At 39.9% G+C, this 115,343-nt stretch carries 100 protein-coding genes and 1 other RNA gene (2 of these 101 cut by a window edge); 73 read left to right on the top strand and 28 right to left on the bottom strand.

Annotated features, from left to right (window positions below):
• A protein-coding gene (locus G9Q97_RS14575; protein WP_166148043.1) for a T9SS type B sorting domain-containing protein crosses the window boundary here: on the bottom strand, positions 1 to 1,821 show its 5' portion. The gene continues 3,312 nt to the left of window position 1, outside the view; the window shows 1,821 of its 5,133 coding nt (coding positions 1-1,821); it begins with the start codon at positions 1,819 to 1,821; its stop codon lies beyond the left edge, outside the window.
• 80 nt (positions 1,822 to 1,901) lie between these two features.
• On the opposite strand from G9Q97_RS14575, the gene G9Q97_RS14570 reads away from it, so the two are divergent.
• The 3 genes from G9Q97_RS14570 to G9Q97_RS14560 all read left to right on the top strand — a co-directional run bounded on the left by G9Q97_RS14570 (position 1,902) and on the right by G9Q97_RS14560 (position 5,175).
• Entirely contained in the window at positions 1,902 to 2,951 is a 1,050-nt protein-coding gene (locus tag G9Q97_RS14570; RefSeq protein WP_166148041.1) for a PorP/SprF family type IX secretion system membrane protein, read from the top strand.
• Between the two features lie 12 nt (positions 2,952 to 2,963).
• Complete coding sequence (locus G9Q97_RS14565) at positions 2,964 to 4,193, top strand: M48 family metallopeptidase (RefSeq protein ID WP_166148039.1); 1,230 nt, start codon at positions 2,964 to 2,966, stop codon at positions 4,191 to 4,193.
• A gap of 181 nt (positions 4,194 to 4,374) precedes the next feature.
• Entirely contained in the window at positions 4,375 to 5,175 is an 801-nt protein-coding gene (locus G9Q97_RS14560; RefSeq protein WP_166148037.1) for a phytanoyl-CoA dioxygenase family protein, read from the top strand.
• Here the strand turns inward: G9Q97_RS14560 and G9Q97_RS14555 are convergent.
• Together G9Q97_RS14555 and G9Q97_RS14550 are read right to left on the bottom strand one after the other, a co-directional pair.
• A complete protein-coding gene (locus G9Q97_RS14555; protein WP_166148035.1) occupies positions 5,151 to 6,209 on the bottom strand; it encodes an NAD(P)H-dependent glycerol-3-phosphate dehydrogenase in 1,059 nt (352 codons plus the stop codon). The two genes, G9Q97_RS14560 and G9Q97_RS14555, sit on opposite strands and share 25 nt — an antisense overlap.
• Positions 6,187 to 7,881 carry a 1-acyl-sn-glycerol-3-phosphate acyltransferase gene (locus tag G9Q97_RS14550; RefSeq protein WP_166148034.1) on the bottom strand — a complete coding sequence of 565 codons (1,695 nt, stop codon included), beginning with the start codon at positions 7,879 to 7,881 and terminating at the stop codon, positions 6,187 to 6,189. The genes G9Q97_RS14555 and G9Q97_RS14550 overlap by 23 nt, the downstream gene beginning before the upstream one ends.
• Positions 7,882 to 8,000: 119 nt before the next feature.
• Here G9Q97_RS14550 and G9Q97_RS14545 point away from each other — a divergent pair, with 119 nt between their 5' ends.
• From G9Q97_RS14545 to ftsZ, 14 genes are all read left to right on the top strand, one after another.
• Entirely contained in the window at positions 8,001 to 8,975 is a 975-nt protein-coding gene (locus G9Q97_RS14545; RefSeq protein ID WP_166148032.1) for a polyprenyl synthetase family protein, read from the top strand.
• Positions 8,976 to 9,301: 326 nt separating this feature from the next.
• Complete coding sequence (mraZ, locus tag G9Q97_RS14540; protein ID WP_166148030.1) at positions 9,302 to 9,751, top strand: division/cell wall cluster transcriptional repressor MraZ; 450 nt, start codon at positions 9,302 to 9,304, stop codon at positions 9,749 to 9,751.
• Complete coding sequence (gene rsmH / locus G9Q97_RS14535; protein ID WP_317168762.1) at positions 9,744 to 10,649, top strand: 16S rRNA (cytosine(1402)-N(4))-methyltransferase RsmH; 906 nt, start codon at positions 9,744 to 9,746, stop codon at positions 10,647 to 10,649. Before mraZ ends, rsmH begins: the two co-directional genes overlap by 8 nt.
• A gap of 2 nt (positions 10,650 to 10,651) precedes the next feature.
• On the top strand, positions 10,652 to 11,032 hold the full coding sequence (locus G9Q97_RS14530) for an FtsL-like putative cell division protein (protein ID WP_166148021.1): 381 nt from the start codon (positions 10,652 to 10,654) through the stop codon (positions 11,030 to 11,032).
• Complete coding sequence (locus tag G9Q97_RS14525; protein WP_166148019.1) at positions 11,029 to 13,137, top strand: penicillin-binding protein; 2,109 nt, start codon at positions 11,029 to 11,031, stop codon at positions 13,135 to 13,137. Before G9Q97_RS14530 ends, G9Q97_RS14525 begins: the two co-directional genes overlap by 4 nt.
• Positions 13,134 to 14,600, top strand: coding sequence for a UDP-N-acetylmuramoyl-L-alanyl-D-glutamate--2,6-diaminopimelate ligase (locus G9Q97_RS14520; protein WP_166148017.1), 1,467 nt, complete (start codon positions 13,134 to 13,136; stop codon positions 14,598 to 14,600). The genes G9Q97_RS14525 and G9Q97_RS14520 overlap by 4 nt, the downstream gene beginning before the upstream one ends.
• Before the next feature lies 1 nt (position 14,601).
• Positions 14,602 to 15,813: a phospho-N-acetylmuramoyl-pentapeptide-transferase gene (gene mraY, locus G9Q97_RS14515; protein ID WP_166148015.1), complete on the top strand. Its 1,212-nt coding sequence runs from the start codon at positions 14,602 to 14,604 to the stop codon at positions 15,811 to 15,813.
• Positions 15,814 to 17,157, top strand: a complete 1,344-nt coding sequence (gene murD, locus G9Q97_RS14510; protein ID WP_166148013.1) for a UDP-N-acetylmuramoyl-L-alanine--D-glutamate ligase — start codon at positions 15,814 to 15,816, stop codon at positions 17,155 to 17,157. It begins immediately after the preceding gene.
• 2 nt (positions 17,158 to 17,159) lie between these two features.
• Positions 17,160 to 18,329, top strand: coding sequence for an FtsW/RodA/SpoVE family cell cycle protein (locus G9Q97_RS14505; RefSeq protein ID WP_166148011.1), 1,170 nt, complete (start codon positions 17,160 to 17,162; stop codon positions 18,327 to 18,329).
• Positions 18,330 to 18,333: 4 nt separating this feature from the next.
• Positions 18,334 to 19,446: an undecaprenyldiphospho-muramoylpentapeptide beta-N-acetylglucosaminyltransferase gene (gene murG / locus G9Q97_RS14500; protein ID WP_222851996.1), complete on the top strand. Its 1,113-nt coding sequence runs from the start codon at positions 18,334 to 18,336 to the stop codon at positions 19,444 to 19,446.
• Entirely contained in the window at positions 19,443 to 20,840 is a 1,398-nt protein-coding gene (murC, locus tag G9Q97_RS14495; RefSeq protein ID WP_166148009.1) for a UDP-N-acetylmuramate--L-alanine ligase, read from the top strand. The genes murG and murC overlap by 4 nt, the downstream gene beginning before the upstream one ends.
• Positions 20,830 to 21,597 carry a cell division protein FtsQ/DivIB gene (locus G9Q97_RS14490; RefSeq protein WP_166148007.1) on the top strand — a complete coding sequence of 256 codons (768 nt, stop codon included), beginning with the start codon at positions 20,830 to 20,832 and terminating at the stop codon, positions 21,595 to 21,597. Before murC ends, G9Q97_RS14490 begins: the two co-directional genes overlap by 11 nt.
• An 11-nt stretch (positions 21,598 to 21,608) precedes the next feature.
• Positions 21,609 to 22,925 carry a cell division protein FtsA gene (gene ftsA, locus G9Q97_RS14485; protein WP_166148005.1) on the top strand — a complete coding sequence of 439 codons (1,317 nt, stop codon included), beginning with the start codon at positions 21,609 to 21,611 and terminating at the stop codon, positions 22,923 to 22,925.
• A 53-nt stretch (positions 22,926 to 22,978) separates the two neighbouring features.
• Positions 22,979 to 24,607: a cell division protein FtsZ gene (gene ftsZ / locus G9Q97_RS14480; RefSeq protein ID WP_166148003.1), complete on the top strand. Its 1,629-nt coding sequence runs from the start codon at positions 22,979 to 22,981 to the stop codon at positions 24,605 to 24,607.
• Positions 24,608 to 24,609: 2 nt separating this feature from the next.
• On the opposite strand, the gene G9Q97_RS14475 is transcribed toward ftsZ, so the two are convergent.
• Positions 24,610 to 25,134: an NADPH-dependent FMN reductase gene (locus G9Q97_RS14475; protein ID WP_166148001.1), complete on the bottom strand. Its 525-nt coding sequence runs from the start codon at positions 25,132 to 25,134 to the stop codon at positions 24,610 to 24,612.
• A 117-nt stretch (positions 25,135 to 25,251) separates the two neighbouring features.
• On the opposite strand from G9Q97_RS14475, the gene G9Q97_RS14470 reads away from it, so the two are divergent.
• The 4 genes from G9Q97_RS14470 (at position 25,252) to G9Q97_RS14455 (ending at position 29,194) form a co-directional block, all read left to right on the top strand.
• Positions 25,252 to 26,088, top strand: a complete 837-nt coding sequence (locus tag G9Q97_RS14470) for a purine-nucleoside phosphorylase (protein WP_166148000.1) — start codon at positions 25,252 to 25,254, stop codon at positions 26,086 to 26,088.
• Positions 26,089 to 26,197: 109 nt separating this feature from the next.
• Positions 26,198 to 26,863, top strand: a complete 666-nt coding sequence (locus tag G9Q97_RS14465) for an SDR family oxidoreductase (RefSeq protein WP_166147998.1) — start codon at positions 26,198 to 26,200, stop codon at positions 26,861 to 26,863.
• A 77-nt stretch (positions 26,864 to 26,940) separates the two neighbouring features.
• Entirely contained in the window at positions 26,941 to 28,110 is a 1,170-nt protein-coding gene (locus tag G9Q97_RS14460) for an FG-GAP and VCBS repeat-containing protein (RefSeq protein ID WP_166147996.1), read from the top strand.
• A 43-nt stretch (positions 28,111 to 28,153) separates the two neighbouring features.
• On the top strand, positions 28,154 to 29,194 hold the full coding sequence (locus G9Q97_RS14455; protein ID WP_246255676.1) for a DUF3500 domain-containing protein: 1,041 nt from the start codon (positions 28,154 to 28,156) through the stop codon (positions 29,192 to 29,194).
• Positions 29,195 to 29,270: 76 nt separating this feature from the next.
• Here G9Q97_RS14455 and G9Q97_RS14450 read toward each other — a convergent pair whose 3' ends face one another.
• A complete protein-coding gene (locus tag G9Q97_RS14450; protein ID WP_317168761.1) occupies positions 29,271 to 29,705 on the bottom strand; it encodes a glycoside hydrolase family 16 protein in 435 nt (144 codons plus the stop codon).
• Positions 29,666 to 30,538, bottom strand: coding sequence for a sterol desaturase family protein (locus tag G9Q97_RS14445; protein WP_166147994.1), 873 nt, complete (start codon positions 30,536 to 30,538; stop codon positions 29,666 to 29,668). Before G9Q97_RS14445 ends, G9Q97_RS14450 begins: the two co-directional genes overlap by 40 nt.
• Before the next feature lie 347 nt (positions 30,539 to 30,885).
• Between G9Q97_RS14445 and G9Q97_RS14440 the strand changes: the two genes are divergently transcribed.
• The 4 genes from G9Q97_RS14440 (at position 30,886) to G9Q97_RS14425 (ending at position 36,956) form a co-directional block, all read left to right on the top strand.
• Entirely contained in the window at positions 30,886 to 32,820 is a 1,935-nt protein-coding gene (locus G9Q97_RS14440; RefSeq protein WP_166147993.1) for a fumarate reductase/succinate dehydrogenase flavoprotein subunit, read from the top strand.
• Complete coding sequence (locus G9Q97_RS14435) at positions 32,820 to 33,548, top strand: succinate dehydrogenase/fumarate reductase iron-sulfur subunit (RefSeq protein ID WP_166147991.1); 729 nt, start codon at positions 32,820 to 32,822, stop codon at positions 33,546 to 33,548. The genes G9Q97_RS14440 and G9Q97_RS14435 overlap by 1 nt, the downstream gene beginning before the upstream one ends.
• A gap of 10 nt (positions 33,549 to 33,558) precedes the next feature.
• On the top strand, positions 33,559 to 35,091 hold the full coding sequence (locus G9Q97_RS14430) for a Ppx/GppA phosphatase family protein (RefSeq protein ID WP_166147989.1): 1,533 nt from the start codon (positions 33,559 to 33,561) through the stop codon (positions 35,089 to 35,091).
• Positions 35,092 to 35,216: 125 nt separating this feature from the next.
• On the top strand, positions 35,217 to 36,956 hold the full coding sequence (locus G9Q97_RS14425) for a SulP family inorganic anion transporter (protein WP_166147988.1): 1,740 nt from the start codon (positions 35,217 to 35,219) through the stop codon (positions 36,954 to 36,956).
• Between the two features lie 142 nt (positions 36,957 to 37,098).
• On the opposite strand, the gene G9Q97_RS14420 is transcribed toward G9Q97_RS14425, so the two are convergent.
• A complete protein-coding gene (locus G9Q97_RS14420) occupies positions 37,099 to 37,458 on the bottom strand; it encodes a response regulator (RefSeq protein ID WP_166147986.1) in 360 nt (119 codons plus the stop codon).
• 185 nt (positions 37,459 to 37,643) lie between these two features.
• Positions 37,644 to 38,519 carry a glucose-1-phosphate thymidylyltransferase RfbA gene (rfbA, locus tag G9Q97_RS14415; protein WP_166147984.1) on the bottom strand — a complete coding sequence of 292 codons (876 nt, stop codon included), beginning with the start codon at positions 38,517 to 38,519 and terminating at the stop codon, positions 37,644 to 37,646.
• A 299-nt stretch (positions 38,520 to 38,818) separates the two neighbouring features.
• On the opposite strand from rfbA, the gene G9Q97_RS14410 reads away from it, so the two are divergent.
• Together G9Q97_RS14410 and G9Q97_RS14405 are read left to right on the top strand one after the other, a co-directional pair.
• Positions 38,819 to 39,538 carry a hypothetical protein gene (locus tag G9Q97_RS14410; protein ID WP_166147982.1) on the top strand — a complete coding sequence of 240 codons (720 nt, stop codon included), beginning with the start codon at positions 38,819 to 38,821 and terminating at the stop codon, positions 39,536 to 39,538.
• Between the two features lie 89 nt (positions 39,539 to 39,627).
• Positions 39,628 to 40,641 (top strand): pirin family protein, encoded by a 1,014-nt coding sequence (locus tag G9Q97_RS14405; RefSeq protein WP_166147980.1) that lies wholly within the window; start codon positions 39,628 to 39,630, stop codon positions 40,639 to 40,641.
• A 38-nt stretch (positions 40,642 to 40,679) separates the two neighbouring features.
• On the opposite strand, the gene G9Q97_RS14400 is transcribed toward G9Q97_RS14405, so the two are convergent.
• On the bottom strand, positions 40,680 to 41,555 hold the full coding sequence (locus G9Q97_RS14400; protein ID WP_246255675.1) for a sugar phosphate isomerase/epimerase family protein: 876 nt from the start codon (positions 41,553 to 41,555) through the stop codon (positions 40,680 to 40,682).
• A 192-nt stretch (positions 41,556 to 41,747) separates the two neighbouring features.
• Between G9Q97_RS14400 and ppgK the strand changes: the two genes are divergently transcribed.
• From ppgK to G9Q97_RS14380, 4 genes are all read left to right on the top strand, one after another.
• On the top strand, positions 41,748 to 42,521 hold the full coding sequence (gene ppgK, locus G9Q97_RS14395; protein WP_166147978.1) for a polyphosphate--glucose phosphotransferase: 774 nt from the start codon (positions 41,748 to 41,750) through the stop codon (positions 42,519 to 42,521).
• A gap of 82 nt (positions 42,522 to 42,603) precedes the next feature.
• A complete protein-coding gene (locus tag G9Q97_RS14390) occupies positions 42,604 to 43,620 on the top strand; it encodes a phosphotriesterase family protein (protein ID WP_166147977.1) in 1,017 nt (338 codons plus the stop codon).
• A gap of 33 nt (positions 43,621 to 43,653) precedes the next feature.
• Entirely contained in the window at positions 43,654 to 44,256 is a 603-nt protein-coding gene (locus tag G9Q97_RS14385; protein ID WP_166147975.1) for a 3-keto-disaccharide hydrolase, read from the top strand.
• Positions 44,257 to 44,450: 194 nt separating this feature from the next.
• Complete coding sequence (locus tag G9Q97_RS14380) at positions 44,451 to 45,278, top strand: universal stress protein (protein ID WP_166147973.1); 828 nt, start codon at positions 44,451 to 44,453, stop codon at positions 45,276 to 45,278.
• A gap of 154 nt (positions 45,279 to 45,432) precedes the next feature.
• Here G9Q97_RS14380 and G9Q97_RS14375 read toward each other — a convergent pair whose 3' ends face one another.
• Positions 45,433 to 47,082: a Na/Pi cotransporter family protein gene (locus G9Q97_RS14375; protein WP_166147971.1), complete on the bottom strand. Its 1,650-nt coding sequence runs from the start codon at positions 47,080 to 47,082 to the stop codon at positions 45,433 to 45,435.
• Positions 47,083 to 47,405: 323 nt separating this feature from the next.
• Between G9Q97_RS14375 and G9Q97_RS14370 the strand changes: the two genes are divergently transcribed.
• The 3 genes from G9Q97_RS14370 to G9Q97_RS14360 all read left to right on the top strand — a co-directional run bounded on the left by G9Q97_RS14370 (position 47,406) and on the right by G9Q97_RS14360 (position 53,954).
• Complete coding sequence (locus tag G9Q97_RS14370; RefSeq protein WP_166147969.1) at positions 47,406 to 48,791, top strand: 3-keto-disaccharide hydrolase; 1,386 nt, start codon at positions 47,406 to 47,408, stop codon at positions 48,789 to 48,791.
• A 444-nt stretch (positions 48,792 to 49,235) separates the two neighbouring features.
• Entirely contained in the window at positions 49,236 to 52,259 is a 3,024-nt protein-coding gene (locus tag G9Q97_RS14365; protein ID WP_166147967.1) for a SusC/RagA family TonB-linked outer membrane protein, read from the top strand.
• Between the two features lie 75 nt (positions 52,260 to 52,334).
• Positions 52,335 to 53,954, top strand: a complete 1,620-nt coding sequence (locus tag G9Q97_RS14360; RefSeq protein ID WP_246255673.1) for a RagB/SusD family nutrient uptake outer membrane protein — start codon at positions 52,335 to 52,337, stop codon at positions 53,952 to 53,954.
• Between the two features lie 229 nt (positions 53,955 to 54,183).
• Here G9Q97_RS14360 and G9Q97_RS14355 read toward each other — a convergent pair whose 3' ends face one another.
• Positions 54,184 to 54,465 (bottom strand): hypothetical protein, encoded by a 282-nt coding sequence (locus G9Q97_RS14355; RefSeq protein WP_166147964.1) that lies wholly within the window; start codon positions 54,463 to 54,465, stop codon positions 54,184 to 54,186.
• A gap of 283 nt (positions 54,466 to 54,748) precedes the next feature.
• On the opposite strand from G9Q97_RS14355, the gene uxaC reads away from it, so the two are divergent.
• Complete coding sequence (gene uxaC, locus G9Q97_RS14350) at positions 54,749 to 56,182, top strand: glucuronate isomerase (RefSeq protein ID WP_166147962.1); 1,434 nt, start codon at positions 54,749 to 54,751, stop codon at positions 56,180 to 56,182.
• A 174-nt stretch (positions 56,183 to 56,356) separates the two neighbouring features.
• Here uxaC and fucP read toward each other — a convergent pair whose 3' ends face one another.
• The 4 genes from fucP to G9Q97_RS14330 are packed head-to-tail and all read right to left on the bottom strand — an operon-like array spanning position 56,357 to position 60,549.
• Positions 56,357 to 57,661: an L-fucose:H+ symporter permease gene (fucP, locus tag G9Q97_RS14345; RefSeq protein ID WP_166147960.1), complete on the bottom strand. Its 1,305-nt coding sequence runs from the start codon at positions 57,659 to 57,661 to the stop codon at positions 56,357 to 56,359.
• A gap of 26 nt (positions 57,662 to 57,687) precedes the next feature.
• The gene (locus G9Q97_RS14340; protein WP_166147958.1) at positions 57,688 to 58,722 is read right to left on the bottom strand and encodes an aldo/keto reductase; all 1,035 of its coding nucleotides are present in this window, start codon (positions 58,720 to 58,722) and stop codon (positions 57,688 to 57,690) included.
• A 40-nt stretch (positions 58,723 to 58,762) separates the two neighbouring features.
• Entirely contained in the window at positions 58,763 to 59,722 is a 960-nt protein-coding gene (locus tag G9Q97_RS14335) for a GNAT family N-acetyltransferase (RefSeq protein ID WP_166147956.1), read from the bottom strand.
• Positions 59,723 to 59,727: 5 nt separating this feature from the next.
• Positions 59,728 to 60,549, bottom strand: coding sequence for a 1-acyl-sn-glycerol-3-phosphate acyltransferase (locus tag G9Q97_RS14330; RefSeq protein WP_166147954.1), 822 nt, complete (start codon positions 60,547 to 60,549; stop codon positions 59,728 to 59,730).
• 308 nt (positions 60,550 to 60,857) lie between these two features.
• Between G9Q97_RS14330 and G9Q97_RS14325 the strand changes: the two genes are divergently transcribed.
• From G9Q97_RS14325 to G9Q97_RS14310, 4 genes are all read left to right on the top strand, one after another.
• Positions 60,858 to 61,703 (top strand): SDR family NAD(P)-dependent oxidoreductase, encoded by an 846-nt coding sequence (locus G9Q97_RS14325; protein ID WP_166147953.1) that lies wholly within the window; start codon positions 60,858 to 60,860, stop codon positions 61,701 to 61,703.
• Positions 61,704 to 61,875: 172 nt separating this feature from the next.
• Complete coding sequence (locus tag G9Q97_RS14320; protein ID WP_166147951.1) at positions 61,876 to 63,273, top strand: TolC family protein; 1,398 nt, start codon at positions 61,876 to 61,878, stop codon at positions 63,271 to 63,273.
• Positions 63,273 to 64,373 carry an efflux RND transporter periplasmic adaptor subunit gene (locus tag G9Q97_RS14315; RefSeq protein WP_166147949.1) on the top strand — a complete coding sequence of 367 codons (1,101 nt, stop codon included), beginning with the start codon at positions 63,273 to 63,275 and terminating at the stop codon, positions 64,371 to 64,373. Before G9Q97_RS14320 ends, G9Q97_RS14315 begins: the two co-directional genes overlap by 1 nt.
• Positions 64,370 to 67,537, top strand: a complete 3,168-nt coding sequence (locus G9Q97_RS14310) for an efflux RND transporter permease subunit (protein WP_166147947.1) — start codon at positions 64,370 to 64,372, stop codon at positions 67,535 to 67,537. Before G9Q97_RS14315 ends, G9Q97_RS14310 begins: the two co-directional genes overlap by 4 nt.
• Positions 67,538 to 67,560: 23 nt before the next feature.
• On the opposite strand, the gene G9Q97_RS14305 is transcribed toward G9Q97_RS14310, so the two are convergent.
• Together G9Q97_RS14305 and G9Q97_RS14300 are read right to left on the bottom strand one after the other, a co-directional pair.
• Entirely contained in the window at positions 67,561 to 68,391 is an 831-nt protein-coding gene (locus G9Q97_RS14305) for a DUF4249 family protein (protein ID WP_166147945.1), read from the bottom strand.
• Between the two features lie 4 nt (positions 68,392 to 68,395).
• Positions 68,396 to 70,753: a TonB-dependent receptor gene (locus G9Q97_RS14300; RefSeq protein WP_166147943.1), complete on the bottom strand. Its 2,358-nt coding sequence runs from the start codon at positions 70,751 to 70,753 to the stop codon at positions 68,396 to 68,398.
• A gap of 456 nt (positions 70,754 to 71,209) precedes the next feature.
• On the opposite strand from G9Q97_RS14300, the gene G9Q97_RS14295 reads away from it, so the two are divergent.
• From G9Q97_RS14295 to G9Q97_RS14255, 9 genes are all read left to right on the top strand, one after another.
• Positions 71,210 to 72,175, top strand: coding sequence for a vWA domain-containing protein (locus G9Q97_RS14295; RefSeq protein ID WP_166147941.1), 966 nt, complete (start codon positions 71,210 to 71,212; stop codon positions 72,173 to 72,175).
• An 18-nt stretch (positions 72,176 to 72,193) separates the two neighbouring features.
• Entirely contained in the window at positions 72,194 to 72,853 is a 660-nt protein-coding gene (locus tag G9Q97_RS14290; RefSeq protein ID WP_166147939.1) for a tetratricopeptide repeat protein, read from the top strand.
• On the top strand, positions 72,831 to 73,460 hold the full coding sequence (locus G9Q97_RS14285) for a hypothetical protein (RefSeq protein WP_166147937.1): 630 nt from the start codon (positions 72,831 to 72,833) through the stop codon (positions 73,458 to 73,460). The genes G9Q97_RS14290 and G9Q97_RS14285 overlap by 23 nt, the downstream gene beginning before the upstream one ends.
• 44 nt (positions 73,461 to 73,504) lie before the next feature.
• A complete protein-coding gene (locus tag G9Q97_RS14280; protein WP_166147935.1) occupies positions 73,505 to 74,686 on the top strand; it encodes an acetyl-CoA C-acyltransferase in 1,182 nt (393 codons plus the stop codon).
• Positions 74,687 to 74,815: 129 nt separating this feature from the next.
• Entirely contained in the window at positions 74,816 to 75,610 is a 795-nt protein-coding gene (locus tag G9Q97_RS14275; RefSeq protein ID WP_166147933.1) for a toxin-antitoxin system YwqK family antitoxin, read from the top strand.
• Between the two features lie 613 nt (positions 75,611 to 76,223).
• Positions 76,224 to 77,159: a phosphoribosylaminoimidazolesuccinocarboxamide synthase gene (locus tag G9Q97_RS14270; RefSeq protein WP_166147932.1), complete on the top strand. Its 936-nt coding sequence runs from the start codon at positions 76,224 to 76,226 to the stop codon at positions 77,157 to 77,159.
• Positions 77,160 to 77,396: 237 nt separating this feature from the next.
• Positions 77,397 to 77,777: an STAS domain-containing protein gene (locus tag G9Q97_RS14265; RefSeq protein ID WP_166147930.1), complete on the top strand. Its 381-nt coding sequence runs from the start codon at positions 77,397 to 77,399 to the stop codon at positions 77,775 to 77,777.
• A 12-nt stretch (positions 77,778 to 77,789) separates the two neighbouring features.
• Entirely contained in the window at positions 77,790 to 78,704 is a 915-nt protein-coding gene (locus G9Q97_RS14260; protein WP_166147928.1) for a ribonuclease Z, read from the top strand.
• Positions 78,701 to 79,507, top strand: a complete 807-nt coding sequence (locus G9Q97_RS14255; RefSeq protein ID WP_166147927.1) for a queuosine precursor transporter — start codon at positions 78,701 to 78,703, stop codon at positions 79,505 to 79,507. The genes G9Q97_RS14260 and G9Q97_RS14255 overlap by 4 nt, the downstream gene beginning before the upstream one ends.
• On the opposite strand, the gene G9Q97_RS14250 is transcribed toward G9Q97_RS14255, so the two are convergent.
• Genes G9Q97_RS14250 through G9Q97_RS14240 form a run of 3 tightly spaced genes read right to left on the bottom strand, consistent with a single transcriptional unit; the run spans position 79,500 to position 82,847 of the window.
• Entirely contained in the window at positions 79,500 to 80,480 is a 981-nt protein-coding gene (locus G9Q97_RS14250) for a bile acid:sodium symporter family protein (RefSeq protein ID WP_166148097.1), read from the bottom strand. The two genes, G9Q97_RS14255 and G9Q97_RS14250, sit on opposite strands and share 8 nt — an antisense overlap.
• 2 nt (positions 80,481 to 80,482) lie before the next feature.
• Positions 80,483 to 81,385, bottom strand: a complete 903-nt coding sequence (locus G9Q97_RS14245; protein ID WP_166147925.1) for a serine hydrolase — start codon at positions 81,383 to 81,385, stop codon at positions 80,483 to 80,485.
• Positions 81,386 to 81,428: 43 nt separating this feature from the next.
• Positions 81,429 to 82,847, bottom strand: coding sequence for an SLC13 family permease (locus G9Q97_RS14240; protein WP_166147923.1), 1,419 nt, complete (start codon positions 82,845 to 82,847; stop codon positions 81,429 to 81,431).
• A gap of 204 nt (positions 82,848 to 83,051) precedes the next feature.
• Between G9Q97_RS14240 and G9Q97_RS14235 the strand changes: the two genes are divergently transcribed.
• Together G9Q97_RS14235 and ssrA are read left to right on the top strand one after the other, a co-directional pair.
• A complete protein-coding gene (locus tag G9Q97_RS14235; RefSeq protein WP_166147921.1) occupies positions 83,052 to 84,071 on the top strand; it encodes a hypothetical protein in 1,020 nt (339 codons plus the stop codon).
• Between the two features lie 477 nt (positions 84,072 to 84,548).
• Positions 84,549 to 84,953, top strand: a transfer-messenger RNA (tmRNA) gene (ssrA, locus tag G9Q97_RS14230).
• A 219-nt stretch (positions 84,954 to 85,172) separates the two neighbouring features.
• On the opposite strand, the gene G9Q97_RS14225 is transcribed toward ssrA, so the two are convergent.
• Together G9Q97_RS14225 and G9Q97_RS14220 are read right to left on the bottom strand one after the other, a co-directional pair.
• Complete coding sequence (locus G9Q97_RS14225; RefSeq protein WP_166147919.1) at positions 85,173 to 85,826, bottom strand: hypothetical protein; 654 nt, start codon at positions 85,824 to 85,826, stop codon at positions 85,173 to 85,175.
• A 91-nt stretch (positions 85,827 to 85,917) separates the two neighbouring features.
• Positions 85,918 to 86,487 (bottom strand): hypothetical protein, encoded by a 570-nt coding sequence (locus tag G9Q97_RS14220; protein WP_166147918.1) that lies wholly within the window; start codon positions 86,485 to 86,487, stop codon positions 85,918 to 85,920.
• A 1,044-nt stretch (positions 86,488 to 87,531) separates the two neighbouring features.
• Between G9Q97_RS14220 and G9Q97_RS14215 the strand changes: the two genes are divergently transcribed.
• From G9Q97_RS14215 to G9Q97_RS14110, 22 genes are all read left to right on the top strand, one after another.
• Positions 87,532 to 89,298: a hypothetical protein gene (locus G9Q97_RS14215; RefSeq protein ID WP_166147916.1), complete on the top strand. Its 1,767-nt coding sequence runs from the start codon at positions 87,532 to 87,534 to the stop codon at positions 89,296 to 89,298.
• 129 nt (positions 89,299 to 89,427) lie between these two features.
• Positions 89,428 to 89,895, top strand: coding sequence for a hypothetical protein (locus G9Q97_RS14210; RefSeq protein ID WP_166147914.1), 468 nt, complete (start codon positions 89,428 to 89,430; stop codon positions 89,893 to 89,895).
• 462 nt (positions 89,896 to 90,357) lie between these two features.
• Positions 90,358 to 90,849, top strand: a complete 492-nt coding sequence (locus G9Q97_RS14205) for a sigma-70 family RNA polymerase sigma factor (RefSeq protein WP_166147912.1) — start codon at positions 90,358 to 90,360, stop codon at positions 90,847 to 90,849.
• A 252-nt stretch (positions 90,850 to 91,101) separates the two neighbouring features.
• Positions 91,102 to 91,590 (top strand): phage terminase small subunit P27 family, encoded by a 489-nt coding sequence (locus G9Q97_RS14200; protein WP_166147910.1) that lies wholly within the window; start codon positions 91,102 to 91,104, stop codon positions 91,588 to 91,590.
• 7 nt (positions 91,591 to 91,597) lie between these two features.
• Positions 91,598 to 93,205 carry a terminase large subunit gene (locus tag G9Q97_RS14195; protein ID WP_166147909.1) on the top strand — a complete coding sequence of 536 codons (1,608 nt, stop codon included), beginning with the start codon at positions 91,598 to 91,600 and terminating at the stop codon, positions 93,203 to 93,205.
• Between the two features lie 8 nt (positions 93,206 to 93,213).
• A complete protein-coding gene (locus G9Q97_RS14190) occupies positions 93,214 to 93,909 on the top strand; it encodes a DNA adenine methylase (protein WP_166147907.1) in 696 nt (231 codons plus the stop codon).
• A gap of 17 nt (positions 93,910 to 93,926) precedes the next feature.
• Entirely contained in the window at positions 93,927 to 94,388 is a 462-nt protein-coding gene (locus G9Q97_RS14185; RefSeq protein ID WP_166147905.1) for a phage holin family protein, read from the top strand.
• A gap of 59 nt (positions 94,389 to 94,447) precedes the next feature.
• Positions 94,448 to 95,650 carry a phage portal protein gene (locus G9Q97_RS14180; protein WP_166147903.1) on the top strand — a complete coding sequence of 401 codons (1,203 nt, stop codon included), beginning with the start codon at positions 94,448 to 94,450 and terminating at the stop codon, positions 95,648 to 95,650.
• A gap of 7 nt (positions 95,651 to 95,657) precedes the next feature.
• Positions 95,658 to 96,242, top strand: a complete 585-nt coding sequence (locus G9Q97_RS14175) for an HK97 family phage prohead protease (RefSeq protein WP_166147902.1) — start codon at positions 95,658 to 95,660, stop codon at positions 96,240 to 96,242.
• 59 nt (positions 96,243 to 96,301) lie between these two features.
• Positions 96,302 to 97,549 carry a phage major capsid protein gene (locus G9Q97_RS14170; RefSeq protein ID WP_166147900.1) on the top strand — a complete coding sequence of 416 codons (1,248 nt, stop codon included), beginning with the start codon at positions 96,302 to 96,304 and terminating at the stop codon, positions 97,547 to 97,549.
• Between the two features lie 81 nt (positions 97,550 to 97,630).
• Positions 97,631 to 97,834, top strand: coding sequence for a hypothetical protein (locus G9Q97_RS14165; RefSeq protein ID WP_166147898.1), 204 nt, complete (start codon positions 97,631 to 97,633; stop codon positions 97,832 to 97,834).
• Positions 97,831 to 98,376, top strand: coding sequence for a head-tail connector protein (locus G9Q97_RS14160; RefSeq protein ID WP_166147896.1), 546 nt, complete (start codon positions 97,831 to 97,833; stop codon positions 98,374 to 98,376). Before G9Q97_RS14165 ends, G9Q97_RS14160 begins: the two co-directional genes overlap by 4 nt.
• 1 nt (position 98,377) lies before the next feature.
• Positions 98,378 to 98,701, top strand: coding sequence for a head-tail adaptor protein (locus G9Q97_RS14155; RefSeq protein ID WP_166147894.1), 324 nt, complete (start codon positions 98,378 to 98,380; stop codon positions 98,699 to 98,701).
• Complete coding sequence (locus G9Q97_RS14150) at positions 98,701 to 99,156, top strand: HK97-gp10 family putative phage morphogenesis protein (RefSeq protein ID WP_166147892.1); 456 nt, start codon at positions 98,701 to 98,703, stop codon at positions 99,154 to 99,156. The genes G9Q97_RS14155 and G9Q97_RS14150 overlap by 1 nt, the downstream gene beginning before the upstream one ends.
• Positions 99,153 to 99,557, top strand: a complete 405-nt coding sequence (locus G9Q97_RS14145; protein ID WP_166147891.1) for a hypothetical protein — start codon at positions 99,153 to 99,155, stop codon at positions 99,555 to 99,557. Before G9Q97_RS14150 ends, G9Q97_RS14145 begins: the two co-directional genes overlap by 4 nt.
• Before the next feature lie 61 nt (positions 99,558 to 99,618).
• Entirely contained in the window at positions 99,619 to 100,059 is a 441-nt protein-coding gene (locus G9Q97_RS14140) for a phage tail tube protein (RefSeq protein ID WP_166147889.1), read from the top strand.
• Positions 100,060 to 100,175: 116 nt separating this feature from the next.
• On the top strand, positions 100,176 to 100,481 hold the full coding sequence (locus G9Q97_RS14135; protein ID WP_166147887.1) for a hypothetical protein: 306 nt from the start codon (positions 100,176 to 100,178) through the stop codon (positions 100,479 to 100,481).
• 59 nt (positions 100,482 to 100,540) lie between these two features.
• Positions 100,541 to 100,816, top strand: coding sequence for a hypothetical protein (locus G9Q97_RS14130; RefSeq protein WP_166147886.1), 276 nt, complete (start codon positions 100,541 to 100,543; stop codon positions 100,814 to 100,816).
• A gap of 25 nt (positions 100,817 to 100,841) precedes the next feature.
• Positions 100,842 to 103,433 (top strand): phage tail tape measure protein, encoded by a 2,592-nt coding sequence (locus G9Q97_RS14125; RefSeq protein WP_166147884.1) that lies wholly within the window; start codon positions 100,842 to 100,844, stop codon positions 103,431 to 103,433.
• Positions 103,434 to 103,446: 13 nt separating this feature from the next.
• Positions 103,447 to 106,431 carry an HAD family hydrolase gene (locus G9Q97_RS14120; protein WP_166147882.1) on the top strand — a complete coding sequence of 995 codons (2,985 nt, stop codon included), beginning with the start codon at positions 103,447 to 103,449 and terminating at the stop codon, positions 106,429 to 106,431.
• Between the two features lies 1 nt (position 106,432).
• On the top strand, positions 106,433 to 106,780 hold the full coding sequence (locus G9Q97_RS14115) for a hypothetical protein (RefSeq protein ID WP_166147880.1): 348 nt from the start codon (positions 106,433 to 106,435) through the stop codon (positions 106,778 to 106,780).
• Positions 106,781 to 106,787: 7 nt separating this feature from the next.
• Complete coding sequence (locus G9Q97_RS14110; RefSeq protein ID WP_166147878.1) at positions 106,788 to 109,373, top strand: SGNH/GDSL hydrolase family protein; 2,586 nt, start codon at positions 106,788 to 106,790, stop codon at positions 109,371 to 109,373.
• Between the two features lie 46 nt (positions 109,374 to 109,419).
• On the opposite strand, the gene G9Q97_RS14105 is transcribed toward G9Q97_RS14110, so the two are convergent.
• Together G9Q97_RS14105 and G9Q97_RS14100 are read right to left on the bottom strand one after the other, a co-directional pair.
• Positions 109,420 to 109,695 carry a hypothetical protein gene (locus G9Q97_RS14105; RefSeq protein WP_166147876.1) on the bottom strand — a complete coding sequence of 92 codons (276 nt, stop codon included), beginning with the start codon at positions 109,693 to 109,695 and terminating at the stop codon, positions 109,420 to 109,422.
• Positions 109,696 to 109,741: 46 nt separating this feature from the next.
• On the bottom strand, positions 109,742 to 110,734 hold the full coding sequence (locus G9Q97_RS14100; RefSeq protein WP_166147874.1) for a hypothetical protein: 993 nt from the start codon (positions 110,732 to 110,734) through the stop codon (positions 109,742 to 109,744).
• Between the two features lie 97 nt (positions 110,735 to 110,831).
• Here G9Q97_RS14100 and G9Q97_RS14095 point away from each other — a divergent pair, with 97 nt between their 5' ends.
• Positions 110,832 to 111,158 carry an HNH endonuclease gene (locus tag G9Q97_RS14095; RefSeq protein ID WP_166147873.1) on the top strand — a complete coding sequence of 109 codons (327 nt, stop codon included), beginning with the start codon at positions 110,832 to 110,834 and terminating at the stop codon, positions 111,156 to 111,158.
• Between the two features lie 29 nt (positions 111,159 to 111,187).
• On the opposite strand, the gene G9Q97_RS14090 is transcribed toward G9Q97_RS14095, so the two are convergent.
• The 4 genes in view from G9Q97_RS14090 to G9Q97_RS14075 are tightly spaced (at most 17 nt apart) and all read right to left on the bottom strand, a layout consistent with a single transcriptional unit that may run on beyond the window.
• Positions 111,188 to 111,886, bottom strand: a complete 699-nt coding sequence (locus G9Q97_RS14090) for a hypothetical protein (protein ID WP_166147871.1) — start codon at positions 111,884 to 111,886, stop codon at positions 111,188 to 111,190.
• A gap of 3 nt (positions 111,887 to 111,889) precedes the next feature.
• Positions 111,890 to 113,491 carry a hypothetical protein gene (locus G9Q97_RS14085; protein WP_166147870.1) on the bottom strand — a complete coding sequence of 534 codons (1,602 nt, stop codon included), beginning with the start codon at positions 113,489 to 113,491 and terminating at the stop codon, positions 111,890 to 111,892.
• Between the two features lie 17 nt (positions 113,492 to 113,508).
• Positions 113,509 to 115,170 (bottom strand): hypothetical protein, encoded by a 1,662-nt coding sequence (locus tag G9Q97_RS14080; RefSeq protein WP_166147868.1) that lies wholly within the window; start codon positions 115,168 to 115,170, stop codon positions 113,509 to 113,511.
• Positions 115,167 to 115,343, bottom strand: the end of a protein-coding gene (locus G9Q97_RS14075; protein ID WP_166147866.1) for a tyrosine-type recombinase/integrase. The gene runs 1,056 nt beyond the window's last position; the window shows 177 of its 1,233 coding nt (coding positions 1,057-1,233); its start codon lies beyond the right edge, outside the window; the stop codon is at positions 115,167 to 115,169. Before G9Q97_RS14075 ends, G9Q97_RS14080 begins: the two co-directional genes overlap by 4 nt.

Genomic DNA, 115,343 nt, shown 5'->3' with positions numbered 1-115,343 from the left:
GTAACAACTGGATCCCTGCTCCCGTACAAGCACCCAATAAAATCCGGGTCTGCAAATTTCATTTGGTGCTTCTGGCCCCCAACCTTCTTCCCGCTTATTCGACCAAAAGTATTCATAGTTTTGTTGTTGTTGGCCCTGGCCTCCTCCGGGTTGTTGTCCTATCCCGGGTATACCTCCTATACCTCCACCCCCACCTGGTTGTCCGCCTGGCTGTCCGCCACCCTGACCACCACCTTCTTCACCACTCTGGGCCTCCACCAATGGCATCAGATCCAGACAGGAAGGGTCACAAAGGGTGGTATCGGCAGGATTAAACTGAACAGTAAGGTTATTTTCAGTAAATGTTATGTTTTTGGTTACATTACTGGTTTCGCCATTGGCATAGGTAACAGTTAGATTTACAGTGACTTGTTGTTCGGAGGTAGCGTCCCTGGGCAGAAGAAGGTGTTCCGCATTCAGATCCATTTCAATTTCTTCGCCTTCTTCATCTGTAAGTGGAGGCAAGATCTCCCACTCGAAACTTACCGGTTGGTAGTTCAATGGACTAACCATACTGGTAAGCTGAAGGGGATTGTTCATACAGGGCATTTCGGGTTGCCAGGTAAAATCTGCCATAGGGTTTACATCTGCGGTAGGTGCAAATTGGGGGAAAACCGTACCACAAAAGTCTGTACCATTAAAGGGTAATTCCTCTATATCCACTCCTGCCAGAATCCATTCGTCAGGATTGGTCACCCTCCCTACGTATTGAGGCCCTCCCTCAACTTCTTCATAGATGTAATACAGCTGATCATCTGGCCCGTATTTGAGGTCGTAAATGCGATGAATCTCATTGGTCAGGGGTAGCGTGACCGGCCCGGTGTCAGGAATTTCGGCTGGGTCTAATTCAGGATCAATCTCCTCTTCACTGATAAAAATCCGGAACAACTCATCTCCCCGGGAGTAATACAAAAAATCTCCCTCCGGAGAAACAGAAACCCCTCCTATCGAATCAGCTCCTCCCGTACCTTCAATGGGTTCCGGAGTTCCAAATATCCCTGAATCCGGATCAAAAGGAACAGCCAGAATATCCTCACCCGTCCCTTCTGGTATCAGGTAAAGGGTCTCAGACGCTTCATCAAAAAATATGGATGCAGGATCTGCATCCAATGGCAAAGATGCTGTTTCTGTAAACTCACCCTGCAAGTCTTCCAACCTACGGGAAATCAAATTTCCCTCCTCAACGCTCAATAAATAATTTGGGGAACTTCCCGATTTGACTACCAAAATGGCTCCTGTAGCATTGCCAATGGTGCCACCCGCAGAAACTGTCCCTGCAGGAGGCTGATTCGAAGGGGCACCCCCCTGTTCGTTCATGTCAACCAAACTGTACTCCAGCTGCCCTGCCGGACTGATATAAAAAATATAAAATTCCTTTGCTCCTCCGGGGTTTGGATCAAAATCCAAAGAGGCTATGGCTACTGACTGTCGCTCAGTTTCCATTCCCCCTAACTCACCCACTACTCCCTGCATGGCATCATTGAGGTAATTGTATACCAGTGCGCCGTCTGTGTAGAAAAGAATTTCTCCAGTGATGGGGTCAATGGCCATGGCAGCGTTATTCTTGCCCAGGGTAATATTTCCGGGAAGGGTGGCAACCTGAGCCCTCCCATCTTTTCCAAAAGAAATGTAATTGTTTTCTCCCCCTTCACAATATCCAAATATCCACTCATTGTCATTAAAACCCTGAGTATAACCCATCAAGGGGACATTCAGACCAATAAATAAAAATATTGCTTTAAAAATAAAATCAAATATGGTGTTAAAATAGTTAGATTTCATAATTTACACGCTGCTTTACATACCCAAGGAAGCAGCAAAACGTTTATAAACTGTTTGGTATTCAATAAACGAATAAATCTTTGTTTCAGTCACAATTAAATCCAGTTTTTTTAACGCTACTAGGAATGCTAGTTGCATTGACCTCTTTTGGGCAGGATCCCCAATATAGTCAATACTATGCAGCTCCTTTGTACCTCAACCCTGCATTTGCGGGATCAGAAATAGCCACAAGGGTGGGTGTCAATTACCGGAGCCAATGGCCCGGACTGGAGGCCAGCTTTACGACTTTCTCCGCTTATGGTGATACATTTGTAGAAGAATACAATACAGGAATCGGATTTCTGGTAACCAACGACGTGGAAGGTGCTGCCGGTTTAAGATCTACTCATGTTTCAGGCCTGTTTTCTTACGAATTAAAAATGGCCGATAACCTGTACCTTAGACCGGGATTTCAGGCCAGTTATATGCGAAGGGATATCGGCTTTTACGAAAATCTCGTCTTTGCCAACCAAATCAATCCCTCGGATCCATTTGGCCCCATACTACCCGGCAATGACCTGCAAGGCTTCGGTGAACCCGTAAACCTGTTATCGCTGTCTTTCGGGGGATTGATCTTTACAGAAGATTTTTGGTTTGGTCTCTCCACGCATCATGTCAACCAACCCAATCAAAGCTTTATTGAGGAGGGGATCAGCAGGTTACCCATCAAATATTCCATTCATACAGGTTACCGGATTTCTCTTGGGAGAGGTGCGCCAAGACGGGATTTTACCCATACCTACAAACAGCGGTATTTTACGCCTACCATCAATTACAAGCGGCAAGGTCCTTTTGAACAATTGGATCTGGGTGCCTACATATATATGGAACCCATTGTTTTTGGCCTTTGGTACAGGGGATTGCCTTACAAACCTATAGAAAACCAAAGTAACCGGGACGCCCTGGTGATGATGGTTGGCTTCAACCTGCCATCTGGTTTAAATGTGGGTTACAGTTTCGATTATACCGTTTCTCAATTGGGCATTCAGTCAGGAGGAGCCCACGAAATCAGCATATCCTACATTTTCCCTCCAAGCAATCCCGGAGCACCCAGAAAAAGAGATACCATTCTTCCTTGTCCCAAATTTTAATAAGTTTGCAACATGGACCAGGAAATTATAAAATACCTTTTGATGGGGATCATTACCCTTACTTTCATTTTTGATAAAACCATCAATTACCTAAACATTAGCCGAAAGATCGGGGACGTTCCCCAGACACTGGATCAATACCTGAGTCCCGATAAATTGAAGGAAAGCAAAAAATACCAGCAAACCAATTATACTTTTGGTTTATTTACAGGTGGATTTAGTTTTATACTTACCCTGATTTTTATTGCTTTTGGCTTTTTTGGCTATCTGGATGAATGCCTCCGGCAATTCGGCCTATCCCACATCCCTTTATCCATAGTTTATTTCGGGATTCTTTTTATTGGTTCAGACATTTTGTCTATTCCCTTTGATTATTACCATACTTTCAAAATAGAAGAGGACTTTGGGTTCAACAAAACCACCGTGAAAACTTTTTTTGCTGATAAAATCAAAGGTTACCTTTTATCCATCATTGTCGGCGGAACTTTACTCTTTGTATTGGTTTGGCTGATTTTGGAAATTGGACGGGATTTCTGGTGGATATTTTGGATAATTGCCGCCCTTTTTATGGTGTTTGTCAACATGTTTTACTCCGGGCTGATACTCCCCCTATTCAATAAACTTACTCCTCTGGAAGAAGGGGAACTTAAAAACACGATTATGGCGTATGCCAGGTCTGTAGGTTTTCCCCTGGAAAATGTCTTTATTATGGATGGGAGCAAAAGGTCCTCTAAGGCAAACGCCTTTTTCTCGGGTTTCGGAAAAAGAAAAAAAGTCGTTTTATTCGATACCCTGCTGGAACAACATACCCCTGAGGAATTGGTTGCTGTACTTGCCCATGAAATCGGCCATTTTAAAAAAGGCCATATCAGAACCGGGATGATCACGGGAATATTACAAACTGGAATCATGTTGTACATCCTCTCTCTTTTTATTTTTAGTGAACAGATAAGTTATGCCCTGGGGGGAAATCAAATGGCTATTCACCTGAACATCATCGGATTTACCATGCTTTTTTCTCCCATTTCCACCGTTTTGGGCATTTTGATGAATTACCTCAGCCGTAAAAATGAGTTTGAAGCGGATGCTTTTGCCAAATCTACTTATGCCGGACAGCCGCTGGCTGAGGCCCTCAAAACCTTATCTGTAAAAACACTGTCCAATATCGACCCGCATCCCCTTTATGTATTCGTGAATTACTCCCATCCCCCACTGATGAGCAGACTTAAAAGACTGGAGTAAGGCTTTGGGATTTTTCACCTTTCATCTTATCTTTAATCCGCATTGAATCCCTGTATCGGCATTATGAGCAGGTGTTCGGAAAATCAGCTGAAAGAATACAGCAGGAATCAGCCGCTTTCACAGGGTAGTTCAATAGCAGTTTTAGGTGTTTATAAATAAAAACTTACCCCCGCGAATAACCATGCATCAAGTACTACAAAAAATGGGTGTTGAACAGGACCTTCTTTCAGCAGATGAGAAAAAAACATTAGGTGAACAAGGATACGTTAATTTAGGAAAATTGCTTTCCGATGAACATTTGAATCGCATTCGCATCAGGGCCCAAAAACTATTGGAATCAGAGGGAGATCAGGCAGGCATTGAACTGCTGCAATCGCCCAATATCAGACATTCAAAAGAGCCGGGTGCGCACAGGCTGGGGGATCTGGTCAATAAAGGGGAAGAATTTGATATCTTTTACACCCATCCCAAAGTTTTAGCAGCAATATCTTTTGTCTTAAATGCGGATTTCAAGTTGTCTTCCTTGAATTACCGTGCTGCACTGCCAGGTGCCGGCTTACAAAAATTACATGTTGATTGGCCGGAGGCGGTTGCCAAAAATGATTTTATGGTGTGCAATTCCATTTGGCTTCTGGATGATTTCAGCCCCGAAAACGGGGCTACCAGGATAGTGCCCGGAACGCATTTGAAAGCTGCTCTGCCACAGGATGTCATGGAAGACCCAATGGATCCACATCCGGAAGAAATTATCATCAACGCTCCTGCCGGATCTGTATTTATATTTAATTCCCATGCCTGGCACGGTGGCACCAAAAACGGGAGCCATGCACCCAGAAGAGCCATTCATAGTTATTTTTGCCGCCGAAGCCAAATTCAACAAACAGACCAAAAGAAATACATCCAAAAACAGACGCTGGATAGAATCAGCGGCGAAGCTGCGCATATTCTGGATGTAGATCATAAAAAATCTATATCGGTATAAATCGGGTATTTCATCAGGTATTGTAGTGCCGTTTCCACTTTAAAGTTTTCGAAGAGCACCTTGTACAAATTTTCTGTAATGGGTGCTCTTGTGTCTGTAGATTCCAGATAAAGCTTGATCAGTTTTACGGTATTGATGCCTTCCGCTACCTCTTCCATGTTTGATACGATGTCATCCAGGGTCTCTCCCCTTGCCAGTCTGAAGCCCAGGGTGTAGTTTCTGGAAAGCGTGGAATTGCAGGTAGTGACAAGGTCTCCAATCCCTGCCAGGCCCAGAAAGGACTTGGTCTCTCCCCCCATGGCATTTCCCAAATAGATCATCTCTACCATTCCCCTTGAAACCAGCAAACCTTTGGCATTGTCTCCCAGCCCCATTCCTGAGAGCGCTCCTGCTGCGATGGCAATAATATTCTTCAGCACTCCGGAAAGCTCCACCCCTACTATGTCCGAATTGCCATAGACCTGAAAATTATCTGACCTCAACAAGCGCTGTCCCTCACTGATCACCTCGTCATATCTGCTGGCAATGACCGTTGCTCCGGGTTGGTCTTCCAATAATTCCTTTGCCAAATTAGGCCCCGCCAGGCAACCGATCCTTTCCACAACCGTTTCCTGAAGGATCACTTCGCTCATGGTACAAATATTCTCCCGCTTGATTTGATGAATATTTTCCAGATTTTTCCCTTTTGGTAAATTCAACGATAGCCCCTTGGTCCCATGAATTAAAAAATGATAGGGATGAAGAAATGGCGCAAACTGAACCATTACCTCTCTGAAAGCAGCTGACGGGATCATGGGAAACATGATATCACAAACGTCGCAGAGCATTTCCGGATCACTGGTAGCCTGGATTTTTTCTTCCAGTTTTCGGTTTTTCACCATGTGGTGCTCATTGATTGCGTCAACAACTCCCTGATCTCTGGCATAGACCAATACATCGTTTTTCTCAGCCAGCAAATTGGCAATGGCTGCACCAAAACTTCCGATACCAATAACACCAATGGGTTTGATTTTAGATGATTTTTTCCAATTCATATCCATCCAGTCTGTTATGGTAATAATACAATAAACTAATATCTTCCGTAACTATATGCCCTTGCTCATTGCGAATCAATGGCCTCTTGGCATGGTACATACCAACATTTTCCAGACCATGCCTAATAATTTCTTCCAAGGGCATTTCCAGATGCGGTGCCATGTGCAGTTTTCCTTCCTGCCGCAATTTCTTGATACATTCCAAAACCTCCGCTGTGGCAGCTCTGAAGGTTTCATAGGATAGATAAATGTCTTCTTCCGGTAGCCTCAGCAGGCTAAATAAATCCAACTTCTTATTGGCCTTTTTGATCAGGCGAAAAGCGGTAAAAGCAACAAGGTGGCTGCTAAAAACCCGATTGATTTTATGAAATTCTTCTACTATTCGCCTCCCAAGCTTTTTGGTATATTCTTCCTCCCTTTGCAAATCTACGGTGACTTTGCCATTGGATAAAAAATAATCCCTGCAATCTATGGCCCTGCCTTGCTTATCCCTGCTATTTCCTTCCACATCCACGTGGTTGCCCAATATATCCATGGCCTTTCCTATAGAAACAGATATGTCAGAACCTTTGGTAAAAAACTTGACGAGGAATTTAGAGATTTTATAAGAGGTAGAGAACTCATCTGATTCATGGTAATACCTTTCCTGCCCTGTGAAATTGAGATGGTCATGAATCAGGCTCGGAGCTTCCAATACAAAATGATAATTAATGGTAACAGGAACGATAAAAACCTTTCCAAATTCCTTGTCCCCATTCTGAAAGTTGGCCCGCTGTGCCTCAATAGCCGTACTCAATAACCCCAACTTCAATTTAGATTCTATGTTGCCATTTCTGGAACGGGTTCCGCCTGGAAAAAAAAGGCTGTGACAACCAAACTGAATGGCTTCCCGGGAGTAGGTTTTCAATGTTTCCAGATAAACCAGATTCTTTTTTCGCCGATCAACCTTGTAAGCTCCCAGGGCGTTCATGAAATAAGCAAAAATCTGTATATTAAATAAATTCAATCCCGCACCATAAATAAAAGGAGGAAGTCCAAGGGTGTTGATGGTCCAACCAATCAATATGCTGTCCAGATTGCTGAAATGGGTAGGCACCATCACTATAGTACCCTTGGATGCCAACTCCCTAAGCTGATCTGTCTCTCCAATGATCTGAATTTTATCCTGAAGGCTATATTGGTTGCTGAAAACAGATTTAAAGCCTTTTACCCTGGCAGTATTCAATAGCCTTGAAAAGCCGAAAGTAACAATGCTTCGGGTCATTTTATAATGGCTGTGTTTGAAATTACTGGCAATTTCTTCTGCGTACCGGAGCGTGATGGAACTTAAAACCTCATAATATTTTTCTTTTTTTTCATTTTCCGAGGATTGCTGATCGGCTCCTATGACCAAAAGTGCTGATTTCACTTTAGACCAAAATACCGCTTCATCCTCAGGGTCCACAAGCCAGGGATTCTGTTTGATTCTCATCCGTTCCCTGTAGAGCGTCAATTCCAATTCTTCCCTCAATGCCTGCAACTGATTACCTGTCAGGCTTTTGATCCTTTCTCTACTTGACGCTACTACTTGCTGGATAAATTCTTTTCTGCTTTTGCTCAGTTTCACCACAGGCCACTCGTCCTTTTTAGGTAGAATGGGGGCATACTGATGTTTGATATAGTCGTCTGTCAAGAGAATGTCATTTGTTTGGTCAAAGATAACCAAAAATAAAATTCATTAAACAGAATAATCAAGAAGGCAGTTTTGTCAATGATGGAATAGATCGTAATATTGCAGCATCCAAAAAATCAATGAAGCAGGATTTACAGCAGATACAAGCACCTATAGCCATAGAAATGGCTGATTTTGAGAAAAAATTCCGCTCTTTTATGCAGAGTAGGGTCAAATTGCTGGACCATATTACAAGCTATATTGTTCGGAGAAAAGGCAAGCAAATGCGTCCCATGTTTGTTTTTCTGACATCTGGCCTAAGCGGAAACATAACTGAAGCAACTTACCGTGGTGCTGCCCTGATTGAACTCCTGCATACGGCAACCCTGGTACACGATGATGTGGTGGACGATGCCAACTACCGTAGGGGTTTTTTTTCCATCAATGCCCTTTGGAAAAATAAAATAGCCGTTTTGGTGGGGGATTACCTTTTGTCCAGAGGCCTGCTTTTGAGTGTGGAAAACAATGATTTTGAATTGCTGAAAATAGTTTCCGATGCGGTAAGAGAAATGAGCGAAGGGGAGCTTTTGCAGATTTCCAAAGCAAGGAAACTGGATATAACAGAAGAAGTTTATTATACCATCATCCGGCAAAAAACGGCCAGCCTGATTGCTTCCTGTTGTGCAGTAGGTGCAGCCACTGCGGGTGCCAATAAGGAAAACACCGAAAAAATGCGGCTTTTTGGTGAAAAAGTCGGTATGGCATTTCAAATCAAAGATGACCTTTTTGATTACGGAGAGGATGTTGTAGGAAAACCTGTAGGCATAGATATCAAGGAGAAAAAAATGACACTGCCCCTGATTTATGCCCTCAATAAAGCCAGCTGGATAGAAAAGAAAAAAATCATTTACCTCATCCGGAATAAAAGCGAAAACAAAAAAACAGTCAATGAAATTATTGAATTCGTCAAAAATTCAGGAGGACTGGAATATTCGCAAAATATCATGAATAACTTTTACCAGGAAGCACTAAACCTGCTGGCTGATTTTCCGGATTCCACCTATAAATCATCCCTTTCATCCCTGGTGACCTATACGATAGAAAGAAAAAAATAACCTTCAACCAGTGATTTTTCTTTTTTTTTTAATTTTTACGGGAAACCTCCCCACTTTTTCTCCCCGGGCTGCTTTCAAGGGCTTTTAATTGTATTTCTACGTCAATTTATTTATCAAATAGCCTTCCAGACTGGTTTTTACCTGTATTTAAACGCTGATTCATAGCAGCTTGCACCTTAAAAGGCATTATAACTTTTTGCTAAAAAAATTGTGTTTGTAGTTTGTTTTGGATACTTTTATAGGAATGTGGTAAAAAGTGGGGCAAAGTGGTAAAAAGTGTTTGGCTATTTACTACTTTTGTAATCATAAATTAAGGTAGTAGCGGTATGGCATCTTTCACCGGTGAGTTTGAATGTAAACTTGATGCTAAGGGCAGGTTGGTATTGCCGTCTAAAATGAAGGCATTATTACCAGAATCCTTAGGTCAGGAAATGATGCTGCGTAAAGGTTTGGAACCCTGTCTGGAATTGATTCCAATGCTAGAGGTTAGAAAGGACCATAGCAAATTGGCCAGCCTGGACGATACCGATGATGAGGTCAGGGCCTTTAAAAGATCTTTCTTCAGAAGAGAGTCTCCGGTAGAACTGGATGCAACAGGTAGGTTTGTCATTCCTAAGAACATGCTCCGCCATGCTCAATTGGGAAAGGATGCCACTGTCATTGGTATAGGAACCAAGATAGAAATTTGGAACCCGGATCTACATGAAGAATTTTCAGCTAAAGAAGAGGCTACCTACAAAAGTTTGAACAAAAAGTTTTTAGGTAAAAGTGGATAATCCAGGATACCATATCCCCGTAATGCTTGAGGCCTGCATCTCAGGATTGGCCATAGATCCCAATGGAGTCTATGTTGACCTCACTTTTGGTGGAGGTGGTCACTCCCGTGAAATTCTGAAGTATTTGGACAAAGGGCATTTGTATGGATTTGACCAGGATCCGGATGCTGCCAGTAATGTACCTGAAAATGAAAACTTCACCTTCATTATGGCCAATTTCAGGGACTTGAAACGGTATCTGAAAATATATGGAGTAACAAAAGTGGACGGGATATTGGCTGATCTTGGGGTATCTTCTCACCAGATAGACAAAGCTGAGCGCGGTTTTTCAACACGGTTTGAAGGAAAGCTCGACATGCGCATGAGTCAATCGGGAGAACTTACGGCAGCACAGGTTTTGAATAATTATTCAGAGGAGGAATTGCACAGGGTTTTTGGAATGTATGGAGAGGTTAGGAATGCAAAAACCCTGGCAAAAGCTATTGTAAGCAGCAGGACCGGCTCACCTTTCGGAAGCATATCTGATTTTAAAAAACTTCTGGACAAATATGCGCCAAAGGGGAAGTATGCCAAATATGCGGCACAAGTCTTTCAGGCCATCCGGATAGAAGTCAATCAGGAAATGGCCGCATTGGAAGAAATGCTGGATCAAAGTATTGATTTGCTGAAAACAGGAGGGCGTTTGGTGGTAATGAGTTATCATTCCCTGGAAGACAGAATGGTAAAAAACATGATAGCCAAAGGAAAGCTCCATGGAGAATTGGAAAAAGATTTCTATGGAAATCCGGTACGGCCTTTGGAACCGGTAAGCCGGAAAGCCATTGTTGCTGATGCATCAGAAGTGGGTGAGAATAAAAGAGCAAGGAGTGCCAAACTAAGAATTGCAAGAAAAAACTGATTATGGGACGGAATTCTTTTAAAAAACCAATAAGACCTACGGGAAAAGTAAAAAAATCATGGTTCAACCCTTTCACATTCATGGAGCAAAGACTGGATGTGAGTGGGCTATTGGGAGAAAATGTGCCCGTAAGGTTGGTGCCTCCCTTTTTGTATGCTGCCTTTCTGGCCATGATTTATATCTGGAGTAATCACCAGGCAGAAAATACCATTAGAAAAATCGACCGCATGCAGCAGGAAGTAGAAGACCTGCGTGCAGATGTCACCACGCTGGAAGCAGAATACATGTATGCCAGTAAGCAATCTGAAGTTGCGAAGAAAATTCAACCCTTGGGCATAGCCGAAATTGAAGAACCACCACAAAAAATAGTTTTGGAAAAGTGAATATAAAAAAATCCATATTGCTCCGGGTCAGGGTTTCCTTTTTGGTGGTAACCCTGATCGCTGGTGCTATTTTTTACAGGATTGCCACTATACAATTGGTGGAGGGTGACCGGTGGCGGAAAATGTCGGAAGAAATTAACCTGCAATACCGCCCCGTAAAAGCTACCCGCGGCAATATATACAGTGGAGACGGAAGCCTTTTAGCCACCAGCTTGCCATTCTACAGGGTAGCCATGGATCCTTATGTCAGCTCCGAAAATGTTCTAAAATCCGGTATCGATAGTCTTGCTATCAAACTTTCCGGATTTTACAGGGACCGCTCTGCTGCTGCCTATAAGCGTATGATACTGGATGCCCGGAATCAGGGAAAAAAATACCTGATTTTAAACAGAAAGCAAATCGGTTACCAGGATAAACTGGAAATGATGACATGGCCTGTCTTCAGAGAAGGCAGAATGGGAGGAGGCGTGATTTTTGAGAAAATCGATAAAAGGTACCGACCATTTAAAAATCTGGCAGGAAGAACAGTGGGCTTTTTAAATGAAGACCAATATGGGGTTGGTCTGGAATACAGTTTCAATGATTTCCTGGAAGGCAGAAATGGGGAGGCCTTGTTTCAGAAAATAGCCGGAGGAAGTTGGAAACCCTTACATGATGCCGAGGACATCAAGCCTACAGATGGTTACGATATTGTCACAACGCTCGATGTCAACATACAAGATGTCGCAGAATCGGCCCTGCTCAGGCAGTTGATGAATAAGGATGCTGCTTATGGCTCCGTGATCGTTATGGAAGTCAGCACCGGACATATCAAAGCCATTGCCAATTTGCAAAAAAACAAAAATGGTTATGGATATGGAGAATATTACAATTATGCTGTAGGCGAACAAGGGCTTACGGAGCCAGGCTCGACCTTTAAACTGCTTTCCATGCTGGCCTTGCTGGAAGAGGGAAAAATCAACCTGCAAGACAGCATAGACACGGGAAACGGTACCTATAAATTCTATGACCGGTATATGAGGGATGCCAAAAATGGTGGCTATGGGAAACTCACAGTCAGGGAAGTGTTTGAAAAGTCCTCTAATGTGGGTATTTCCAAAATGGTCCACGAACATTTCGGACATCAGCCCCATCGCTTCATGGAATATATCAAAAAGATTAAATTGGATCAACCTTTGGGATTTCAGTTGAAAGGTGAAGGCATTCCCTATTTTAAGGATCCTGAAAAAAATGACTGGTATGGCACCACGCTCCCGTGGATGTCAATTGGTTATGAATTGAAGATTACTCCCCTGCAAACCCTGGCTTTTTACAATGCCATTGCCAATGGAGGCGACCTGGTAAAGCCTCTAATCGTCAAGGAAATTTCCAGAGGAAATGCCATAGAAAAAAAATACCGGCCGGAAACCATTAAAAGTAATATCGCCTCTGAGAAAACCATTCTACAGCTGCAAAGCCTTTTGAAAGGAGTAGTAGACAGGGGAACAGCAAGGAACATCAAAAATGAGACATATAGCATTGCAGGTAAAACAGGTACTGCCCAAAAGCTGGAGAACGGGAGGTACACGCAAAAGTATTTTACTTCTTTTGCTGGCTTCTTCCCTGCAGACAAGCCTAAATACAGTGCCATTATCGTCATCGATAGTCCTAAAGGGTTCAATGCCTATGGCGGTGATATATCTGCCCCTGTGTTTAGGGAAATTGCTGACAAGATTTATGCCCAGGATATGGATTTGCAAGACAGTAAAGGTTCCACAAAGGAACAGCCCAAGGTCGACCTTGAAACCTTTCCTTATATCCGGGCCGGAAATGTTGAAGAGTTGCGAATGATCTGTAACAGCATGGGCATTTCCAATCATTATGCCGGAGATGAAACCTGGGTTCAATCCACTGTTTCCAACAAATCCATTCATTGGGTAGGCAATGAAGTTGAAGCCCCTTTGGTACCTGATGTAACAGGCATGACACTAAGAGATGCCATTTACATTCTGGAAAATAAAGGATTACGGGTGGAGTTTTCAGGTAAAGGCAGGGTTGCTTCCCAGTCACTTCACAAGGGGAGTTCATTCAGAAAAGATCAAATCATTAAATTAAAATTAAGTTGAGCCAAAAGTTAAAAGACATACTGTACAAAGTTTCTCTGGTCTCCACCAAAGGTGATATGGAAATGGATATCAATCAATTGGTCTTTGACAGTAGAAAGGTAACGGAAGGATCAGTTTTCGTGGCCCTTCCAGGGACTCAGGTAAATGGACATGACTTTATCGAAAAGGCCCTGGATATGGGAGCGGTAGCCGTGGTTTGCGAAAGTATGCCTGAAAATCTAAGGGAAGGCATTACCTATGTACAAGTACTTAACAGCCCAAAATCCCTGGGACTTATGGCGGCAAACTTTTATGGCAACCCTTCCCGGAAACTCAACCTGGTGGCAGTGACCGGCACCAATGGTAAGACCACCACCGTAACACTACTGCACCAGCTATTTTCCGAACTGGGGTATACCTGCGGCCTGATTTCTACGGTGGAAAATAAAATTGACAACAGGTCCATACCTGCCAGCCATACTACCCCTGATGCCATAGCCATCAATGAGCTGCTCATCCAAATGCTGAAAGAGGGATGTACACACTGTTTCATGGAAGCAAGTTCGCATGCCATCGTACAGGAAAGAACTGCCGGATTGCAATTTGCGGGCGCATTATTCAGCAATATCAGTCATGACCATCTGGATTACCACGGTAGCTTTGATGCCTATATTGAAGCAAAGAAAAAATTGTTTGACGAATTACCCAGGGAAGCCTTTGCTCTTGTTAATGCCGACGATAAGCGGGGTTTAATCATGGTACAAAACAGTAAAGCCCGAAAGTTTACCTTCGGTTTGAAATACCCCGCAGACTTCAAGGCAAAAATCCTTGGTAATTCTCTCCATGGACTGGAGCTTGATCTGGAGGGAAAGCAGGTATGGTTCCGGTTAATCGGCGAATTCAACGCCTATAATCTTTTAGGGGTACTGGGAATTGCCATGCTTTTGGGAGAAGAGGAGGAAGAAGTTTTGAGGCAATTATCCAAGCTCAAAGGTGCTGTTGGAAGGTTTGATCAGGTCGTACATGCCGGCATCACTGCCATCATCGATTATGCCCATACACCCGATGCACTGGAAAATGTCCTGAAAACCATTCAAAAATTGAGGACAGGAGGAGAAACCCTGATCACCCTGGTAGGTTGTGGTGGAAACAGAGACAAAACAAAAAGGCCAGTTATGGCAAAAATTGCCTGCCAGCTCAGCGACAGGGTCCTATTCACTTCCGATAACCCGCGGGATGAGGATCCCATGACCATTATTCAGGAAATGGAATCAGGTATCAGCCCCATAGACCAGAAAAAAACACTCACCATAGCAGACAGAAGGGCTGCCATTAAAACAGCATGCAGCATGGCAGAAAAAGGAGACATCATCCTGATTGCAGGAAAAGGTCATGAGACTTACCAGGAAATCAAAGGGGTAAAACACCCATTTGATGATAAAGAAATTGTTAAGGAGTTTTTGAATTTATTACATCAGGAATAAAATGCTCTACCATCTTTTTGATTATATCGACCAAAAATTTGATTTTCCGGGTGCGGGGGTATTCCGGTACATTTCATTCCGTGCAGGAATGGCCGCCTTTTTTTCCCTTTTGATCACCATTACTTTGGGTAAAACCATCATCGACTGGATCAGGAAAAAATCGATTGGGGAATCCGTCAGAGAACTTGGTCTGCAAGGTCAAATGGAGAAAAAAGGAACACCTACCATGGGTGGCTTGATGATCATGGCCGCCATTGTCATTCCTACGCTCCTCTTTGCCAACATCTACAACATCTACATCATTTTGCTATTGGTCACTACCCTATGGCTGGGCGGTATCGGTTTCCTGGATGATTATATCAAGGTATTCAAAAAAAACAAGGAAGGCCTGGCCGGCTGGTTCAAAATTGCCGGACAGGTCAGCATAGGGATCATCGTAGGGGTCACCTTGTATTTTCACCAAGACGTGGTGATACGGGAATTTCAGGATACGGTTTCCATAGCAGAAGGCGTAATAGACACCCCAGCCTTTCAGGACGTCAAATCCATGAAAACCACCATTCCTTTCCTTAAGAACAATGAGCTCAATTATGATGTCGTTTTTGGGTTTCTGGGAGAAAATTTCACCCCATTTTTTTACATCATCCTGGTCATATTTGTGGTTACGGCTGTCTCCAATGGTGCCAATATCACCGATGGAATAGATGGACTGGCAGCAGGCACTTCGGCCATAATTGGACTTACTATAGCCATTTATGCCTATATCAGTGGCAATGCCATATTTTCCCAATACCTGAATGTCATGTTTATCCCAAATTCCGGAGAGCTGGTGATATTCTGCTCAGCATTCGTGGGTGCCTGTGTGGGTTTTCTTTGGTACAATTCCTATCCGGCCCAGGTTTTTATGGGTGACACGGGAAGTCTCATGATAGGAGGCGTGATCGCAGTACTTTCCCTTGTATTGAGAAAGGAGCTTTTACTACCTATCTTGTGTGGTATTTTTCTGATTGAATTGCTGTCTGTGATCATTCAGGTGAGCTATTTTAAATATACCAAAAAGAAATTTGGGGAAGGCCGTAGGATTTTCCTGATGTCTCCCTTGCACCACCACTACCAGAAAAAAAATATACCTGAAGCCAAAATAACGGTAAGGTTCTGGATTTTGGGAATCTTGTTTGCCATCATGGCATTGGCAACACTAAAACTAAGGTAAATGCAAAAAACAGCTATCATAGGATCTGGAGAAAGCGGTTTTGGCGCAGCTTTACTGGCCCATAAAAACGGGCACGAGGTTTTTGTGTCCGATGCTGGAAAAATAAGTACCGAAAAGAAAAATACTTATCTGGAAAAGGGGATTGCATTTGAAGAAGAGCAACATTCTCTGGAGAAATTAATGGATGCGGATACCCTGATAAAAAGCCCGGGGATCCCATTTTCAAACCCCCTGATAGAAAAATTACTTTCATCGGGGAAACGGGTAATAGATGAATTGGAATTTGCCTACGGTTTTTCCCGTGGAAAAGTCATCGCCATCACCGGTACCAATGGCAAAACCACCACGACATTACTCACGCACCACCTGATGCGGGCCGCCGGAATGGATGCAGGCATCGGAGGGAACGTAGGACAGAGCTGGGCATTACAGCTTACCAATGAAGATCACGACTGGTGGGTATTGGAAGTGAGTAGTTTTCAGATCGAAGGATTTGAAAATTTCAGGCCAAAAATCGCCGTTTTGCTCAACATCACGCCGGACCATTTGGACCGGTACAAATATGACTTGTCTCTGTATGCGGCGACCAAAGTAAAGCTGACGGCAAAAATGGCAGGAGGCGATCAATTCATCTTCCATGAAGCAGATACCAATATATCCGCAGCTATCCGGAAGATGCAGGGCAGCCCGGAGCTATTTCCTTTTGATTTGGCAGGTGGTCCGGATACCAAATCCTTCCTGCGGGAAAATGAGTTGGTGGTGAAAACCCATGAAGAAAGCTGGTCCTGGTCCCTTGAAAACATGGCCCTTAAAGGACGGCACAATCAACTCAATACCATGGCTGCACTGCTGGCGGCCAGGCTGGCTGGAGCTGATCCGTTAAGCCTGGGGGAAGGCCTGAAAAGCTTTGTAAATGCAGCACATAGAATGGAATCCGTGGCCACTATCAGGGGAATCCTTTTTGTCAATGATAGCAAAGGCACCAATGTAGATGCCACCGCCTTTGCGCTGGAAGCATTTGATGCTCCGCTTATATGGATCGCCGGAGGGGTAGACAAGGGCAATGATTATGGGCTATTGGAAGACCAAATAACCAATCATGTACGGATACTGATCTGTCTGGGCAAAGACAACGAAAAGCTAAAAAAGGCCTTTTCTGGAAAAATCCCGGAAATCCTTGAAACCCAAAACATGGCTCAGGCCATCCAATGGGCCCTGGAAAAGGGAGTGGCAGGAGATGTCGTGTTACTATCTCCGGCATGCGCCAGTTTTGATCTTTTTAAAAATTATGAAGATCGGGGCAATCAATTCAAGGCTGGGGTTTTAAAATTGAAACAAGAGTAATAATGGTGAAAATAAAAGTTTGGCTGGAAGAGAACCTGAAAGGCGACCCGATCATTTGGGCCATTGTTCTGCTATTGTCCCTGATCAGTATTTTGGCGGTATACTCAGCTACTGGATCACTGGCCTACAGAAAAATGGGAGGCAACACTGAAATCTATCTGTTCAAGCACAGTGCGCTGATTATCACCAGCCTGGTAGTCATGTGGGCTATTCACAACATCCCCTATAAATATTTCTCCAAATTGAGTCTGTTTGCCTTATGGGTAAGTGTACCCCTGCTTTTGGTCACTTATATGTTCGGGTCCAAGATCAATGAGGCAAGCCGATGGATAACCATACCTATTATTGATCAGGCATTTCAACCATCAGATTTGGCAAAACTGGCACTTATAGCTGCGGTGGCAGGAATGCTGGCTAAAAGGCAGCGGCAGATTACAGATATCAAAATCACATTTATTCCCCTGATTATCTGGATTGGTATCATTTGCCTTTTGATTGCCATCGCCAACATGTCCACGGCGGTCATGCTACTGGCTACCTGCCTGCTGCTGATGTTTATTGGCAGGGTACCGGTTAAATACCTCCTGGTGGTATGCATGGTCGGAGCCATGGTATTAAGCACGGCCATCTTTATGGGGCAAAGGGGCGGAGTATTCTTTTCAAGGATAGAAAAATTCATGGATAAGGAACCCAGTGAGATTCCTTTTCAGGCAAAGCATTCCTACATCGCCATTGCCACAGGTGGAATCACGGGCAAGGGGCCAGGAAAAAGTGAACAAAGAAATATCCTACCCCATCCCTATTCGGATTTTATTTATGCCATTATCATTGAAGAATATGGCATGGTTGGTGGAGGGTTAGTACTATTCCTGTACCTGGCCTTGCTTTACAGGGGCATGCGGGTAGTTGCCATTTCCACCCGACCATTTGGAGGGCTGTTGTCTGCGGGTCTCAGTTTTTCCCTGGTCATTCAAGCAATGATCAATATGGGCGTGGCTGTAGGTTTGGTACCGATTACCGGATTGCCTCTCCCCATGGTCAGTATGGGAGGGACTTCCCTGATATTTACAGGGATATCATTGGGTATCATATTAAGTATTAGCAGAGGAGATCATGAAGATGCATTTCTGGCTGAAGAAAAAATGACAAGAAATATGGTAAAAGTAGCTTGATCAATTGAAAGGGAACAAAGAAACATATCGAATCATCATTAGTGGAGGCGGGACCGGAGGACATATCTACCCCGCCATCGCCATTGCCAAAGCCTGGAATGAAAAATATCCTGAGAGTGAGGTGCTGTTTGTGGGTGCGGAAGGAAAAATGGAGATGCAAAAAGTGCCGGAAGCGGGATATAGGATCGAGGGACTCAGGATAGCCGGGCTTCAAAGAAGACTGACCCTGGATAATTTATGGTTTCCTTTAAAAGTCCTTGATAGCCTTCAAAAGGCAAGTAAACTGATCAAAAACTTTAAACCACACCTTGTAGTAGGAGTAGGCGGATATGCCAGTGGACCTGTACTCTTTGCGGCCCAAAGAAAAAAAATCCCCACCCTCATTCAGGAACAAAACAGCTATGCAGGACTGACCAATAAAGTCCTGGCCAAAAGAGCAGATGCCATCTGTGTGGCCTATCCGGACATGGACCGCTATTTCCCTGCCCAAAAGATCCGTTATACGGGTAATCCTGTAAGAAAAGACATCCTGGATCTCAAGGATAAAAAAGAAAAGGCCATGAATCATTTTGGATTGCAGCCGGCTAAACCGGTTATTCTTTCCATAGGCGGAAGCCTGGGCGCCAGAACCCTCAACCATGCCTTACTGGGCAGTATGGCGCAATTTGAAAAAAATGGTTACCAGGTGCTTTGGCAGACCGGCAAATTTTATCATGAAGAAGTGAGCAAAAAAGTAGCTGAATCCGGTTTGAAAAATATTCATCCTATGGAATTTATTCGGGACATGGATCTGGCCTATTCGGCGGCAGACCTGGTTATTTCCAGATCCGGAGCCCTTTCCGTATCCGAATTGAGCCTGGTAGGTAAACCGGTCATTTTCATTCCTTCCCCAAATGTGGCAGAAGATCACCAAACAAAAAATGCCATGGCATTCGTATCACAGCATGCTGCTTTATTGCTTAAGGACAGTGAGGCCGTTGCCGATCTTGCACCTACAGTTATTGGCTTGCTGCAGGATCCTGATAAACAGCAAAAATTATCCAATGCTATAAAATTACTGGCAAAGCCTGATGCTGCAAAAGAAATCGTAAACGTAATGGAAAACCTGTTGCAATGAACTTGAAAAAACTACATAGCGTCTATTTTCTCGGAATTGGCGGCATAGGCATGAGTGCGATTGCCCGTTGGTTCAATCACCTGGGCATTCCCGTTTACGGCTACGACAAAACCCCTTCCCCACTGACAGCAGCCCTGGAAAAAGAGGGGATGCAAATCAGTTATACAGATGATAGCAGTCAAATACCGGCATTCTTTAAAGATCAGGGGGAAAATAAATTGGTGGTGTGGACTCCTGCAGTCCCTGAAAGCAGTCAGCTTTATGCTTATTTCAGGGATAATGGTTTTTTAATCAGGAAAAGATCGGCGGTTTTGGGAATGATAACCAAAGACATGGAATCTGTCGCAGTAGCCGGGACCCATGGCAAAACCACCACATCATCCATGATAGCACACCTGCTGAAGCATGCCGGTCACAACACAGCAGCTTTTTTGGGTGGTCTTACCCAAAATTACCAAAACAACCTCATCCTCCACGATGAAGGAAGTACAGAAGCACCGATTGTAGTGGTAGAAGCAGATGAATTTGACCGTTCTTTTCTGCAGCTGCATCCCAATGTAAGCATTGTGACCAGCATAGACCCGGATCATTTGGATATTTATGGAGATGCCGAACAGATGCTCGAGGGATTCATTTCCTTCATCCGGCTGTGCAACCCAAAGGGACAACTCTTTATCCATCAAAAGGCCTTCGAAAAAATTAAAGACCAGGATCTGGGCACAGCGTCGATCCATCAATACGGGCTGACTTCAGGTGCTGTCCATGCGGCAAACATCAAAACCGGGACTGTTTCCTTCACTTTCGATTTTGTTTCGGAGAATGAGCGGATTGAGGGATTAGAACTAAGAGTACCTGGATTTCACAATATAGAAAATGCCCTGGCAGCCATTGCAGTAGGCCTTTATTACGGTTTATCGGAAAAAGCGATAAGAGCAGGAATTGAGACCTATAAGGGGGTAAAAAGAAGGTTTGAATGCATTCATACCAGTGAAAAAATCACTTACATCGATGACTACGCCCATCACCCGGAGGAAATCAGGGCCTTTCTGGAATCCGTAAAGGCCATGTATCCCGGCAAACGACTGACTGCCATCTTTCAACCCCACCTATTTACCAGGACGAGAGACTTTGCTACAGGATTTTCTGAAAGCCTCTCACTGGCAGATGAAGTTGTATTGCTGGATATCTATCCGGCAAGGGAACAACCCATACCGGGGGTGACTTCATCCATGCTGCTTCAGGGGATAAGCAGCCCCTCAAAACAGGTCATCGACAAAGAAAACCTGCTGAGCTACCTCACACAACATCCTCCTGAAGTTTTGGTCACCATTGGAGCCGGTGATATTGATCGCCTGGTTATACCAATCAATAAATGGATTAAAGATGGAGAATAGTAAGCCAAGGAAATATAAAAAGCCTGTGCTCATCCTACTTGTAGGATTGGTCTTGTTTGCTTTTATCGCCTTTACCGAGCATAAATCGGAATCCCGACAAATTGCCGGATTGGAAGTTTATGTAGAAGGGGTTAGTGACGTTTATTTTGTGGAAGAAAAGGAAGTGGCCAGCCTGCTAAGGAATGCCTTCCCTGAATTGGATAAACTGTCCAATATCAGTGAAGTATCCATTAACAAAATGGAGAAAAAAGTGGAGGCTCATCCCCTGGTCAAAAAAGCCGAAGTATATCAGGACCTGAAAGGTACCATAAGGGTAAAAGTGAGGCAGCATATTCCTATGGCAAGAATAGTCCGGCCCAGGGCGGCTGATGGATACATCAGTACCACAGGTAAAATCCTGCCTACCTCCCCCAATTACACTTCCAGGGTGCTTATACTGGAAGGCAGCCGCGCCCAGGCCTTGTTGCAGGAAACAGATTTGACAAATAATGAAGCCCAGCTGTTGGAATTGATCCATTTCATTTATCAGGATCCCTTTTGGACAGCACAAATCAGTTCGGTTGAATTATTGAGGAATGGGGAAGTGAACCTGTACCAACAGGTGGGCAGGCAGGTGATCGAATTCGGTAAACCTGAAAACATCCCATTGAAATTTAGAAAAATCAAGACCTTTTATACGAAAATTTTACCTGAAAAGGGGTGGAATACTTATGAGAGGGTAAATGTAAAATATAAGGATCAAATCATTTGTGAATAATTGTTAGCGCTATGGAAAACGAAAAACTCATTGTAGGACTGGATATAGGTACAACGAAAATCTGTGCGATTATCGGCCGTAAAAATGAATACGGTAAATTGGAAGTATTGGGAATGGGCAAAGCGGTTTCTGACGGGGTGATCAGAGGCATTGTCACTAATATAGACAAGACAGTCAATGCCATTACCAAAGCGGTAAACGAGGCATCTGAAATGTCCAATGTTGACATTGGGGAGGTAATCGTAGGGATTGCAGGTCAGCACATCAGGAGCGCCATTCACCATGGAGTCATCATCCGAAACCCTAAGGATGATGAGATTACCGTAGAGGACGTAAGGCGACTGGCCAATGACATGGAAAACATCGTGGTCCCTCCGGGAAATAGCATCATTCATGTAATGCCCCAGGATTACACCGTAGACTATGAAGAGGGTGTCCGGGATCCGGTGGGAATGTCCGGAGCCAGGCTTGAAGCTGATTTTCATATCATTACCGCCCAATCTGCTGCTATCAATAACATTGACCGCTGTGTCAAGCGCGCCAATCTTCAGTCCAAGGCGTTGATCCTGGAACCCCTCGCCAGCTCTCTTTCCGTCCTAAGTGACCTGGATAAGGAAGCCGGTGTCTGCCTGGTAGATATCGGAGGGGGTACCACCGATGTGGCCATATTTTATGAAAACATCATTCGCCATACAGCAGTAATTCCATTTGGTGGCAACATCATTACCGCTGATATCAAGGAAGGTTGTATGGTCATGCAACACCAGGCCGAATTGTTGAAAACCAAGTTTGGCAAGGCCATTTCCGAAGAGGCCAATCCCAATGAGATTGTTTCCATTCCGGGATTACGCAACAGGCCTCCCAAGGAAATTTCCGTCAAAAACCTCGCCTCCATCATTGAGGCAAGAATGGAAGAGATCATCGAGATGGTTCAATCTGAAATTGCTGCCAGTGGTGTGTACAAAAAACTGGCTGGCGGGATCGTTTTGACCGGGGGAGGATCTTTGCTACATGGTATAGGACCACTATTCGAATACATGACCGGTCTGGACACGAGAATCGGGTATCCCAATGAACACCTGGGAAAATCCAAGATCGAAGAAGTGAAAAGCCCTATGTTTGCCACTACTGTCGGACTGGTTTTGGCAGGTTTCAAGGCACTTGATGACAGGGAAGATACCTACAGATTAAAAGAAACCCTGAGCAATCCGGCATTGAAAAAAGGGTATAAATCGGAACAAATGGGTCGGGATATTTTCGGTTCCATTACCAAAAAACTCAAAAACTTCATTACCGATGATATCGGTGATGACCAACAACAGTACTGAAACCCAAAAGCTAAAATTATTTAACAACTGATTGAGGAAAAATGTCAAGCGTCATGAGAGATTATAGATTTGATATTCAAAAAAATCACCGATCGATCATCAAGGTCATTGGTGTCGGAGGAGGTGGCTCCAATGCCGTAAACCACATGTTTAACCAGGGAATCAAGGATGTGGAATTTGTGGTAGTCAATACCGATTCGCAAGCCCTGAAAAGCAGCCCTGTCCCGTTAAAATTACAAATTGGCGCTCACCTGACCGAGGGCCTGGGAGCCGGTGCCAATCCGGAGAAAGGCAAAAACGCAGCTTTGGAAAGCAAAGAAGAAATCAGAAAATTATTGGAGGACAATACCAAAATGGTATTCATTACAGCTGGTATGGGTGGAGGCACGGGAACAGGTGCAGCTCCTGTAATTGCCAAAATAGCCAAGGATATGGACATCCTTACTGTAGGCATTGTGACAGCACCATTTATATTTGAAGGCAGGAAAAAAACCTTATCTGCCCAGATTGGTATAGAATCACTCCGGGAAAACTGTGATACGGTCCTTGTGATTTTAAATGACAAGTTAAGGGTGATGTATGGCAACCTTCCAATCCGCCAGGCATTCGGGAAAGCTGACAATATTCTGAGTACCGCCGCCAAATCCATCGCTGAAATCATCACAGAAACACAGGAAGTCAATGTGGATTTTGAAGATGTTAAAACGGTAATGAAAGATGCCGGTGCCGCAGTAATGGGATCGGCCACGGAAGAAGGGGAAGGCAGGGCCCTCAAAGCTGCCGAAAGAGCCATTTCCTCTCCCCTGCTCAACAACGTAGATATTAAGGGAGCAGAAAAAATCCTGCTGTCCATCATGTCAGGAGAGGATGAAGAGCTTTCTATGGACGAACTGGTAGAAATAACAGAATTTATCCAGAACAAAGCTGGAGATATGGCCGATGTAATTTTCGGTCAGGGGATTGACCCAGACCTGAAAAAATCCATCCGGGTGACTGTCATCGCGACTGGTTTTCAGACAGATTCTCTGGCAGATAAAACCTTTTCCCAGGATAAGAAAAAAGACGAAGAACAAACCCGAAAAGTCATCCACCTTGAATCTGGAAAAACATCAAAAGTTGAAGAAGATGTTACCCGTTCGGGACAAACTGTAACTTTTTCCGTACAACAACCTCCACAGGCTCCGGATGAATCCGAAACCACAAATAAGGAGGAAGAAAAACCTACGGCGAAAGAAAGCCCAGGCTCAGAAAAACCTGCCGAGAAAGAAAAAAGAGAAGAGCGGAAGGAAGCAGATGATGATTTTGAATACGTGGCTCCAAATCCAACTCCGGAACCCAAGAAGGTATTGACCCTCTTTGATAAACCGGATCATGAAGCCTACGAAAATCAGGAGAAAAAACAGGAAGAGACAAACGTTTATCAAAACGATTATTTCGAGCAGATCAAAGAAAAAGCCATGAAAAGGGCCCATGATCGATTTGAAAAACTACGGCAAATGAGATCTGTCAACCAAACCCCTGAAGAATTTAAAGAAAAACTGGAAATTCCTGCCTATCAGAGAAAAAACATCAAACTTCACCAGGTACAACACAGTTCCGAAAGAAGCCTGTCAAAATTCAACCTAAACGACGATAACGAGATCATTAGCAACAACAGGTTTCTCCACGATAATGTGGATTGACATTAAAAATCAATCAGTGATTTGGCCTGTTCATGCAATAAGCTAAGGTATAACTTATTGGTGAGCAGGCCATCTGACATGTTTTCCTCAATTTTGGCCAGTTTGATTTTATTGGCCAATACATGCATTCCCAGGTAATTGAAAATATCGGTCAGGTGGCTCAGCGCAATGCCACCTCCACCGATACCTGAGGAAATCCCCACCAGTGCACATTTTTTGGACCTGAAGCTGTTGGGATAGGTCATCCCATCAATGAATGACTTCAATATACCCGGAAAAGATCCATTGTATTCCGGTACGATAAACACAAACTTTGCACCTTCCTTTACCCGATTATGAATAGCATTATAGGCTTTATTTTTACCATTATTTTCATAAAGTGCCGTAAAAACAAAGTCATCCGGGAGTTCGGTCAAATTAATTACCTCACTCTCCGCCCCATTGTGCGCCAATATCTCCCGGTAAAGTTCTGCCACACTGGCTGACACAGCCTGCTTTCTATTGGTGCTTACTATAATTTTTATCATAGACCTTTAATTTTGATTACATAAATACAATCATGCCCCCCATAAAGTTTCTTATTTGCTATATTTGAAATCTACCATTTCACATTTACGGGAAATAATTTTCTTAGCCAGCCGATCATGCGAAAAGAACCTGAGATAGCATATACAGAAAAAATCGATCATGCAGTCCTTCACCTGCAAGGGCTGTTGAAAACAGAACCTGAAACCGGAATTATTCTCGGCACGGGGCTTGGAAGCCTGATCAATGACATTGACGTTAAACTCGAAATCCCTTACGAAGACATCCCCTACTTCCCTATTTCCACAGTAGAATCCCACCATGGAAAGCTAATTCTGGGGAATCTTGGTGGTAAAAATATCCTGGCCATGAAAGGCCGCTTTCATTATTATGAAGGCTACTCCATGAAAGAAGTTACTTTCCCCATTCGGGTCATGAAAAAATTGGGCATCAGGCAACTACTCATTTCCAATGCTTCAGGTGGCCTAAACCTACAACATAAAATAGGGGATGTAATGGTCATCAATGACCACATTGATTTGTTTCCTGAAAATCCGCTCCGGGGAGCCAATGTAGCTGGCTTCGGAGACAGGTTTCCGGATATGAGCCAGGCATATTGCCCTGAATTTATCCTGTGGGCACTAGAAATTGCAAAAGAAAAGGGAATTGCTTTGCATCAGGGAGTATACGCCGGGGTACAGGGCCCTAACCTGGAAACCCCGGCTGAATACAAATACCTGAGCAGCATTGGTGCGGATGCGGTAGGCATGAGTACCGTACCAGAAGTGATCGTAGCTGTTCATTCTGACATGAAAGTGTTTGCCATCACGGCTATTACTGATCTGGGAACACCCGGAAATATAAAAAAAATCAGTCTTCAGGATGTCTTGAAGGCAGCGGCACATGCAGAGCCTTCCATGAGAAAAATCATGTTAGGTTTGTTGCTTAGGCTGTAATCATTTTTTGCATCCGGGCTTGGAAAAATCAATTTTAAGGTTTTTTAATAATTTTTTTTGTTGACTGGAACAATTTTTGGGTGAATCTGAGAAACAAATTTAAATTATTATGGAAAAAATATTGATTATTGGTGCAAATGGCAAAACTGGTCGATTACTGGTTGAGCAATTATCTTCCCATCCGGAGTATACTCCTATTGCCATGATTCGGGAAAAATCTCAGCAGTCGTTTTTTGAGGAAAAGGGTATAAAAACCGTTATGGGAGATTTGGAAAAGGATTTTAGCCAGGCATTTACAGGTATTGACAAGGTAATATTTGCCGCCGGATCAGGCTCCAAAACCGGGAAAGACAAAACCAAATTGGTGGATGAGTTGGGTGCGATTAAAAGCATAGACCTTGCTCTTAAAAACCAGGTAAAAAAATTCGTTATACTGAGTTCCAGAGGGGCAGAAAACGCCGAAAAGGCAGATGAACCTATGCAGCATTACCTAATGGCCAAAAAAAAGGCTGACGAGTATTTAAAAGCATCGGGCCTTCCATATGCTATTGTCAGACCGGGTAAATTAACAGACGGACCATATACCGGAAAAATAAAAGTGGCAGCTGTATTGAATTCAAAAGGAGAAATATCGAGGGCCGATGTAGCTGCTGTTTTGATCCACATGCTGGACACATCCTTACAGGGATCACAAGCTTTTGAAATACTGGGGGGAAAAGTGGAGGTTTCCGAAGCCATACATTTATTTCTGAAATCAGGTCAATCGGTGGTTTAATCCTTTTAGCAGCAGCTGATTAGGCATGTATCATTTTTTTGATTAAATTTAGAGAAAGCAAAACCCAATCAAAACCCATGATATACCTGCCTTTCATTTTAGTAGCATCAGTACTGTTCAGCCAGGATCCCAACCCCATCTTTGAGGAGCAAACCCTGGATAATCAAATTGAAATTGGCTATGGCCTTGCCATTGGCGATGTTGATGGAGACGGCAAACCGGATATTCTACTGGCCGACAAGAAGGAGTTTGTTTGGTATAGAAATGGGGACTGGAAAAGGTTTGTCATGGTAGAAAACCTCACTCCTAATGATAATGTATGCATTGCTGCCCGGGATATCAATGGAGATGGAAAAGTGGAGGTGGCTGTGGGTGCCCAATGGAATCCCGGCGAAACCTCAGATGACAGTCTTTCCGGATCCGTTCATTACCTGATAAGGCCCACGGATCCGACCCAAAAATGGGAACCTGTAAAACTTCACCATGAGCCGACTGTACACCGCATGCGCTGGATAAAAGCGGATAAAGGCCTTTTTCATTTGGTCATGCTTCCATTACATGGCAGGGGAAATTCGGGTGGAGAAGGAGCGGGTGTGAAGGTAATCGGCTATGAAATGCAAGACGAAAAAGGCCTTGACTGGAAGCATTGGGTCATCGATCAGTCCATGCACATTACCCATAATCTGGAAATCTCTCCCAATGAGAAAGCGGGGGAATCACTTTATATAGGTGGCAAGGAAGGTGTCAAAGCCTTTCATTATGCCAATAATGAATGGCAGGCCCACCCAAATGGTACCTGGTTGGTTGACGATCATGGCTTTGGAGAAATCCGCATTGGCAAAAATGCATCCGGACATCCCTTCCTCACCGGGGTTGAGCCTTTCCATGGCCCTACCCTATCGGTATATCTTCCGAATGATGACAAATTTACCAGAGATAACCTGATGCGGAAAGAACTTACTTCCGACATGAATCAGGGACATGGATTGGCTACAGGCGATTTACTTGAGCAGGGAGAAGATCAGATTATTATTGGATGGAGAGAACCAAACGATTCAGGGGATTTAGGCATCAAACTTTTTTATACAGGTCCTGACCATTCCTGGAAAGCACATTGGGTAGATAAAAACGGAATGGCTTGCGAAGACCTCAAAGTAGCGGATTTGAATGGAGATGGCAAACCTGAAATCATTGCATCGGGAAGAGCTACCAAAAACCTTAAAATTTATTGGAACAAAAGCAATTGATCGTTGTGCTATACCTTAAAGTTCACCAAATAATCACAGTCCCATGATTCCTCTCCTCAAGTGCTCTCTTGTACTGCTTTTGACCCTATTGGCCATGTCGCCTGGTTACGGGCAGCATTTAGCTCCTTTGGCAACGGACTTTATCCAAAGTCTGGACAAGGAACTTAAAAATCAGGCCTGTTTCCCTTTTGATCACCAAGAAAGGTTTAACTGGCATTTTGTGCCCAGAGAAAGAAAAGGCCCCACCTTTCACGACTTCAATGAACAACAAAAAGCAGCTGCCCTTACCCTGATGCGCGCTTCGCTGGGGGAAGCAGGAAAAACAAGGGCAGAAGCCATAATTGAACTTGAAAACGTATTGAGGGAAGTAGAAAACCGGCCTTCAGATGACAGTTACCGGGATCCTTTAAACTATCATTTTAGCATTTTTGGTTCACCGGATAAATCCAATGATTGGGGATGGCGACTTGAGGGTCACCACCTATCGCTCAATTTCTCTTCATCGAAAGGCACCCTGGTCTCCACCACACCCTCCTTTATGGGGGCTAATCCGGGCATTGTACTTTCAGGACCCCAGATGGACAGGCAGGTTTTGGCAGAGGAGACCAATCAGGGTTTTGCCTTGCTTGCATCCCTTACTGAGTCCCAAAAAAAAATCGCTAAATTCAGCAACGAGGCTCCTTTTGACATTATCACCTCCAATGACCGCAAGGCATCGGAACTGGAGCCAAAAGGGCTTTCTTTTAGTTCCCTGAATACAGAACAACAAACTTTATTTAAAAACCTGGTACAGGTTTATCTTTCTCGAAATACCGCTGAATACCTGAAAAAGCTCATGGACAGAATCAACCGCATAGGTTGGGATTCTTTCTCATTTGCCTGGGCAGGCAGTGAAATAAACCAGGTAGGGGAACCGCATTATTACAGGATACAAGGTGCTGACCTCATCATTGAATATGACAATATTCAAAACAATGCGAATCATGTGCATACTGTCATTCGGGATTTGCAAAACGATTTTGGCGGAGATCTTTTGCAGGCTCATTACCAACTGGACCATGCCGCTTCAACCCTTTCAGACTAAATAACTTATCATTTGTTGCTCGTCTTAAAAATTTCGGTTTAAATCCGCATTAAATTAACCTTTGAATCAGGAAAACCTAATCCGCCTGATAAACCCTGACATAATCCACAACATACTGTTTGGGGAATAATGTGCCTGATGGATCCCCACCATTCCCACCTATGGCCAGGTTTAATAGTATATAGTGGGGCTGGTGAAACGGATTGAAACCATCAGGATTTACCGTCTTCTGAAGGTCCACTTCATTGAGCAGTTCATCATCCAAATACAACTTGATATGATCCTCCGTCCAGTCCAGTTTCCATACGTGAAATTTTGCTGGCCAATCGGGGTCTTTCTCCAGGAAATCTGAAAATGAAATTTTTGATTCATCCCAATTGGCTCTTTTATCGGGATGTGCCCAGGCTGCATTGGCCAGTATGGTGGGTTCTCCATCCGAAAGATAATATTCCATCACATCAATTTCTCCAATTACTTTTTCTTCCTGTAAGGATAGGTGATCTGTTGCCAAAAAGTTTTGGGAAATGTTTCCATGCCATCAAAGCCCAGGGGAATATCCCTTCCTTCATGTGGAATGTATGCTGTTCCAAACAAATAATCCCAGACACTTAAGGTCAGCCCATAATTCACCCCATACGATCCTTCGGGCAGCTTTTTGGAATGATGCCAGATATGCATGATGGGGTTGTTCAGGACATATTTCAACGGGCCATAAGTGATCCTCAGGTTCGCATGATTCAGGTGTCCTATGGCCGTTGCGAAAATATGTACCAGAAAAAAGTCTATCAGGCCAAAGCCTATCATGGCCAGGGGTATGTATTGCGCACTCTTGTAAACAATGGTTTCCATCCAATGGAATCGCAGATGCGCCGCAAAGCCCATTTGCTCTACAGAATGGTGCACCTTATGGAATTCCCATAGTGCCGGCACCCGGTGGAGCATGCGGTGAACATTCCATTGGATAAAATCCGCCACAACAAATAACAAAACAAATTGTGCCCATTTCGGCCAGGAACTCACTTCAATTGCTACCAGGTTACTGATACCAAAAAGCCCAAGAAAATCATTAAAGGCCTCCACCGCTACGTTGGAAATGGCATTGTAAGCAATCAGGGAAAACAGAAAGAAATTAAAAAACATGTAAAAGCCATCCAACCAAAAGTCTTTTCTGAGAGCAGGCTGTGATTTCCTCCAGGGAAAAACCAATTCAAGTAGCCAAACCACCAAGGAAAGCCCTACCAGCCACCAGAAGTAGTTGGTCCAGGAGGGATACATGATTTCGTTCATCAGGTAATTGAAATACCCATAATAGGCATCGGAAATAATGCGGATGTACTTTCCCATATTATTTAAATCTTTAGCTAGACAGTCCAGGTAGTCATAAGGTTTTCACACGAATATTCTTTCCAGTTGTTATCCAATCTGAAATCAGGTGAAATAAAATTCCATTTTTTGAAAAGAGGAGACTTACACAAGCCCCCTCTTTATCGCTATTAAACCCAGTAATAAACAAATTAATTCGTGAAATTTATCAACCTGACTTTTATTCTCAACGAACAAATATAGGTATACCCTACCTGAATTTTGGTGACAAGTATTACAATGCCTAATCAACTCCCTATCTCAACCATTGGGAACAATCGGGAAAATTTATTATTATTAGGGTAATACAAATAGCTAAAACATTTTTAATGTATTACACTACCGACACGGCCACTACTCCCAACGCAAAAATACCGGAAGGCGACTTGAAGGACAAGTGGTCCAACTTCAAGGACAAAACACGCCTGATCAGTCCAAACAACAGGCACCAATACAAGATTCTTGTAGTGGGCACAGGTCTTTCAGGAGCATCAGCTGCTGCCAGCCTTGCCGAACTGGGATATAATGTCTCCACTTTTTGTTTTCAGGATTCTCCTAGAAGGGCCCATTCCGTGGCTGCACAAGGAGGGGTTAATGCGATGAAAAATTATAAAAATGATGGAGACAGTGTTTACAGAATGTTTTATGATACTTTAAAAGGAGGTGATTTCCGGGCCCGGGAAGCCAATGTATACCGGCTGGCAGAATGTTCTTCCCACCTGATCGACCAGGCAGTCGCCCAGGGAGTCCCATTTGCCAGAGAATACAGCGGATACCTGGCAAATCGCTCCTTTGGTGGTGTTCAAGTAAGCAGAACTTTTTATGCCAGAGGACAAACAGGCCAGCAACTTCTTCTGGGGGCCTACCAGGCCATGATGCGACAGGTTCATTTGGGCAGGATAAAAAGTTTTACCCGCCATGAAATGTTGGACCTGGTCACGGAGAATGGAGTGGCAAAGGGAATTATTGTGCGAAACATGGACAATGGAGAAATCAGCAGACATGCAGCACATGCAGTAGTACTGGCCACCGGTGGATTTGGTAAAATCTATTACCTGTCCACGCTGGCTATGGGCTGCAATGGTTCTGCCATTTGGCGTGCACACAAGAAAGGAGCATGGACATCTTGTCCCAGCTGGACCCAAATACACCCCACCTGTCTTCCCCAGGCAGGAAACTACCAATCTAAACTTACCCTCATGTCAGAGTCCTTAAGGAACGACGGCAGGATATGGGTGCCACAAACCAAGAATGAAAACAGAAAAGCCATTGAGATACCAGAGGAAGACAGGGATTATTACCTGGAAAGAAAGTACCCCTCCTATGGCAACCTGGCCCCAAGGGATATTGCCTCCAGAGCTGCCAAAGAGCGAATTGATGCAGGGCATGGGGTAGGTCCCCTGAAAAATGCCGTTTACCTGGATTTTAAAGATGCCATCGCTACTCAGGGAAAAGATATTATCAGCAAAAAATACGGCAATTTATTCAATATGTACGAAAAAATCACGGGTATCAATGCCTATCAACAACCCATGATGATTTCCCCGGCGGCACATTTCTCCATGGGGGGGCTATGGGTAGATTATGAACTTAGCACCAATATACCTGGATTATACGCTATAGGAGAAGCTAACTTTTCAGACCACGGCGCCAACCGGCTTGGTGCCAATTCTTTGCTGCAAGCTTGCATAGATGGGTATTATATACTGCCTCAGACATTACCTCAATATCTGGCACAGCAGGGCAAAGCTACACCACCCGAATCAAGTTCAGAAGCATTTATGAACGCCGAAAACCAGGTGCGATCACAGCTGGAAGAATTGTCCGGAATAAACGGTAGCAAGACAGTGGACCATTTTCACCGGGAGTTGGGTAAGATACTCTATGACAAATGCGGTCTATCCAGGTCAGCCAAAGGATTGACAGAAGCCATAGAATCTATCCGGGTGTTGAGGAAATCCTTCTTCCAGGAATTGAAAATACCCCAGGTCCTTCAGGGTATTAATGAAGAATTGGAAAAAGCCGGGAGGGTAGCGGATTACCTGGAAATCGGTGAATTGATGTGTATTGATGCGCTGAGCAGGGAAGAGTCCTGCGGGGCTCATTTTAGGGAGGAACACCAAACTCCGGATGGGGAAGCAAAAAGAAATGATAGTGATTTCAGTTACATTTCCTGCTGGAAAAAAAATGAAGATACCCCCGTGCTGATAAAAGAACCTTTACAGTTTGAATTTACAAAGCCCACAGAAAGGAGTTACAAATAATGGATTTTAAGCTTAAAATTTGGCGTCAGGACAATCCCCAATCGAAGGGTAAAATGGTAGATTATGAGGTTAAAAAAATATCGCCCGATACTTCATTTCTTGAAATGCTGGATCAGCTGAATGAAACCCTCATCCTTAGAGGAGAAAACCCCATTTCATTTGATTACGATTGTCGGGAAGGGATATGTGGACAGTGTTGTCTGTTTATCAATGGCAGGGCACATGGTCCTATTGAACATACCAGTACCTGCCAATTACACATGCGCTCATTCAGGGAAGGAGAGACCATACACGTAGAACCTTTCCGCGCCGGGCCTTTCCCCGTCAAAAAGGACTTAAAGATAGACAGGCAAGCCTTGGATAAAATCATTGCATCTGGTGGTTATATTTCGGTAAATAACGGCCAGGCACCAGAAGCCAATCAAACCCTGATTGATAGCGATACCATAGAACAGGCTTTTGATGCCGCATCCTGCATCGGCTGCGGAGCCTGTGTAGCGTCCTGTAAAAACGGCAGTGCTGCCTTGTTTACCGCAGCCAAAATAAGCCATCTTTTTCAATTGCCTCAGGGAAAAATCGAGCATAAAAAACGGATCAAAAACATGGTGGAAACGATGGACCAACTTGGTTTTGGAGCCTGCTCCAATACCGGGGCATGCGAGGTGGAATGTCCTCAGGGAATATCCATAAGCCACATCGCTTTAATGAACAGAGAATTTTGGAAATAATATCCCTGACATGAACCTCGCAGCTATAGATATCGGTACGAACAGTATCCACATGATCATCGTGAAGATCAGGTCCGGGAATCACTTTGACATTTTAATGCAGGAAAAAAGCATGGTCAAACTTGGGGTTGGTGTTTTTGCCAATAATTTACTGAGCCCAAAGGCTATGGAAGACGGTGTGGCTACCATCAAAAGATATGTACAACTCGCAGATCAATATGGAGTAGACGACATCATTGTGTCTGCAACAAGTGCCACACGGGAAGCAAAAAATGGCAGGGAGTTTTTAGACAGACTGATTCATGAAGCGGGCGTATCCCCAAAACTTATCTCGGGAAAAGAAGAGGCCAAACTTATTTTTCTGGCCGTAAAAGAGGCCATTTCCATCAAAAAGGAAAAAATTCTGGTACTGGATATAGGAGGCGGGAGCACAGAAGCGGTAGTAGGAGATAAAAACCAGGTTTTATTTGGGCATTCTATGAAATTGGGTGTGTTGCGTTTATTGGACAAAATAGGTCACCAAAACGCTCTGAATGAGGAGGAGCAGGAAGCATTGAAATCCCAAATCCGGCAAGCCGCAACAAAAATCATGGAAAAGGCCCTGGAAACAGGTTTTGACCGGGTGGTCGGGACTTCTGGTACCATCAGGTCATTGGCAGAAGCCTGTTTGGAAAAAAAGGACAATCCTTCTCCCGAAAGTGTCAATGCCGAAGAAGTGCAACTGGCAGATCTTATCAAACTCCGTGACAAGCTATTGGAATTACCTCCGGAAAAACGAGGGGAAATACCTGGAATAAGTGCCAACCGAACCGATGCAATCCATCTGGGTGCCACACTTTTGGTAGAGTTGCTCCAAATAGCCAATGTCAAAAGCTTAACCATCTCGGATGCCTCCTTGCGGGAAGGAATGATCATCCATCACATCGAAAAGCAAAAACTACCAATAGGGGAGGAAAATCAAGGAAAGAATTTGAAAGAGAAGAGTTGTTTTTGGCTCGCCAATAGGTATGAAACCGAGTTGGAAGCCAAAAAACATGTCTCCGGTCTGGCCCTTCAGTTATTTGACCAGCTCAAACACCTCCATCAAGCTGGAGACCAGGAACGAAGCATGCTGTACCATGCAGCTTTAATTTACGATGTTGGTTTGTTTATTAAATTTCAGGATTTTCATAAGCACTCCAGGTATATTATCAACAACAGTCAGCTGAGAGGTTTCACCAATGAAGAAATCCTTGTGCTGGGCCACCTGGCAAGATACCACAGAAAAAAAGGACCAAAAAAAAGGCACAAACGTTTTAAAAAGTTGTCCGCTGTACAAAAGGATCAGGTCAGGTTACTTGCGGGCATTTTAAGGATTGCTATTGGGCTGGACAAGACTAAAAACCAATGGGTGCAAAACATCTATTGCCTTCCACAAAAAAACCAGCTTCAGATTCAGGTTTTTTCAGTTGAAAATGTAACCCTTGAAATCTGGGAAGCACAGAGGTTTTCAGATACTCTGTCAAAGTATTTGAAAAGGGATATCAAAATCGAAGTTGGTTAAGCCAAGCCATTCCGGTGATAAAAATCACTTATTTTAGCAAAAAATCGGGTCACATTTGTATTTCATTTATTTGAACAATCCTGTGTTTCAAAACGGTAAGTTGATATATAAAAATTAAGATACTAATGGACCTGAAAAAATATTTACCCTTTCTACAATGGCTTCCCGATTACAATAAAGACTACCTGAAGGGTGACTTGTCTGCTGGGATTACAGTAGGCATCATGCTTATTCCCCAGGGAATGGCCTATGCCATGCTTGCAGGACTGGAGCCCATACATGGTTTGTACGCCGTTACAGTGCCATTGATTTTGTATGCTATTTTTGGTAGCTCCAGGCAGCTGGCAGTCGGACCGGTGGCCATGGTTTCCCTATTGACTGCGGCCGGAATCAGCAGCCTGGGACCCAGTTCTCCTGCTGAATACCTCCTGTATGCACTTACACTGGCATTTCTGGTAGGATTGATTCAATTTATTATGGGTGCTTTCCGTCTGGGTTTTGTGGTGAATTTCCTTTCCCATCCGGTGATCAACGGTTTTACTTCCGCTGCCGCTATCATCATTGGCCTGAGCCAGATCAAACATCTCTTCAAAATCAACCTGCCCAATAGCGAGCATATCCAGGAAATGGCGTTGGCCATTGCTCAAAACATTGGGGATACCCATTGGCTCACCCTGGGCATTGGCCTATTGGGAATACTGATCATTAAATTTGGAAAAAGAATTCATCCTGCTCTTCCGGCGCCCTTGATTGCTGTAATTGCAGGTATTTTGCTGGTTTGGGGATTTGGCTTAACAGAAAGGGGGGTGAAAATTGTCGGAGAAGTGCCCAGTGGTCTCCCTACCTTGTCCTTCCCTTCCTTCGACATCAATGGTTGGTCTACCCTCCTGCCCATAGCACTTACCATATCATTGGTGGGGTTTGCAGAAAGTTTTGCTGTGGCAAAAACCATACAGGCAAAACATAAAAATTACAAGCTAGATGCCAATCAGGAGTTGATGGCATTGGGAATGGCCAATTTTGGGGCTGCTTTTTTTAACGGTTATCCCGTCACAGGAGGGTTTTCCAGGACCGCTGTAAACAACCAGGCAGGGGCAAAAACCACCATGGCTTCCGTCATCAGTGCCATTTTAATCCTGTTGACATTGTTGTTCTTCACCGGACTGTTTTATTACCTGCCCTCAGCAATTTTAGCGGCGGTGGTATTGGTAGCGGTTGCGGGATTGATAGACTTAAAGGAGCCTTTTGAACTATGGAAAAAAGACAAGACCGATTTCGCCATGCTTATTGCTACCTTCCTGATTACTTTAACCTTGGGAATCGAAACAGGAATCATTACAGGTATGATTTTATCCTTACTGGTGGTGATTTACAGGGCTTCCAGACCGCATATGGCTCAATTGGGCCGCGTTCCAGGGACAAAAATATACCGCAATATACGCAGGTTCAATGACCTGGAAATCAATAAAAACCTCCTTATCGTCAGAATTGACGGACCCATTTATTTTGCCAATGTGGAATTTATCAGGGATAAAATGAACCAATGGCTCTCGGAAAGGAAGAACCAAACCAAAATGATCGTATTCAATATGGAAAGTGTAACAAGTATCGACAGTACTGGAGCTCACGCACTTTATGAATGGATACAAACCTGGAGAACAAACGAAATAGACGTATGCATTTCCGGAACAAAAGGACCTATCCGCGATGTATTGAACAAATGGAAACTGATTGAATGTATTGGTGCGGATCACATGTTTATGGATGATTATTCTGCAACTGCCTATTTTGATCAGACACTTGACTCAAAAAGCCAGGAAAAATATGCACCTTACGCCATTCAAAGTAATGTTGACAAAAAATAAATTTCAAAAAGCTTTTTAATCCCGAAAGAAACAACTCTTCTGCAAAAAAACTTAACCTTTTTAAATAACATTGGCCTCGGGCAAAGCCTGAGGCCAATGTGCTTTCGATCAAAAATTAATCTTAAACCCTACAAAAAAAGCTTCAATCCCGGAAAATTTCCGGCATGCTTTCCTTCACTGAAAGTTTGGAAAGAAATTTCTTTACGTGTTGATTTTTCCTCGCCTTTTCCCTGTCCTTTAGATCCATAGACCCACTTAGAATATAGATCTTAGAGCCCAGCTTTTCAGAATCAATCTGCTCCAAAAAATCCCAACCACTCATTTGGGGCATAACAAGATCCAGAAACAGGTACTTTGGATTGATATCAGTTATTTTCTCCAGTGCCTCTACAGCTGAAGAAAATTTAAATATCCTGAAAGGTGAATGAAAATGTTTATGAATGTATTTTTCAGTAACAAAAGTACTTACCTCATCATCATCTATCAATACTATATCTATCATCAAAATACATTTATCATGTTACAAAAACCATTTTGCACATAACAAACATATAATAAAAAATAAATACATCCAAAGATTAGAACAATTATTTAACGCTTTTTTTGTTTTTCAAATGTTGTTTTTTGTATTTAACATCTAAAAAATGCAACCAAATAAATTAAAAACGAGATGAGCGGACTTCTCACTTAAAGATTAAATTTTAGCTTTACCAAATTTTTGAGGTATTCGCCATAGCCACTTTTTCCCAACTTTGCAGCAGATTGAAGCAACTTTTCTTCATTGATAAACCCATTTCTGTAAGCAATTTCTTCAATACACCCGATTTTAAGACCTTGTCTTTCTTCAATCACCTCAACAAATTGTGCAGCCTGCAGCAGTGATTGATGGGTCCCCGTGTCCAGCCAGGCTGTCCCCCGGTTTAGAATACCTACATTGAGTTTCCCTTTCCGCAGATAAACGTTGTTAATATCGGTGATTTCCAGTTCTCCCCTGGAACTGGGTTTGATGTTTTTGGCGATTTCCACTACTTCATTGTCATAAAAATAAAGTCCGGGAACAGCAAAATTGGATTTGGGCAATTTGGGTTTTTCTTCTATGCTCAAAACTTTATTGTGATCATCAAATTCGACCACCCCGTATCTTTGCGGATCATTTACATGGTAAGCGAATACCACTCCTCCATCGGGATTTGTATGTTCCTTCAGGGTTTTGTACAATCCCGTCCCGTAAAAAATATTATCTCCCAGGATTAAAGCTACTTTTTCCTTACCTATAAACTGCTCTCCTATGATAAAAGCCTGCGCCAAGCCCTCTGGTTTAGGCTGAATGGCGAATGTAAATGAACAACCTACATCCGTCCCATCTCCCAGTAGTTTTTTAAAAGCTTCATTATCTTCAGGTGTGGTAATGATCAGTATTTCTTTGATTCCTGCCATCATCAATACCGATAGGGGGTAATAAATCATCGGTTTATCATAAATGGGCATCAATTGTTTACTTACTGCAATGGTTAACGGATAAAGCCTGGTACCTGATCCTCCGGCCAAAATTATTCCTTTCATGAATACTGCTTTTATTACTCTGCTACACTAAAATTCCTGCGATTGCCGGAACAAAATTTCAAAAACTTCAAATCTGTAAAAACTAATTACCTAAGCATTATTTTGCTTCCAATCATAAAAATATGATTGTTACTAAATTATAAATAATTTCTTATCCTTTAAAATAATCTTAAAAAAACTTCAGTTCAATATGTTTCAAACACAACATTTGAAAAAGAATTGATAATTTTGAATCTTCTTAATGCGTTTATCACTAAGATAAACTAACCACATTGCAAACCTGACATTAACATCTTCTTATGAAAAAGGAAATAATTATTACCACACTAGCCCTTTTTACCGGATTTCTTTGTTCTAATACCCTTTACGGCCAGAATTTTTACAAGGAAAAAATTTCCAGAAACCAATATTTACAAGCTGGATTGGGACTTGGAGCCATGTATGCAGATAATTCCGGTAGATTTCGGGGCCTGGAAGTGAAAACAGGACCATCGGTTTCCTTTACCTATGGCCGAAAAATCCATTCTAATGTCGATCTGCGGGGAAACCTGGGATACCAGCGGACCCAAAGCCAGGATCAAAACTATTTCACAAATCAGGTCGTTCAATCCTGGCGGGAAAATGGGCAGGCCGTAGGCAGTAAAAACAACCTGATATACCTGGATATGATGCCAACCCTGCATATCGTCGGATCCACAAACCATACCCAAAGAAAACGGGTCAATTTGTATCTGGGAACAGGCCTGGGATTGCTTTTTAATTTAAGTGAAGTTACAAACCTTAGTGAAAATGGCTCAGAAAGAAAAAAAAGAAGTCAGGCGGTGCCATATATCCCGGTCAGGGGAGGCTTAAGCTACAGACTTAACCTGTACACCGATATCGCCATTGAGGGAAGCGTATTAATGACTTTTTCAGATGAGCTCGACGGAAATGTAGGATTTAACCGTTTCAACGATTATCCGGTATCCGGGCAGATTGTCTTCAGACGTTACCTAAATACCATAAAATCAGTAGATTAGTCCAGTTTATTTTAAAACATGTCCTGGAAAGGAACTTTTGATGTTTAATTCAGCTTATTAGATGTATATACATATAAAATAAGTCGTTTATGAAGCCTACACTAAAAGATATCCGTCCTTTGGGTTTTCAATGGCAAACTCAAGATCCATTTTTGTTTTGTGCCCATCACCATGATTTCTTTCCCAGGGGCCTACCTGACATGTCCCCTGAAGCCGGATTGGAAAATCGCATGATCGGACAAGATTTTTCTGGTAAAGATGGATGGAGCATGTACCATGGCAGTAAAGTTCCCGGATTTCCTGCCCATCCGCACAAAGGTTTTGAAACGGTGACCATTGTAGAAAAGGGCCTGGTGGACCACTCCGACTCGTTGGGAGCGGCAGGCAGGTTTGGCAATGGTGACACACAGTGGATGACCGCCGGAAAAGGAGTCATGCATTCTGAAATGTTTCCCCTTCTCAATGAAAAGGAAGGAAATGAACTACACTTGTTTCAAATATGGTTAAACCTACCCAAAACAAAAAAAAATGTACCGGCCCATTTCAAAATGATGTGGAAGGAAGAAATACCTGTGGAGACAGTAAGGGATTCAAATGGAAAAACCACTGAAATTAAATTAATCGCAGGGAAATATGGTGAGCGCAGAGCCCTGCCCCCTGCACCTGACTCCTATGCTGCAGACCCTTCCAATGAAGTGGCCATATGGTTGATAAAAGCAGCGCCTGATGCCTCCTTTATCCTCCCGGAGGTTTCCCAAGGGACCAATAGGAGCTTGTTTTTCTACCGTGGTGATTATATTGATCTGGAAGGCGAGCGGATTAGCAATGACCATTCCATTGATTTGGGTGACATGAAATCATTTGAAATAAAAAATGGTAGTCAAACCGGATATTTTGCTTTCCTTCAAGGAAAACCCATATCAGAAAAAGTGGTTCAGCATGGCCCATTTGTGATGAACAGCAATCAGGAAATCCAGGAAGCCGTTCACGAATTTCAAAGGACGCAATTTGGTGGCTGGCCATGGAAAAGCCATGAACATACCCATGAAAAAGGGAGGGGTCGTTTTGCCATTCATGCCGATGGCAGAGAAGAGATCAAGTAATCAAAAGCCGGCAGGTAAATGCCTGCTGGCTTTTGAAATTATTTTACATATTTAGCAGCTGCAAGGTAGTCATAACTCATGGCAACACTCTTTATGGGCTCGTGGTTATATCGCTCCACTTCCACATAGTAGCCTTTCATACCTTGTGCATAAGCGGCCTTAAAAATTGGTTTGAAGTCCATTTCTCCGCTTTGGCCGATTTCCTCCTCATCTTTGATATGCAACAAAGGAAATCTTCCTTTGTATTTTTTAAGGTAGTCTACAGGATCATATCCCCCTTTGGTAGCCCAGTAAACATCGAGCTCCATGCAAAACAGATCCGGATCCGTATTTTCCAGCATGAAATCATACATCACCTGCCCTTCAATTTTCTCAAATTCCCTGGCATGATTATGAAATCCGAATACAAGTCCCTTGGCTTTTGCAATGGCCCCCACCTGATTGTAATAATTACACCACAATTCCAGCTCTTTTAAGGTATCGGGTTTGGGCATGGAGGGTTTGATTAGAAAATCTGCTCCTACAGCGGCATGAGCTTCAGCAGCTTCCTTCCACCAGTCCATTGCGGCGGTATGATTGGCCCCCTGAAAATCTCTTGGACCTCCTACATGGGCACTTTGCATCGTCATTCCCAAGTCAGCAACCAACTTTTTAATAGCTACAGGGGACATGCCATAAATCTTTCCATCAGCATAATTTGCCGCCTCCAGGTTTTTAAACCCAATGGCAGCTACCTGCTCCAATACCCCTGCCACATTTCCTTTGATATCCTCTCTAAGCGAGTACAATTGCAACCCGATTTCTTTTTTGGCGAAAGCGGACCCATTGGCCAATTGACTTCCCGCAGTGGCCGACATCAGGGTCAATGCCCCCATTTTTTTAAGGAATGACCTTCTTCGAATATTCTTTTCCATAGGTTTACTGTTTGATAATTGTAATTTAAAATCAAAGATCTTTTTATAGCTTAAAGCTAGTTATAAAATTACGTTTAACGGTTAAAAACAATTGTTTTCAGATTTTCATATTAGCGGAGAATAAAGTCAAGCTAATTTTTGCTAACTTGAACGGCAAAAATAAAATAAAATTGAATTATTAATGGAAATTGAATGGAGATATTAGGATTGGACATTGGGGGTTCCGGCATTAAGGCAGCTCCGGTAAATATTGAAACGGGGGAGCTGCTGGCGGAAAGATACAGGGTACCCACCCCCAGGCCAACAAAACCAGAAAGTGTAGCTGAAGCAGTCCTAACTCTTATTGAACATTTTGACTGGAAAGGTCCCGTAGGCTGCGGATTTCCCACTGTGGTAAACAATGGACAGTGCATGACCAAAAGCAATATCCATAAAAGTTGGGTGGGCGTTCATGTAGACCAGTTGTTGGCGGAAAAGACCGGCTTACCGGTTACGGTTATCAATGATGCCGATGCTGCAGGCCTGGCTGAAATGACCTTTGGGGCAGGAAAAGGAAAGATGGGATTGGTAGTAACCGTCACCATTGGGACTGGTTTAGGCACAGGTGTATTTTATAACGGGCAACTTATTCCCAATTTTGAATTGGGCAGGATATATTATAAAAACGGGGAGATCATTGAGTATTTTGCAGCAGATTCAGCAAGGAAAAATGAAAACCTCAGCTACAAAACCTGGGGGAAACGCTTTAATAAATTCTTAAAACACACTGTCAGGATCATCTCTCCCGATTTATTTATTTTGGGTGGAGGTGCAAGCAAAAAACTTGACAAGTTTGAAAATGAAATCACGGTAGATGTTCCTGTGATCGTTGCCGAAAACAAAAACGAAGCAGGTATCATCGGAGCAGCTGTAGCAGCATATTTGAAAATCCACAAGGAGCAAACAGTGGCAGGAAATCGAGCATGACGCAAGGGAGTTACATCGATTTTGCAATAGGCGAAAGCCATTTGTCTACCGGACAGGCAGGTAACCCTAATACTATAAACACATGAAGCATTGGCTACTGATTGGAATTTTCATTTTGGGTTATGGCATGTTGTCCAAAGGATTATGCCAAAATTCCATAATCATGACTGTCAGCGGTCCTATCCCCGCAGCGCAAATGGGAAAGACATTGATACATGAACATATATTGGTGGACTTTATTGGGGCAGACAGCATCTCCTCCTCCCGTTGGGATAAAGAACAAGTTCTGGAGACCGTCAGCCCATATGCAGAGGAGATAGCTGCATTTGACATAAATACCCTTATAGAATGCACCCCGGCCTACCTGGGAAGGGACCCCGAATTGCTTCTGGCACTTTCCAAAAAATCGGGGCTAAATATTCTTACGAACACAGGCTATTATGGGGCTGTGAACAATAAATATCTTCCCGAAAAGGCTTTTGATTTATCCGCAAAAGAATTGGCTGCCATCTGGATAGCAGAATGGGAATCTGGCATCGAAAATACCGGCATCAAACCTGGTTTTATCAAGATAGGCGTAAACAGTGACAGTCTTTCTGATATGCACCAAAAGCTCATTCGGGCAGCAGGTTTAACCCACAAGCAGACAGGTTTGACCATTGCCTCTCATACCGGCCCCTACGTACCCGCAAGCCAACAAGTGGCTCTGTTGAAAGAAATAGGGGTTCATCCTTCTGCCTTTATCTGGGTGCATGCACAGAACGAAAGCAACATGGAAAATTATTCACGGCTGGCCCATGAGGGTGCCTGGATAAGCCTGGACGGCATACAGCCATCAAACCAGGTGGAATACCTTAAAAAGTTGAAATTTCTTAAAGAAAGAGGGCTTTTGGATCGGATTTTGATCTCTCATGACGGGGGTTGGTATAGCCCGGGAGAAGAGAATGGGGGCAATTTCAGAGAATACACTACCATATCCCGGGAATTTATACCGCTGCTACTTGAGAATGGCTTTACCAAAGCAGACATCCGGCAGCTAATGGTCAGCAATCCTGCCAATGCATTTTCTATTGGAATAAAATTTTCCAAAAACGATTGATACAATTATTTCATTAATAAAAACCCAAAAACCATGAAAAGTAAGCACATTGTCCCTGCCCTGTTGAGTATTTTCCTTCTTGTCAACCACAGTTTTGCACAGGAGGCAAAAATGAAATCCATTTTTAACGGAAAAAACCTGAAAGGATGGACCGTTCAACCAGAAGATAATATTTGGTGGACCGTTGAAGACGGAAAAATTGCCGTAGAAAATGACCCTACGAAAACAGGCTCCATTCTTTGGACCAAAAAAGAGTATGCTGATTTTGTTTTTCAAATGGACTTCCTGATGGGTACAGGTACGGTAGACTCAGGAATTTTCCTCAGATCCGAAAAAGACCAGATCCAAATTGGCATCTCCGGCTCCCTGCAGCGGGACATGACCGGATCCCCCTATATTCCAGGCAAATCTTATCCTGTAGAAGCAGAAGGGGTAGCTGATGTATTGCAACTAGATGACTGGAACACCATGAAAGTAAGGTTAGTCGATCAGACCTATACCGTTTGGATAAATGGTGAAGAAGTGATGACCTATACTTCCGAAAACATGCCGGAAAAAGGCCCTATTGGGCTTCAGCTACACCCCAACAATGAAATGAGCATAACATTTAAAAACATAATGGTTGGGAAATTATAACCCCAACAGCTCTCATGTAGAATAAAAGAAAGGAGATTATCATTTCTTTAAGTGACTTTGGTCATATTTTTTTAAAAAGCATTTTGTTTATTTTGAAATACATGGATTATACATATGATCATGTATATCTGGAAACGCCTCTTTTGTGGTTTCCAGAATTGAAAGAATAAAGCTTTTAACCAAAACCTAAAATCATGAAACGCATTGTAGTTCCTGTGGATTTTTCTCCCTATTCAGAAAATGCCTTTTTAAGTGCTGCGAAGATTGCTGCTAAAGGAGATGCCACCATTACCTGTGTAAATGTCATTACTTCTGAACTGGATTGGAAAAACCTTTCTGAAAAAGAAAAAACAAAATACCAGGAAGTTCTTGATCTGGAAGCAGAAGCTAAGGATAAGTTAAAATCCTTTATCATGACCCATAAAGTAAAGAGCACCCCTATTGAAGCTGTAGTCGAGGTAGGTGTTCCCAATCAGGTTCTGGCTGAATTGGCTGAAAAGCAAAAAGCAGATCTTATTGTCATCGGTGCCTATGGAAAAGGATATGAAGAAGGAAAATTTATTGGTTCCACCACCCAGAAGGTAATGCGGAACGCCAATTGTCCGGTCCTGGCAGTAAAGAAAGTTTTGGACGGCAGGGCAATGAAAAAGATGGTTTTTGCTTCCCTGTTCAATGAGGCCAGCAAGCCGGCCTTTACCAGAATGAAGCCCCTGATCAAAAATACAGGTGCTTCCGTCTATTTCCTGTTTGTCAATACCCCTTCAAAATTTACCGACAGTGACAAAGCAGAAGAACAAATGCGGAAATATGCCATGGGTCAGGAGGACCTGATCATTCACAGACACATCTTTAACCATGAAGATGCTGAAAAAGGCATTGTAGCTTTTGCAGAAAAGGAAAAAGCAGGCATCATTGGAATCGCATCCAATGTACGAAAGACGAACGCATCCTATCAAATAGGCGTAACGGATACGGTCCTTTTCAAAACCGATATTCCGGTATTGAGTGTGAAATTTGAATAAGTGTATTTGATAATGGGCCGGTGTTTTAGGGAAAATACCGGCCTGTTTTTTTCCTTTGATGTTTTCCCCCCAAATTCCAGCTTTCATTGAGTCTGGTGGAATAGTAATTGAGACATCCAAATAACAGGGTATAGCGTTTAATAGGTGAATAAATTTACAGCCTTTCCTCGGGGGCGATTTCTTGTTTGTGTAAAGATCCTATTGCACCCCATATCAGTTCCAAACCAGAAAACACCTGCTGAATGACATTGGCCATGGTGGAAATGCTCACATCGGTTTTTTTTGTTTTTAGTTGCGTATACAACAATTGTATGAGGGAAGAATAATTGTTTTTCAATTTTGCCTTTACACTTTGCATTATGGCTTCATCCGCTGTTCCCATCGCCACATAATCCTCGAAAACCGTAAGAAAATCCTTCACCTCCCCCTGAAGCCTGTCCAAAATATCCACTACAAAAGGTTCTTCCGAATTCTCCATTTCTACTAAATTATGAACAATATCTTTAAACTCTTTGGCTCCGATTACAAGTGACCTCATGGTCTGAGTCAAGTCATTTAACAGGGTTGCCTCATCCAAACTTAGGTTTTTCTCCTGGAGGAACATGGCAAATAAATACAACTCCTCCTCCAGGTTTTTAAGGTTTTGATAATCCTGGAGCAAATCTTTGGGTTGAAAAGTGATTTTTTTCCAAACTGACGCATCCTTTTTTGGCCTTTTATGTTTGTGAATGATTTTCCAAACCAATTTTAAAGTGTCTTTTAACACCCATTCCAATTCTTTCTCGAATGCAAGAATCGCAACAGAGGGTACATCCAAAGGGACGTTTTTAATATACCTTGACCTTCCTTTAGGCACATATCTCCGAAATCTTTTTGTAAGCCACTTTTCAATAGCAGGTAAAAATGGAAAAAATGCCAAAATCATGATCAGGTTAAAGAGTGAGTTTAGTATTACCAATTCCATAAGTGGATCCACGACATTAAAAAAATGAATAGAGATGTCGATCAATTGGTCGATCCAAAAAAAACAAAATACACCTGCAAAAAAATTAAAGGCAAAATTGCCAAGGGCAAGTCGCTTTTTATCCGCCGAACCATCAATTGCCCCCAATATCAGGGTAAAGGTGGTACCAATATTGGCCCCAATAACCATCGCCAAAGCATGGTCTGTCCCTATCACCTGGGCATTTACTGCACTCAATACGATCACAATCATGGCCGAACTGGATTGAATCATTGCAGTTATGATAATTCCCGTGATAAAAAACACCCAAAGCCCGTAGGACTGGAGCTCACTTAGGTCCACGGCCGTAGCATACTCTTCAATAGCTAGTTTCATGTAATCCAATCCCAAAAACAATAACCCGAATCCCAGTAAAAAAATCCCGGTGTTTTTCAGGAAAGGCCTGCTGTTCATGAAAAGGTAAGTCATCACCCCTATGGCCAGAAATGGAAAGGCAAAATCCGCAACACTGATTTTGAAACCAAATGTCGCTACCACCCAGGCAGTAAATGTTGTACCCAAATTGGCTCCCAACACCACCCCAAGGGAATTTCGCAAACTTATCATTCCTCCCCCAAGAAATGCCAGCACCATCAAGGTAACCAGCGAACTGCTTTGAAGAATAGCCGTAATACCAATTCCCACCAATATCCCCTTCCAGGATTTGTCAGTAAACCTGTGCAGTAAATTTTTAAAAGAGGCACCCCCCAATTCCTTTATGGCAAGCTCCAATTGGCTCATGCCCCACAAAAAAAGGCCAATGCCGGCTAGGAACTCCCAATAATCAAATTTTTCTTCCATGAGTACCCAATGAGTTTAGTTATGCCAATTCAAAAGTAAATCCAAACCTATCCAATACAGCGATAATTGGTGGCGGGCAATAAAGATAAATACTTTACACAGGCAAAATACCAATCATTATTGTTAATTGCAGGTCATCAACAGCTTAACATAGCACATGCCAGTGAATCATTATCTTGATGGATTACTTTTCATTTGTTTAATGCAATCGATTGTTCCATACTTATTAAATCTAAGTATATTGTTTATCTTTACTGTCTGCAATTTGAAAAAATGAATTGATCACCAAATAAATACTATAAAACACTTAAAATAACCCAATTATGAACAAACGAAATTATAGCCTGCTCATTTTGGTATGCTTACTTATGGCTGCATGTGGCAAACCTACCGTAGAAACCAAAGAAGGATGGACCAATCTTTTTGATGGTGAAAGCCTGGATGGATGGAAACAACTAGATGGCGAAGCAGAGTTCAGCATTGAAGACGGTGTCATCGTTGGTTCCGCTGTGGCCAATACACCCAATACCTTCCTGGTTACCGAACAAACCTATGAAGATTTTATCCTCGAACTGGAAATCAGGGTAGATGATGAATCAAGCAATTCCGGAGTAATGGTACGTGGCCAGTACAATCCTGACGCCAATGACGGAAAAGGTAGGGTATTCGGCTATCAGGTGGAATGTGACCCAAAAGAAAGGGCCTGGTCGGGAGGAATTTATGACGAGGCAAGGAGAGGATGGCTTTACCCCCTTTCCTACAATCCCGATGCCCGGAGCGCATTCAAATTAGGGGAGTTCAATACTTACAGGATTGAATTCATCGACAACACCCTGAAAACCTGGGTTAACGGACAGGAAGTAGCTTATTTGGTAGATGACATTGATCAATCTGGTTTTATAGGTCTGCAGGTACATGGCATTGGTGACAATCCTGAAAATGCCGGCAAAAAAACCTATTTCAGAAATATCCGCATTAAAACCGAGGACCTGTCTCCTACCCCATTTGAAAATGACGTATTTGTGGTAAGTACCATTGACAATGAACTGACCCCGCACGAAAAAGACAAAGGTTGGAAACTCCTTTTTGATGGCAGTACCAGTAAAGGTTGGAGAAGCGCCAAAGGAGAAACTTTTCCTGAAGGGGGATGGACCATCAATGATGGTGTTTTGACCATAGAAGCTGCAGACGGAAGAGAATCAGCCAATGCAGGGGATATCGTCACTGTTGACAAATACAGTGCTTTTGATCTGGCCTTTGACTTTAAATTGACAGAAGGTGCCAATAGCGGCGTAAAATACTTCGTAACCCTAAACGAAAACAATTCCGGTTCAGCCATAGGGTTGGAGTACCAAATTCTGGATGACGAAAGACATCCGGATGCCAAGCAGGGCAAAGATGGCAACCGGACTTTGGCCTCTTTGTATGACCTGATCAAAGCTGATAAGCAATCTCGCTTCGTCCGCCCCATCGGCGAATGGAACAAGGGACGGATAGTAGTTCATCCGGACAATACCGTAGCGCATTACATCAATGGCCTGAAAGTGGTGGAATATACCAGAGGTTCCGATGCATACAGAGATTTGGTGGCTGATAGCAAATACAAGGTTTGGGAGAATTTTGGTGAAGCAGAAGAAGGCCATATCCTTTTGCAGGACCATGGTGATGAGGTGCATTATAAGAATATCAAAATTAAAGAGTTGGAATAAATTCCTAAACCCGGAAATTAAATGCTGCGGCAAAGTCGGGGTTAAAATCCACAAAACAAGTAAAAGGAATCAAGAAAAGGCAAGCCAAATGGTTTGCCTTTTTTTTCTTTAACTAAGAAATTTTCTGTGGCAATTAACGTTTATATGACATTTATTATTGATTATGAAATTTTACAATAAATTCCTATAAAAATATAATACCTAAACTTTTTTTTCACCATTAATATATATAAATTGCCGCTCATCAATGCAATCGATTGCGCTTAAATCCTCCCGGAATAGGGAGATTTAACTTGCATTAAAATCAAAGTTCTTTGTAATCCTAACCTATTTTCAAACCAAAATCCCTATGTAAAAAAAAAAAGAAAAAATTCATCTTTTGCAGGTATTTTAAATACGCGCAAAACAGCAATTAACTTTCAATTATTATCAAACCTAAAATTTATGACCTCGAAAAATTACCTGAAAACAGGGCTATTATTGTTTCTTATGGCCTTCAGTACCCACCTGGCGCTGGCACAAAATGTGCAAGTCAGCGGGCAAATTACAGATGAAAATGAAATGCCCATCCCAGGGGCATCGGTGCTCGTCAAAGGCACATCTACAGGTGTAGCAGCCGACCTTGATGGCAACTACAATATCTCCGCACCGTCAAATTCAACCTTGGTATTTTCTTTTATTGGCTATTCTCCAAAAGAAGTAGCTATTGGTAATCAATCACAGATCAATGTACAGCTGGAACCAGATGTATCAGATCTGGATGAAGTAGTGGTAACCGGATATGGAACCACCCGAAAAAGCCAATTAACAGGAGCTATTTCCTCCGTTAGCAACAAAGAAATAGCCGAACTACCCATAGTAGATGCAAGGCAGGCCCTTCAGGGACGAGCTACCGGAGTAGATGTGACCCAGGCAGGAAGTAAGCCTGGTTCGGCACCCCAGGTAAGGATCCGTGGAAGACGGTCGTTCAATGCCGGAAATGACCCGCTTTATGTGGTGGATAATATTCCAATTGCAGGTGGTATCAATGACATCAACCCGCAAGACATCACTTCAATGGAAGTGCTGAAAGATGCCTCGGCTACTGCCATTTATGGATCAAGAGGCGCCAATGGTGTGGTTTTGATTACTACCAAAAGAGGACAAGCCGGTAAGACTATCGTCTCGGTAGACTCTTACTATGGCGTCAATCAGAGTTTGGGACGCATTGAAAATTTCAATGGAGAAGAGTTTGCCGAATACAAAAGGGAATCTCGCAGGGCAGTAGGGGAATATCCCGAAGGACCTGCCACACAAGAAGCTGATGAAGGCCTGTTTGAGCCCAACGAATTGGAAAGCATCAGGCTTGGAAGAAGCTATGACTACATCGATGCGCTTACAAGGACCGGCTCGATTCAGAGTCACCAAATTAGCGTTTCAGGTGGTAGTGAAAAAACCACATTCTTTCTTTCCGGCAATATTTTCCGAGATGTGGGTGTGGTAAAACTCCAGGATTTTAGCCGTTATTCTTTCAGGGCAAATATTGATCATCAATTAAATGATAAATTTAAAATAGGTACTTCCACACTTTTTACCTATAGCGAAAGAAATGGAGAAAACTTTAATCCGCTAGGCGGGGCACTACAGGAAAACCCATTGGGAAAAACCTTTAATGACGATGGCTCCATTAATTTTCAGCCTACTCAAGATGGATTAAGAACCAATCCTTTGGCAGAGATCGTACCAGGTGCCCATGAAGACCTGACAAAAAGATTCAGAATATTTAACAGCATTTATGCGCTTTGGGAAATTTCTCCAGGGCTGACATTCAGGACCAATTTTGGACCCGACATTACCATTAGAAGAAGCGGAAGGTTTATAGGAGCCCAGACCAACAACAGAAGAGGGGGAGACCCAACCGGCAGTATTTCAGAAGAATTCCAGGTGAATTATACCCTGGAAAACATACTTAACTGGACTAAAACCTTTAATGAAGATCATACTTTCCAGTTTACAGGCTTGCAATCCCTTCAAAAAGACAACAGGGAATTTACCAATATCAATGTTTTGGGCATCCCTGCTGAAAGTCAATTGTTTCACCGCCTGGGTGATGCCAGCCAGATTACAGGTGCCAACACCAATCTGATACAGTGGACGCTTCTTTCCTATATGGGAAGGTTGAATTATGATTACAAAGGAAAATACCTGTTGACAGCTACTGTGAGAGCCGATGGTTCCTCCAGATTTGGCGAAAACAACCGGTTCGGCTATTTTCCTTCCGTAGCCTTTGGCTGGAACATTGGGGATGAAGACTTCCTGGCAGGAAGCACAGTGTTGGACCAGTTAAAACTGAGAACCAGTTATGGTTCTATCGGAAACCAGGGTATTGACCCCTATCAGACCCAGCCATTATTGGCGCGTACAGCTTACGAGTTTGGTGGAACTGCTGCGTTTGGCTACCGTCCAAATACGATCGGTAACCCAGATTTAAGATGGGAGACCTCCACCACAGCCAATGCGGGTTTGGACTTTGTGTTTTCTCAAGGTAGGATTGCCGGTACAATTGAGTATTATGTTACCACAACCACCGACTTATTGGCACCACAACCGCTACCTAACTCCACCGGTTTCGGAGGATTCATTACCAATATTGGTAAAACCCAAAACAGAGGTATTGAATTGACCTTAAACACCATCAACGTGGATCGGGGTGGATTCAGATGGTCTACAGATTTTATCTTTAACAGAAACAGAGAAGAAATCTTAGAATTGGCTGATGGAGACGATGTAGGTGCCGGAAGATTTATCGGTGAGCCTTTAACGGTCTTCTTTGATTGGAATAAAGTAGGCATCTGGCAACTGGATGAGGCGGATGAGGCTCAGGTTTACAGTGACCAGCCCGGATTGATTAAAATAGAAGATATCAATGATGACGGACAAATCAATGCAGATGACCGACAGATATTGGGTTCGGCCGTTCCTGATTTTAGCGGAGGTATTACCAACCGGTTTTCTTACAAAGGGGTAGATTTTTCTTTCTTCCTATTCGGCAGAGTAGGATCCATGATCAGAAGTGCTTTCCACACGGGTGGATTCAATGCCCTGGCAGGAAGGTACAATAACCTGAATGTAGACTACTGGACCCCTGATAATCCTACCAATGATTATCCCCGTCCCAATGCCAACCAGGAATTTCCAAAATACTCTTCTTCACTACAGTACTTTGATGGTACTTTCTTAAAGGTGAGAAATATTAATTTGGGATATACTTTACCTGCTCCAATGGTGTCGAGACTTAAAATGGAAAGTCTGAGGGTTTACGCCAGTGTGCAGCAACCCTTTATATTTTCTGAATACCGAAGCCGACATGCGGGAATCGATCCTGAAACCTTTATTGATGGTGAACAGGGTGTAGAAGGTGGTGTAATCAATTCCAATATTGCGCCGGCCGTAACCCAAATTACCTTTGGTATTAACGCTAAGTTTTAAAGTGTAACCTCAATTTATTAAGTGATGAAATCAAAATTTAAAAATATATTTTCAAGGTTCTCCAAAATCAGCATAATGGGAGCTGCTCTGTTTGCCGGGGTTAGCTGCGAAGGCATTTTGGAGGAAGATGTGGTTTCCAATATAGGAAATGATTACCTGAACACTCCCGCAGGTTTGAATGACGGCCTGCATGCTGCATATAGTTCATTCAGAGCTTGGTATGGCACCGAAAGGGGAAACAATTTTACGGTTTTTGGTACAGATACCTATACCAATGGCGCAGATGGCGGTTTTAAATTTATGAATTTTTATACCTCCGATTTTGACTCCCAAAATGCACATGTTCGTGAAATTTGGGATCAATTTTATCAGGGAATCAATACGGCAAATGCAGTTATTGACCGGGCGCCGGAGGTGGAAGGGCTTTCAGCCGAAATAAAAGCGCGACGGGTAGCAGAGGCGAAATTTATCCGTGCTCACCACTACTTTATTCTGGTGCAGCTATTTGGTCCTATTGATTTGCAACTTAGTGAGTCTGTAGTCCCTTCCAATGAAGTAAGCAGGGCTCCAGTGGCCGATGTATATGCAGCCATCATCAATGACCTCCAGGCAGCTATTCCGGATTTGGAAAATGTGGGGCAATCCAGTGACTATGGCAGGGCCACACGAGCAACTGCTGAACATTTGCTGGGCAGGGTTTACCTGACCAAAGGAACCTCAGAAGCCGCTGAAAATGATGATTTTGCCAATGCAGAACCTTTGTTGCAATCGGTAATAGACAATTATGGATTCAGTCTATTGGATAACTTCGGAGATGTACACGCTTTTGGCAACGAAGTCAATAATGAAGTCGTCTTCGCAGTACAATATGGACGGAATCAATTGACAAATGGAGGGGGAAACAATTCCCATGTGTTTTTCTTAATGGAGTATGATGTGCAGCCCGGAATGAGAAGGGATACCCAAAACGGACGACCTTTTAAACGCTACATGCCTACGGATTATACCTATAATGTTATTTATGCCGACAGGGAGAATGACAGCCGTTATGAGAATTCTTTTAAGCATGTTTATTATTCCAATAATCCGGGAACCTTTAATACTACCTTTGATGATTCCAAGGATCAGGTGACTTTTGCTGCCGGCGATACCGCCATATTTGTTCCCGGCTATGAAATGTCCATGGAGGAAAGGGCGCAGAAGCCCTATCAAGTCTTGGTTCCGAGTGCATATACCGAGCGGCTTTTTGCCACTATGAAAAAACACATGGACCCGGGAAGAGTGGACCTGACCCAATTTGAGGGAGGAAGGGATTACATCGCTTTCAGACTGGCTGATACCTATTTGCTCCTGGCAGAGGCTCAATTGAAGCAGGATAAAATCACGGAAGCTACAGAAAACATCAATGTGGTGAGAAGAAGGGCTGCCTTCCCGGGAAGGGAAGACCAGATGGAAATCACGCCTGCCGAAATGGACATGGAAATGATCATAGAAGAAAGAGCGAGAGAACTACTGGGAGAACAGCAGAGATGGTTGGACCTAAAAAGATGGGGTGTTTTGGTAGAACGGGTAACTGCGCATAATTCAAAAGCCATCGGGATTGAAGATTACCATGTCTTAAGACCTATTCCTCAAAATCAAATTGACCGGGCAGAAGGTAACGAAGCCAGTTTTCCTCAAAACCCAGGATATTAACATAAAAAATAAGCTAAAAAGCCATTATTAACCGTATGGGGCCTGGAACTTTTCCAGGCCTTTTTTTGGCTTTAAAATTAAATTATCAGATATTTTATGAACGTAAAAATAGGCGAATACCGAAGTCTTAATCCCCAATACCTGAGTTGGGCTGATATAATGAACTAAAAGACAGTTTACCCAATTGCGTGTTCTTTCCCCAATCAAAGAATTGTCAAGCCATACCCTCCTACTGCAAAGCTGCTTTAACCCTGGCCAAAAAACCGCTGACTTTTTCAAAAGGATTCCCAGGGCCTAAAGTTTCTATTGGCAGGTAACCCTGATAATTGCTATCCCGGATAAGGGCCATCAACCGCTTCAGGTCAACGGGTTTTTGCGTACCGAAATGGTTTACATTTTCCTTGAGTTGCCCGTTTACGGCATGTCGGATATTTTTGCTGATCTCTTCATAGGGATCATGTTGGGAATAACTGCCTATACCAAGGACCAGCCCAAACCAGTCCTCATCCACCCTTTCCTGATAATACCCCTCCTTTGTAAGGATAGCATATTTTGTCAGAATACAGTTGATTCCCTTGAAGATAGCAGTAATAAAATCAAATAAAAACCTATTTTAACAAAAATCAATATTAATATATAGGCCAGACATATTTTATGGCAATAAAAAGAATAAAAAGTATATTTTCATAAAATTTTAATTTAATTTGTGCAATCGATTGCCTTATTGCCTGAATTACTGGTTTAAAATAAAATTAATTTTTATTATTACTTCGACTTAAAAAAACTTATAGGAAATGGATAATATACTAAACGCTACAAAAAGCACCTTTTTAACCGATGATTTTCTTCTGAAAAGTGATTTTGCGCGCAAACTCTACCACGACCACGCAAAAAAAATGCCCATCATCGATTACCATTGTCATTTGTCTCCACATGATATCGCCACCAATAGGCAATTTGAAAACATTACCGCCATTTGGTTGGAAGGGGACCACTACAAATGGAGAGCCATGAGGACGTTGGGTGTCAACGAAAAATTCATTACCGGTGATGCCACCGACCAGGAAAAATTTGAAACCTGGGCCAAATCGGTACCCCACACCATGCGTAACCCACTGTATCACTGGACACATCTTGAATTATTGCGGTATTTCGGCATAGACTATTTACTTGATAAAAGTACTTCCAGCCAGGTCTATGAAGAAACTACAGGATTACTGCAGGAAAAGGACTACAACACCCGAGGCCTGCTTTCAAAAATGGACGTAGAGGTAGTGTGTACTACGGATGATCCCATAGATACTCTTGAATACCACCAGAGTGCAAAAAAACAAAACCTATCCCTCAAGCTATTGCCTGCCTTCAGACCAGACAAAGCCTATGCGGTAGAGAACCCGAAAGACTACCTATCTTATCTGGATAAATTATCTCAGGTTTCCGGAATCACAATAAGCAAATACGAAGATCTGCTGTCAGCACTGGAGAATCGGGTGGGCTACTTTCACGAAAATGGAGGCAGGCTGGCAGACCACGGCCTGGAACAAATGTATTTCTTTGATGGAAATAAGTTTGACATCGCATCTTTATTTTCCAGAATCAAAGATGGGAAGTCACTGGAACCTGAAGAAGCACGTTTTTTTAAATTTAAAACCCTTACGGCATTGAGTAAAATGTACCATGCCAAAGGCTGGACGCAACAGTATCACCTGGGAGCATTAAGGAACAACAACCGTAGGATGTTAAAGGTATTGGGGCCGGACACAGGATTTGATTCCATAGGGGATTTCCCCCAAAGCGTTGCGCTTTCTAACTATTTGAACAACCTGGATAGCAGCGATCAACTTGCCAAAACCATCCTTTATAACCTCAACCCTGCTGATAATGAAGTAATGGCCACCATGGTGGGGAATTTTAACGATGGGTCCATCAAAGGCAAGGTACAGTTTGGTTCTGGCTGGTGGTTCATGGACCAAAAAGATGGCATGGAAAAGCAAATGAACACCTTGTCAAACATGGGCATACTCAGTTGTTTTGTCGGAATGCTTACAGATAGCCGGAGTTTCCTTTCTTTTCCTCGGCATGAATATTTCAGAAGAATCCTATGCAACCTGATAGGCCAGGACGTGGTCAATGGCGAATTGCCGGCCGATGAAAAGTGGCTGGGTCAAATGGTGGAAAATATCTGTTACTATAATGCCCGGGATTATTTTGGTTTTTATGAAGTCTGAAATTTAAACCTACATGGTAAAATTTTAGAAGAAGCAATCATCGGGCACATCCGGTAAATTTAAAAGAGGCGTTGAGCCAGGAAAGCACCGACAATCTTGGCCTGCCTCTCTATTTGCCAATTACCAATAAATAGCTACCAATGACGGATCCTGCCGTCACTGCCAGGTGAGGACTTACAGGACCATTTTTTCTGCCTTTGCCTCAGGTTTATGTAAGTAATGGGAAATCCCAAAATACATGACAACCACAAAACAAATCAAAGGCACATAGTAAGAAAGGTGAATATTGCCACTGATATCAGAAACCTGTCCCTGAGCCGCAGTGATCAGGGCACCACCCAGAATGGCCATGATCAAACCGGAACCACCCAATTTGGTATCATTACCCAGGCCCTCTGCAGACAAGCCGTAGATGGTGGGAAACATCAATGACATGCACACAGAAATTAAAACAAGCGCTATAACCGCTACCATCCCACTCGCATAAATTACCACAAAACTCAACAAAATTGCCACAAACGAAGAAGTAGCCAATAAAATGGAGGGTTTAAAGAATTTCATCAACGCAGTAAATAAAAAGCGACTGGCTGCAAATAAAATCAGGGAAACCAAATAATAGTCGGAGGCAGCACTTTCCATCATGTCCAACTCTGCCATCACATAGCGAATGGTAAAAGACCAGACACCGATCTGTGCCCCTACATAAAAGAACTGGGCCATTACCCCGCGCATGTAGTTTTTGTTTTTTGATAACCTCTTGAAACCAGCGATTATGCCATCCTTCTCCACTGTTTCAGAAGCCACCGGCATCCGCACCGCCTTGATGACAAACCAGACAAAAATAAGGAATAGTGCTACCCCTACGTAAGTACTGACTACTCCAGCCAATTCATCTGCCTGGATTGCCTTAAGTGCCTCTGGGTTCATACTGGTCCGGTCGGAAGCCTCTGCGGTATTCAACTGCGACAAAATAAAAACCTTACTGAGAAAAACGCCCAAAACAGATCCGATTGGATTAAAGGATTGAGCCAGATTCAGTCTTTGGGTAGCCGTTTCCGGAGGTCCGATCACCAGTATATAGGGATTTGCCGCGGTCTCCAAAATTGACAATCCTCCTGCCAGCACATACAATGCCAGTAGGAAGAAACCATAAGACATCATCATTCCGGCGGGATAAAACAGCAGTGATCCTATGGCAAACAACCCCAGGCCTAGCAGAATACCCGACTTATAGGTATATTTACGGATAAAAATCGCAGCAGGCAATGCCAAACAGAAGTAGGACCCATAAAAAGCCAGCTGTATCCATGAAGTCTGGAAATCAGTCATGCTCATGATTCTTTTGAAGGCGGCCAATAAAGTATCTGTCATATTGTGGGCCACACCCCAAAGCATGAATAAAGAGGTAAGCAATAGAAAAGGCCAGAAATCTTTTTTGGATATCAGTTCCGCCTTTACCGGAGGTATTTGTTGACTCATGGGTTTTTTATAATTGATATTTCAGGTTATATAAAAGACAATGCGGAAATTAATGATTTATCTTTTAACTCCTCCCAAAATTGGCAGGTTATTTTATTCTCAGCTGCCTGAAGGTTCATTTGTATCAAATTGGGCTGATTGATGCTCAATGCCACACTGCAGATACCCGGAATGGAAAGGGCAAACTGAATACATGCATGATAAGGTGCTATGCCATGTTTTTCACATACTCCAAAAAATTGTTTCCTCCAATGAAGCTTTTCTTTCCCATCAGGACTATCCCGGTCTATTTTCTTGTAGTCAAAATAATCCTCACCCACCAAAAATCCAGACTGAAAAATAGCTGCATTGATAATCCCTACATTATTCTCCCGCAGCAAATCTACAAAATCCAACAGTTCTGGCGGGTGAGCATATAGCGACAAACTATTGGCTATCATGACATAGTCCAGTGGGATTTCTCCATAAATTTTACGGATGATGGTCCAATCCTTTGCACCGACCCCTACCCCCTTTACTTTTCCATCATTCCTTAATTGGATCAGAGCACGTAATGCCTCAAGTACCTGTTGCCAGCGAAAATCCTTTTCCTGCTCATTTCTTGCGGCCTTCAAAAAATCATCCGGGTCGTGCAGGGAAACCAATTGAGGGGTATATCCCCGGAGTAATACATTGTCCTTTTCGAAACATTCCAGAATGCCATCATAACCGATTTTTTGGACGGCATCATGTTGTATACCCTTCCATATTCCCGGTTCAAAGGTAGGTTCCTCCCCTTCCAGGGGCACCCTTACCCAGCCCAATTTATTGGTAATGATTACCTGGTCTTCCGGAATGGAAGACTCCTTTAAAAACTCCCCTAAAACCTCCAACGCAAGCCCGGCCCCATATTTACCAGCGGTATCAAATACGGTATAAGGGGCTGTTTGCCGGAAGATTTCCCTTAAAATCGTTTTTTTTTCAGCTTTGGTGTAAGCCTGAAAAAGATTGCCCAGTGAACTGCTCCCAAAAACAACAGGAGGGAAATTCAAACCGGTATTTCCAAAAGGCTTTACTTTCATTTGACAATATGCTCAAAGCTTACCCACGATAATTGATTACTTAATGTTTTTTATATTTCTTGCCGAAGTGCCTGTCCCGCTCAAAGGTTTCCAGGTGACGGTGCTTTTTGGATTCGTAGATATCGGCTATGGTGATCAAAATACCGGTTTCCTCCACCGCTCCAAATTCGTAATTCATGGCTGTCCCAAAAGTTTTCATGGTTGAGGACAGGTTCATATAGGTATTGATCAGCGGAGGAATATTTTCTCCCAAAGCCCTAACGGAGGAGTTAAGCAGCTTGTAACCCTCCTTATAGCTAAGCCCATCAAAAAATCCCTGGTAATTACTGGCATCTGTTTTGTATCCCAGGGGATCAATGGGCATTATCAATTCATCCTTATCCGGAAAATAATGGTTCATGAAATAAATCAGTAAATCCCTGGCCTTGGACTGATAATGGGGATACATGGTGACTTTACCAAAAAGGTATTTTACATCCGGATGGAGCATCACCACAGCTCCCAGGCCATCCCACAAGTTGTCCAGGGAAAAAATCCCCTTTCTATTGTCCACACTGGGCTGGTATTTGGGTTGTACAAAAGATCTGCCCAGTTCTATGGTATAGGGCAAATAATCTTTTACAAAGCGGTCCGAAAAATTAAAAAGATGGGCAGTGGAAAGATTTACAGATCCATTGGAAGCAAATCCGGCATCAGCACATTTGATCAACCGATAACCTGCGATTATTTCCTTGTCTTCGGGATTCCATGCGATTAGCTGCTGGTAACAATTTTCGCAGGTATCATTTTCATCAATATCAAGTGGAAGCCCCGTTCCTCCGCCTGCGGCCCTGAATGATACTTCCCTCAATCTCCCTATTTCTTTAAGAACATTGGGTGCATTATGCTGATTGACCAGATAAATTTCATTTTCCCCATTGTTTACATATCTTAAAAACCGCTCCGGCGTCAATTCACTATGTATAACCTCCCGGTCAATCGGGTTGATAATATCTTGCATAAATCCTACTTGTCTTGGACAATCTTGTAAACTATTTCTTTGACCTTTTCTGCCCAGTATTTATCTGATTTGGAAGCATCAAAATACTCGTAAGAAATTGGTTTTCCTATGTGGACCACAATTTTTTTGTTTTTCTGCCCAAACATTTCGTCAGCCAAATAAAACATTTCAATATTGGCCTTCAGTCCTATTTTTTTTCTAATGTTGGCCAAATTATAAAAAAAAGACGAGTTTCTCCCCTCAATGTAAACAGGTACTACATCTTTTTTATATTTCCTCGCCTTATTCACAAAACTTTTTTTCCACTCCAAATCCCTGATTCCATTTTCCTGCTTTCTGGATACCAAACCGGCAGGAAACACAATCACCCCATTTTGAGATGCATAGGTCTCCTCAATTATTTCGGCACCCCTTTTTCCGTGGGTACCATGTTTGTTTACCGGGACAAATAGTTTTCCGAAATGAGGGATGTGCATCAAGACATCGTTGACAAGAAACCTCAGGTCTTTTCTGTACTTGCCAAGTACATGCATCAGCACCACGCCATCCAAGCCACCGAGAGGATGGTTCGAAGCAAATATGACACTACCTTCCCTGGGAATATTTTCTTCTCCACAAATGGCTATTTCTACTTCAAACTCCTCAATCAGCGCGTTCACAAAATCCAATTCCTTTAAGTCCCCGTGTTTAGACATGATTTGATTAACCTCAGATTCATGTACAATCCTTTTTATATAGCTCAGGACAAATCCAGGCAACCACTTAGACAATGCCGGATTTTTTTCCTGAATCACTTTTTTGATGTCTATGAATTTTTTGTCTTCCACGTAAAGAAATTATCAATTGGGTGAATCTATACCATTAAGCTGCTGTATGCCTCTCATTCACAATCTCATGCCCCGAACCAATTGAAATCACAAAACAAAGCAATCCGGCTGAAGCATTTTTTTTATTAGCAAAAATAGGAAAAATTATTTACCGGCTTCGCCAGGAAGCGGGAACCTTTTGCGAAATGACCTGTCTTAAACCACAAAAAAGTTTATTTATAAGGCAAATTATAGCCAGCTAATCCACTTATCAATGAACAATCAGGGCCAATTCACTGTTTTTCTAACTTACCAAAATCCCTCTCAGTATGCATCTCGTCATTACAGGCCCCACATCTGGTATTGGAGCAGAAAAAGTCAAAGCACTTGCACCCAAATTCACCAAAATATTCCTTTTGGTAAGGGACATGGAAAAAGCCAGGACATTGGTTAATAAATTAAACAGCCAGGACAAAGCCGATAAATTCATTTTGGTTTATTGTGACTTGGCTGATCTGGCATCAGTAAAAAAGGCAGCAGCTGAAATTGCAAAGCATACCGACAGCGTTGATGTATTGATCAACAATGCAGGGGGCATTTTCCCCGAAAAAACCACAACCAAAGATCAACTGGAACTGACTTTTTCAGCCAATCACCTGGGTCATTATTTACTCACCTTGCAATTGATGCCCCTTTTGACCCACAACAGTGGCGCAAGGATCATTAATGTGAGTTCAGAAGCCCATAAAGCTGCTTCTGTAGATTTAACTGACCTTCAATTTGAAAAGGGATACAGTTCTTTTAAAGCCTATGCCAATGCGAAACTCTTCAATATCCTTTTTACAAAATCATTGGCGGAAAAGTTTGGGGACCAACATATTGAAGCCTATGCCCTTCACCCGGGAGTGGTCAATACCAATTTTGGTCAGCAAAGCAAAGGTTTTTTCAAATTGCTGCTTTCCTTGTTCAAGCCATTTATGATCAGCCCCAAGAAAGGAGCAGAAACAGGGATATTTTTAGCCAGCGTCAATAAAGTCCCGGGAAAGAACGGGGATTATTTCAAAAAATCGAAAGTATCTTCAGCATCCAAAAAGGCAGAATCGAAAAAATTAAGGGATCAGATTTGGGATAGAAGTGAAAAGCTTGTAAAAGCCATTACAGAAAACCGGGCCTGACAAAGAGGACACGCAAAGGGATGACTCGAAAGGTATAGGGGCAAGATTCTCCAGGTCCTGATAGGTATCGGGAAGGCACAGGCCACCCCGACCTTTAGTTCGGCGCAAGTTGTGGCCGGAAAGCAACAATTTTAAACACATGAACTTACAATTTTGGTAAACTCATTTTATTTTGAGAAATTCACATGTACAAGTCCTTACCGATCCTTTAGCCAATAACACCCTTTTAATGAGAACATTGTTTGCAATTCTTACTTTTTATTTTTTGTTTACCGGACAGGTCTTTTCACAGCAGCAAGAAGTAATGGAGTTGGATTTGGAAAGCGCCCTTTCCCTGGCCTTTGAAAACCAACCTCTTTTGCAGCAGTTTGTCAACGAAACGGAAAAAACGGATTATGCTATCAAATCAGGCAAATCGGCCTGGATCCCCCAATTGAATTTGGAAGGAGCTGTCAACAGGTATTTTCAACAACCAGTGGCCATTTTCCCTGATTTTGACAATCCTGAATCAGGAGAATTCCAGGAAGTCCGGACCGGCGTTCCACATAATGCCAATTTAAATTTTTCATTGAGCCAAAACCTGCTGAACAATGAGCTTTTCAGGATGAACGCCCAGGCCTCCCATTTAAACCAAGCAGCTTCCCAGTCACTGGAAGATGTTAAGATACAAGTAGTAGTGGGGCTTAGCAAAGCTTTTTATGAGGTATTTCTGGCTGAGGAACAGGTTAGATTGGCCCAAGAGGATATCAAAAGGCAAAGCAGGCAATTAGAGGATGCCAAATTGCAGTTGGAGGCAGGATTGACGGATAACATAGATTTTAAACGAGCTACCATTACCCTTCAAAATACCCAAAGCCAATTGTACCAATACAAAGAAGAAAAGCAAATTAAAATTGCCGCTCTTAAATATTGGCTGGGAATGGATAAGGATATTGAAATCAAAGTTCGTGCTTCCGCTTCCCAGCTAGAGGAGAAACTGACTCCAGATACCCTTTTGGTTTACGAGGCAAAAAACCGAATCGAATATCAGGTTTTGGAAAGTCAAAAAGCCATTCAAAATGCTGAGATAAGCTATCAGAAAAGGAGATTTCTACCGGATGTATCAGCCTTTTATGACTACAATTTCCTCTTTTTAAGTCCGGTCGGCAGTGAACTTTTTGATCAGGTGTATTCATTTTCCCTGATTGGCCTGCAACTTAATCTTCCTATTTTCCTGGGCGGGAAAAGGAAATATGAAGCAAGAATGGCAGCCCTGGATCTCCAGAATATTAACCTGGATCAAAAGCGCCTGATGTTGGAAATAAATCTGGAAATGCAGGAGGCCCTTAGTGCTTATAAAAACAGTTTTTATTTGCTGAAAACCCAAAAGAGCAATCGTGAACTTGCGGAGGAAATCTACGGTACCATAAGCCTGCAGTATGAACAGGGAATTAAAAACTTCCTGGAAGTGATCCAGGCAGAAACCGATTTAAGAACGGCCCGAATCAACTATCTGCGTTCACTTTTCAATGCCACAACTGCCAAAATAGACCTTCAAAAAGCCCGTGGAGAAATAAAAACCGACTATTGATGAAAACAAAACAATTACTTATCGGGCTGTTGCTCCTTCAATATTCCTGTAATAAAAAGCATGATACGGAAAGCCAGGCCACCCGCGTGGAATCCGAAAAGGTAAAAAAGGAGCTGATCCAACTAACAGACCAATATCCGGCCGTTGCTGTGGCACTGCAGGAAGTGGAATTGAGGGCGGATGTAAGTGGTTACATTACCAACATCCTCTTTAAGGATGGTCAAAAAGTAAAAAAAGGTCAATTGCTTTATGAGATAGACAAAAGCAGGTATCAGGCCACTTTAAAACAATCAGAGTCAAGACTCAAGATCGCTGCGTCCAATCTGCAGAGGGTGCAGCGGGACATGGAAAGGTACGAGAAACTGAGGGAAGGAAATGCCATCGCCACCCAGGTATACGACAATGCCCTCACCGATCTCCGCAATGCAGAATTGGAAATGATGGCCGCACAAGGGCAGGTAGACAATGACCTGACCAACCTTCAATATGCATCTGTACGGGCCCCCTTCGATGGAACCATTGGTTTCTCATCGGTGCGACTGGGGGCATTGGTAAATCAGGGTGAAACGCTTCTAAATGTCATCTCCTCCAATGATCCTATTGGGATTGATTTTTTTGCCGGAGAAAAAAAACTTTCAAAATTCCGAAACCTGATGGAGGATAAAGAAGGGGTAATCGCCGATAGTACCTTTATGATAAGTTTACCCGATGGAGAAAGTCACCCCTATCCAGGCACCCTGGAAAATATGGACAGGGCAATAAGCAGAGAAACCGGCACCCTGCAAATCAGGTTACATTTCCCAAACCCGGACCAGAACCTTAAGCCAGGCTTAAGCACCACCCTGCGGGTAAAATCCATTAATGGGGACAGTGTGCTCACCATTCCCCATAAGGCCACCATGGAACAAATGGGAGAAATCTCGGTTTTTGTCATCGAAAATGATACCGCAAAAGAGCAGAAAATAGAACTGGGTAGGAAATTTAAGGATCGGGTTATTGTTGAAAAAGGATTAGCCGAAGGACAGGAAATCATTGTTAGTGGCATGCAGAAACTAAGTAACGGGAATAAAATCACCACCCAAAACAGAAATCCCGAATGATCTCATCCATTTTTATTCAACGGCCAAATCTGGCCATTGTCCTTTCTTTGGTCATATTGCTTTTAGGTACCCTTGCCATAGTCAACCTACCCGTATCCCAATACCCCAATATTACCCCTCCCATTATTCAGGTTACAGCCACCTATACCGGTGCAGATGCGGAAACCATAGAACAAACGGTAGCCACTCCACTGGAAACCCAGATCAACGGAACGCCCGGAATGGCCTACATTGAAAGTACTAGTAGCAACGAGGGCAGAATGACCATGAACATCACCTTCGAAGTGGGTACAAATATTGATATCGCAGCGGTAGAAGTCCAAAATCGCATCAATGTGGCAGAGGCTTTGCTGCCCGAAGAAGTTCGCAGGCTGGGCATTACCATCCGAAAAAGGAATCCCAGCCTTTTGATGATCGTATCCATGTTCTCACCTGAAGGAACCCATGGAGTTGATTTTTTAAATAACTATGCCAACATCTTTGTCAAAAACGAATTGCTAAGAGTCCCGGGAGTAGGGGATATTTTCACCCGTGCCCAGGATTTCAGCATGCGGATATGGCTACAGCCAGACAAGCTCTTTCAAACCGGCCTGTCCGCTGGCGAAATCATTACTGCCTTAAGAGAACAGAACATTCAGGTGGCCGCAGGAGCATTGGGAACCCCTCCGCAGCAGGGGTATCAATCTTTTGAATACACCCTTTTTACCAATGGACGTCTGAACAGTGAGGAAGAGTTTGAAAATGTTATTGTGAAGGCAGCGGCAGAAGGAGACCAATTGGTTTACCTGAAAGATGTGGCCAGGGTGGAATTAGGAAGGTTTGACTATTCGGTCAATAATTTTACTGATGGCAAACCCGCAGCCTACCTTATCGTCTATCAGACACCGGAAAGCAATATCCTGGATGTGGAGGAGGGGATTATTGAAGCGATGGATGAAATTCAGAAAAACTTCCCCAATGACATGGAATATGTCATTCCCTTTGAATCTGCTTCTGTGGTACGGGTTTCCATAGGCGAGGTAGTAGAAGCATTGATTCTGGCCCTTTTGCTGGTCTCACTGGTAGTTTTCATTTTTCTCCAAAACTGGAGAACCACCCTGATTCCTATCCTCATTATTCCGGTTTCCATTATAGGCACATTTGGCCTTTTTATTCCCCTGGGATTTTCGATCAATAACCTGACGCTTTTTGGTTTTGTGCTCGCCATCGGTATCGTGGTGGATGATGCCATTGTGGTAGTGGAGGCCACCATGGGTTATATGGAAAAAGAAAAGCTGAATGCCAAAGAGGCAGTCAGCAAAGCCATGAAGGATATTTCCGGACCGGTCATTGCCATGTCTCTGATCATTGCAGCCGTCTTTATACCAGTGGGCTTCATTCCGGGAATCGTCGGTCGCCTTTACCAGCAATTTGCCATGGCCATTGCCGCTTCCGGGCTGATATCCGGATTTGTCGCCTTATCGCTGACACCCGCACTTTGTTCTCTGATCCTACAACCGGCAAAACCATCCCGGTCGCCCAAAGGCATACAGCGGTTTTTCTCCTGGTTCAACCAAAAATTCGATGCCTTTGGAAAACGATACCTGCAAAGCGTCGAACAAAGTTTCTCCCGGGCCAGGTATTATTTGGCAGGCCTGTTTATATTGATCCTTGTTACTGTTTTACTATTCGGAATAAAACCATCGGGATTTATTCCCAGTGAAGATGAAGGACGGCTGTTCATCACTTATGAATTACCGGAGGGCGCTTCTACTGCCAGAAGTCTGGAAACGATCAATAAACTGATGGATATACTGGGAGAGGAAGAGGATATTTTTCATTTCACGGCCGTCACAGGCCTTAATGCCATTAATTTTTCCAGCAAATCCAATAGTGGGACAGTATTTTCCCAGCTTCAACCCTGGAGCAAACGGGAAGGTGAAGGACAGAATGCTTTTGAAATACGGGACCGGCTATTGCGGGAATTGAATGAAAAATTACCTGAAGCAAACATCGTTATTGTAGCACCATCCGCCATACCGGGACTGGGAAGTACATCAGGGTTTTCCATGGTCGTACAGGATCTGGACGGCACTTCCAGCATCAATGAGTTTGAAAAGGAGGTAAAAGAGTTTGTCTCTGAATTGAACCAGACAGCGGAAATTGACAATGCCTTCACTTTTTTTAGTGCCACCACGCCTTCTTACCGGGTAGAACTGGACCGGGAAAAAACGGCCAGACTTGGCGTCAACATAGGGGATGCTTATGCCTCCATGCAAACCTACCTGGGCAGTACTTATGTCAATGATTTCATACTATATGGAAGAAACTTCAGGGTAATAGCCCAGGCAGACACCTCCTTTAGAGAGGATTTATCCGGTCTGGAAAAGATTTTTGTCAAAAACAGGTCTGGGGGCATGCTTCCATTAAGCAACCTGGTAAGCACAGAAGTGATTGAAAATGCTCCTTTGATCAGCCATTTTAATCTTTTCAGATCCAGCACCATTAATGGAGATGCCGCCCCCGGATACAGCTCAGGCCAGTCCATAGAAAGAATCTCTGCCCTGGCAGCTGCCGAACTCCCGCTTGGCTATGGAATTGATTTTGCAGGAGTGAGCCGGAAAGAAATCAAATCAGGAGGAAGTACACTTTTAATATTTGTATTGTCTATCGTATTTGTATTTCTATGCCTCACGGCACTTTATGAAAGTTGGTCTGTTCCCTTTTCCGTATTGCTGGCCGTTCCTACAGGGGTTTTTGGCGCCATTATCACCCTCTTGCTGTTTCCATCACTCACCAATAATGTGTATGCCCAAATTGGTTTATTGACCCTTATTGGACTGGCTGCAAAAAATGCCATTTTGATCGTGGAATATGCCAAAGAGCGGGTAGACAGGGGGATTCCCATTCCCAAAGCTGCTGCAATGGCCGCCAAGTTGAGGTTAAGGCCCATTTTAATGACTTCCTTTGCCTTCATACTCGGCGTACTGCCGCTGGCTTTTTCTTCCGGTGCCGGATCTGTGGCCAGAAGAACCATTGGTTGGACCGTGGCAGGAGGAATGTTTTCAGCAACCTTTTTCACCTTATTTCTGGTACCGGTATTGTTCTACCTGGTCAGTAAAGTGGCCTATAGCAAAAAGGAGTTGTCCCAATTGGCGGAAGCACATAAACATGAAAATTTGTAGCAAAAATTACTTCCCTTGCCGATTCAATCCTCTTCCTGAATGACTACGGTCCGGGTAAGCACAGGAGCGGTCATGAAATATCCCAGCACCCTTCCTTCGCCCTGCATCACGGAAATGTTGGATTGTGGGTTTTCCGGGGGAGGGCTAAAAAGTCCCCCATCTGAAAACAGAAGTGATACCACCTGATTCAGGTAATCATAAGCACCTTCATTCAACCTGAGCATTTGCAATCTTACTTCATCCTCTTTATCAAAAGAAAAGGCAGTCAATTCAAATCCATTGTTCAATATGGAACTGCCAAAGGTATCATCAAATAGAAAATAATCGGAGCGGCGGTTCAGAACAGTATCGTTTTTACTGAGAATCAACCTGTAAAAGTTATTTTCATTGAAGGGTATTTTACCATAAAGGGTAAGGTAATAGCCTTCACTTGCAAAAAACCTTTCTTCCTTGAATTCATAGGTGATGCTATCCAGGACCGGCGCCTCCAGGGTAGTTCCTTTTGATAGATAATCCTTACCATCCAGAGAAACATGCAGTTGATATTCATGACCGATTGTCGCTGCTTCCTGGTTTTCAGCCAGGTATTGGCCCAGATCTTCATCAAACAGAAAAACCACTATTTCGCCCGTTTGCAAATCCTCTATGCTTACTTCTGCATGGGTTGCGACTTCATTGGGCAGGGTATCATAGTAATCCCTGGAGTAAGCAACAGTTACCGCATTCATGGATGCATCATCTGTCCAGGTAGCTTCAATAAGAGGTGTTTTTTCAACATTCCCCAGGTCAAGGTTTACCTCCTCCTGACAGGCAAGCAACAGCATCAAGAATGATATTTTCAGGACTAGCCTCATGGTTTTAAAATTTAAAATTATAGGTAACAGATGGCAAGATGCCAAACAGATAGGTCATCACCACCCCGGGTCTTACAGAACTGACTTCTTCTCCCAAACCCCGGTCAAATCCGATATCATTGTTGTAGATATCTGTAAATTCATAAGAAAAGGGATTTTTCCTGCCATAAGCATTGTAGACACTGAAGTTCCAACTTCCCTGCCACCACCTACCTTTGTTTTTATTTTTCAATGTCAGGGATAAATCCATTCGGTGGTAGTCCGGGAAGCGATCACTATTTCTTTGTTCATTATATAAAGGCACCCGTTGGTTGTCCACCTCATAGGAGCCTACGGGAAAGGTTACGGCAATTCCGGTGGTATAAATAAATGTACCGGAAAAGCTAATCCTATCGGTCAACTGGTGTGAAAGTACCAAACTGATGTCATTGGGCCGGTCATACCGGGGCGGATAGGGAAAACCACCATTGATACCCCGAATTTTCCTGAACACTCTGGACCTTGTATAACTCAGCCAGCCCGTGGTCTTTCCAATATTTTTTCTCAGCAAAAATTCCAATCCATAGGACCAGCCATTACCGGTAAGTATTTCAGTCTCGACATTATCGGTAAACAATATATTGGCCCCCTGCTTGAGGTCCACAATATTTCTGAAATCCCTGTAATACCCCTCCAGGGAAACTTCCCATTGGTTGTTCCTGAGATTTTGAAAAATTCCTGCCGACACCTGATCTCCCCGGATGGGAAGTATGTATTTTCCTGCTGGCACCCATCGGTCAATCGGCAGACCTGCGGAACTATTGGAGGCCACCTGAATATACTGGTAATTCCTATTATAGCTGCCTTTTAAGGACGTCCCCTCTCCCAGAAGGTACCTCACCGCAAGGCGGGGTTCCAAACCCTGGTAATGTTGCATTTTTTCTCCAAATCGGTATTCCAGGGTATCGGTTACCTGTCCTAGGCCTTCCACGTCATCGTCGTCGTACAAATAATTTACCCCATCTCCAATTTGCTGGTAAAGGCCAAAACGGATACCTCCCTCGATGCTGAGCTGCTCGGAAAGCTCCTCTTTAAGGGCAATAAAAAAATTGTTTTGTAATCCAATTCGCGGATTGGTTACCAGGGGCTCTATCCCACTACCAGAGGCAGGTTGTAAATCTACAGGAGCAAAATAATACAACTGGCTGTGAATCCCTGCTTTTATTTCCGTATCCTCCCGGGGCAGGTAAGTCAATGCTGCCCTGATACCGGTTTCGGAAAAATAGTTGGACCAGTCAAATCCATTGTCCTCATCGCTAAAACCGATCAGGTATTTGTAGAAGCTGTAATAAGCCGATACATCCAGGTACAATTGCTCATTAATCTCCCTGTCCCAATTGAATGAATTGATCCAGTTATTCCATCCCAGGCCAAACTGCCCATCCAGACCCAGAAAGTCACTTCCATAGTAGGTGGAAAAGGTAAATTTGTTTTTTGGCCCTTTCCGCCACATGAGTTTTCCACTTAAATCATAAAAATACAACTGATTATTCCGAATGTCTTCATTGGGTGAAAAAGCCAAAAACAAGTCTGCGTAGGTTCTCCTGCCTGAGAGCACAAACGAGGAATTTTCGGAAAAGAGTGGCCCATCCACGGTTAACCTTGAACTGATACTTCCTATTCCCCCTTCACCTTCAATTTTCCGGGTATTTCCTTCCTTCAGCGATATGTCCACAAGGGAGGAAACCCTCCCCCCAAATTGGGCCGGGATATTGCCTTTGTAAAGGGCCACATCGGTCAATGCATCCGGATTAAACACAGAAAAAAAACCGAAAAAATGAGAAGGATTGTAAATAGGTGCCCCGTCAATCTGAATCAGATTCTGGTCAGCAGAACCTCCCCTCACAAATAATCCGGTAGTACCTTCTCCCGCAGTAGTAACCCCCGGAAGCAATTGTATGCCCCTTAATAAATCAACTTCTCCAAATAGTGCGGGAATTCGCTTTAGCTCTTCACTGGAAATTTCATTCCGGCCGATTTCTGTGCTGAGCACATTGTGATCTTCTCTCCTATCCGAGACTACTACCTCTTCCAATGACATTTCTTCAGGACTAAGGAAAAATTTCAAATCCGTGATTTTATTGTTAATGTCCCTGCTGATACCCTGGTAGCCTAAAAACCTGATCTCCAGAGTAGCCGGGAGATCGGTATTGGTAATGGTTATTGAAAAGTTGCCATCAATATCGGCAACTGCCCCCTTGCCTGTTTGGTCTTTCCAGAATACGGTCGCTCCCGGTAAAGGCTCACCCGATGCCTTATCCAGAACCTGTCCTTTGAGGTAAACTGCTTCCTGACCTGTAGCATTTCCAGAAATGACCAACATACAAATAAGAACCACAAAAAAAGTATTCCAAGAAGGATTTGAACGGTATTTAAACATTACTATTTTCTTGATGTTTTTATAGAAAAGAAATTCATCCTGGTTATTGGGCAGGTTCCAACCTGAAACAGGCAATAGTGTAAATACGCTTCAGCCAAAAGTATTCTGGCCGGTAAGTACTTCAAAATCAGTATCTACCTTGTTGTTTTCTACTCCTCCGCTGAGATATAGTTGAAAACAGTCTGGTTTTATTTGCCCTACTCGCCTTCCCGATGCGGGAAAAGCTATAACGAAACCTAATGCCTAATCCGGGTTGAATCCAAAAAGATAACGGTATTGGGTAAAAATAGTTAAGCTTCCCTGCAGGTTATTCACCAAATGAATTTGAATAATCGGAGCGCTTTCCAATAATTATCCGATAATGACTTCGTTTTAAGTATAAATGATTAATTTCAAGCCATGATTTGGGCATATCCTGATAATTATTCGATTCTGTTACTGGCAGCAGTTTTTGTACTGCTCTATGCCATATACTTGTACCGTTTTTGGAAAATCAACCAGAAGATCAAAGTCAAAAAAAGAAGGCTGGTTTGGAAGATGACACTGAGGACCCTTTATTTTACCTTGTTTTTGATCGCTTTTGCCGGTCCATCCATAGGAAATGCGATGAAAGAGATCAAGCAGGAAGGAAAGGATATATTTCTGGCCATTGACCTTTCCAGATCCATGAATGCGGAAGACATCAAACCCAGCAGGCTACAGCGGGTGAAATTTGAATTGAAAAATCTGGTCAAAAATTTCAGTTCCGACAGGTTGGGTATTATTATATTTTCATCAGAGGCGTTTATACAATGTCCGCTTACCTTTGATCAAAATGTCATCCAGCTGCATTTGGATGGATTGAACAGTGGTCTGGTGCCTAATGCCGGCACTGACATTGCAGCTCCACTAAAAATGGCCTACAGTAAATTCCTGTCAGACGAAAGCCAGGAGCCCAAATCAAAAGCGGTTATCCTGATCAGTGACGGAGAGGATTTTGGAAATGAATTGGAAGAAACCATGGAGCAGCTCAACCAGTCAGGCATAAAGGTATTCAGCCTGGGTGTAGGTACCGAAACGGGCAGCACGATTCCCAGAGGAAGTGGTGTAGTCATTGATCAGTCCAACAATCGACCGGCAATATCCAGATTGATCTCTACCAATCTGAAAAAAATCGCCAGCCAAACCGATGGGGATTATTTTGAGCTTAGTGAAGAAAGCCAGGAAATCCCACAGTTGATAGATGCCATTTCCAAATTGGAAGGTACGGTAATGGCAAGCCGTACTGTAGAGGCTTCTTCCAATAAATATTTCTACTTTCTCCTGGCAGGCTTGATTTTGGCAATCATCGATTCCATTTTGCCTGTCAGAACCTTGTCCATTTAATCTACCTAAACCAACAGTATGTTATCCAGATATTTTCTTTGGATTTTATTATTCTTACCTGCTGACTGGGAAAAAATAGCAGCCACAAATGCGGCAATAGCTGCTGCAGAAAGATCCTTTAAAGAAACGGATTTTGAAAATTCCATACGAAATCACCTTTCCTTGCTGGAAGAGCATGGTTTAAATCATCCTGAAGTTCGTTTTAACCTTGCGTTGAGTTACCAAAACAATGGTCAGGAGGAAGATGCCAAGAAAACCTATGAGCCGCTGGCAAGCAGTACAGGCAGCAGTATCCCTTCCTATGCGGCCAACCAGCAGGGAGTCCTCTTGGGGAATGAGCAAAAATACCGGGAAGCCCTTTCTTATTTTAAGACTGCCTTGCTTAAAAATCCAAACAATGAAAAAGCCCGTTATAATTATGAACTCTTGAGCCGCTGGCTGGAAGGAAATGAAGAAGAGCAGGAAAACGAAGAAGACCGGGAAGATGAAGACCAGATCAAACCATCCAATTACGCCAAAAGGATGAAAGCCCAGGCCGATGAGATGGTGGACAGGTTTCAATTTGATGAAGCCCTGGAAATCATGGAAAACGCACTGGAGATAGACGAAACAGTGGCACATTACCAGAAATTCATGGACCATTTAAATGAGATCAATGAAATCAATACCAACCCATAATTTACTCCTTTTTGCCTGTCTTTTCTGGGCTCCAATCCTTTTGGTAGCTCAATCTGAAACAGAATATTTCAACAAAGCAGCCAGGCAGTACGTGAATGAGGATATTCCAGGAACCAGCCAATTATTGGCTGAAGGACTGGAAAAATACCCTCAAGACCCCAAACTGAATGCGCTGTGGGAAAAATTACAAAAGGATCAGGAAGACCAGGAGAAAAAAGACCAGCAAAGCCAGGAACAGCAGGATCAGGAGCAGGAAGAATCCCAGGAGCAGGACCAACAGGAGCAGGATAGCCAGGAACAGGAAAGTGGTGAGGGCGAAGAACAAACCGAAGAAGACGGTGCTGACGAAACCGATGAGATGGAGGAACAAAGAGGCGAAAAATCAGAGAACAATGAGGAATCAGATGAGCCCAATGAAATGGAAAGTGACCTGAGTGAACGGGAGAAAGCCATGGAAGAACTGAGGCAGCGGCTGGAAGAGATGAACATTACACCAGAACAAGCTTCCCAAATCCTGGATGCCATGAACAGCAATGAGCTCAGGTATATCCAACAAAACAGAAAAAAGCCCACGCAGCAACCCAAAAGGGGATTGCCTGATTATTAAAGGGCCACTCAAACTTTATTTTCCCTCCCTAAACCAATATTGACATGCAAGAGGTATTTATCCTGTCGGCAGCGAGAACGCCCCTGGGTGGTTTTGGTGGAAACCTATCCTCCTTGTCTGCCACCGCATTGGGAAGTTTAGCTCTAAAAGGGGCAATAAACAAACTTGGTTTGAGCAACAATATTCCTTTTGATGAAGTATTGATGGGCAATGTTTTGTCAGCAAATTTGGGACAGGCACCTGCCAGGCAGGCGGCTATACATGCCGGGCTGAATGTCAGCACTCCCTGCACCACGATCAATAAAGTTTGTGCCTCGGGAATGAAAGCGGTCATGCTCGGTGCCCAGGCAATCATGTGTGGACAGGCAGATTTGCTTGTTGCCGGAGGCATGGAAAGCATGAGCAATGCGCCTTATTACCTTCCAAAGGCAAGATTTGGGTACAAGTATGGACATGGAAGCCTTGTAGATGGGCTGAGCAGGGATGGTCTTGAAGAGGCCTACCATGATTTCCCCATGGGCAATTGTGCGGAAAACACTGCCAGAGAAATGAAAATCAGCAGGGAGGCACAAGACGATTATGCCATCAACTCCTACAAAAGAGCAGCAGAGGCCTGGAAAAAGGGCAGCTTTTCTGCTGAAGTGGTCCCGGTTAACGTTAAGGACCACAAAGGAAACGAACAGCTTATCAAAGAAGATGAGGATTTCCGCAAAGTCCTATTGGATAAAATCCCCAAACTAAAACCTGCTTTTGAAGCAGATGGAACCGTGACTGCGGCAAATTCCTCCACCATCAGCGATGGTGCTGCCGCACTGGTGATTGGAACCCGGGAAATGGCTAAAAAACTAGACCTGAAACCCATTGCCAAAATCCGGGGATTCGCCGATGCTGCCCGCAACCCCATGTGGTTTACCACTGCTCCGGCGCTGGCCATTCCGAAAGCACTGAAACAAGCGGGACTGGCTTTAACAGACATGGATTATTTTGAGATCAATGAAGCCTTTGCTGCCGTGGCGATAGCCAACCAGCAATTACTCAAAATCCCTGAGGAAAAACTGAATGTTTATGGTGGGGCCATTGCACTGGGACATCCTTTGGGTTGTTCCGGCGCCAGGATCCTTACCACCTTACTTTCCGTACTCCATCAGGAAAAAGGAAGACTCGGAGTGGCCGGCATCTGCAATGGAGGCGGAGGGGCGTCTGCCATCGTTATAGAAATGATCTGAAATTGTTCTTTTTTCACATTACCAACCCTTTCAAATTATGAAATCGAGCATGACATACACGACCCACGGAGGGACGATTTTAAAGCATGCTCGATTCCATGTGACCTTTGAAAAGCAAATTATTAACACATGAAATCGATCCTGGTGCTACCGGTATTTTGTTTTTTATTCAATGGCCTTTCAGTCAATGCCCAACAGCAAACCACCTATTACGATGATGAGCAAACACAGGTAAAGGAGCGTTTTCAAACCAAAGACAGTATACCCCACGGCGCTTACAGGTTTTACGACCCTTTTGGAAATCTGACCCAAATCGGACAGTTCAGGGAGGGTAAAAAATCAGGTAAATTTTATGAATTACATCCAGAGAGCAGGGACACCCTGAAAGTAACTCCTTATGAGGAAGATCTGGTGAATGGAGAAGTGACATCATTTTTTCCCAATGGAGCAGTTGCGCAAAAAGCAATTTTTCTAAATGGTGAAATTCAAGGTACCCTTGAAACCTACTATCCATCCGGTGCCCTTAAAAGCCGCACCCGTTTTGAAAATGGAAAACCCCATGGACTCAACGAGATATATTTCGAAAATGGTGAAATACAGGAAAGGCAACAGTTTGATCAGGGCATGATGGAGGGAGTACAGAAAAAATACGCCGAAAACGGCCAATTGCTGACTGAACAACCCTATAAAGATGGAAGTTTGGATGGACGATATATCAGCTATTTTCCGGATGGCAGCAAGTCTTCTGAGGTAGAATACAAAAATGGTGTCCGGCACGGGACCTATATCAGCTACCATGAAAACGGAAAAATAAAGGAGAAGGGCAATTATCGGATGGGCTTGCGGCATGGCCAATTTTCTACCTACGATGAGGCAGGAAATTTGCTGGACGAAAAAAAATTCAAAAGAGGAAACCCAGACTGATTTCTGTTCCGGGATTGTATTGACCTGATTTCAGCTGAATTGAGTTAAAAAACCGTCATCGGTAGACCTAACATTTTATAAAACGCAGAAATCGGGATGACGGTGTGGTTTTTTGCATTATATGAAAAAATAAACATCCCATTGTTTAATGGATAATTATGAGTTAAAGGTTATTTTTAGTATTTTACCATGTTTTTATTGTACTTTTGGTCCCGATTTTTTATCGGGAACAAAAAAATCCTTCCCCACGCAATCCTCCCGCACCCCCCCGGTTTTTTGTCGGGCCAGCGCTCTTTTCGTATTAAAATTTACCTCTTCTTTATTTAACAGGTTTTTTAGGGTTTCTTCTTTATAAAAAACAACTGATTCAATTACCTCACAGGTAGGCTACGAGAGGGTTTTGAGCGGTGAAAGCCGTGAGAATCTCTAGCCAGACGAGACTGCCACACCATTTCACAGCTCCTAAACCCACTAAAATGGGTTCGCAGTGATGATTTAATTGGTTTTTATTGACGATCTTAATTCGAACTCAGGTTAATAGAATAAGGGATTTTGAAAATTTTACAGTTGGTGGGGATTATTTCTTATTTTTGCATCTTAAATCAAAAATCCCATGAGCAAAGGCATAAAAAACACACAATATCAATTTCCAGGTCAGGTTGATTTTTACCGGGGAAAGGTAAGAGATGTCTATATTTTCGAGCGAACCATTGCAGTGGTGGCCACGGACAGGATTTCTGCTTTTGATGTGGTCCTGCCAAAACCCATTCCTTATAAAGGGCAGGTTTTAAATCAAATCGCCTACCATTTTCTTTCTTCCACTGCTTCCATCGTCCCCAATTGGGTTACCGTTTGCCCTGATCCCAACGTCACCATAGGAAAAAAATGTGTGCCTTTCAAAGTGGAAATGGTAATCAGGGGTTATTTGGCCGGACATGCCTGGCGGGAATACCGGGAAGGAAAAAGAAGCCTTTGTGGCATATCCCTTCCGGAAGGCCTGAAGGAAAATGACCCCCTTCCGGAACCCATCATCACCCCTACCACCAAAGCGGATCAAGGCCATGATGAAGATATTTCCAGGGAAGCTATTTTGGCTCAGGGAATAGTGGATGAATCTGATTATGCGCAATTGGAAAAATATACCCGGGCTTTGTTTGAACGGGGATCCGAAATGGCCAGGGACAAAGGTTTGATTTTGGTAGATACCAAGTATGAATTTGGCAAATATGGAGATGAAATCCTGTTGATTGATGAAATCCATACACCGGACTCTTCGCGCTATTTCTATAAGGAGGGATATGCCCAAAGACAGGAACAGGGATTACCCCAAAAACAACTCTCCAAAGAATTTGTCCGTCAATGGCTGATTGAAAATGGGTTTCAGGGAAAGGAAGGCCAATCTATCCCCGAAATGAGCCCCGAAATCATCGAAAACATTTCCAATAGGTACATTGAGCTTTATGAACACATTACCGGCAAAACTTTTGTTCCTGCAAATGGTTCCGATATTGCATCCAGGATACAAAAGGCCATTCTGGAAAATATTTAAATGAACCGATCATTTTGGCACCAAAATATTTTAAGCTAATTTTAAAACAAATTTGAATGATCAGGAAGCTACTGTTTTCTAAATGTATTTAAAGACTGGTGAATTCATTTTGAAATGAAACCGACCTGATTAGAATCATCATTAAACACACAGGGCAATGGTTATTTTAATCATCAAAGTTTCCTCCGATTTGGTATCGGGACAGGCATGCAACCATAAAGAAACAATTATAATCATATGAAATACGCTGTAGATAAAAAAGAACAATTTGTACTTTTCACCCTGATGGAAGAAAAACTGGACTCCACCCTATCCCCTCAGTTAAAATCGGAATTGCTAACGGTTCATGCGGAAGGATATAAAAACCTGATTTTGGATATGGCAAGTGTGAAGTATGCCGATTCAAGCGGGCTCAGTGCGCTTTTGGTGGGCAACAGGGCTTTTGGAGAAGAAGGAGGGGTTTTTATATTGTCTTCACTTCAGGAGCATGTATTGAAATTGATGAAAATATCCATGCTGGATAAGGTGTTTAAGTTGGTAGATGACAATGAAGCTGCTGCTGAAGCGGTATTTATCCATGAGATCGAGCAGGGTGCAGAAAAAGATGAGGAAGAGTAAACGTTAAGCTACTTGGATTTCAATATCACCATTCTGGGTTCCAACTCTGCAGCTCCTGCCCATGGCCGAAACCAAACTTCCCAGGTGGTTATCTGGGGAGCGCATACATTTTTGTTGGATTGCGGAGAATCCACCCAGCACCAGTTGAGGAAATTCAAAGTCAAGTATTTCAAAATCAACCACATATTTATATCCCACCTGCACGGAGACCATTATCTGGGGCTGATGGGACTGATCGCTACCTACCACCTGAACAACCGGAAAGAGCCCCTCCACATCTTCGGACCTTCCGGACTGGATGAAATCATCACGGTACAGTTAAAATATTCAGGTACCATTTTGAAATTTCCGCTGATTTTCCACCCCACCACCCATTCACAAAAAACCAAATTACTGGAATTGGGGGATTTGGAGGTATGGAGTTTCCCATTAAAACACCGCATACCTTGCACAGGTTTTAGTTTCGAAGAAAAAACAGGCAGGGTAAAACTCAACAAGGCATTGGTGGTCAAAAACAAACCTGGCATAGAAGCCATACGCACCCTCCTTAAGGGGCAGGATGTGCGGGACATGACCGGTAAGGTTTTGTATCCCGCAAAGGACTATTGCGAAATCAAGGCTCCCCGCAAATATGCTTTTTGCTCGGATACCGTTTATGATCCTCAACTACCCCAATACATCAGGGAGATGGATATCCTCTACCATGAGTCCACCTTTATGGAAGCAGAAAAAGACCGGGCAAAATTGACCAGGCACAGTACCACAAAAGAAGCAGCATCCATCGCACTGGCGGCAAAGGCTAAAAACCTGCTGCTGGGACATTATTCTGTAAGGTACGCAGACCTGACCCCACTACTGGAGGAAGCAAGGGAAACATTTCCGAACAGTTTTTTAAGCGAAGAGGGCACCACTTACAGCATCAGATGAGCACGGAGAATTACGATAAGGTTTACCAATCGAAAAAAACCAATTTGTTCATCATATTGGGAGGGATATTTCTTACCAACGCCATCCTTGCAGAGATCATAGGCGTAAAAATTTTCTCCGGTGAGGAAACACTGGGCTTAAGTGCCGCAAACTGGACATTTTTCGGGGATTATGTACTGGATTTTAATTTAACAGCCGGTGCGGTTATTTGGCCGGTGGTATTCCTTACCACAGATATTATCAATGAGTATTATGGCAAAAAAGGGGTAAGAAAAATCAGTTTTATCACCGCAGGACTGATCGCCTATGCTTTTATTGTCATTTCCCTGGTCACCCAATTGCCGCCTGCCCCCTTTTGGCTGGAAGTGAATGCAAGCGACCCCTCGGGAACTCCCTTCAATATCAATTATGCCTTCAATACCATTTTCAGACAAGGGCTGGGTATCATCATTGGCTCTTTGGTAGCCTTCCTGCTGGGACAGCTCCTGGATGTATTTGTATTCCAGAAACTCAGGAAAATAACCGGCTCGAAAATGATCTGGTTGCGGGCCACAGGTTCTACCCTGGTATCCCAGTTTATCGACTCCTTTGTGGTGTTGGGCATTGCTTTCTATGTGTTCGGGAATTGGTCCATAGAACAGATCATTGCCGTGGGGATCATTAACTATATATACAAATTTTCAGTAGCCATACTGCTTACCCCTTTGCTTTACCTGGGGCATGGACTTATAGACCGGTATCTGGGTAAGGAGACTGCAAAAAAAATGACCGAAGAAGCCTCCGGGGACAGCTCCTTTATTTAGCCCTTGCTGCCAATTTTTCCGCCAACGCGGAGCCAAGGATCAGCTGAAGGGTATGGTAAAGCATTAAGGGCAACAACACCACTCCAAAAATAATTGGGTCCGGAAAAAGAATTTTACCCATTACCGCACCTTGTACCAGGGATTTTTTCGATCCGCAAAACAATACCGTGATGCCATCCTCCCTGTTGAAGCCAAGCCACCTGCCCAGACCATACATCACCGCCAGCATCAACAAAAACAACAACAACATCAAAAATCCCAGGCCCAGAATATTTTGTCCCGCAAACATGTTCCCACCAAAGGATTGAGAAAATGCGGAGAACACAATCAGCAAAATGACCGTTTGATCGAAGCCTTTCAGTACCTTGCTGTACCGCTGCACCCAACTACCCAACCAGCGGTGCAGCATAAACCCTATCAGCACCGGGATGAATATTTGCTGTACCAGCTTCCATACCGTGCTCAGTAACTCAAAGTCCCCCTGGCTGCTGCTCAAAAGCAAACCCATCCATAGGGGCGTAATCAGGATTCCAATGATACTGGAAATACTGGCGTTGAAAATGGCCGCCGGAAGGTTGCCTCCTGCAATGGACACCATGACCACGGAGGAAGAAACCGTGGAAGGAAGGGCAGCCAGGTAGAATGTCCCTACCCAGAAAAGGTTCTGCTGATTACCAAATGCCGCATACAAAACCAAAATGATCAGTGGAAATACCAGAAAGGTAGTGCTTTGAATGACCAGGTGCAGCTTCCAGTTGGAAAGCCCGGTTTTGAGGGTGGCAGGACTGATCTTAACCCCATAAAAAAAGAAAATCAGGGATACTCCATAATAAGTCAGCACATCCAGGTTCAGGCCACTGGCACTTGTCTCCCCCCATTCCGGAAAAAGATAGGCCAGGAGAATAGTCAGCAGCAGTAAAAAGAAAAAAGAATTGATACCGGCTTTGGCCAGGCGTTTTTTTATGGATACCATCATCAGGAATAATTCCCATTCACAAAATCATAAATCATTTTACTGATTTCCGCAATGGCCTCTTTCCCTGCCTCCACATCGGTCAGGTTTTTGGTCAAAATGACCAGGACATATTGCTTGCCATCAGGTAGGGTTAAAATGGCTGCATCGTGTTGCACGCCGGTAATGGAACCCGTCTTATGGGCTATCTTCACCTCTTTCGGTAGTAACTTTGGGATCAGGTCTTTATAATACTGATCATACAGGATATCCATCATCTGACGGCTCTCCTCCTGTCCTACGGCTTCCCCGGAAGCAATGGCTTCCATAATCAGCATCATATCCAGGGCCGTGGTGGTATTGCTGAGCCCGGCATCAAAAGCTTTCAGGTCTTCTACCCCCCGTAGCACTTCGATATCTGCTGCACCCAAATCCCTCATGGTTTGGGTGACATTTTCCGCTCCTACCTCTTCGATCAGGATATTGGTGGCCAGGTTACTGCTTTTGATGATCATTTGGTACATCAGTTCATATACCGTGGCCTTTTCCCCGATACGCTCGTAAAGTCCCTCCTGGCTATCTACCCCCAGGTCCATGCTATATGGGCTGCCATCTACAATACTCCTGAATTCATTGACGATCAAAATCGAATCATCCAGGGAGAACTTACCGGAACCCGCCTGCTTGAAAATTTCTATCATTACCGGTGTTTTCATGGTACTGGCAGCATGAAACACCTCTTTTTCATTGATCAGCAAATGACTTCCCGAATCGTCCAGCAATTTAAAGGCAATGCCGAAATCGCCTTCAGTGTCCTCAATCAAGGCCTGAATGGCTACTTTCAAATCTTCTGTGGAAGCATTCTTTTGCTGCTCTCCACAACCGAAAAAAAACAATACGGGTAAAATCAAAATCAATTTTTTCATCGAAGGATTATTTAGTGGTTGTTCTTTACATCATGGCCCAAACCTAAAACATCAGCCATACCCAGGCCATTACTGCTAGAAAAGCAATGGCAGGGCCCAGAAAGATAAAAAATAAACCGCCGGTACGGAAATCTTTTTGTTCTACCAGTCCGGTGGCATAAGCGATGGCGTTCGCAGGCGTAGACACGGGAAGCAACAAGGAACAGGAACAACTAATGGCTACCATCACCGGTCCGGCAAGGCCATACACACCCGGCAAGGCCAGGCTCAGCGGAACCAAAATGGAGGCAGCAGCGGTGTTGCTCATGACATTGGAGAGCAGTACAGCTACCAGGCAGAAGAAAATGGCGATAAAAAGCATGGGCATGGGTAAATTATTGATTTTGGCCATGACAATTTCAGCAAGCCCTACTTCTACCAATGCTATACCCAGGGCCAGGCCTCCCGCCACCAGCATCAGGGTATCCCAGGGAAGACTCCTGACCTGTTCGGAATGAATCACCTGGGTCATGGTGAGCAGTACTATGGGAATGGCCGAGGTAGCGGCCACGGGAATCCCATGCAGCGGTTCGGTCAGCCACATCAGCACCGTGAGGGAAAGGGTAAATATGACCGCATACTTCTTAAATGGATCCACTTCTCCTGCCCCTTTGGGCAAAAGAGACAGGTCCAGCACCACCCCTGAAAAATCATGTTTTTTACATAGGAATTTCCAAAAAAGCCAGACCAGCAACAATCCACTGGGAAAACCAACGATCATCCAGTCTACAAAAGTGATGCTGATCCCCTTTTCCTGCAAGGCCCCAACCGCAATGGCATTGGGAGTACTTCCGATAATGGTACCAATCCCTCCCACCGAAGCAGCAGCGGGTATAGCGGTCAGCAAAGCTTTGGCATAAGCGGATTTTTTACCGATCAGCTGTATCAGGGGAATGATGGAAGACACCATCATGGCGGTGGTAGCTGTATTGGACATGATCATGCTGGCGAGGGCCGTGGTCATCATCAGGCCCAAAAGCAAATATTCCGGCTTCTGACCAAAACTGCGAACAGTAAACCGGAAAAGCTGCCGGTCCAGCTCCACCATGCTCATGCCCTTGGCCAGGAAAAAGCCACCCAGCAGCAGCCAGACCACATTGCTGGTCCAGGTGCTTATATACAGGTCCGGGGACATGGTCTTTTCAAAAAAGAAATCTGTGCTGAACCCCACCAATAAGGCTGCGATGATAAATATGCCCACGGCAAAAGGAGGCATGGCCTCAGAAATCCACAGTCCTATGGCCAGAATGCTGATAAAGAAAACAAAGTTAACGGGAGGATCGTAACCGATTTTCCGAAAAAAATAGCTGACCAGTAGGGCGATCAGGAAATTGCCAAGAAAGGTAGAGGTGCTGAAAATCCAATTCAGCCTGAGCTTTCTGTAGAGAATCTGGGCAGCCGTCCTGGAATCTGAATAAAACATTGACTATTTAGTTTTAGCGGTTCAAAATGATCCGGGTTCTGAAAAGTGCTTTTAAAAAAACCGGCAGGTTTATCTCAGGCCTACTTATGGGCAATTTACAGAAAATTTAAGAAAACTTTTCCCGGGACTGATCCAAAGCCGGCAGCCACCTCGTAAATCCTGCCAAATAAGAAAATATCATAAACGACTAAATTTTAATTGACCATGAAAAAGTACTTGAATTTAAAAACGACATTAAACCTGGGACTAATGGTCGCAGGATTAGGGATCTTTGCTTCCTGTAACGATGATCCGGAACCGGAAATGCCATTTACTCCCGGAATGGAAACTTTTGATTATGGATTTAACGAAGGTCAACTGCTAGACAATCCAGCCACGGCCTACAACGGAGATGGCGAGGGAGACCACCCCAGGAATCTATCGGCACAACTTGAAATTACCGAAATGGAAAACGGCAATGCCGAAGTGACCGTCCGCCTGGAAAATGGTCTGGACGGTATGCAGTACCCGGTCCATGCGCACGATGCTGCAGATCCTTCTACCACCCCAAATGGAACTCCTTATAACGAAACACCAAACGGAGATATCTTTGCAGAAATGATCACAATTAGCGATGGAATGGGTAGCAAAACCATGCAAACGGACATGGATTACAACATGCTGTTGGATACCTACGAGGGCTTTTTGGTCGTACATGATCCTACTCAGGACATTAGTACAGTAGATTTGACCACCTATCTGGTATTGGGAACATTTGCGCAGGATCTACCGGAAGCTGAAGCCAACCTCCGGACAGAAACGTTCATGTATGACTTTAATGAAGGGCAGCTGTTGGATAATACAGACCTGGCTTACGAAGGAGATCATGGCCGTAACCTGATGGCGGAGATAATGGTGGAAGAAAATATCGACGGAACTGCCAAAATCACCATCAGCCTGATGAACACCATGGAAGGCATGACCTATATGGTGCATGCACATGATGCCGCCGATCCATCCACTACCCCTAATGGTACCCCTTATAATGAAACGCCCAATGGAGATATATTTGCCGGCGGCATAGAAGGCAATGGAGGAACAGTGATGGCTGAAAATGAGCTGGAGATTTCTTACAATGAACTGACAAGGATGTATGAAGGCTTCCTGGTGGTACACGACCCCACTCAGGAGATCAGTACCACAGATCTGACCACTTATCTGGTACTGGGTGCATTCGCAAGATAATTTTTTAATAGTAAATGTTGGTCAAGAGGTCATGGGAGGTATCCCATGGCCTTTTTTTGTTTTCCCGGCCGGTTGCTGCCGAAGGTTTTTGCGGGAGGTAAAGGGTTAGTAAGCGTTTTTCCGGGTGGGATATTGATTCAATAAATTACCTGACATTAATGGAATTCCAAAAGAGATTTCCCGATAAATCCTCCTGTTATATGTAATTGGAAGCCAGGAATTTTTGATCAATTGCCTACTGCTTTAGCTGTAGGCAATATGAGGTGTATGAGAATCCCCGGCTTTAGCCAAAATTGGAGAAATATAAGGGAAAATGTTTTTTATAATTGAAAAAGGTTCAAAATACCCTAACACAAATTCACTTCCGCCTTGCAGGTTTTGGCGTTAAAAAATACGGGTAGAGCGGAAGGAAAGAACCAGAAAAAATTTAAAGGTTTGGAACCAAATTTGTGTTAGCTTTGTCTTTACCAATCATATGGGGCTGACCGGTTTTGACAGTAGGTGTAAGGACTGGGCTCGCATGCAGGCTGGAGTATGTACGGCCTTGAAAGATTCATACGAACCATACTTGGCGAATCTAATTACGCCATGGCTGCCTAATCTTACCCTTCGGGGAATAGATACTGCTTAAAGGGTTGAGCTTCGATAGATGCTCCCCGGCCACATCCCACTACCCGTTGCACTGTCCGGGTAGAGTTGGGGTGTCGACTTGACGGTGCTGCTCCCTGTGAGGCTACTAAGCAGGGCTAAGACAAGTGGCTAAGCCGGAAGTAGGTGTGTCACCCAGCAGCTTTCGGCCGACAATCAAATCGGTGACTAAGCATGTAGACGGTACGGTGTTTCCCTATCTGGACGCGGGTTCGAATCCCGCCAGCTCCACTTTTACGTTTTTAACTCCCTGTAATTTAAATAGTTACAGGGATTTTTTTTTAATCCAGTCACCATTCAGTCACAAAACTTTTCGTTTTTTTTTTATTCCCTCCCCTACTTTTAAAAGAAAAACTGAATTTTTACGCTGATTCCAAACCCAATAATTCAATAAAAAAGACCTACCCAAATTGGGAGGCCTTTTAACTTTTCCAAATCGTATAGGTATAAGGATTATTTCACTAACCGGAATTTATAGACCAATTCCATATAATTGGTTCCCTTATCAGGACGGATAGACCAAAAATTTGGAACCTGATTTGAACTCCAAGGCTTCGGGTTTACCCACATCAACTTTCCATTTTCAACACTGGATTCAATTTTAGGCAAATCAACAGACTCCAAAGATGAAACAGGCATATTTTCAATTGGCGTCCAAAATGGAACTTTCACATAAATAAAAGCCTCAGATTTAAGACCCTCATTATTTTTCCATCCATTATCCATCAATTCGTTTAATGTTGAATTGTTGACTTCATAGGTTTTATCTACCCAAATTTCAATGAAATGCTTTGGCAGATCAAATACTTTGTCACCCCAAACTTCCTTTCCTCCCGGAATTGTCGGTGTAGATGCTTGCACCGGATTCATTAGGCCTTCTTCCTTTGGGCAATCAGTACGGAAAATGATTTCAAACTTTCCTTCACCTGCCCAATTGTCAGGATGATTTTCAGCACTGTGAACAGGATATTCTATTTCAAGGCTTTCTTGCAACAGTCCTTTGATTGAATGGCAGGATGGAAGAAGATGACCACCTCCCATTTCATTTCTTGCCATAAGTGGGCCTAAGTCAACGTTGATTTTTGCAATTGTCATTTCACTTTTCATTTTTTTTAAAATTTTGGTTAATAATTAATTTTAAGGGAAAACACTGCGACAAAACCACAGTGCTTTCCATACTTTATAGGTCAATTCGCTTTTACTCTTTGATCAGGTCATACGACTTGATGAGGTTCACACAAGCCGGATAACTTAGGCCAAGCTTTGCGGAAAATTCCTTTTTGGTCATATTGGCTTTACACTCATTCCAATATTCAAACACCAATTCTTTTTCCTCTTCTGAAAGATGGAGCCTTTTACCAACACCTGACCTTTTTTTGAAGTCCTCAATCAAGGAATCAATTTTCAGTTCAATTGGTGACTTACCATCCAAAAAGGAATTAAGCAACCTTGACAGGTCAGCCAAATCAGTTCTTTCACTCAATCCAGCTTTGGCAATGGCTTCAGAAAACATTTCCTTGGAATCCTTGGGTGTTAACCCTTGTTCACCTAAAGGCACATCATTGATGTCTTTGAAAATTTGACCTTGGGCATTTACAAAGATTCGGTTGTTTTTCCTGAAATCAATTTCCTTGAATTTCTGGATTACATCTATCAGGATTGCACCTTTACTTCTAACCAATGATACTTTCTTATTACCATCGACATTTTCGGCTTGTTGCGAACTGGAAATTTTAGGGCCATTTGTTTTTTCTATTACAGAATTCATTTTTTTTCATTTTTCAAATTTTTAAATATGATCTAAGGTTTTTGGCTTCTACTGCCAGAGGACGAATTAATTAGTTACTTTATTCTAAGTCATAGTGCTCAGGGGTTTTATAATTTTTAAGAAATTTGATCTAAGGGGCTTGGCTGGAATTTACTCTTTAGATATCAGAGTTTAGTTTTGCCAATCTTTTTTTTTACTGTCAGTGCCTATTGTATGGCTGGTTCTGAAGTAATATCGGAAATTTCCAATCGAAAGTAGCTACCACCTATCTTTCGATTATTTCGCAAACATAAAAGGCCATAATATAAAATCCAAAGGTTTTATGAAAAAAAATCAACACTTCATTGAAAATTTATATAGAATCTTATTTTAATAAATATTTATGACACTTTTTTTGGATAAGAGAGCCAAATTTAATACCTTTGTGATCATCTTGTAGATCACAATAAAGTCTGTAATTTACTTTTTCAGGGAATGGAATATAGGCAATAATTCCAAATCATAGATCCAAAATTGCAGTCTCAAAACAAAACATTATAATTCATTTTTTAGCAAACTTAGTTATTAACTAGTGAAACTAAGTTAGAAACTAGAGAAACTAAGTTAGAAACTAATACACGAACTTAGTTAATATTTAAACTAGTATATATATAGTATCTTTTATAAGGCAAATGAAAAACTTATATAATTAGCAAAATAAATATTAACACACTACCTATAATTAACCTTAACATTTATATAGATAGACCATTAAATAAACAGATATCACTTTACTTAGTACCATTGGACCTAATAGGTCCTTTTATTTCAGTTAAGTGAAACATTTTTTTTCCCACGACCCTATAAGAAGAAAGAATTGAAGGAAGAAAAAAGTATCAGCTTAAAGAACCTACAACAAAAAATTGAGAACATTATAATTAGATTCATAGGCTTCAACAGCCTTATTATTTTTTACTTTCTGCTAGATTTTTCGATTGACGGTATATACTAATAAAAAATCTAGCACCCTAAATTAACTATTTTTTAAAATAAACAACTTCATTTATGAAAACACAATTAATTACAATTAAATCAGGCACTCAATTTTTAGGCGAAGCCCTAAATAATCAACTACCCAAAAACTGTATTTTTGACAAAGGAAAAGTTGGGGCAGGTGGTACCACAATAGCACTATCTAATAATGAAAATTATGTTGTTTGTGTACCATACATATCACTTATAAACAATAAAATAGAACAAAGCAAAAATAATTCCCTTTATCCATATTCTATTTTAAAAGTTACAGGAAAAACACTTATAAAAGATATAAAAACTTATATGATGAAAAACAGGGTAAAAAAGATAATGGTTACCTATGACAGTTTGCACAAGCTCAAAAGATGGGCTAAGGACTTAAACCTTTTAATAGATGAATATCATCTATTTTTTACAAAGTATGTATTCAGGAATGAAGCAGTTACAAAAGTTTTAAATCTATTCACTACTTTTAAAAGTTATACATTTATGACTGCAACGGTTTTGGAAGATGAATTCATTTTAGATGAATTGAAAGACATAAAAAAGGTTGTGGCAAAATGGGAAGATATCATAGAAATAAAAGTGAATCCGGTACAAGCTAAGAATGGTGTAATTAAAAGTACTGTAACAATGATTGAAAGATTCTTAAATGGTGAAATTAAAGGGAATGCATATATTTTTGTGAATAGCATTGATTTCATTAAAAAATTGATAAATACCTGTAAGCTGGATGAATCAAACACAAGACTTTTATACAGTGATAGCAATAAAGTTGATTTACCTATTAAAAGGGGAAAAACAACCGACAAACCAAAAAAGATACAGTTGATTACTTCCGCAGCTTTTGAAGGTGTTGACTTGTACGATAAAGAGGGAAGAATGATTGTTATTAGTGATCCGTCAAAAGCCCATACTTTAATTGATATAAGTACAAGTTTACAACAAATAGCGGGCAGGATAAGGGATACAAAATATTTTGATGAAATTTGGCACTTGTACACGAATACAAGGTATAGCAACAATTTAACCTATGATGAATTCTTGGAATCAGTGAATCAAGGAATAAAGGTATCTAAAAGGAGAATTGAAACTTTTAATAAAATAATAGACGAAGACAGAAAAGTTATTAATGTTGACAGCCATTCAGAGTATTTTGTAAAAGTTGATAATGAATTCAAATTCGATGAAAACAGGGTGAAATATGATCTATACAATTTTAAAATCCAAAAGCACATTTATAAGACTAAGATTAACCTTATAAAGGAATACCAAAAGAATTCATTAAAAGTTGAAAACCATTATCTGGATGAAAGCAAAGTAATAATTAATACTGATGATATTGGCGAAAACTTTGAAGATACGGTTTCAAAAGTTAAATCTGTTCTAAATATTACCTATGATTTATCAAGGGAATCAGTTTTAGAAGGTGCTTATCAAAAATATCCATTCTTAGAAAAAGCAATAGAAACAATTGGTTTTGAAGGAATTGAAAGCTTAAATTTCAATGTAACCAACATAAAGCGAAAATTGGTTAATTCTGATTTAGATACCTCTTTAAATGTAAAGGTCTTTCGAAGACTGAAATTAGAGCCAAATATTAGAATTGGTAATTTTATTCCAACTAACAAAATCAAAGAAACTTTTAAAAGAATATATTCTGAATTAGGAATCAAAAAAGCAGCTAAGGGTTCTAGTATAAGTGAATACTTTGAAGTAAATCCTTCTAATAGAAGAATCAATAATAAACAGTGCTTTGGCTTTATTATTATAAGACCCAAATTTGTTTTAGGGTGAAAAAAAGTTCCAAAATTTACAAATTATTTCATAATATAATTTGATATTAACTATTTAATTAGTATCTTTGTTGCATAGTAATAAAGTTACTAATTAAATATTTTTTAGGGTATATTTTTTAATTTAACAATGAATGATAGTACAACCAACGATTTTGTAAACTTTGAATTAGATGGACGACAAAAAGCAATAGATTTTTTAAACAGATTAAAATTCACCAACCTGGCAAGTACAGTAAATCCTTTTGATACATTTGATTTAATAGGTTTTTCAAATAAGAATGAACCTTGTGTAATTGAGGTTAAAACCAGAAAGGTCAATATTGACAGTTATCCAGATGTATTAATAGAAAAGCCCAAATTTGAAAGCTTAATACAATACATAGATTTAGGGTTCATTCCTCTTTACTTATGTATTTATAAGGATGGGTTTATACTGTTTAATCTAAAGAATGAAAAAGAAAAAGATTTAACTGTCTTAGCTGTTGATTGTCCATCAACCACAGTTGAAACAAAATCTATCACAAAAAAAGATTGTTATTTTTTAAAACCATCAATTAAAGGAACTTTTAAAAATGAGAGCATTAATATTACTTAATTTTCTATGTATCATAATTGCAGTGTTTTTCGCAACTGGATTAGCTTTAAAAATATGCTTAGTGGGTTTATCCGGTTTAATATTTATGATACTAACTTATGAGATTGGGCAATTGATCCAACGTACCAAAACAACAGATATACTTTTAGATAAAATGATTGACAAATTTAAAAAGAAAGATGAATAGTGATTTTACTTTAAAAGTTTTGAAGGCAATGACTAAACAGCGACTTACAAGCCTTAACCGTAAAGCTTACAAGATTTTCTTTTATAGGTTGTTTTGTTATTCCTATGAATACATTTGTAGCAAATTAAAGATAGATCAAAATAAAGCCATTGAATTGAATCAGATAATAGAGAATGAAATGATTGATTATTTTGGTTTAGAAGTTTACTTAGATGGTTACACTAGAATTAACAATTCCTTTAGATTAAAATCATTCAATCAAACTTTTAAGGATAGTGAATATTGATGTTTATAACTATGTGAATACAATAAGTAAAAGAATCAAAAACAAACCTGATATTCCTGATGTACAACAGGAAGTATTATTGATTCTTTGCAACAAAGATTTGATCAACAAACCACTAGACAATAAATTAAAAAACTACATTAAAGGAATTGTTTTTAATTACTCAACCACTCTTTATAAAAGTTTCAATTGGAATGTAAATAGTTTGGAAGGCTTAACCATTGTTGATTTAAAAAAGGAAGTTATTTCAATATGTGATAGTGATGCCTATAAAGATATGATTTTTAGGATTAGAAGGTATGTATTTGAAAACTATTATTTGGTGAACAAAAAGATTACAAGATGGAAAGTATTCTATTTGTATCTTAAAAGTTATTCTTATAAAGAGATAGCAACGAAATTGAACATTACTTACCATACAGCTATTGAATACAATTACAAATGTATCAAGGAACTGAAAGAAAAACTGATATTAAATTAAGTTGACAAAGATTTACTTATCAATGATAGATAAGGTTAATGATTTAGATTTGGAAATCCTATTGGTTAAATACTGATAGGATTTTTTTTTTGATATGATTCTAATTATTGTAAAGTGAAAACTTTTTGTAATTGAATTTGTACCCTATCCCCTATTTGAAATTTAAGGTGGTTTTAAGCTTAACCGCAATGGATACCACAATTTTTATGTATCCTATTTATAAGTTTCTAGGGATTCAAAATTTATCCAAATATGCCAAATATATTAGTACCAAAAGAACTAAAAGAAAAAAGAGGAACAATTAGAAAATGTAGACAAATTGAAAATGATATGCAACCGGAAAAAGTAACTGATTTTAAAAAACTACCTGTTCCAGATCATTTAAACAAATATGGCAAAGAATTCTTTAAAGGCTATCTTAAAAAGCTTTCTGATTCCAGCATTTTAACAGTTACAGATTTAGAAACACTTGAATTGCTTTCGGCTGAATATGGAAAATATATTGAAGCCCAATATATGATTAAAAAGAATGGTGCAGTCAATACAGCAACAAACAAAAACGGTTCAACTTATGAAATGACAAGTCCTTGGGTTACCATTGCTAACATTGCCTTTAAAAACTATAATACTTTAATGGGTAAGTTTGGTTTGAATCCAAGCGAAAGACAAAAGATTGCAAAAGTTATTCCTGAAAGTGGTTTCAAGGAAAAATCCTTAGATGACTTTTTGAATAATAATTAATTTTTTAATGACCATTGATTTTTCCAAAATTGATAGGGAAAAATATTTTTCTGATTCCTATACCTCAGATAGAGCCATTAGATTTATTGAAACATTCTGTACCCACGTAAAGGGCGACTTATCCGGTAAACCCTACATTTTACAAGATTGGGAAAAGGAAATAGTGGGTAACCTGTTTGGCTGGAAGTCCAAATTAACAGGTTTACGCAAGTTTAGGGAGGCTTTAATTTTCCTTCCACGCAAGAACAGCAAGTCCACTTTGTCCAGTGCTATTAGCCTTTATATGATCCTAGCAGACGGTGAAAAGGGTGGTGAAGGGTACTTTGCAGCCAGTACAAGGGAACAAGCCCGGATAGCATTTGAAATAATGCAGGGAATGATCAGGAATAACAAGGAACTTTCCAGTCATTTGAAGATTTTCAGGAATTCCATTGAATACAGCAAAGAGAATTCATTTTTTAAAGTGGTAAGTGCTGAAGCTGGTAGTTTGCACGGTGCCAACCTTTCATTTGCCTTGGTTGATGAATTGCATTCACATAAATCCAGTGAATTGTATGATGTACTGAAAACCTCAATGGGTGCCAGGTCACAACCTCTTTTAATATCCATTACCACAGCAGGAAGCAACAAAAACCACATTTGTTATGATTTGTACGATTATTCCAAAAAGCTAATAAATGGGATAATTGAAGATGATACATTCTTACCAGTGATTTTTGAAGCTGATGAAAAAGACGATCCAACCAAGATTGAAACAGCCATTAAAGCCAATCCTAGTTTTGGTAAAAGTATCAAAGAGGAATATTTGATTGAACAACTGAATAAGGCTAAGGCCATTCCAACCTATTTGAACACTTATAAGCAATTGCATTTAAATATTTGGGTTGACAGTGTTGAAGCTTGGATTAATACCACTGATTGGAATGCCTGCCATATTGAATATGATGAAACTGATTTAGAGGGAATGGAATGTTGGGGAGGTCTGGATTTGTCCAATAACAAAGATTTAAACGCTTTTGTGCTGGTATTTCCACAAGACAACGGCAATTTTAAAACACTCAATTACACTTTTTTACCCTATGAATCAGCCATCCAAAAAGACAATATTGCAGCAGGTAAAGCTTTTATGGGTTGGGCTAAAAAGAAATCAAATTTCCTTTACCTGACAGATTCAAGGGTAAGAGATGACGACTATATTTTTAATAAGCTGATTGAACTTTCTAAAAGGTTTAAAATCCAAAACATTGCTTATGATAGATGGGGCGCAGATCAATTGGTTACCAAACTAGAATTAGAAGGTTTAAGGTTTACGCCATTCGGACAGGGTTACAAATCAATGTCACCTGCTATTAAAAAGACTGAATCATTGGTGCTGGAAAAGAAACTTTTACAAAACAATAATCCTGTTTTAAAATGGTGCCTTTCAAATGTCAGAATTACCAAAGATGATGCAGGTAATGTGAAAATGTCAAAAGAGAAATCAAAGGAAAAAATTGATAGTGCTGTTTCTTTGGTGATGGCAGTAGGGCAATATCAGCAGGATAAAAATGATGAAATTTTAGAAGGTGAAAATCAAAAATCACCTTACCGGGAAAACGGGTTTTTCTTTATTTAACTTTTTTAATGAAATACTTAGGCAGTAAAAGACGAATTGCCAAATACATTTTACCTATCATATTAAAAGATAAAAATACAAATCAAATATACATTGAACCTTTTGCAGGTGGTTGCAATACTTTGGACAAAGTACAGGGAAAACGGGTAGCCAATGATATCAATTTTTATTTGGTTGAAATGTATAAGGCTTTACAAAATGGATGGATTCCACCAAACAAAATAGATTTAGAGGAATACAAAGATATTAGGAACAACAAAGGCAAATACCCACCTGAATTAGTGGGTTTTGTGGGCTTTGGCTGTTCTTTCGGTGGTAAATGGTTTGGTGGTTATGCCAGAGGAAACAACAGCTTAGGAGCCAAAAGAAACTATTGTGATGAGGCTAAAAGGAACTTGTTGAAGCAAATAGCCAATTTGAAAGATGTAAAATTCATCAACAAATCTTATGATGAAATTGATTATCCAAAAAACAGCCTAATCTATTGTGACCCACCATATAAGGACACAACAGAATATATGACAAAGTTTGATTCTTTAAAGTTTTATGATTGGGTTAAGGATATGACAAATCAAAACCACAAAGTTTACTTTAGTGAATATTCAGCACCAAAAGAATTTAAATGTATTTGGTCATACAATACAACTACTAACCTTAATATCAATCAACATTCAACACGAATAGAAAAGCTATTCATTTTTTGACAGTAAAATAATTAGTAATGTGGGGATTTAGTAGTTTCAGTGAACTTATAACAGCAACATTCAAAAATATAGGCAGCGAATTTGTAATAAAATACATAGTACCAATCATTTTAGCAATAGATTTGCTTTTCAAGTTTCTTTTTATAAGTGAAATAGGTGTATATTTTTTAATGGCATTATACGGAATTGATTTTTTAACAGGTATCATTAAAGCGATAATAACAAAGAATTTGGTATCGAAAAGGTTTCCTAGATTCTTGTTTACAATGTTATCAGCATTATTAATTCTTTCAATCCTTAAATATGCTGGAATGTTTGTAGTGGTATTTTATCCATTGTATTCAATTTTTTATGGTGTATTTGTTGGACAGCAGATAATTTCAATTGTTGAAAATCTAACAGCTTTAAAGCTTTTACCTTTAGAAGTTCTAAATAAGATAAAAAGTAAGATTTCAGAATATGGAAGTAACAAACAGTAAGACCTATTCTTAATACCAAATCAATATTGATAATTTTTTAATTAAAGAATAAATAGTAAATGAGTTTTTTTAAAAATTTGTTATCCAATTCGGTGATAATAAACCCTTCCATTATAAGTATTGAAGATATATCAAATAATACAATCATAGATGCAAATACAGCTTTAACAATTGGTGCATTTTACCAAGGTGTAAACAGTATTTCAAATACAATTGCAAGTCTACCTTTTAAAGTTTTTCAGAATAAGGAAATACAGAAAAAGAATCCTATACATTATATCATTAAAGAAAAATCAAATGACTTGCAAACAGCATTTGAATTTTTCAATACTATGATATTCATAATGTTTTTAAAAGGAAATAGCTTTGCCAAAATCGTAAGAGGTATTACGGGTGATGTTGAACAGTTGATTATAATCAATTATTCAACGGTGGAACCAATCATTTTTAACAACAGATTGTATTTTAAATTTGACAAGGGTGAAAGTATTCCTAATGAAGATTTGATTCATTTTAAGAATATTGGTACCGGATTTTTAGGTATTGATCCAATCAGCAATTTCAGGAAGAATATTGAAATCAATCTAAATGCCACAAGCTATACCAATCAGGTTTATACAGGTGAAGCAAGTAGTATTAAGGGTTCTATTACCTATGACAAAGCTTTAAATGATCAGCAACGGGACAGGTTAAGGAATGAATTGTCAACCAAATTCAGTGGTAAAAACGGCAAAAAGATACTATTCTTAGAAGATGGTATGAAGCTAGACAATATCAATTTGTCACCTGAGCAAACCAAATTTCTTGAAAGTAGACAATTTGAAAAATCGGAGGTTGCTAGTATGTTAAATGTACCTCCTTTTATTGTTGGTGATTATTCAACCACTTATTCAAATATTGAATTGCAAAACCTACACTTTTACAAACAAACACTGTTACCAATCATAACCAAAATTGAATCTGAATTAAAACACAAACTTTTTACCAAGGATGAAATATTGGATGGTTTCTATGTTAAGGCTAATGTAGAAGCTGTTTTAAGAGGTGACAGTAAAAGTAGGGCTGAATATTATAAAGAATTGTTTTACCTAGGTTCCATTACACCAAAAGAAATAAGAGATAAGGAAGATTTACCAACTGAATACAATGGTGAAGCTTATATTCACTCTAATTTAATTCCTTTAGGAATATCCGGTGAATTTTGGACAGGTAAAGTAAATAAAGATTTGGCTAAGGCTGAATTAGATGAAAGTAAAACATAAAAACACAATGAAAGAAATTAGAACTTTTTCAAATATTGAATTTAGAACCTTAGAGGAAAATGAATCAAAGTATATTCAAGGATATGCATTAAAATTCGATACCCTTAGCAAAGATTTAGGTGGATTCTATGAAACCATAAACAGACAAGCCATAAATGATACAACTGATTTATCTGATGTTGTTGCCCTATTTAATCACAATCCTTTGTATGTATTAGCCAGAAAAAGCAATGATGTTGATACACTTGAATTAAAAGTTGATGATACAGGACTTTATTACAAATTTGAAATAGATGAGGAAATAAGCTATCATAAAGATTTGTTTAGGAATATTCAAAAAGGAAATATTTCTAAATCTTCTTTTGCTTTTAAAGTCAATGATAACGGTGAAAGTTGGGAAAAAAGAGATGATAAATATATTAGAACTATTACAAGTTTTAAAGGAATTTATGATGTTAGTCCGGTAACTAATCCAGCTTATGAAGATACAAGTGTAAGAAATTTTGAAGATGTCATTAAACAGCTAGATAAAAGAGAATTTGATTATAGTCATTTAGCCAAATACTATTTACTCAAAAACTCATTGGTTTAATTGATACATTTTTACTTAAGGTTAATAATAATTTTTTGATTTAAATTTTTTAAACATATATGAAAAAATCAATCCAATTGAGAAAAGAATTAGCAGAATTAGACAAAGAAATTAAAGCGTTGTTGGATTCAGCTAAAAAGGAAAATAGGGATTTTTCCAATGAAGAAAAAGAAAACTTTGATACCAAATTCAATGAAGCTGAGGAATTGAGAACCAAAATTGCTGATGCTGAAAAGATTGAGGCTTTTGAAGCTAGAATGGCAACCACACAAGGGGTTAATGTACCTAACATTAATACCAACAAAGGTGAAAGATATTCCTTATTAGGCCATATCAATGCTGTTAGAAGTGGTAAAGTTGATGGTGTATTTGCTGAAGCCCAAAAAGAGGGTGAAAAGGAATTGAGAAACGCAGGTGTTTCTTTAAACTCTAATGCTGTTTACATACCCACCAATTACCAACGTGATTTTTCTGTTACCGGTGATTCTGGAACCAAAGGCGGAAACCTTGTAGGAACTGACAAAACTTCTATCATTGAATCCTTATTTGAAGGTTCTTTGCTGGACAAAGTAGGGGCAACTAAGATGCTTAATTTGGTATCTAATGTGGATATGCCTAAAGGCGGAGCGGTTGTAAGTTCTTGGAGAACTGAAAATCAAACTGTTGTTAGTTCAGATCATACCATTGGACAGGTTGAATTAAGGCCAAACAGATTAGCAACAAGAATGCCAGTTTCCAACCAATTATTCATTCAATCTAGTGCCAGCGTTGAAGCTTATTTCAGGGGTGAAATTGAAAAATCCATTCAGAAAGCTTTGGATTCTAAGTATGTTGAAAACTTATTGGCTTCTGCTGATGTACAAGGGGTGGTAAATGGAACCAACGGAGCTGCTTTAACTTATGCCAAAGTACAGGAATTCATTGAATTGGTTGGTAAAAGTGAAGCTGATACTGATGTTGCTAAATTCCTGATAAATTGGGACGTTTACAGCGCATTGAAAGTATTGGAAAAAGCCAGTGGTTCAGACAAATTTGTTTTAGCTGATGGTAAAGTTGATGGCTTTGATTATGTGGTTTCAAATCGGGTACCAAATAACCTTACTAAAGGCACTGGAACTGATTTAAGTGCTATGGTATTTGGTGATTTTACTAGTGCTGTTGTTGCTGGTTGGGGAACTATTGAAATCATAACAGACCCTTACACTGCCGCTGCTGATGGCCAAACCATTATGAATGTTAATTCCTATTGGGATTTAAAAGATATGTATTTTGAAGGCAAAAGTGTTTCTAAAGACATAATTGCCTAATCAAGTAATTTAAAACAGATAATACAAAGGATAGTCATAAACGGCTGTCCTTTTTTTGTTGATAACCTATTAATTATTTATATGAAAGTAAAAATAGTAAAACCACTCGAACAATCAGGATATTTTAGAAATCAGGAAATTGAAATCAACAAATCAGATTTACCGAATATCCAAAAACATAATATCATTCAAATCATTGAAGATTTAGAAGTTTCAACTATAAAGAATGATACAGAAAAAGCAATCAAAAAGACTTATAAAAGAGGTAGACCCAAAAAAGAATGATAGCAAAACTTTCTAAAAAATCAAATCAAACCATTCTTAGCTTAGAGGATGCAAAGGAACATTTAAGAATATTGCATTCACACGAAGATTTGTATTTGAATAGCTTATTGTATGTTGTAACTGATACATTGGAAAATGAATTAGATTCTGATTTAGTGGATACAGAATATGTATTTTCAATCTATGAAAAAGTAAAGGTGAATGAATCAATCTTATTTCCTAATCCACCTATTGTACAGGTTAAAGAAGTTAAAGTGTACAATGATACTACATTAATTGAAAGTGGTATTTCTTACACCAATTCAGATGAATACATTGTTTTTAGTGAATTGCCTTTAGAATTTACAAGAATTGAAATAACCTATAAAAAAGGATATGAAGATAAGGATGATATTCCTAAAGCAATCAAACAGGCAGCATTACTGTTTTTAACAGATTTGTATATGAATAGAGGAAGCATAGTTATTGGTAAAACAGTTTTTCATTTAGAAAAAACTATTGACAGATTAATTCAACCATACAGGAAAGTAAAGTTTAGCTAATATGATTCAATTATCAGATTTAAGATATAAAATATCCATCTATTACACGCAGGATTCAAAAGGTGAATTTGGTCAACCTTTAAAAGTAAAACAACACTATTCAGATTTCTTTGCTTCAAAATACGATTGGCAAAACAGGGAAAAATATGAAAATAGTCAATTGATTGAATCTGATATCATCATATTTACAATTTACTATGATGGCAATATTAACACCTCATATACCATTGAATTTGAAGGTAAGGAATATAATATTAAAGGGGTTAAAGAAATTGGTTATAGGGAAGGTTTGGAAATCACAGCACAATATAAAAATAATAGATAATGGCAAATATTACTTTTAATGTTGAATCAACCGATTTATTAAGAAGGCTTAGAAGGCTTAATGCTGATGTTGAAAAGCAAGTGATTCGTAAAGCAGTAAGGAAGGGAGCCAATGCAATCAAAAGAGAGGCTAAAAAGAATGTTCCTGTTGATTCAGGTAATATGAAAAAGCGAATCATTATTAGAACTGCCAAAAGAACAGGTGGAACGATGGCATTTGTTAGGGTTGATTCACCTGCACACCACTTAATTGAATTGGGAACTGAAGACCGGGAACCAAAGAAAGCAAAGGTTTTGGCTTTTATGGGTAGTAGTGGAAATATGGTTTATGTGAAAAAGGTAAAAGGAGTAACACCTAATCCATTTTTAGGAAAAGCTTTTGAAAGTAAAAAATCCAATGCTATTGACGCTTTTAACACAGAATTGAGAAAATTCATAAACCAAAATTCATTATGAGTATAGAACAAATTATTTATGATACCTTAAAAGATTCTGTTCCAGTAAACAATATTTTCAATGGAAATATTTTTCCTTTAACTGGTAGCAATGGTAAAAAATTGCCAATTCTTTTATATCAGATTTATCAAGTTGAAGCCGAAGCCACAAAGAAAACAGCTAGTTTAAAAGATACCTATTTATTAAAATTGAATATTTTTTCTGAAGATTATGCTGATGTAGTAAATTCTATTTCGGTTTTAAAAGTTCTTTTTGACAATAAAACCTATGTGGATATTGATGACAATATATTAATAGACTTGATTAGATTTGATTCCTATACTGATGAATTCCAAGAAAACAGCGAAGTACATTTTAGAACAATGAATTTTAATGTTTTTGTTTTTACCAAAGATGCCTGATTGAATTGATAGGATTTTAATTAAAGGTAAATATTTTTACGACTTAAATTTTTTAATATATATGAATAATTCAGATTCCAATAAAATTTTGATAAAGCTGGTTGAAAATACTGAAACTCCCGGTACACCAGTTGTTTTAGCTGGACAAACTTCAGCTAGTTTAGAAATCACAAAAGAAATGAGAGAATACACTTCTAAAACAACAGTGGATGCAAATGACGTTCCTGTTAGAAGGTATATGCCAACAAGGTCAACAATAAGTATTTCTGTTGAATCTTTGTATGATCCAACCGGAACATTAAAACAAGATGAAATTTTTGAAATGTGCTATAATGGTACCAAAATAGATTTTGTTATGGGTGATAGTATTGCAGGTTCCAAAACTGCCAAAGGTTCTGGTTTTATAAGTTCTGCAAGTGGGTCTTTTTCAATGGATGAAACTGCAAGTGCTAGTTTTACTATTGATGTTGATGGAGGTTTAGAGTTTGAAACAATTTCTTAAAGATAATTTTCATTTTTTGTAGTTTTCATTTTTTAAAGGATAATCAAATTTTGGTTATCCTTTTTTTATGGATTGATAAAAACCTAATTAATATTAAATATAAATTATTAAACATTATGATTAAATACTTTGAAGTAAACAGTGAAACCAAAATTCCAGTAAGGATAAGCAGAAGAACTTTAATTCAATTTGAGGAATTCACCAAAAAAGGGTTAAGCCAATTGGGTGATTTATCAACAGGTGAATTGAGTTATTTATTATTCCTAGGTGCAAAAGAAGGATATAGATTTTTAAATGAAAAGATGCCTTATAAAAACTATGAATCTTTTGAAGATATATTGGATTTGATGGATATCACTGATTTTTTTACTAAAAGTGGGGAAGTTGTAAGTGGTTTTTTTACCAGTCAGAAGGGGAAATAAATAATCCACCTTCTGAGAATTCAACAAGTGAAAATAAAAATGATGATATCAGTTTACAATTGGCTTTTGAAGCTGGTTTGTCATTAAATGACTTTTATGATTTGACCCCAATAGAGTTTCATTTTTTTATTAAAGGGTTTGAAAATGAAAGAAAACACCAATACAATTTAGCTAGGTTTCAATCTTACTATTCTATCAAACCTCATTTGGATAAAAAAGCACAATCCAAATCTATTGAACAGTTAATACCTTTTAATTGGGAAAGCAAAAAAGAAATCAAAAAACTAACAGAAAAGGAATTTAGGGATTTACAAAAGAAATGGAATTTCCTTTAATCCAATTTTTTAAAACTATTTTTTAATGAGTAATAATGTAGGTAGAATTCTGGTTAGTATCGGTGGTAATGCTAATCAATTTCAACAAGTAATTGGAGGGGTTCAAAGAGATTTAAACAGATTTTCCAGAAACCTTAATCAGATTGCCAGCGATATCAGTTCAAAGGTTAGCTTACCATTGTCTATTTTAGGCGGTATTGCCACCCATACAACAGCCCAATTCAGTGATGGTATGTTACGGGTTCAAGCTTTAACCAATGCCACCACAAGCGAATTTAAAGCCCTTAACGATCAGGCCAAAGAATTAGGTGGTAACACTCGATTTTCAGCCACTGAGGTTTCAGAAGCTATGCAATATATGGCTTTGGCTGGATACAACACCAAACAGATTCAAGATTCCTTAGCCAGTTCATTAGACTTGGCAGCCGTTGCAGGTGGAAATCTAGCAACCACCACAGACATTTTAACTGATGTAATGTCAGCCTATCAGATTGAAGCCGATCAGACTTCTAAGGTTAGTGATTTATTTGCCATAGGTCAGGCCAAAGCCAATACCAGTGTTGAACAGCTTGGAGAGGCTATGAAATACAGTTCATCCAATATGGCTTCAGCCAATCAAACTATTGAAGATTCAATATCCTTATTAGCTGTTTTTGCCAACAGTGGTTTGAAGGGTTCTATGGCTGGAACAACCTTAAACGCTGTAATGAGGGATATGAAAAAGGCTTCTGATAATGGTAATGTTGCCATTGGTGGAATGAATGTAAGCCTTTATGATGCTGAAGGAAATATGCGGTCACTGGTTGATATTATTCAAGATGTTGAAGCAGCCACAACCGGAATGACCGGAAAAATGAGGGATTCAGCCTTAGCAGGTATTTTCAAACAGGAATCCATTAGAGGGGTAAACCTATTGTTAAATTCTGGATCAGAGGAATTAAGGCGGTACCAAAGAGAATTAGCCAATAGTGAAGGTTCAGCTCATTCAATGGCTGAAACAATGGAAAGCGGTTTAGGTGGTGCTTTGCGTTCTATGCGATCAGCTTTAGAAAGCATTCAAATTGAAATAGGTGAAAAGCTTGCACCTATGTTTTATTCCTTAGCTGATGGGGTTAAAGCTGTTGCCAATTGGTTTAGAAATCTGGATGATTCAACCAAAGAAATTGTGGTTGGATTTGGGGTTTTCCTTGCTATTGTTCCACCTCTTATTCTAGGTCTTGGACAAATTGTAAGACTTGTAAGTTCAAGTATTGGTGCATTAAAGGTATTAACACCTCTATTAGCAGGTATTTCGGCACCTGTATTAGCAATTGGTTTGGCAGTTGGTGCAGCAGCACTTTTAATCTATAAATATTGGGATGAAATAGTTGATTACTTTACTAATGGTAATGGGGTTGCTTTTCTGGATTCCCTAAAGAAATTATGGAATACCACTATCAACGGAATTAAGGACATTATTAATGAATTCGTAAGTGTATCAAAAAGAGTTTGGGATAAATACGGAAATGAAATAACTGAGGTATTCAATTTTTTAAAGCCCACTGTTTTTACAGCCTTTGACCTGATAATTAGCAATTTAACTTTAGTGATTGATTATTTAAGAACCTTTGTAGATGTTGCGGTTAAGCTGGTTAAAGGTGATTTTAAAGGTGCATTTGAATCAGTTGGTAATTTCATTCAATCCTTTTTTAAGGTCATTTTTAAGAACATTTTAACAGTATTTTCCACTGTAATTAGTGGTATTAGTAAGGTCACCGGATACTTCGGATTAGACAATATTTCCAGTGGTCTTAAGACCGTAAACGGGTATTTGGATGAATACATTACCAAGGTTAAAAAGGTCAAAAAAGAAACTGAATCTATTGCACCTTTAACGGTATTAGAACCAAAAACAGTACAGCCTTTACCAGTTAGCCAGGTCAATAATAAGGGTACCAACAGAGCTATTTCAACAGCTGTTTCAGGGGTTCCAGTGGTGGAGCCTGAAATTAAACTTACAAATTTCAACCAGAAATTAAAGGAAATTGAATTGGCTGGTAGATCCTTATCCCAATCATTCCAACAAATAGGATTGGATTTAAGCAACGGTTTCAACTACATAATCAATCAGGGTATTGCTGAAGGCTTGTCTTCATTCAGTACAGCTTTAGGGGAAGTGTTAAGCGGATCAGCCCATATAAGCAGTATTGGTACTGTTTTACTGGAATCCCTGACCAATGTAATGCAACAACTTGGTAAAATGGCAATCGGTGCAGGTATTGCCATTTTAGGTATAAAGAAAGCTTTACAATCCTTAAATCCAGCCGTTGCAATAGCTGGAGGTGTTGCTTTAATAGCCTTAGCAGGTTTCATTAAATCATCAATTGGAAATATGGCAACCAATAATTTTGGTGGTAGTAGGGCTGAAGGTGGAGCCGTAAATATGGGTTCAGCTTATAAGGTGGGTGAAAGAGGAACTGAATTATTTGTGCCTAACCAATCAGGGACCATTATCAGTTCAAATGATTTGAAATTCAGGAATAACCAACCAACTGAACTTAGAGGAAAATTTAGAATTGAAGGTTCTGATTTGGTGTACATAGTCAATAAGGAAAACCAAAAAAGGGGCAGGGTATAATATTTTTTAATCAATGGCATACAACAACAAATTCAAAATAGAATATTCAGATATAAACAACAGGAAAACAGTAATTTATATAAAAGAAGATAACTATAATGGTGAATTGATCACCTTAGAAAGCTTTGGTTCTGAGCCTTTAACAATAAAATGGTATGGTGAAGGGGAAAAGAAATTTAATCCAATAATGCAAAGTGAATGCAGGATAAACTTACTTTCCACAAAGAATTTTGAATTCATTGAATTTTCTGATTTCCCGGAAAAGAAATACAGAATTGAGGTTTTAAAGGAAAATGAAGCTTATTGGGATGGATTCTTAGTACCTGACAATTATAATGAAGATTTTGTAACCCCACCTTATGAGGTATCCATTAAAGCAATTGATTACTTAACAACCTTAAAAGACATACCTTTTAAAGATTCAAATGATGAATTCATCTATGAAGATTCAATAAGTATCATTTCTGTTTTAAAAGTTATTTTTGACAAGATAGGTTTACAACTAGATATTTATGATGGATTGGATATAAGCTATCAAGCCAATCAATTTTCAACAGGTATTTTATTCAATACCCATATCAACACTAGAGCCTTTATTAATAACTTATACCAAGACAATCAAGAAGCTTGGAATTGTGAAGATGTGGTACTAGAGTTAATGAAAGTTTTTGCAGCAACTTTAAAGCAAAATAAAGGACGTTGGGAAATAACCAACTTTAATTTGGAAACTTTCAACTTTTACAAGTACAGTGGTATAACAGGTAATTTTTTAGGAATTGATTCAATCAGCCAAACCAAATATTTGGATGATCATAATTTAAAGATTGTCGAAGGTTCATCAAATATTGAAATAGAAGGTGGTAAAAAATCACTTACAATAATTCAGGACAAAGAGGCCAAAGAACCAATAATCAAAGGGGGGAATCTTTTTGATGATGCTTGGATTAATTCATCCAATCATAAATATTTTAGTAACAATGGTTTTATCAGTAGGGAAAATAACGGATTCATTTTCACACTAGAATATTCAAACAACACTTATGCCACTATTGGGGAAGCTCAAACAGCAAGTAAATCAGATTACATTGGCATAACGGTCAATTATAACAGGTTGCCTTTACAAACCAGCAGAATTGACAAGTTTATTGATTTTGTTTTTGAATCCCAATTAATGGTTGATTATGACCATCCACCGGAAAGAATAACAGACCCAACTTTTGATGAAGACATTTACCAAAATTGGGCTGAAAAGCAGCTACAGGACTTTTTTGAAAATCTAACTTTTGGCCATTATGTACGGATTGAATCAAACAACACGACAAAAAACCAGACAGCAAGATTAAGTTATACGGCTGATTACCCAACTGAGCAATTATACTTATGGTCTACCAATACACCTGATTGGACACCTTTTATTACTGATACACAGGACTTTGATTATATAGAAGCTAGAAGGTATATCAGAAGATACACACTAAATCAGGAATCAAAAGAACCGATGAATTTTAAAAACCCTGATTACAACTATACCAAAAGATTCAATATGTACAGGGTTCTTTTTTTGGTAGGCCAATATGATGAATACAGCGAATACATTTCTTTAGGTGATGAAGGAACAATCAAATTTGATATTTCAGCACCCCATTTTTGGAACGTTCAAAACTATCATACTGATGTACCAACCAAATACCAAATCAATATTAATCGGGTGAATAACACTATCAAAAGAATTGAAATTGATCATCCTAATATTTCTTTGGAAATCGAAAAAGAATATCAATCAATTATTAAAGATGATAATGTAAAAGTTTTGGAAACGATTGAAACTGTTTTAGGTGATGGGAATTTAAGGGATTTGGGAGCTTTACAAAAATCAGATGGAAGTCTAACTGATGTATGGTTCAGGAATAATGAGGAATTGCCAATCTTACAGCATACAGCAAACCGAATTATTGAACAGTATAGCAAACCCTCCTTTACTTTTAGAAGTGAAATATTTGGTGATGATTTGATTGATTTGAATGACATAATCTTTAATCCATCCATAGACAGGACTTTTAAAATACAAGGACTTGAAATAAGTGACAAAGAACAAATGCACAACATTGAATTGGTTGAATTGAGTAAACCATTTGACTTAAGTGTATATGAAGCAATTGAATCCAATAAATCAAATGGAATACCACTTTCATTTCTAACAGGTGATCAAAGCAATATTTATGATTTGTCCTTTGCCATTATAGGTTTATTGGGAAACAAGGAATATGAATTTATTGCTGATACCATTGTTGATGAATTATTTGCTTTGCAAAATGTTGATGGTTCGTTTAATGAATATATTGAAAATGGAATTTTACAAGGTGATGTAACTTTTAAAAGTAATGCAATTCTTTTCTATTCTTTAAACTTTTATATCAAATACAAAATGCATAATCAAAGTAAAGTAAACAAAGCAAAATCTATTGTTGATGGAGTGTTTACTTTCATTGATGGCAATTATTTTAACAATCCAATTAAGTTAGGGTTTGATTCAACCATTAGCACAATTGACAATATTGTTTATTATTTTGGGTTAAAGCTATTTGATTTAAACGTTGCCAAAAAGCTAAGAAAATCGATTGAAAACAACTTGGTTAAAAATGGTAGTTTGATTTATGGTTTACAATCCGATTCCAACAACTTTGATATTATTAATGATACCAGTTTACTTTTAAAAGTTTATGCTTATCTGTTTACTAAAAACAGTAGTTACATAAATGAATTTAGTGTTTTTGAAAGTAATGGGATTTACAAGAATAAGTCAACTGATTCAAATGAATCAATCCATATATCTGGATTAGCAGCATTATGTTTATTTAAAAGTAGAAATTACAGTGAATTTAATTCTATCAAAGAATTGATAAGAAATCAATTATTAGAAAGTAACGGTAATTCACTTTTACCTAAATCAATTTTTTTAATCATTGATTCAAAATTAAAAAATAATTTTTTCAAATAAAATGACCGAATTACAATTAAACATAACTAGAGGGGATAGTAAATCATTTCAATTAAATTTTTTTGATGAAAATGAAAATCCATTAGATATTCAAAACAACTATGATGGGGTTTATTTAGATATTTCCAGCAATCCAACCAGACAAACAGAAGAAATTAAATTGGATTTACAGAATGGAATTTCATTTGGTTTATCTTCTAATCAGGTGGTTTTTACTATTTCCTATTTGCAAACTCAATTATTGTATTTGCCTAAATATTATGGTGATGTTAAGCTTAAAAATGGATCAGTTGTTAAAACCTATTTTAGGATAATTTTTAGTAATCTCCAATCAACAACCAAAATTTAATTTTTTTATGGAAGAATTTAATGTAATCGTTCAGTTAATAGATAATGAGGTAATTACAGTAATAAGTTCAAATTATGCAACTAAGCTAGATTTACAAGAATATTCAAAGACAGATGATTTAGAAAATTTGTCTTCAGAGGTTGAAAGAAAAGCAAATAAACTTACAGGAAAGAACCTGTTTAATATAGATGATCCTGATAACACTTTAGATTATTACGTTAATCCAAATAATGGAAATTTAGCTTATAATACAAGCTATAACGCAACAAATTATATACAGGTTGAAGGGGGTGAAAATTACACGGTAAATTTTAAACATTGGTGTGCTTTTTATGATAGTGAAAAGGTTTTTATTTCTGGTTCCGATACTATTAACACGTCAGGAGAAACAATTTTAATTCCAAATAATGCAGTGTTTATAAGGTGTGGAACAAGCAAGGGGGCTTGGGCTGGATTTCAATTAGAAAAAGGGACAGTTTCAACAGCTTGGGAGCCGTACGAAATAAAAGGATTAGAATCATTTACAGAGAAAACAGAGCTAACAGAAGCGGTAACAGGTTTAAATTCTCAAATAGACAAAAAAGCTAGTAAAGTACCGGGAAAAAACCTTTTTAATATCAATGATCCTGATAGTATACCGGATAAATTTATCAGTGAAACAACAGGAGAGGTAATGAACGGTAACGAAAATTATTTGGCTTCCCATTTTATAGAAGTGGAACCGGGAGAAACCTATTCTTTAAGTTACGGAAATAGAACCGCTTTTTACGATGAAAACAAGGTATTTATTAGCGGAGAAAATAGTTCATCTAATACACGTACTGCACCAAACAACGCAAAATATATTCGGGTAACAACAAATAATGTTTCAACTTTTCAAATAGAAAGAGGGTTTAACCCAACATCATTTGAACCATTTGAGTTAACTGGACTTGATTCATTTTTAAAGCGTAGTGATTTTAATGGAATGGTACATCCTGTTTTTAATCAGGATGATAATACACCATTTGATAACACGTATATAAAGGAATCAATTTCAACCGACATAACGCCAACTTTTGATGAAGATTCGGCACAATGGCTAAATACAACTTCCACCTTTTCAGGATGGGGAACCGCTATTGGAATGCCTCAAAATTTCAATTCTGTTTATGTAAAGGTTAGGGCAAGGGACACGGAAATTACCAAAATAAGATTTCGGGTTTTTGTTGGTGATGCAACGGGTGCTGTTTTAAAAGACAAAATATTAAACGTTTCAATTCTTCCATTTGAAACAAAGGATATTCTTTGTGTATTTGATGATTTAATAGAAAATGCCACAGGCGAAAAACTATTTCTTATTTGGCAATGCAATCAATTTGTGGATAGATACGGAGCTTCATCATCATCAATTTTACCCACCTCAGAGGGGAACGGATGGCCAAGGTTTGTAACTAATGGAAGTTTAACAAGTGTGGGAACGCTTACAACTTCGGGCAGTGAAAGAACCTATGTTAAAACCGCTATTTCCATTCCTATTGTTGGCTTTAGTGATACTTTCATAGGATACATTCAGGAAAAAATAGGTTTACCTGAAATCTTTGAACCCAAAGCCGAAATACTTTTACCATCAAATATATATACAACTGAAAATGTTGAAATGAATATATTTTGGGAAAATGTAATATTTTCAAATATTCCATTGGAACAACTTAAAATTAAAGTAACCTGTAATCTAGGAAATCATTATGAAAGAGGTTGGAGATATATACCAAGTGGATCAGCTGCCAATAGTAATTTAACTATAGATGTTTTTTATTTAGGAACACTATTAGCAACAAAAACAACAACAGTTATTACCAATGGAATAAATGATGGACAATCTAGTTTAAAAGTGTTGTGTATTGGGGATTCAACAACAGCCAATGGGAATTATGTATCAACAATTACAACTGATTACAATACCAATCCAACGGTAACATTTATAGGAACACAAGGAAGCGGAATCAATAAACACGAAGGCCACTCCGGAAAAACATTTGATTGGTTTGTAAATAATACAGAAAGTCCCTTTTGGAATTCATCAACGAATCAATTAGATTTTTCAAATTATTTAACAACCAATTCATTCACTTTACAAAGTACTGATTTGATCACAATACACCTTGGAATAAATGACGTATTTCATTCTATAAGTGAAACAAAGCTAAATACAATCAAAAATAATTGTGATACGCTTATAACAAATATCAGAAATGATGTTCCTGATATTAATATTGTTATTTTAGTTACTATTCCACCAGCAATAAGTCAAGATGCTTTTGGGGTATCATATTCAAATTCCCATATACTTAAACAATATTTAGAGCATTACAAAGAATGGGTATCATTTTTAATTGATAATTATGACACAATAGAAAATAGAAATAACAAAATATTTGTGGCACAAATGAATTGCAACATTGATAGAAAATTTAATTTTCCAAAATCACTAGTTCCAGCGAATTCAAGAACTACAGAACAAATAGAAAGATGGTCTAATGGGGTTCATCCTGCTTTAAGTGGATATCAACAAATGGGTGATTCTCTTTGGATGTTTATTAAAAACCTCTAAAATACAGGCCATCAAATTAAGATGGCCTTATTTGTTGCTGGTCAATTTACTTTTTGGGTTTCCTACCTCTTTTACCCTTATAAAGAAAATTAAGAATTTGAACCATTTGAGAGGCTTCATTTTTGTTAATCCCAATATCCTTTAATTCCTCAATGGCTGTTTCCTTTAGGTTTATAAGTTCAATTTCCTTACCAGCTTTTTTGGCAGCGTAAGCCTCTTCAACGGTGGTATAAATATTTCCATCATTGTCACAGTGAACAATTTCATTATCAGATTTGAGTAAATCCGAATAGGCTTCAATGAATTCTTTTAGTTGTGTCATATCATTAAATTAATTTATATCGTAATTAAATTTTTTCTTATGAAATTCAAATAGGTTTATCCAATTCAACAAGTTCTCTTTCAATCGTATCAAATCTTTCTTTCAACCATTTTAATCGAAAAAGAAATAAAATATTAGAAAAATTACTTGATTCAAAATTCTCATTATTAATATTCAATTCACTTTCTAATTTTTGGCGGTAGGTAGGAACAATATTTTCAAAATTAAATTTATGAATGCTATCTGTATTGTGTTCCGCATAGTCTTTAAAAATAATTTCAAATTCCTCAGATTTTAAAATACGATTATAATATTCTTTATTAAATTCATTATTTAGAATACTATTGAAATAATGATTAAAAATGAAATTAATGTTTCCTTGATAATCAAAGGATATTAAATAAGAAATCTTTTGAAGAATACCTGAATATTTACTAACATATGATTCAACATTTAAAACTTCTTGTTTAAGTTTATTATTTTCTCGCTCTAATTCATTAATCTTTTCAGAATATACTGAATTACTTTCTTTAACTTGATTCAATGTATTTTCATAATCTCTTACTTTCTTTTGATTATCCTGATTTGATTTTTTTATAGAAGATTCTAATTCTGAAATTCGTTCCTCTTTTATTTTAATAATCTCTTTATACTCTTCAATCTTATTTGCGCCCTTACTAGCTAATTCAGATTGAAAAATTGCTGTATTTGAATTAATCTTTTTCTTATAAATCTTTTCATTATTTACTTCCTCTCTTTGCAAGTAAATACTTTTAACATAATTAAATCCAATTAAAAGTATTGGGTAACAAAAACCATATATTAAAGTAATTCCAATTGCGGTGTACAAATTACCTAAAGTATCGTTAACTATAGAATTTTCAATATAATGAATTCTTTCTCCAGGATTATTGGAAGAAAAAAATAGATAAAATAACGGTTTCCAATTTAAAATTATAAGAGAACCAAAAAAAGTTAAAAAAACCGTATCATTTAACTTTAGGCTAATTGCATTTTTTGCACTGTTTAACAAACTCATATTTACTTTTATTATTGGCAAAACATTAGGTGGTAATAACTTGAAACTAAAAGTTAGCGGTTAATTTACTAAAATTTAAATTCAAAACACTAAAATAATGAAAAAATGGAATCCTAAAGGCTATGGCTTTGATACAGACTTTTACAGGAAAAAAGATTGGCTGAAACTCAGAAAACACTATATTGAAGCAAATCCAGTTTGTGAACTTTGTGACCAATGGGAAATTGTTAGTGAAGGGGCTGTTGTGGATCACATCATACCACGCAGATTGGCACCTCATTTGGAATTAGAGCCAACCAACCTGCAAACCTTGTGTGGTAAGTGCCATAGGCAAAAGACAGGCTTAGAACGGACAATTGACAGTTTAGAACGGTACTTGAATGAAATGAAGGATGGAAGGCTTAGATTTGTTTGTGTTAAATAGAATTGACCACTAAACCAATTTTTATTTTATTAGTTTGGTAAAACTGGAGTACTAAAACATTCTATTTCTTTGTTATTATTTGCTGAAATTTCAATTTCCTGAAAATAAGTGGTGTGTTCAAAATCAGAAAAATCAAAACGAAATTTCAGTCTAAAATAGAGAAATCCATCATCTACGTATTCCTTTTTAATAAAATCTTGCTTAATTGATAAAATCTTTTCACAAATATTGAACTTCAAATATGGAATTGAAATTGAATCATCTTTATAAATAATTTTATAATTTTCTTCCGGTAAAGTAAACGGTAGGCTTGCAGTATCTAAAACTTTATCTGTAGTAATTTTAACGTTATACGCATTATAATTTCTAACATAGATAATTAAACTTACTATGGCTTTTGCTGTATTATCTAAATCAACTGAAAAATGATCAATTTCAGCAACAATTTTAAACTCGGGTTTAATTTTTTCCTTATAATCGTAATTTTCAATTTCAGTAAGCCTTTGTTGTTCCTTAAAAGTCTTAATTAAATATATAGCTGTAATAGCTGTCACCCAAACCATAAACCAATCTGATACAGTACCCCATATTTCAACATTAAAAGGAAATACCCAAATATTTGAATGGCTTTTGAAAAAAATAGAAATAAACAAAAATAAAAACAATGGAATTCCTACTAATAATAAAATTAGGGCATTCTTTTTGAAAAAAGGTATCTTTTTACCCATAATTTAACGATTAAATTTCCTAAATGCCGCAATCATTTGGTATAGGAGTAAACCAATTATAATATTATAGAATACATCAAAAAAATAAATTAAATTAGGAAAACAAAATTCATCATTATTTATTAAAAAACTAACAGGTGAAAGCAAATTAGGTAATATTTTTGAAACATCCATAAATTGAAAATCATTTTGGGAATATAAAAGATAGGAGGTAATTAAATACAAATAAAAAGAAAAAGTGATTAGAATTAATTTAAAAGCTTTAAACCAATCAGTTGTATGATTATTTGTTATTTTGTTAAACCACAATATAAATTTCTCATACCTTTTCAATTGCCTACTATGAAAATAAGTCTCGTTAAGTTCATACGATCTATATTTTTGAAATGAATCCAAATCTCCATCAGCTAAGGAAAAATTTTTTAAATACCTGAACAATTTAATGTTATTAGTAGGAAACAACCGTTTATTAATATCAATATATTCTTTAGCAAAATGATTTATATTTAAAAATTTAAATCCAGTTATATTCATACCAAAAAAATCAGAGCCAAAAGTGGTGATTTTATTAAATTCGTGTAAAATGGAAGGATTAAAAGTAACATTATTTAAATTAGAATTGCCAATAACCAATTCGCCTTTTTCTATAAAGGACAAATTTCTAAATATAAATTCACTGTCAGTTTGAAAAAAATCGAATTTAAGATTTTTTATCTCGATATCTTTAATTATATTCTGTTTAGAAAAATAACCAGATAACTCTAAATTTTGAACAGAAAGCATCCCACAAGCATTATGAGTTTCAATTACAAACCTATTATCGCTAGAAAATAAAATTCTTTCAAATGCTAGTGGAATATGTTGTTTGAAATCTAGTATTAGAAGTTCACATTCTATGTCCTTTAACTCAATTTCTCTTAATAAATCGTATAGGTCAAAATCATCAACACATAAGTTTATAGTCTCAAAGTTTGATTTAATATTTCTAATAATCAATGATTTAGCAAGAGGCATCAAAAAATTAAAATACTTATTGGGGTGTTTAAAAGTACAGGTATCAAAAACAAACTTTTCAAAAATTGAGTTATTGTAATTTATTGTATTAATATAAACATCAAGAATAGTAAAGGTGCCAGAATTTTCAACATAGATATCTAAATTTAAAGGCTTTTCTTGGGTAATATTGGATTGAATACTGATATTTTCTGATTTTACATTTTCAATAACTAGATCGCTTAGGTAATAAATTTCGATAGACAATTGAAAAGAACTTATGTCTTTTATCTTTCCTAGTCCATCTATATTAGTAGACTTAATCGTAACATCAGATTCAGGTTCATTAATCGTAAAATTAGAATTAAAAGACTCAATTTTAAATATGTTTTTATTTCCACTGAATTCAATATCTCCTTCAAAAGAACAGCCTTTTAATATTATTTTTTTGGATTCAAATTTTATATCAAATTCCCCTTTAAACTTTGAATTTACAAAAATAAAATTATAATTTAATTTATAAAGATCTGCTGATAAGCCTGTAATTTGCTCATTACCGTTATAAAGTAGCCTATCGCCTTGAATTTCAAAATGTTTAAAACTGAGTATCATTTTAAATTTCTCATTTTTTATCTATTAAATTTTCTGAATGCTGCGATCATTTGGTAAATTAAGTAACTTAAAATAATATGATAACCGATATCTATATAAAATAAATAATTAGGGAATTTATCAGCAATTCCAATAATTTCATCTTTATTTGAAATAAATAATTTAAATGGCACAATAAAATAATCAGTGTGATTAGATATAAGAAAGTTACCAAAATCCGAATTAGTCAAACAATTTATACTATAAACATACAGAATAATTAATCCCAAAATCCAACCAAATGCTAAAAATGGATTAGTAGTATGGTTATTTGATATTCTATTTGTTAAAAGTATGAAATAATCTTTGACGGAATAATCCTTGGACTTAAAAGGATGAAATGTCCAATTCCAAATTCTTTCATTGTATTCAAGTGCTTTAAGTTTATGAAATAAATAATTATCACCATAATTTTGAGCCAAAATTTTTAACTCTCTATATAGAGTTAAGTAATTTGTTTCAATGTCTCTTTTAAAAGGCCTTATAGTTCTTGTGGGTATTTCAGTTAAATTATTTGCCTGTAAGTTTATAAGTGAAGAATTAGTAAACCTTATTTCCTTAAATTGATGCAAAAACGATGGATTAAACGCAACATTATCTAAAACAGAATTATTTAAGATCAATAAACCATTTTTATCTATCACTGTACAATTTGAGAAATTAAATTTATTCCTAGAAGCGAATCCATTTAATTCTAATGACCCAAACTTTACATTACTGAATATTGATTCGTTGATTACTTGATTTTTTACAGTTATTTTATTAACAATTAAGTTGGAAATATCAATTTTCTCAACAGCTGATATTAGGATTGAATTAATATTACAACGATTACCTTTTTGTTTAATTAATAGTTGTGAAATTTTTGAATCATCTGCAAATTCAATGTTGTTTAATGAAAAACTATTTAATTCTCTTTTATATCCTGTTTCGTAAAAATTGATAATAAAATTAGTGATTTTTGACTTTAATACTTTTAAATCATCTACATTATATCTTTCAAATTTTATTTGGTCACTTATACAAACTTCTTCAAACTTGAATGTTTTGATGTCACAAAAATTTATATAAATATTGCTTAAGGTATCAAGATAAGAAATTAATAATTCATCAATTTTTGTTAAATCAAAAAATAATTTATTAATTTTGTAGTCTTTTTTTTCATTTGAAATTGAAAATTTCCCAATACTAGTTTTATTCGAAATTGAAAAAGTATCTATATTGTTTCTAGTTACCGTCAAATCGCTTATATTTGAACTTGATATTTCAAATTCATCAAGGTTCAAATTTGTAAGACAAACTGATTTTGCTATTCCTTTGATATTTAATCCTATTTCTTTACAATCTTCTTGTAAATTTGAACTTATTTTTAATTCTGTATTATTTAAATTTAATCTCAAAATTTGACGGAAATCACAAAAGTTAAATTCTAATTTTATATTATTAAAAGAAATATTTTTAAAACAATCATCATTATAAACTAACCTTTCAAAAATTAACCTATCACCTTCAACTAATTCTTCAAAAATGTATTTCTCTATATGATCAATGGAAGTATTAGAAATCTTATAAGTTTTATCATTTATTGGATCAATGTATTTTAAGAATCTTATGGATTTAAAATCTTTGTTTGCACTCATACCCTAAACAATTCATTCATTTTATTCATTTCCTGTTGTTTAATACTATCAGCAATATTAACATATTCACTCAACTGTTTTAATGTTGTATGGCCTGTTATACTTTGAATAACGTGTAACGGAATGCCTTTTATGATGGCATTGGTAATAAAGGTTCTTCTGAAGGTATGAGA

The sequence above is a fragment of the Cyclobacterium plantarum genome (assembly GCF_011290685.1).
GTDB lineage: Bacteria > Bacteroidota > Bacteroidia > Cytophagales > Cyclobacteriaceae > Cyclobacterium > Cyclobacterium plantarum.
The sequence above is the reverse complement of the archived record's forward strand: the minus strand, read 5'-3'. Positions and strand labels throughout refer to the sequence as shown.

Coding starts and splice junctions, on each gene's coding strand:
- G9Q97_RS14565 (WP_166148039.1), top strand. CDS start 2,964: ATGGACCAGGAAATTATAAAATACCTTTTGATGGGGATCATTACCCTT.
- G9Q97_RS14560 (WP_166148037.1), top strand. CDS start 4,375: ATGCATCAAGTACTACAAAAAATGGGTGTTGAACAGGACCTTCTTTCA.
- G9Q97_RS14555 (WP_166148035.1), bottom strand. CDS start 6,209: ATGAATTGGAAAAAATCATCTAAAATCAAACCCATTGGTGTTATTGGT.
- G9Q97_RS14545 (WP_166148032.1), top strand. CDS start 8,001: ATGAAGCAGGATTTACAGCAGATACAAGCACCTATAGCCATAGAAATG.
- mraZ (WP_166148030.1), top strand. CDS start 9,302: ATGGCATCTTTCACCGGTGAGTTTGAATGTAAACTTGATGCTAAGGGC.
- G9Q97_RS14530 (WP_166148021.1), top strand. CDS start 10,652: ATGGGACGGAATTCTTTTAAAAAACCAATAAGACCTACGGGAAAAGTA.
- mraY (WP_166148015.1), top strand. CDS start 14,602: ATGCTCTACCATCTTTTTGATTATATCGACCAAAAATTTGATTTTCCG.
- murD (WP_166148013.1), top strand. CDS start 15,814: ATGCAAAAAACAGCTATCATAGGATCTGGAGAAAGCGGTTTTGGCGCA.
- G9Q97_RS14505 (WP_166148011.1), top strand. CDS start 17,160: ATGGTGAAAATAAAAGTTTGGCTGGAAGAGAACCTGAAAGGCGACCCG.
- murC (WP_166148009.1), top strand. CDS start 19,443: ATGAACTTGAAAAAACTACATAGCGTCTATTTTCTCGGAATTGGCGGC.
- G9Q97_RS14490 (WP_166148007.1), top strand. CDS start 20,830: ATGGAGAATAGTAAGCCAAGGAAATATAAAAAGCCTGTGCTCATCCTA.
- ftsA (WP_166148005.1), top strand. CDS start 21,609: ATGGAAAACGAAAAACTCATTGTAGGACTGGATATAGGTACAACGAAA.
- ftsZ (WP_166148003.1), top strand. CDS start 22,979: ATGAGAGATTATAGATTTGATATTCAAAAAAATCACCGATCGATCATC.
- G9Q97_RS14475 (WP_166148001.1), bottom strand. CDS start 25,134: ATGATAAAAATTATAGTAAGCACCAATAGAAAGCAGGCTGTGTCAGCC.
- G9Q97_RS14470 (WP_166148000.1), top strand. CDS start 25,252: ATGCGAAAAGAACCTGAGATAGCATATACAGAAAAAATCGATCATGCA.
- G9Q97_RS14465 (WP_166147998.1), top strand. CDS start 26,198: ATGGAAAAAATATTGATTATTGGTGCAAATGGCAAAACTGGTCGATTA.
- G9Q97_RS14460 (WP_166147996.1), top strand. CDS start 26,941: ATGATATACCTGCCTTTCATTTTAGTAGCATCAGTACTGTTCAGCCAG.
- G9Q97_RS14455 (WP_246255676.1), top strand. CDS start 28,154: ATGATTCCTCTCCTCAAGTGCTCTCTTGTACTGCTTTTGACCCTATTG.
- G9Q97_RS14445 (WP_166147994.1), bottom strand. CDS start 30,538: ATGGGAAAGTACATCCGCATTATTTCCGATGCCTATTATGGGTATTTC.
- G9Q97_RS14440 (WP_166147993.1), top strand. CDS start 30,886: ATGTATTACACTACCGACACGGCCACTACTCCCAACGCAAAAATACCG.
- G9Q97_RS14435 (WP_166147991.1), top strand. CDS start 32,820: ATGGATTTTAAGCTTAAAATTTGGCGTCAGGACAATCCCCAATCGAAG.
- G9Q97_RS14430 (WP_166147989.1), top strand. CDS start 33,559: ATGAACCTCGCAGCTATAGATATCGGTACGAACAGTATCCACATGATC.
- G9Q97_RS14425 (WP_166147988.1), top strand. CDS start 35,217: ATGGACCTGAAAAAATATTTACCCTTTCTACAATGGCTTCCCGATTAC.
- G9Q97_RS14420 (WP_166147986.1), bottom strand. CDS start 37,458: ATGATAGATATAGTATTGATAGATGATGATGAGGTAAGTACTTTTGTT.
- rfbA (WP_166147984.1), bottom strand. CDS start 38,519: ATGAAAGGAATAATTTTGGCCGGAGGATCAGGTACCAGGCTTTATCCG.
- G9Q97_RS14410 (WP_166147982.1), top strand. CDS start 38,819: ATGAAAAAGGAAATAATTATTACCACACTAGCCCTTTTTACCGGATTT.
- G9Q97_RS14405 (WP_166147980.1), top strand. CDS start 39,628: ATGAAGCCTACACTAAAAGATATCCGTCCTTTGGGTTTTCAATGGCAA.
- G9Q97_RS14400 (WP_246255675.1), bottom strand. CDS start 41,555: ATGGAAAAGAATATTCGAAGAAGGTCATTCCTTAAAAAAATGGGGGCA.
- ppgK (WP_166147978.1), top strand. CDS start 41,748: ATGGAGATATTAGGATTGGACATTGGGGGTTCCGGCATTAAGGCAGCT.
- G9Q97_RS14390 (WP_166147977.1), top strand. CDS start 42,604: ATGAAGCATTGGCTACTGATTGGAATTTTCATTTTGGGTTATGGCATG.
- G9Q97_RS14385 (WP_166147975.1), top strand. CDS start 43,654: ATGAAAAGTAAGCACATTGTCCCTGCCCTGTTGAGTATTTTCCTTCTT.
- G9Q97_RS14380 (WP_166147973.1), top strand. CDS start 44,451: ATGAAACGCATTGTAGTTCCTGTGGATTTTTCTCCCTATTCAGAAAAT.
- G9Q97_RS14375 (WP_166147971.1), bottom strand. CDS start 47,082: ATGGAAGAAAAATTTGATTATTGGGAGTTCCTAGCCGGCATTGGCCTT.
- G9Q97_RS14370 (WP_166147969.1), top strand. CDS start 47,406: ATGAACAAACGAAATTATAGCCTGCTCATTTTGGTATGCTTACTTATG.
- G9Q97_RS14365 (WP_166147967.1), top strand. CDS start 49,236: ATGACCTCGAAAAATTACCTGAAAACAGGGCTATTATTGTTTCTTATG.
- G9Q97_RS14360 (WP_246255673.1), top strand. CDS start 52,335: ATGGGAGCTGCTCTGTTTGCCGGGGTTAGCTGCGAAGGCATTTTGGAG.
- uxaC (WP_166147962.1), top strand. CDS start 54,749: ATGGATAATATACTAAACGCTACAAAAAGCACCTTTTTAACCGATGAT.
- fucP (WP_166147960.1), bottom strand. CDS start 57,661: ATGAGTCAACAAATACCTCCGGTAAAGGCGGAACTGATATCCAAAAAA.
- G9Q97_RS14340 (WP_166147958.1), bottom strand. CDS start 58,722: ATGAAAGTAAAGCCTTTTGGAAATACCGGTTTGAATTTCCCTCCTGTT.
- G9Q97_RS14335 (WP_166147956.1), bottom strand. CDS start 59,722: ATGCAAGATATTATCAACCCGATTGACCGGGAGGTTATACATAGTGAA.
- G9Q97_RS14325 (WP_166147953.1), top strand. CDS start 60,858: ATGCATCTCGTCATTACAGGCCCCACATCTGGTATTGGAGCAGAAAAA.
- G9Q97_RS14315 (WP_166147949.1), top strand. CDS start 63,273: ATGAAAACAAAACAATTACTTATCGGGCTGTTGCTCCTTCAATATTCC.
- G9Q97_RS14310 (WP_166147947.1), top strand. CDS start 64,370: ATGATCTCATCCATTTTTATTCAACGGCCAAATCTGGCCATTGTCCTT.
- G9Q97_RS14305 (WP_166147945.1), bottom strand. CDS start 68,391: ATGAGGCTAGTCCTGAAAATATCATTCTTGATGCTGTTGCTTGCCTGT.
- G9Q97_RS14300 (WP_166147943.1), bottom strand. CDS start 70,753: ATGTTGGTCATTTCTGGAAATGCTACAGGTCAGGAAGCAGTTTACCTC.
- G9Q97_RS14295 (WP_166147941.1), top strand. CDS start 71,210: ATGATTTGGGCATATCCTGATAATTATTCGATTCTGTTACTGGCAGCA.
- G9Q97_RS14290 (WP_166147939.1), top strand. CDS start 72,194: ATGTTATCCAGATATTTTCTTTGGATTTTATTATTCTTACCTGCTGAC.
- G9Q97_RS14285 (WP_166147937.1), top strand. CDS start 72,831: ATGAAATCAATACCAACCCATAATTTACTCCTTTTTGCCTGTCTTTTC.
- G9Q97_RS14280 (WP_166147935.1), top strand. CDS start 73,505: ATGCAAGAGGTATTTATCCTGTCGGCAGCGAGAACGCCCCTGGGTGGT.
- G9Q97_RS14275 (WP_166147933.1), top strand. CDS start 74,816: ATGAAATCGATCCTGGTGCTACCGGTATTTTGTTTTTTATTCAATGGC.
- G9Q97_RS14270 (WP_166147932.1), top strand. CDS start 76,224: ATGAGCAAAGGCATAAAAAACACACAATATCAATTTCCAGGTCAGGTT.
- G9Q97_RS14265 (WP_166147930.1), top strand. CDS start 77,397: ATGAAATACGCTGTAGATAAAAAAGAACAATTTGTACTTTTCACCCTG.
- G9Q97_RS14255 (WP_166147927.1), top strand. CDS start 78,701: ATGAGCACGGAGAATTACGATAAGGTTTACCAATCGAAAAAAACCAAT.
- G9Q97_RS14250 (WP_166148097.1), bottom strand. CDS start 80,480: ATGGTATCCATAAAAAAACGCCTGGCCAAAGCCGGTATCAATTCTTTT.
- G9Q97_RS14245 (WP_166147925.1), bottom strand. CDS start 81,385: ATGAAAAAATTGATTTTGATTTTACCCGTATTGTTTTTTTTCGGTTGT.
- G9Q97_RS14240 (WP_166147923.1), bottom strand. CDS start 82,847: ATGTTTTATTCAGATTCCAGGACGGCTGCCCAGATTCTCTACAGAAAG.
- G9Q97_RS14235 (WP_166147921.1), top strand. CDS start 83,052: ATGAAAAAGTACTTGAATTTAAAAACGACATTAAACCTGGGACTAATG.
- G9Q97_RS14225 (WP_166147919.1), bottom strand. CDS start 85,826: ATGAAAAGTGAAATGACAATTGCAAAAATCAACGTTGACTTAGGCCCA.
- G9Q97_RS14220 (WP_166147918.1), bottom strand. CDS start 86,487: ATGAATTCTGTAATAGAAAAAACAAATGGCCCTAAAATTTCCAGTTCG.
- G9Q97_RS14215 (WP_166147916.1), top strand. CDS start 87,532: ATGAAAACACAATTAATTACAATTAAATCAGGCACTCAATTTTTAGGC.
- G9Q97_RS14210 (WP_166147914.1), top strand. CDS start 89,428: ATGAATGATAGTACAACCAACGATTTTGTAAACTTTGAATTAGATGGA.
- G9Q97_RS14200 (WP_166147910.1), top strand. CDS start 91,102: ATGCCAAATATATTAGTACCAAAAGAACTAAAAGAAAAAAGAGGAACA.
- G9Q97_RS14195 (WP_166147909.1), top strand. CDS start 91,598: ATGACCATTGATTTTTCCAAAATTGATAGGGAAAAATATTTTTCTGAT.
- G9Q97_RS14190 (WP_166147907.1), top strand. CDS start 93,214: ATGAAATACTTAGGCAGTAAAAGACGAATTGCCAAATACATTTTACCT.
- G9Q97_RS14185 (WP_166147905.1), top strand. CDS start 93,927: ATGTGGGGATTTAGTAGTTTCAGTGAACTTATAACAGCAACATTCAAA.
- G9Q97_RS14180 (WP_166147903.1), top strand. CDS start 94,448: ATGAGTTTTTTTAAAAATTTGTTATCCAATTCGGTGATAATAAACCCT.
- G9Q97_RS14175 (WP_166147902.1), top strand. CDS start 95,658: ATGAAAGAAATTAGAACTTTTTCAAATATTGAATTTAGAACCTTAGAG.
- G9Q97_RS14170 (WP_166147900.1), top strand. CDS start 96,302: ATGAAAAAATCAATCCAATTGAGAAAAGAATTAGCAGAATTAGACAAA.
- G9Q97_RS14165 (WP_166147898.1), top strand. CDS start 97,631: ATGAAAGTAAAAATAGTAAAACCACTCGAACAATCAGGATATTTTAGA.
- G9Q97_RS14160 (WP_166147896.1), top strand. CDS start 97,831: ATGATAGCAAAACTTTCTAAAAAATCAAATCAAACCATTCTTAGCTTA.
- G9Q97_RS14155 (WP_166147894.1), top strand. CDS start 98,378: ATGATTCAATTATCAGATTTAAGATATAAAATATCCATCTATTACACG.
- G9Q97_RS14150 (WP_166147892.1), top strand. CDS start 98,701: ATGGCAAATATTACTTTTAATGTTGAATCAACCGATTTATTAAGAAGG.
- G9Q97_RS14145 (WP_166147891.1), top strand. CDS start 99,153: ATGAGTATAGAACAAATTATTTATGATACCTTAAAAGATTCTGTTCCA.
- G9Q97_RS14140 (WP_166147889.1), top strand. CDS start 99,619: ATGAATAATTCAGATTCCAATAAAATTTTGATAAAGCTGGTTGAAAAT.
- G9Q97_RS14135 (WP_166147887.1), top strand. CDS start 100,176: ATGATTAAATACTTTGAAGTAAACAGTGAAACCAAAATTCCAGTAAGG.
- G9Q97_RS14125 (WP_166147884.1), top strand. CDS start 100,842: ATGAGTAATAATGTAGGTAGAATTCTGGTTAGTATCGGTGGTAATGCT.
- G9Q97_RS14120 (WP_166147882.1), top strand. CDS start 103,447: ATGGCATACAACAACAAATTCAAAATAGAATATTCAGATATAAACAAC.
- G9Q97_RS14115 (WP_166147880.1), top strand. CDS start 106,433: ATGACCGAATTACAATTAAACATAACTAGAGGGGATAGTAAATCATTT.
- G9Q97_RS14110 (WP_166147878.1), top strand. CDS start 106,788: ATGGAAGAATTTAATGTAATCGTTCAGTTAATAGATAATGAGGTAATT.
- G9Q97_RS14105 (WP_166147876.1), bottom strand. CDS start 109,695: ATGACACAACTAAAAGAATTCATTGAAGCCTATTCGGATTTACTCAAA.
- G9Q97_RS14100 (WP_166147874.1), bottom strand. CDS start 110,734: ATGAGTTTGTTAAACAGTGCAAAAAATGCAATTAGCCTAAAGTTAAAT.
- G9Q97_RS14095 (WP_166147873.1), top strand. CDS start 110,832: ATGAAAAAATGGAATCCTAAAGGCTATGGCTTTGATACAGACTTTTAC.
- G9Q97_RS14090 (WP_166147871.1), bottom strand. CDS start 111,886: ATGGGTAAAAAGATACCTTTTTTCAAAAAGAATGCCCTAATTTTATTA.
- G9Q97_RS14085 (WP_166147870.1), bottom strand. CDS start 113,491: ATGATACTCAGTTTTAAACATTTTGAAATTCAAGGCGATAGGCTACTT.
- G9Q97_RS14080 (WP_166147868.1), bottom strand. CDS start 115,170: ATGAGTGCAAACAAAGATTTTAAATCCATAAGATTCTTAAAATACATT.